Below are 100,806 nucleotides of genomic sequence, written 5' to 3'. Positions count from 1 at the left end.
AAAACATACACAGAAATACAAAATCAGAAAAGAAGTCAAGGTCAAAAATGACTGTCAACTTATTTTAGGACAAGACATAATATCACTACTAGCTCATAATCCAAGCGACTGAAATCGCGTAGTTAGCATAACAGCTTTTATTTTTTGAAGGTAGCCTCAATAGGACCTCCGTTCGAAGCAAGACCGCCCACCATCAACTCGCCAGTTAGCATTGAATACTTAAAATAAACACTACTATTGTTTGATGATTGTGAGGTATTAGTAAAAGTATATGTATCGCCATTCTTAGCAATATCTAATGTCAAAGCACCTGACTTTGTGGTTTGTCCATTAGAATAGCTACTAAGCACAGCATTTAATTTATTATCAGCCACCCTAGTTATAATCATATAAAGCGCTGGGTCTTTTACACCAACTAAGTTTAGGGTACTCCCATTTCCCTTTAAGGTAGTGGCTGTCCATGTTCCTACAAAAATACCCGAAAAGTCGGGTGATACTGGTTCATCTTTTTTACAACTTACAATAGTTAGTAGAAGGATTAAAAATAAAGCAATTTTTCTCATGATATATGTGTTTTAAGTGTTTTCGTAAAACTATAATTTAGCCAATCTTAAATATAAAATAGGGCAGTTATTATAAAAAGCGCGTACTTAAAAAGGCTTCTACTTATACCTTATTAAATATTTCCAGTAATATTATTATTAATCCGTTGTTGATAATTAGCATTTAACAAAGTTTAAAATATTAAACTCAGTATGGGCTCAATGCTCTAAATTGTTTCTACAATTTAACTTAATGATACCTCTTTGTGATAAGCCAAGAAGTAAAGAGAATGTGATGTTTAAAATACAAGTTTTATATTGCCTATGGGTAGAACACCTATTTTATTAGGTGGCTTTATAAAATTATATTTATAACAAAATTACGAAAAAAAATGCTTCAAAAAGCAATATATAGTCATTAAAAATTCATTATTTACTAAATCTATTTTCGATGTAGTATGTCGAACACATAATTCTTCTTTCAACCTACGTATAGCGCTATTTATAATACTTTTTATTATTTTATTAATAAATTCCTCAGTATAATTTTTTAAAAATATTCATTAAGCTATTATACGTTGGGCTTCTCATACTGTATAACAATTTTTTATTATATTTGAGCCAAATCCTTATTACTATAATAATCGTACGTATATTATCGTACCATTATTACCATACTATCTAAAACCTTTACTACTTTAATTAATGAAAATGACGCGTCTTACCACGTTTTCCAATACGTATAATGCAAGCCGACTGTTAAAAAACCTTTTGTTAGTGTACTTTTTTCCCTTTCTTTGGTTTACAGGATTGGCACAAATATCTAGCTCACGTTTCAGGCATCTCAGCAATGACCAAGGGTTGAGTAATACCTCTGTAAATTGTATTTTTCAAGGAAGCCGGGGGTTCTTATGGTTTGGCACACGTGATGGCTTAAATAAATACGACGGTATAAAAATTACTGTCTTTAAAAATGATGAAAATAATCCTAACGCTATTAGCGACAATTTTATCAGATGTATCTATGAGAGCTCAGACCATAAAATGTGGATAGGGACATCGGGAGGACTCAATTGTTTTGACCCCGAAACTAACAAATTTGCTAGTTTCAAACACGCTGACAACAATAACAAATCTTTGTCTTCTAATGTTATTACGGGTATCACCGAGGATGCTACAGGAAAAAATCTTTGGATTAGCACAACAGATAATGGCTTAGAATTATTTAATATTAAAACCCAAGAGGTAAAACATTTTAAACAACCCAGTAATGATGTTGAGCTGAATAAGATTAACTGTATTTTAAAAGATAAAAATGGTCGCTTGTGGTTAGGTACACAACGTGGACTAGTGGAATTTGACACAAAATCGCATAAGTTCATTGCCTTGTTGCCCACTAAAAACAATGCGATTACTGCCATAGAAGAAGATAATAGTGGCAATATTTTGTTGGGAACTGATAACGTAGGGATGATAAGTTATGATCCTGCTAAAAACAATTTACAAGTCTTCAATCACCTATCCGACCTTCCATATATCCCTAATAATTATATGGTATTGAGCTTGTTAGCTGACAATAAAGGAAATATTTGGATAGGGACTATCAACAATGGGTTGATTTTGTACAAACCATCTACCCAAAAGTTTTATAATTATTACCCAAAACCCGAGTTTCCATTAAGCCTTTCAAACAGTACGGTATCGGCGTTGTTTGAAGATAAACAAGGGAATTTATGGATTGGTATGCATCGCGGAGGGGTAGATTTATATGCTGATGGGGTTGATAAATTCAAACTATTTCGTAAAACCAACGAACCAAATTCTTTAAGTTATAATGATGTAAAGGCCTTTTATCAGGATAAAGATAATGATATTTGGGTAGGCACGGATGGCGGTGGACTGAACTTGTTTAACCCCAAAACAGAGAAATTTAAACATTATTTATACAACAAAAACAACCCTAAAAGCTTGTCATCAAATGCGGTACAGACTATTGCAGAAGATGCTCTGGGAAATATATGGGTAGGTACATGGGGTAGTGGCATCAGTGTGCTTAATAAAGCGACGGGCAGTTTTACGCATTTTAAAAATGACTCTAAAGTGCCAAGTTCTCTCAGTTCGAATTTCTTGCAAGATATGCACCTCGACAGCAAAGGGAATTTCTGGATTGCTACTTATTATGGAGGCATTAATTTATGGGATGCTAAAACACGTACGTTTAAGCGAATAACCGCTGGGAAAAACAATACTTCTTCGTTTTCGGGCAATAATGTAGTTTCAATTGGGGAAGACCACGACGGTAATATATGGTTTGGAACAGACGACGGTGGACTAAACCGCTATAACCTAGAGAGTGGGGTATTTTCACATTATTTTAATGAACCAAACACCAAGACTGACGCTAGGGTAATTTTTGTTGATAAAAAAGGCACGGTATGGGTCGGGATGAAGGGGCTGTATAAATTCGATAAGACAGCAAACAAGTTTAATTTTATCAATACTAGAACAGATATAGACAATAATTTTGTAAAGGGAATCTTGGAAGACAACCTTAATAATTTATGGATTTCTACGTCAAATGGTCTGATTGAACTCAACCCTAAATCTTTATCAAGCAGATCATTCAATACGCGCGATGGGCTACAAAACATGGAATTTGAAGCCAATGCTTACCTACAAACCAAAGAAGGACAAATGATTTTTGGGGGTATAAAAGGCATGAATATGTTTTATCCTGCTGAGATAAAAGTAAACAAATATGTCCCTCCTGTATTTATCACCAACTTTTTATTGTCCAATCAACTGATGGTTACTTCCGATACCTCGTCGATTGGTTTAACGAAGGATATTGGCTATACAGATGAAATAAAGCTGAACTATAAACAATCGTCTATCACTTTTAATTTTGCTGCCCTCAATTATGTATATCCTGATAGAAATCAGTACTCGTATATCTTAGAGGGACTAGACGAACGATGGTCTCCACCAAGTACTGAACACAAAGCTGTTTATAACAACCTAGCGCCTGGTCATTATACTTTTAGGGTGATTGGGTCTAACAACAATGGTATCTGGAACCATAATGCCAAATCAATTGAGATTATCATTAGTCCGCCATTTTGGGATAATATTTGGCTAAGGGTGGTAGCGATTATCCTTATTTTATTGGCAGTTCATAAATTCTATACTCACCGCATCAACAAGTCTAACAAACAGAAATTAGAACTTGAAAAGCTTGTAAAAGAGCGTACTACACAGCTTAGTGAATTGAACGACGAGCTATTTGTTAAGTCGGAAGAGCTTGCCCTTCAAGCTGAAAACTTACTGGAACTCAACACAGAACTTACCTCACAAAAAGAGCAAGAACAACAAGCCAGAGAGGAGGCCGAAAAAGCTAACCAAGCCAAAAGTGTGTTTTTGGCAACGATGAGCCATGAAATCAGAACGCCTCTCAACGGTGTAATCGGGATGGCATCATTATTAAACCAAACCAAGCTAGACGGCGAACAACAGGAATATACCGATACGATTATCACTTGTGGCGAAAGTTTGTTAAGTGTTATCAATGATATTTTAGATTTTTCTAAAATAGAATCTGGTAAGATGGATATAGAGAAGGAAAGCTTCGACCTCCGCAGTACGATAGAGGATGTGATGGATATATTCTCACACCGAACTGCTCAAATGGGGATTGACCTTATCTATGAAATTAATCAGGATGTACCCTTGCATATCATTGGCGACTCGCTGAGATTAAAGCAAATCTTGATTAACTTGATTAATAATGCTGTTAAGTTTACTAGCAAGGGTGAAATCTTTGTGAAAGTGTACCTTCTGCCGAAACCTATCAATGAAGAAGATATTGCCATTGGGTTTAGTGTAAAAGATACGGGGATAGGTATTCCGAAAGAAAAAATAGGGAAGCTATTCAAGGCGTTTTCACAGGTAGATTCATCTACTACCCGTAAATATGGCGGTACAGGCTTGGGACTAGCGATTTGTACCCGACTAGTAGAATTAATGGGTGGTGATGTTTCTGTAAAAAGTGAATATGGCGAAGGGTCAGTGTTTAGTTTTAGTATCGTCACACAGATTAGCAATACCATTCCAATGATTACGAATCAGTGCGACCTTAATCCAATGAGTGGCAGAGTAGTATTGGTGATAGATGATAATCAGACGAACCTGACTATTTTGAAGAAACAATTGCAAAACTGGAACCTGATACCAGTGCTAGCATCGTCAGGGCAAGAAGGACTGGAGATATTTAACACCAACAAGCGTATTCAGCTAGTGATTACTGATATGGAAATGCCAGAGATGGATGGCATTGCCTTGGCTAAAGCTATCAAAGCTGTTGATGCTAATATTCCTATTGTAATGCTTAGTTCCATTGGTGACGAAAGCAAAAAGAAATATCCTAACCTCTTTACTTCTATCCTTGTAAAGCCCGTAAAACTACAACATTTGTGTAATGGTATTCAATTTTCATTAAATGGACATAGCAAAATGCCTCAAACAGAAAAACCAATCGGTAACCTAAACACCGATTTTGCAGTATCGTATCCTTTGAATATCCTTGTTGCTGAGGATAATGCTGTAAACCAGAAACTAATAGCCAGGGTTTTAAACAAACTGGGCTATGCCTGTGATATTGTAGAGAACGGATTGCTGGTGTTGGAAAAGATAAAAGAAAAATCTTATGATGTAATATTAATGGATGTTCAAATGCCAGAAATGGATGGTTTTGAGGCCACTAGTATTATTAAAAGTCAGCCCGGCCCACATCCTGCCATCGTTGCCATGACGGCCAATGCCATGAGCGAAGACAGAGATATTTGTCTGCAAAAAGGCATGGACGATTATGTAGCGAAGCCTATGAAAATAGAAGAGTTGATGAATGTATTGAAGAATGTCTTTTTTGTGATGACTAATAAGGAGTTGGATAGTTAGTGAATTGTGAGTTAGTGATTTAGTGATTGTTTAACAGATTGAGGTCCTTAAACGTTGGTCGGGATGTTAGCTTGCTACCTCCTCGACCTTATTAGCATAAAGATTTGTAATCTTTATCTTGCTGGGTGGTTTATAAAACCACAATTACTACAGTCCATCATCTTAGATGCGGACTAACGCGCGGCAAGACTACAAGACCCACCAGATCTATATGAAATGAAGTAAAAAATGAACAGCAACGATATAAAAAGACTTTCTCGACTTACAGCTATACTAACAATTCTACAAACAAAGAGAATCGTTACATCATTAACGCTTGCCAAAAAGTTTGATGTAAGTGTTCGGACAATTTATAGAGATATTAAAGCATTGGAACAAGCAGGTGTGCCGATAATGGCAGAAGAAAGAAAAGGATATACACTAATGGAAGGATATCGGATTCCGCCTGTAATGTTTACCGAAAGTGAAGCAAATGCTTTAATAACAATAGAGCAATTGGTACAAAAAAACAATGATAGCTCTCTCATAAAAGAATATATGGAAGCAGTCAATAAAATAAAGGCTGTTTTATCATATTCAACAAAAAACAAGGCTGAATTACTTTCCAAAAGAATTGCCATTAGTCCTATAATCCCAAACAGAAATACAAGTAATTCATTAACCTTGATACAAAATGCTTTGACAGACTTTAAGGTTTTAAAAATTACCTATCAGTCAGCACAAAATAATGATAAAACTATACGTAAAATAGAGCCATTTGCTTTCTTCTATAATTTACAAGAGAGTTGGTTGGTTATTGCTTTTTGCCAATTAAGGAATGATTACCGTATGTTTCGATTAGATAGAATTTTAAAAATCGAACCCCTTGAAATTTCGTTTGAACCACACGAACTAACACTAAAAGATTTTTTGGACACCAAAGAAAAAAACTTTACTATACCTGACATACCGTTGTCATAATGCCATTCTACTTTTGTGTTATTATTAATTTAAAAACAAAAAGAAAGATGGGTAAAGCAAATTTAGTATCATTAAGAATTATTACTGCTGACATAAAGCGATTGGTTCAGTTTTTTGAGGATGCTACAGGAACAACAGCCAAATGGGCAACCGATGACTTTGCAGAGGTTATATCTGAGTCTTTTACTTTGGCAATTGGAAGCACACGAACATTGGCTTTCTTCGGAGAAAGCGTTGCTGAACCTGCTACTAACAAAAGTATTATCATAGAGTTCCTTGTTGAGAATGTAGATTATAATTACGAAATGATTAAAGGTTTAACAAGCGAAATTGTTCAGAAACCGACAACAATGCCATGGGGTAATCGCTCGTTACTATTTCGTGACCCAGACGGGAATTTGATTAACTTTTTTACTCCCGTAAGTGACGAAGCAAAAAATAAATTCTCATAAAGAATAAGCCTATCCACATGCTGTTCCCAATAAATAATGGCCAGTCTCTGACTGCATCACTAGCGAGGGAATTAATTCCCTCGCTAGTTGGTCGTGATGCTAGCTAGCTACATCCTCAACCCTATTTAAAAAATGATTTTCAAACCTTCCACAGCCTTGCTTGCGTAATATTACACACTACATCAAGCAAGACAAAACTCGAACAAAGAATTGAGAAATTAGGTTTGTGGTTTATAAAACCATGATTATTACAGTGTCCAGCATCTTAGATGCGGACTAACCGACCGCCGAAAGCTGATGACCCATAGCCAAAATAAATAGCCAAAAACATCCCCCATCCCTCCAATTTGCACATTCATCCCAAATAAAAGCTATTTCTCTAATTTTAGAATAACTTGCTAGTAAAATATCAGGCAGATAATACTTACGATGAAGCATTTAAAGAAAGGTGAATTTTACGGGCAGACTAATCAAACTATTCATCTGGATGGACTCACATTGACGGATACTGTTTATACCCAACCTAAAGTAGACTGGCACTACCATGAACACGCCTATTTCACCTTTATCCTAGAGGGCAACGTAATTGAAGGTAACAAAAAAGAGGTTTATCATTGCCCTGCGGGTACATTGTTATTTCATCATTGGCAGGATGCCCATTACAATATCAAGCCCGAAGGTTTTACCCGAGGTTTTCACGTAGAAATCGAAAAAAGTTGGTTTGATGAATTGTTTTTAAAGGCTGATAACATACAAGGCAATATGAACCTGTCAGACCCCGCCCTCAAGCTTTTGATGTATAAAATATTTACAGAAACAAAAATACAAGACCCTACCTCTCCCCTATCTATTCAAGGATTGTTGCTAGATATGTTATCGCAAATGGCGGAGGGACGTCAATCGTTGTTACACAAGCACCCCTCATGGGTTGCCACAATCAATGAAATTCTGAACGAGCAGTTTGCTGATAATCTTACGTTGGGCTTTTTATCCGAAACCCTCAGTATTCATCCCGTACACCTTTCCAGAGACTTTTCTAAATACTTTCATTGCACCTTTGGCGAATACATTCGAAAATTAAAAGTGCAGAAATCGCTCTCCATGTTATCTGACAAACGTAAACAACTAACCGACATCGCCTTTGAATGCGGTTTTGCCGACCAGAGTCATTTTATACGCTGTTTTAAACAAATCAATGGCATGAATCCTTCTGCCTATCGAAAAATACTTTTTGGTTAAGGCTTCCATGTTAATCCTGTTCTATTTTGGAAAAATCCCTCCGCTTAAATTTGTCTCTGAAATAACGCATTATCATGAAACAAGTATTAATCATTCTTTTCAGTGTTTTAATTACACTAAAAACCTCTGGGCAAATAAAAGATATTATCACGCCCGAAGTCATTACTAATCCACTTCACCAAGCCAACATAGGGAGGATTACTTTCATGGCTAGCAACATTCCTCTGAATGTTTATAAGGAGGAGGATTTTCTCAACACTTTTGAATTATCCCGCAAAACTAGCCTAAATATTAGGGTATTTATGGCAAATTCTGTCACTAATTATATTCATCAATTAGCACCCGAATTATCGCTTGAAGAACTCTTAAAAAGTGGCAATCTGCAGTTTTCCTTTTTTGTCGATGGCAATCTTATCTACCAAGAAAATATCCATCATGGCTGTAATTTTGGGTCTAGCGTCAACAAAAATACGGTGACTACTTTTAGAGTGCCACTCACAAGTACTACGGGTGAAGGCTGGTGGGCGATGTATATGTGGGACAGATTCAAACTAAATGGAGGCGACAAGGCGCTGACAGAAGGGAAACATCAACTAAAAATTGTACTCAAGCCTTATGTAAAACTAAGTGATACTGACCTAAGAGTAGGCAATATTATTGCACAAGGACAGATAGAATTGGTCATTAAAACGCCTGTGATTACGAAGGAAGAAATAGCCATACAACCCATAGCTCCCAACAGTGATTGGGAAATATCAAAGGCCAAATACGACACGAAGAAGATAGAAGCATTGAATACGGCTATTGCTAAATACGAGCTAAAGGATATTACGAGCATTGTGGTTATCAAAGACAATAAATTATTGTTGGAGGAATATTTTAACGATGCCAACAGGTACACCCTTCATGACCCACGGTCGGCAGGAAAATCATTTACTTCTACCATGACGGGCATTGCTATCAAGGATGGGTACATCAACAACGAAAACCAACCCTTGAAGGCATTTTATGATTTGAAGAAGTTTGCTAATTACGCTGAAAGCAAAGAACAGGTAACCATAAAAAATTTACTTACCATGAGCTCCGCCTTTGAAGGTTCAGACGCCCGTAGCGAATCACTAGGTAATGAAGAGAATATGTATCCTACTGATAATTGGGTAAAATTCACGCTAGATTTACCCATGGATACCCATAAAAAGAACGGTGGTCAGTGGGATTATTTTACCGCGGGCGTAGTATTGATGGGTGATATTTTACATAAGACTGTGCCAGAAGGCTTAGAAAAATATACTGATAAAAAGCTGTTTAAGCCTTTAAATATCACGAAATATCAATGGCAATATACTCCACAAAACGTAGTAAATACCGCTGGAAGCTTACAGATGACGGCCATAGATTATGCTAAGTATGCACAGTTGTATAAAAACAACGGGAAATGGCAGGGCAAGCAAATTATTCCTGCCGACTGGGTTGCTAAAACATTGACCAAGCAAATACAGATTCCTGAAAGGGATAATGAATATTATAGTTATTTGTTTTGGAATAAGACCTTTCAGGTAGCGGGCAAGAATTATGAGGCCTTTTATTGTGCAGGCAATGGCGGTAATCAATTTATCATCTTCAAAGATTTGCCCATCGTTATCATCATAACAGCCAAGGCTTATAACAAACCTTACGCACATCCGCAAGCGGATACGATAGTGAGAGAATATCTTTTACCTGCTGTTTTAAAATAGAGGAAGGGTTGGGATGTAGCAAGCCAACATCCCGACCAACATTTAAAGTGAACAATTCATTCTTTGAAGACTACCAACCCTTTACTGCACGACCTTTAAAAGCTTTTATGGCTGCTTTTTCAACGGCTTCTGACTGATAAGCTTTTACGAAATTTTTTACTTTTTCTTCGTTTTTATTGTCTTCTCTTGCTACTATCACATTTACATAAGGTGACTCTTTCTCTTCTTTCAAAATGCCTAATTCATCAGGATTTAATCCAGCTTGCGCAGCAAAATTGTTATTGATAATAGCAATCGTAACTTCTTTGTCATCTAATACTGTGGGAAGTTGCGGGGCTTCTATTTCCAGAATTTTCAATTGTTTCGGATTTTCAATAATGTCTGTTACCTTTGGTAAAAGCCCGACATTTTGTTTTAGTTTCAACAAACCGTTTTTTTGTAAAAGCAATAATGAACGTCCGCCATTGGTCGGGTCGTTTGGAATGACAATCGTGCTACCGTTTTGCAGTTCAGAAATGTTTTTGATTTTTTTGGAATACGCCACAATTGGGTAAACAAACGTATTGCCCACAACCGCTAATTTGTAGCCCCGTTGTTTGGATTGTTCTTCCAAATACGGAACGTGCTGAAAGGCATTTATGTCAATCTCGCCATTGTTCAAGGCTTCGTTTGGAATAACATAATCGTTGAACGCAACCAATTCTACTTCCAAATTGTATTTTTCTTTGGCTTCTTTTTTGGCGGCTTCGGCAATTTCTTGTTCTAAGCCTGAAGTAATACCAACAATGATATGATTCGGGTCATTCTTTTTTGAATTTCCGCAAGAACTAAATAATAATACTGCCGTAACCAAACTTAATAATCCTATTTTTCTCATTTTTCTATTTTTTATCTGTGATTAAATTTTTTAGAAAGTTTATCGCCCGAAAACTGAATGACAAATACTAATGTTATCAATAAAACCAAAACCGTATTCATAATAAAAGCATCGTAGCCGACATAACCATATTGATAGCCGATTTGTCCCAATCCGCCTGCACCAACGGCACCGCCCATGGCAGAATATCCTACTAATGTGATGAGTGTAATGCTTGCATTATTTATTAATGACGGCAATGCTTCAGGTAACAAAACTTTGATAACAATTTGTAAAGGACTTGCCCCCAATGCTCTGGCAGTTTCTATCAATCCGTTTGGCACTTCAAGCAAACTGTTTTCTACCAACCGTGTTATGAATGGTGCAGCACCAATACTCAACGGAACCAACGCTGCATTTACGCCAATGGAGGTTCCTACCAATACTCTTGTAAATGGTATGAGCCACACGATTAAAATGATAAAAGGAATGGAGCGGAATACGTTTACCAATACCGATAATATACGGTTGTAAAAACTGTTTTCAAGTAGCTGTCCTTTTTTCGTAAGAAACAAAATGACTCCCAAAGGAAGTCCGATTAAAAAACCAAAAAATCCAGATGTAAACGTCATAAAAACGGTTTCCCAAATTCCTTTTAAAAGCAATGAAATAGTTGTTTGCTCAAACATATCCGTTAATGGTGTTTAGAATGTTATTTTGATTGAAATACTGAATCACTTTTTCATTTTCATCCGAACTTCCTTGTAAGGACAATAGTAATTTTCCAAAATTGGATTTACCCAAATATTCCACTTCTGCCGAAAACAATTTGTACTGAATTTTATAGTCGCTGTGCACGACGGATAAAAGTTGTTCAAACGAAATTTGGCCATTTAATTCGATTTCCACCAAGGGAAACAAACCTATCGATGGTTCTGGCTGTAATTGGCTGCTTAAAGATTGAGGTATAGTCGCTGTTTTAGGAATTATAAATTGTTTGATGATAGGGTTTTCTTTATTTGATATGATTTCTTCCAACGTTCCTTTTGCAATCAGTTTTCCTTTGTCTATCACGGCAACGTGGTTACAGATGGCTTTTATCACGTCCATTTCATGAGTAATCAGTAAAATGGTGATGTTCAATCTTTGATTGATGTCTTTCAACAGTTGTAAAATGGATTGCGTTGTAGCAGGATCTAATGCGCTTGTGGCTTCATCACAAAGTAGCAAATAGGGGTCATTTGCCAAAGCTCTTGCGATGGCAACCCGTTGTTTTTGTCCACCCGAAAGGCTTTTTGTATAATCTTTTGCTTTATCTTCCAAGCCGACGACTTTTAAAAGTTGGTTTACCTTTTTTTCAATTTCTGACTTACTGGTATTGTCCAATTCTAAAGGCAATGCAACATTGTCAAAAACAGTTCTGGAAGAAAGAAGGTTAAAATGTTGGAAAATCATTCCGATTTTTTTACGTTCCCTTGCCAATTCTCTATTATTTAACGTTGTTAAATCTTTTCCGTTGATGATAATTTGACCTTGGTCAGGTTTTTCTAACAAATTAACCGACCGAATCAACGTACTTTTTCCAGCACCTGAAAAACCGATGATTCCGACGATATCACCTTGTTCTATATTTAAACTTACTTCATCAAGTGCTTTGAATGATTGTTCTTGCTGATGAAAAGTTTTGGAGATATTTTTAATTTCAATCATTAGATTTTTATTGAATTTTTAGTTTGTTAATTATCGATGCTATAAACCATTTTTTTTAGTGTAAAAAAAAGCGTCACGGTTTGCCGTAACGCCTTTCAAAAGATTTGAATTAGGGTTAAATACGGCAACATCGCGTTGTAAGCATACAACAAAACATCACCATGCTGTTGATATATTGTTGATTAATTACAATCATATTTTTTATTGCTGTCTGCATTTTAAATTCATTTTAAAATAAAAAATCCACCGAGTTGTATCGCTGGATTTGCAAATTATTTTTTCAATATCCTTTCCCGATATAATAACTCAATGGCATTTTAATATAGCAATATATCATCATTGATACCTTGCAAATGCTGTTGTATTTGAATCTTGGGTACAAAAGTAGTAATTATCTACCATTACTATATAAAATCTATAGATATTATTTTATATAGTGAAAAAATAGTATAAAAAATTAATTGTTAATAAGGTCGAGGATGTAGCAAGCTAACATCCCGACCAACGTAACATTCACTACAGAGGCAGATATTTACAAAGCATTTTTCCATTTTTGTAGGTAACAGTACTCTCTAACTTCAGAAACCTTGTATCATTAAAAATTGAAAGTCCTGTACCGATTACAACGGGATTTCTGAAAATATAATATTCATCAATAAGATTATGACTAATGAGTGAACTTACAAAATTGGCTCCGCCATAAACAAGCATATCCTTACCTGATTCCTCTTTCAGTGCTTGTACTGCCGTAACGAGGTCTCTATTCTCTACCTTCAAGTTCCTGCCCGATATTACAGTTTCTGTATGACTGAATACTACCTTATTCATATTTACCATTCGTTGAGCCAACGGGTGTTCATTACTCTCGGGATGATTATCAAATATATTTTCCCAGTGGTCAACGAAGCCTCGGGTCATTTTACGTCCCAGCAGAATAGTATCACAACTATCGGCTATGTCAATGATGTCTCTGAAAACTGTTTCATCCCTTCCGCCAGGAATCCACATCCAGTCTAGCTGACCATCTGGTCTGCCTACAAAACCATCGATGGTCATTTGTACCTGTAATTTTAATTTTCTCATAGCAATAGCGTTTAAAAGATAGTTATGTTGCTTTCTATAACAAAGATAACCAGACGCCTTTTGATATGATGGGTGTGTTTACGACATTGTAGGGTATCATTTGCGTAAAAAGTATGTTGCTTATGTTGTTAGAAAATATAGCGGACTTGATGCACAATTATTCTCACTCCTCGACTTGTGCTGAAAGGTATTTCGAAAAGCAAAAATTACTACCTTTAAAAGAAAATTAAACCCATCAGTAGTCAAATGAGAAATCTAATCTTCGGAATCAACATCACTTTGGATGGATGCTGCGACCACACTAAAGTAAACGGCAATGAAGACGTGCATGAATATTTCACCCAATTGATGCGAAAGGCTGACGTACTCTTATACGGGCGAAAAACCTATGAATTGATGGTTCCTTTTTGGCCTGATGTGGCAAAAAATCATACGGCTCCGACCAAAGCAATGGACGAATTTGCCCAAGTATTCGATGCTGTTGAAAAAATTGTAGTCATCTCAAAATCATTAGAGAAGGCTGAGGGGAAAAATACGACAATCATTCGTACAAACCTGCGCGACGAAATACTTAAATTAAAACAAGAAGAAGGCAAAGATATTATAACTGGTGGCGTAGATATTCCCTCGCAACTTATCGCGCTTGACCTCATTGATGAATATCATTTTGTCATTCACCCCATTATCGTAGGAGAAGGCACAAGGTTGATGGCAGACATTAATCTACCAGAGTCGATGCAATTAAAACTTGTTGAGACAAAGGTTTTTGAATCGGGATGTGTGGCACTTCGGTATTTGAAAAAGTTGTGAAGTAGTGAGTTAGTTAGTTTATTAGTCTTCTACGCCGTTGTTGGTGTTTGTTCACCAACAACATTGGCGACAGCAACACATTTCTTCGGCTTATTGGTGGAATAACACCAACAAAGGCAAAATGAACAATCACAAATTAATTGACTCTATTGACTTGGATTAGTAAAATCAAAACTAAAGGCATCTGGCGAAAATTCATACTTTTTTGCAAAGTCATCGATATTATCAATGGTGTAGAGAGCCTCAATATCATGATCTAAAAATACCCAATCAGGTCTATGGGCTAGCAATTCTTTCATAAACTGATAAGTAAATATCAGCCCTTTATTTGAAAACCAATTACTTTCTTCTTTATAGAAAAGTTCAAAATGAAAATTATAATAGATATAATCTTTTTCAATTTGAAAATCAAAAGGCTCTTCTTTAGAATTTTCAATAGTACCCATTAATATTACAATTTCTGTTAATTGATATTTAATTAAACGTGATGTCCAAATAGAAAAGTCACATCTACCATTTGGATACCTAGAATGGTAATAAATGTGAGATTCTTCGAGTAGATAATGCCAGTTATTTTTTTTGCAAACTATTTTAAATAATGAAATATTTTGTTCAATTGCATGTTCTTCTTTAGATATGAAACTAAGTGTCATGGTCAATAATAGTTACGAATGAAACATTAAAAATACGGTTTTTAAATATTCTTGGGGTTGTTTAAATTTGCTCGCTAACAACATTGGTATTAATAAGGTATTATGCCGTTGTTGGTGAACAAACACCAACAACATGAGCGACAGCAACGCATTTCACTCGATTTGTTGGTGGAATAACACCAACTAAGGCAAAAAAACCTAAACCTACTAAAGGTCAAACGTTTGAAATTCCTTCTCTATTGCTTCAATAACAAATTCTGGGATTGCTAAGTTTTGTGCAACAGAGCTCCATTGGGGAACAGCATTTTGTACCTCTTGGATAATTCCCTTGGGGTTCTTAATAGCAAAAGTCTCCGCGACTACCAACAAATCTTTTAATATAAAGCCTGTCCGTTTACCATTGACGGATAATGCCCTAGATTTTTTAAGGTAGTTAAGCCTGACATTAAACGGATAAGTAATGTCGTAAGCTGGACCAAGCCTCCATGAATCATCCTTTTGATGATAGATAAAACTGTGGTTTTTGAGGTGGTCATCATAGTTTAAAAATACCGTATTGAATACCATTCTTTTGAAAAGCTCTTGTAAATCTCTGTGGGGTACTTTTAAATTTAGCGCCAATTTAAAGACGTTTTCATAAGTGCCATTTTCGGGTTTCATAAAGTCCCAGCCTGTAAGACCAGAGGCTGTGAGCACGTGCTGTTTTACGCCATTTTGCCTGTCATATCTTCTCGTGGCAAAATGTCTGTTTTCTATTAGTTCGGAATGCATCATATCTATACCCACTTTTTGGGTAAGTTGATAATAGGCATATTCTACTTTTTCTTTATTATAGCCGTCGTTTTCGTCAAGGCACAGTTTTACCAACCAATGGTTATAATCGTCTGAGTATTCGATGTCGCCAGGGATAATATTTTTAGTTTCCTTATGTTCTGAAATCAATATCTTGGGGCGTGCACCACCAGCAGACGAGCCAATCTTAAAAATATTGAGCAATGCGGGGTGACTCAAGTTTTTCTCCGATGTACTTTTTTTTACATCAAGTACTTTTTGAAGTACAGCTACCACTTCGTCAATGTCTATAGTTGCTGTTGTGGGAATTTCTATCACAGGGCGATATTCAAGTGCTCCCATGCCCCTGTTAGCCACATAAGCCAATTGCTCTAATGGCATAATTTTATCAAAACCTTTATTATTGGCTTCAAACCATTCTTTAAAAATGATGTTGCCAAACATATCTGGCAATGAATCGGCAATCATCGGTGGCAAGCCCTTGAATGTACTTCCTTCATAATCAGTAAATACCTGCCCAGATTTCACCTTCCTGAAAATAAAAGGAAACATACGTGGATAAGGCCAAGACTCTAAAAAGAGTGGATTATACTGAAAATAGCATTTACGCTGGTCTATATCATAGCCAAGCTTGCCTAATTCTGTACCAAAAACCCATACTTCTATAATGCTGTTTGTTGCCATGATGATTAATATAATGAATCGGGAATATCGCTACCATCTTCAAAAAGCTTGTATATGATAGGCAGGCTGTTAAAATGATTAGCGACCTTTAGCAAAGTATCAAGCGTCACATTTTTTCCTGATTCTAATTGCTGTATAGTAATCCGAGACATACCAAGGTCACGTGCAAGTTCTTCTTGTGTGAGTTCATACTCCCGACGTTTTTGTTTACACCACTCGCCAATCTTAAGTTTTACATGTTTTATTGTTAGTATATCTACCATAAATGTATATTATAATATGCAAAGATATCATAAATATGTATAAATGTATATTATAGTATGCTATGTATAAAGTAATTAATTGAATAACTTATGCGATTGATAATGTTTTATGCCTTTGTTGGTGTTTGTTCACAAACAACATGAGCAACAGCAACGCATTTGCCTCAATTTGTTGATGGATTTGTTGATGGAATAACACCAACAAAGGCAAAAAGGCGATGTATTGGTAATCGCTTTAAAAAACAAACACTTTGTATTTAGTAAGTTTGAATTTCTTAACTTTACTAGATGAATAAAAAAGTAGAACGTAGCGTTTCGGAATTTAATACCGAACTTAAACTGAAAGGGTTTAAAGCTTTTCAGTTAGAAGACGATAGCAATGCTACCCGCATATATAGCAGGAAGGATTTCTTTAAAATATGCCTAACAACAGGACATAGCAAAATTCATTATGCCGATAAAAGCTTTGACCAAGAAGGTACTATTTTATTTTTTGGCAATCCGCATATTCCGTATTCTTGGGAAACAATATCTACTCAGTATATAGGTTATACCTGTTTGTTTTCAGAAGAATTTTTAAAGCAATCTGAACGTTCAGAAAGTTTGAGTCAATCTCCTTTCTTTAAAATTGGTGGAACACCCGTCTTGAAAATTTCAGAGGAACAAAGGTTATTCCTAAATACTATTTTCCAAAAAATGATTGATGAGCAGCAAAGCAACTATGCCTATAAAGACGAGCTTATTCGCAACTACATCAATCTAATCATTCACGAAGCACTAAAGTTACAACCGTCTGAAAATTATCATCAACACAAAAACGGGACTTCACGGGTTACATCTGTTTTCCTTGAATTATTAGAGAGGCAATTTCCAATTGAGACTGGAGATAAACCCTTGCAGTTAAAAACAGCACAGGATTACGCTCAACATTTAAACATACACGTAAACTATCTGAATCGTGCTGTAAAAGAGGTTACAGGGAAATCTACGACTACCCATATTACCGAAAGAATTACAACAGAAGCTAAAGCACTATTGCAACATACTGATTGGAACATTTCTGAAATTGCCTATGCGCTGGGATTTGAGTACCCGACTTACTTCAATAACTTTTTCAAAAAAAATACTGGTACTAATCCAAAGTCATTAAGAGAAATAGAAGTTTGAAATTCTTAATTTTTGGTTTGATAACCTTTAACGGTAGCGCCATGAGGGGCAATATCTTTGCAAGAGCATATCAAACTCAATTAAGATGTTACATACAACTCATAACACTTCGGACAATCGACCCGAAAAATCCATCTTCGAAAGGGATAAGTCAGGTGAGGTCATTGCACTAGACGACCCCGACTATCCGGCACTCTTTAAGGTTATTCAAAAGGCAATTCACACTACTGCCAAACTGAATACGGTTGTTACAGATAATCTGCAAGAGATTAATACTATCTTCAGCGAGCTGATTGGCAAAAAGGTAGATGAAACCTTTTTTGTTATCCCTCCATTTTATACCGACTTTGGCGAGAATATAAGCATTGGCAAAAATGTATTTGTTAATCATGCCTGCACCTTTATGGATAGAGGTGGTATTACCCTTGAAGACAACGTATTGATTGGCCCCAAGGTAAACCTCATCACGACCAATCATCCTATCAATCCAGCTGAAAGACGAGCAACAATTTCAAAGCCCATATTAATTAAGAAAGGGGCTTGGATTGGTGTAGGAGCAACTATTTTGCCAGGAGTAACCATTGGCGAAAATTCGATAGTAGCTGCTGGGGCAGTGGTTTCTAAAGATGTTCCCGATAATGTAATTGTGGGGGGGATTCCTGCTAAAATACTAAAGACCATTTAACAAACAGCCATTTAAGAGAATGAAAAAAATACTTGCTCATACAATGATGATCCTAACAATAGCAGGGCAATCGTTCAGTCAAAACAACGTAAATACTACGAAAATGAATACAGCACCCAATCATTATACTTTTCAGTTAAGCGATAAAGTAACCCGACAAAAAGTACGTTTTAAAAATCGTTATGGGATCACGCTTGTAGGGGATTTATATCTTCCCAAAAATCAACATCAATTACTTTCAGCACTGGCCATTAGCGGGCCTTTTGGGGCAGTGAAAGAACAATCTTCTGGATTGTATGCCCAAACAATGGCCGAACATGGCTTTGCTACCTTGGCTTTTGACCCTTCTTATACGGGCGAAAGCAGTGGTGAGCCTCGAAATGTAGCCTCACCCGATATAAATACGGAGGATTTTAGTGCTGCGGTTGACTTTTTAGGCTTACAGAAAAATATAGACAGAAACAAAATTGGCATTATTGGGATCTGCGGTTTTGCAGGTTTTGCCTTAAATGCCACCGCCATAGATAAGCGAATTAAAGCTGTGGCTACAACAAGTATGTATGATATGACACGGGTGATGTCGAGAGGGTATAATGATGTAGTAACCGCTGAACAGCGCACCCAAAATCTTGAACATTTAGCACAACAGCGATGGAAAGATGCAGAGAACCAATCGTTTGCACCTTCGTCAAACAATTTGCCTGAGAAACTAACAGGTAGCGAGCCTCAGTTTGTAAAAGAGTATTTCGATTATTACAAAACTCCTCGCGGGTTTCATGTACGTTCGATTAATTCAAATGCATCATGGACGGCTACGAACCCGATGTCTTTTATGAATATGCCTATCCTGACATACATTAAAGAAATTTCACCGAGACCAATGCTTTTGATTGCTGGAGAAAATGCCCATTCTAGGTATTTTAGTGAAGATGCCTATAAAGCAGCTAACGAGCCAAAAGAGCTAATGATAATACCAACGGCTGTTCACGTTGATTTATATGATAGAATGGATAAAATTCCGTTTGATAAGCTAGTAATGTTTTTTAACAGTAATTTGAAATAGCTTATTTCATTATGGCTTTATGCGGTCGTTGGTGCCATTGTTGCTGTCGCCAATGTTGTTGGTGTTTGTTCACCAACAACATTGGCGACAGCAACGCATTTCGCTCGATTTGTTGGTGGAATAACACCAACAAAGGCAAGAAAGGCAAGATTTTACTGCCATTTTACTGCCATTTTATTCCTTCCAAAAACAAAAAAACCGCTTATACAATGTGTATAAGCGGTTTTTTTAAGTGGAGACGGAGAGATTCGAACTCTCGTCCAGACAAGGAACTCGATAGCTTTCTTCACGTTTAGTCTTGATTATTTTTTCGAGATAGGCAGGGTTCAAGCCAGACCTTAATCTATCCTTATCCTCTCTGTACTAAATGTTTGCTTAGAGAAATCACAACATTCGACTCTGCGTTTCGACACCCCGTATCCCAGCGGCAGAGTTTAGCCGAGTGGGGTGTGGCGAATAGCTCCAACTCCGTTGATAACTATCCAAAACGAAATCCCTTAAGGATTAAGCTGCCATGGCATACTGAGTATTGCCGGTTGTTTTTCGGACTAATTTTTAACAGGAGATCAGACCAACTCCCGACGTGCTTACCACCGACCTGCACAAGCTGTCAATACCGGTCGCCCCCATTTGTTCAATAAACATCAAATGAAAAATATTCGTTTCATTCTTTGGGATTGCGAAGTTAATATAATTTTTGAAGAATTTAGTGAAAAATATTTATCCTAAGATTAATGGAGAAAAAAGAATCAGCGGATTTTAAAATTACCCGCAGATGAACGGAGAAAAAAAACGCAGATTTGCGGAGAAAAATCAGCGAAAATCAGCGAAAAAAATCAGCGTTCATCTGCGGGTAATTTTTAAACTGACAAATGAACGCTGATTTTCTCAAATCCTCACACTAATTCCACCAAACAAGAATCTTCCCGAAGCGGGTTCAAAGTATCTATTCGCTGTGGCGTTGATTTGAACATTAGCATTATAAACAGTATTTGATAAATTATTGATACCCACAAAAGGCTCAAAGACTAAATGACCGATTGACTTACGATAGCCCAATCTGACATTGGCAGTAAAATAACCATCATTCGTAACGGTATTGGCATCATCGGCAAAGATTTTACTGATACTTCTTAACTGAGCAATCGTGAAAAATCCTGATTTGGTAAAGTACCTGAACTCTGCATAAATATTATGTTTCGGAATACCTGGTAAGGTATTTCCGTCGAATTTCCCTACAGTAGTCTGGTATTCTTTGTAAGCAAAAGCCGAGTAGGTATAGTTCAAATAAGTCGTTAACCCTGCCATTATTTTATAGGTGATACCCGCTTCTATGCCTTTGCGATTAGATAATCCTGCATTTCTAAAAAACGTTCTACCTGCTTGTCCTGCTAGTTGGTAAGGTACAATTTCGTCTTGCACTTCAATGGTAAACAAAGCTAAATCTACCCTTAGTTTTTTGTTTAAAATGCCTTTGTAACCTACCTCGAAATTTCTTGATTTTTGCGGACTTAACTCAGGGTTGAAACCTCCCGTGGCCTGTGGATTATTGGATAATTCATTCAAAGAGGGCGTTTCAAAACTACTTGAGAGGTTGGTATAAATGGATTGATTGGCACTAGGCGAAAATGAAAAGCCGAGCATCGGACTGAATCGCTGAAATGATTGTATAGCCGACTGGTCGCCATCGCTTTGAAATTTATCCGAAACCTTTAATTGAATATCATCAAAGCGAGTATTCAACGAAAGTCTAAATTTCGGACTGAACGTATATTCTTGCAAAATAAATGCTCCTACGTTGCTAAATTCTTCTATTTGGTCTAACCTCAGCGTACTTCTTTCTCCTTTTTTATTATCATATCTTTGTCGATTATCTTGCTGATTTTCAAGGTCGACACCTGCTTTTAGTCGGTATTTTTTATCGGTAAACTGATAGTTGAACCCTCCGCCCGAAAAATCTCTTTTAAAGACTATTTGTCCACTCGCTTCAAAAGCCTGCTGATTACTAAAATCTCTATTCAAATAAAATCCTCTTGCACTGATTTGGTGTTTTTCACCAATTTTTTGGTCATAAATCAAGGCAAATTTGGCTTGTTTAAAAGTCTCATAAGCGTTGTAATCCAAATTGGTCTGGCGAGCCTGCTGTCTGTTTTTATCAATTTCTGCTAGGGTCAATCCTCCTGGGTCTTCTGCTTTGGGGCTATCTACATAGCTCATCAAAACGGTCAGGTTTATTTTGTCTGAAAACTTATAAATCAATTTTCCATTCAAGAAATTACGCTCCAAAGCACTATGGTCACGATAACCCGTACTCGTGAGCCTAGAGGCATTGACGAAGTAGGTTACTTTCCCAATCTCCTGCCCCGTTTTAAATTGAAGACGCTGAAAACCAAAAGAGCCAAAAGTGCTTTGAACCTCCGCAAAAAACTGTTTCGGAGTTTCAGAAAAAAGGCTGATAACGCCCCCCGAAGCATTGCCATACAACCCTGCTGTAGGGCCTTTGATTACTTCTACACGTTCCATCAAGCCCATATCTAAATTACCTACTTTGGCAGTGCCGTCTGGGATAGATTCTGGAATACCATCCATCACTACCTTCAACCCACGAATACCGAAGGATGCCCTTGCTCCAAATCCTCGAATAGAAATGCGTAAATCCTGAGCAAAGTTTTCGGAGTTCATCGCAAAAACCCCAGGCACCGCTCCAAGGGCATCAAACATCGAAAGCTTGGATTGTCCTGTTTGTAAACGTGCTTGGTCGATAACGGAGACGGCCAGCGGAGTTTGAATATCTTTTCCTACAAAACGTGACGAGCTGATAACTACGGGTTGGAGTTCAGTAACTTTCAGGCTAGAGTCTGTCTGAGCCCATAAAGTAAATGTATTCAGCAACAGGATTATCGGTAAAAATCTTTTCATGGCAGAGTTTTTCAGAAAGATAACGCAAAAAGCCTAAAACTTTGGCAGGGCTTGAAGGTAAATAATAGCCTCAAAAAAGACGTTTGTTCTTACGGTTATCATTTATTGTATCTTTGTTTTCTCAAAAGGTAACTGTAAACGCCATCGTTATGTTTGCTAATTAGTATCCTAATAATTTCTTTTTGACTGATTAGGAATTATACAAGGGGCGTATATGTGGATGATAAATTGAATATTATTGTATAAAAATGGATATTATAGCATTGAACGAAGGCATTTATGCCGTTAATAAACAAAAGCAATTTACAAAGGTTACCCATGAAAATGCTGGACAGATAGATGCTAAAAGTTTGAAAATGGCAGTATGCCCGTTTTTGGTGATTACCAATAACGACGTTATTCTGCTAGATGCTGGCTTGGGCTTTTGGCAAGACAATCAGCCACAAATTATCTATCTGATAAAGCAAGCTGGGTATGAAGTCCACCAAATTACCAAAGTATTGCTTTCGCATTTGCACAAAGATCATCTTGAAGGCATTGGATATTTTAAAGACGATGTTTTTATTCAAAACTTTCCCGATGCTACCATTTATCTTCAGAAAGAAGAATTGGAATATGCCTTAACCCAACCAGATAATCCATCTTTTAACCAAGCCATTTTAGCGCAATTAGCGTTACTCCCTAATTTACATTTTTTAGACAATCATAAGGGACTTATAGACAACTATATTTCGTATGAAGTAACGGGCGGACATTCGCCTTTTCATCAGGTATTTTGGATTAAGGAAGACTCGGACCAAGCCTGGGACATTGTTTTTTATGGAGCAGACAACCTTCCGCAAGAGAGTTACCTAAGATTTCACCTAGCTTATAAAAGCGATTTTGATGGCAAAAAAGCAAAGGAACTTAGAGAACGATGGGAACAACAAGCCAAAGAAGAACATTGGTCAGTATTGCTTTATCATGATATTGAAAATAATATTTTGAAGTTTTAAAGGGGAGTATCTTTTCTCTTAGCAGGTGACTTAAGTCACCTGCTAAGAGAAAAGATAACAAAGCACATCTGAGCAAAACATTTAGCCACAATACGTGAACGTATTGCTGTCGCATATCTTGTTGCTGACAATACCAATAAGCGCGAGAAATCTTCAAAACCCTTTCTATTAGCGGGTGACTTAAGTCACCCGCTAATAGAAAGGGTTTTGCTAACAATCTTACTTTTGAAGAGAACAAGATGCATAATTCGGTTGGGCAACTGCTATTCTGTTTGAAAAACCATTTTACCATACCGATATCTACTCAACTAATCTTCAAAGCATTAGCATACGATTCCTCAGGCATTGATGTTGGGAAAAACACTTTAAGTCCCTCGTTAGTTTGTTCAAACTTTAATGCCTGCTGGGTCGATAATAACACTACCTGATTAATTTTTGATGAACGATACGGGCTGTTTGTTCCAAGACTTTTGATAAGCACCTCTCCTGTTGTTGGCCATCCCATCACCGTAGCAAACAGGTTTTCACCCTTTACTACAAACCGAATATCCTTATCTGTAAATGGCTTGCCTTTGCCTTCATTAAAGCCCTGAGCACTTAATGCCGCCGCTCCTTCTTGGGCAGGACCTTCACCAAATATTTTCCAAGGACGTGTGCCATAGATACTATCTCCATTCGCCCTCATCCATACGCCTATGTCTTCCACAATCTTTCTTTCTAGTTCATCGATAGAGCCATCGCCACGCAAAGGAATATTTAACATCAGGTTACCATTTTTACTGACTACATCAATCAATGTATGAATAACTGTTTTGGCTGATTTATAACCCTTACGGTCGTAGAGTCCACGATTATAGTGCCAGTCGCCAATACAAGTATCGGTTTGCCAAGTAAATGGCTCAATGCTGTTGCTTTGTCCTCTTTCTATGTCCCAGATGATGGCTTTCCGTTGGTTTTCATCCAAGATTTTACCATTAATTACCCCTGTTAGTTTGCCCTTATCTTTAATGCTTTTATTATATAAGTGTGCAGTAATTCGCAAGCCAACATCGCTAATAGGCCACATAGGCAATTGTGAATCATCAAAATACACAAGGTCTGGACTGTATTTATTGATTAAATCTATCGTCCTGTTATAAAACTTCTCGATATAAGCTTGGGTAGGAACAGCCACGCCATTGCCCCAATGCCACTGCTTGTGTATCATCCCATTGTCCAGACTATTTTCGCTCAACGGATGGTTTTGGGCGTATAGCTCCTGAGGGTCTAACCCTTCCCACCATTTTCCTTTACCATCTTGCTTAGTAAGTTTACCATCATAAGGTACACCAGCGTAAGACCCGTTTTTATCAGCCCTTTGTGCAGTTTCAAACCAACTCCACGCATGGGCGGCGTGTACACTTACTCCAAATGGCAAACTATTTTTCTTGGCTGCTTTTGCCCAGCCACCAATGATGTCCTTCTTAGGTCCCACCTTCGTAGCGTTCCAGTTTTTCTGATATTTACTATCATAGAGATCAAGGTTATCGTGGTGATTCGCCAAGGCCATAAAATACTGCGCACCACAGTTTTTATAAAGCGACACTAATTCTTCGGGATTCCACTGCTCGGCTTTCCAAACGTTAATGACGTCTTTGAATCCGAAAACCGAAGGGTGTCCATATTTTTCAAGATGGTACTTATATTTTTTGCTCCCTTCCATATACATCTCTCGGGCGTACCAGTCGCCTGCCTCTGCCTGACATTGCGGTCCCCAGTGTGCCCACATTCCAAATTTTGCATCACGGAACCAATCGGGTGTCTGGTAACTTTGAAGAGATTCCCACGTAGGTTTAAATGGACCAGAAGTGATAGGTTCTAACCCTTTGTGGTTTTCAGAGAAAGGCAAGATATTGTTAGCAAAGCTTTTGGATGCCAAAAGACTAGGTATCCCTAAGGCAAGACCTTGGAGAAGTTTTCTTCGATTCATGTTAAATGTTTTTTCGGTTTAATCTTGTTTTACTTGATACCTACAAATTTATCAGCTACGAATTGTTATTTTTTTGTATAAATTTGACAGATTTTTGCACAATTCCGACTATTGCTTTTCAAAACCTGATAGGGTATGACATGACTTTGTGGGTGAAGTCGTCTAATCATTCTTATTCTTAAAGGGAACAGGAGCGTATAAACATATCGGGTAGCCGATTCATCATTAAATCTAAAGTGTATTGCGAAAATGTTAATTAGAAACTATTTTTCTTTACTGAATGTAGACTACGTTAAACTAGATACTAGCTGGAACTTCAACAATGTAATCAGTCCCTATTATCGTTTATACTATATTGATGGTGGAGAAGGGACGATTTCAAACGCAGAAGGAACGATTCACTTAAAAGCGGGGCATCTGTACCTTATTCCTAGTTTTACACTGTGTAACCTTACCTGTAACAATTTTCTGAGCCAATATTTTATCCAGTTTTTTGAAGAATCCCCAGATGGTTTATCGCTGTTTACGCATTCCAGAACAGTGATGGAATTAGAGGTAACTGCGACCGACATTGCTAATTTTCATCGGATTTTAGCCATTAATCCTGGGCGAGGCATCAATAGGTCAGACAACCCGAAGGTATATGAAAAAGACATTTTTTATAAGGAATACCAACAGTTGAACAACCTACAGAGTATTTCAATTCGCTATGAAACTCAAGGGATCCTGTTTCAATTGATTGCACGATTCCTTGCTCCACCTGCTTTCAAATACAATCAAATAGATGTTACTCCATCTGTCATTATGGATGCCATTAGTTATATCCAACTTAATATCAATCAGCAGCTTTCGGTCAGTCAACTAGCCAATCGTGCCAATTTGAACGTAGATTATTTTTCAAGGATATTTCATCAAAGTTTGGGTAAAAGCCCTATCAAGTATATTCTTGAAAAACGAATAGAGCGCGCCCAATACCTTATCACCACGACCAACAAACAGTTTATCGATATCGCTCAGGATACAGGCTTTGATAACCTACAATATTTCTCAAGGATTTTTAAAAGAATCACAGGGTTGACACCTGGGGAATATAGAAATCAGAGTTGGAAGATGGGATTTTAGACTGGAGGACTTTAGGATTGTCAGACTTTAGGATTTGAAGATATTAGACACAAGATTGAAGATATAAGATGTGATTGCCTAAAAATCTCTGCAAATCAGCGTATCAAATCAGCGAAAATCTGCGGGTTAAAAAGGTATAAGATTTAAGGATGCAAAACAGCTAAGCCTTATTGATATTTAGCTCATAAAAGAGTAATAAGAAACAAAATCCCACAGCTTTTAAAAGAGCAAAAAGATTTTTATTGTCAATTTTCTACTCCAACAATAAAACTCAAAAATGCATTATTTCACGTTAAAATATAAGGTATTCTGTAAGATAAAGTCAATATTAATGGTTTATAATATGTATTATTTTACAGCAATTTGCCATAAAACAATACAATATCAAGAAAATATATACTAAAAACACTTATCGTTCTTAAAAGAATAGGTTTTCCAGTTTTTCTTTTATATTTGTTGAGTCTTGCAATAAAATAATAATAAATAGTTCAAAAATATGAAGTTGATAGTGAATTAAAATATCAACAATTTAGCCTATAAGTTCCTTTTCGTTAGGAGTATTTCCCGCTACATAAAAAATTAGATTCAATTCTCAAGACCGCTAATAGATTTAGCAACACGTAATAATTGATGGCATCAATTATTCATTATCGCTAAACACTATAAAATAACACATATTTAAACTATGAGACTAGAACAGTTAACATTTACAAGGTTTTTGGCAGCAATTTCTATTGTTGTATTCCATTATGGCAAGGATATTTTCCCATTTAATCATGTTACAATAGATTTTTTATTCAGACAAGCTAATATAGGAGTAAGTTATTTTTTCATCCTCTCGGGATTTGTAATGATTATTGCATACGGCAATAAAGAAAAGATTGAATTTGGAGATTATATCAAAAAAAGGTTTGCACGAATTTATCCTGTATATTTCTTAGCCATATTAATACTCTTAGCCTCTTTAGTGTTTCGACATAAACCAATTGATTATGAAGGATTAATACTAAATATTATATTAATTCAAACTTATATTCCTGGATATGCATTATCATTTAATTCCCCAGGATGGTCTCTATCGGTAGAGATGTTTTTTTATGCTACTTTCCCTTTTATCTTTAACTTTTTCTATAAAAAATATCCTCTTAATAAAGTAGTCATTCCAATTTTTGTTTTCTTTACTATTAGCCAAATCGCTTTTCATGCGTTGAGATATTCTTCTTTTTATGATGGCGCTGGTACAGAAAGTCATGAATTCTTATACTATTTTCCATTGATGCATTTAAGTGAGTTTTTAATAGGAAATATTGCAGGGATATATTTTTTGCAGGGAGTTAAAGAAAGAAACTATGATTTGCATATTATCGGGCTAACCATATTATTGTCAATTCTCTTGAAATTCAACATTGGTATCAATTACCATAATGGCATGTTAGCATTCATTTTCATTCCATTAATAATACTGATTTCTGCCAATAATGGCGTACTAACAAAAATATCAAACAATAAAGTTTTGGTGTTTTTAGGAGAAATAAGCTATAGTATCTATATCCTGCAAGTACCAATATTCATTTGGGCTGGTGGCATTATTCAATACCTTAATATAGAAAATCCAGCTGTGATTTTTTATTTAAGTTTAATCATTTTAATAGTATTTTCTGGGCTTAGTTATACCTATTTTGAAACTCCGCTAAGAAAAATAATCAACAAAAAGCGTGTAAAACTTTCTCTAAGTAGCGTTAAGGAAAGTGTTTAATATCAAGGTTTGTAGTTAATCACTCCAACTTTATCAGGAAAACGGGATGAGTTATGCCAGATTAGTGGCACAGCTCATCCCGTTTTTTTGTTAGGATTTGATGGCTGATATTTCAGGCATGATGCCTGTTAATAGTCGTCACTCGTAAAATACGAGCGACTGCGTTTCTTTACTTTTAGGGCGTGACTTAAGTCACGCCCTAAAAGTAAAGACTGAATATTACTTCTTTAAATAAGCCTCTATTTCTTGTAAACTCAACGTATTAAACGTCATATCAGTAGTTAGTCCCCCTTTGCGAGCTACCGCTACGCCATAGTGCATATCAAAATAACCCTCCATTTCATGGGCATCGGGATTGATGGATAATTTTACGCCTTTTTCTAAAGCATATTGTATCCACCGCCAATCTAAATCTAAACGATAGGGACTAGCATTGATTTCTATCACTACGTTGTTAGCAGCACAGGCATCTATCATCTTCTGATAGTCTACAGGATAACCCGCTCTTGATAACAACAGTCTGCCCGTCGGGTGTCCCAAAATAGTAGTATAAGGATTTTCGATAGCCGCTATTAGCCTCGACATCGCTTTTTCTTCCGTCATTTTTAGGTTTTGATGGATAGAAGCCACGATATAATCAAAACTCTGGAGTACATCATCGGGATAGTCTAAAGAACCATCGCCCAAAATATCAGACTCTATCCCTTTCAAGATTTTAAAAGGGCGGTCGGTCATCAAAGCATATTGTTGATTCAGGCGGTCTATTTCGGCATGTTGCTCAAAAATCCTTTCTTCCGAAAGTCCTTTGGCATAAGATGCCGTTTTAGAGTGGTCGGCGATACCTAAATATTCAAAACCCAATTCACGACAGTAATCTGCCATTTCTTTTAGCGTATGTCTGCCGTCTGAATAGGTAGAATGATTATGCAAAATACCTTTTAGGGCATCCCACGTAATCAATTCCTCATTCTGATGCTTTTGAACCCAATCAAACTCGAAATTGCCCTCACGCATTTCGGGAATGATATAAGGTACATTCACGCTGGCATAAATGGCTTCTTCCGACTCAAAGCTTTGTTTTTGAACCGTCTTTAATAAATGCTGAGTAGCCAAATGTTTGGGCGAAGCCGAATAGATAAACACTTGGTTGACAAACTGAGCTGGTGAACAAATCAATATTTCAATATCGATGCCTTTGCCTTCAAAATGTCCACGCCAAGCAAATGGCGACGACGATTTTTCGTCTTGTTGTAGCGTCGGTAAGGTATTGATAAATTGCTGCACTTCCCAAGGTTTATCATGCCCCACTACTAGCTGAATGCTTTCTACGATTTCGTTTTTGCGTCTGACATCACCTACGATTGACACCTGTTCGAAATGTCCTTCTAGTTCGTCGAATAATACTTGAGCCAACTCTTCTCCTTTCTCCATCCGAAGTTTCCCTGTATTCGACTGTGCGTACAAGATAGATTCTTTGATGGTATTTTGGATTTTCTCACCGAAGCCCTTCAATTTTGCTACATGACCGTTTTCACAAGCTATCAACAATTCGCGAGTATCGGTAATATTGAGTTCTTTCCAAATCGCCCGTACTTTTTTGGGGCCAATGCCTTTGATGGCAAGCATCTCCAACACACCTTCGGGCGTCCGAGCCAACAATTCAGAAAGCTCTTGGCTAGTACCCGTGCGGGCGATTTCCTCAATTTTTGTCGCAATACTTTTCCCAACACTTGGCAAGGTTGATAATTGAGCTACCGACATATTGAGTAAATCTTCGGTAGTTTTATCCAAAGCACGCACTGCAAAACCAAGGTTTTTGATTTTGAATTCGTTTTCGTCGTGTAATTCAAGCAGCTTTACCGTCAGTTCAAGTAAGGCGACAATTTCTTCGTTATTCATTAAGCTTTCATTTATGATTGATTCGCTTGATCTGCCAATTGGCTTTCCTGTTCGGCCAATACTTCGGCTACGGGTCTGAAATTACCTTTTTTCAGTAGCTCGTTTTCAGGAACATACGGACACACCTCTAAAATAGTAGTAATGTTGATATCTGTAATCAGATAATCGTTTAAATTTCCTAAGTTTTTTACCAAAGCCTCGTACACCTCTTTTGGGTTTTCAGCATTGATTAACATCATGTGTGGTACTTTCTTTTCTTTTTGTGTTTTTTCGTCGAAAGTGATGTATTGTACTTTGGCTTTATACCAGATTTCTGAGCCATTTTCTTCAAAGAAAACTTCACTCAGCTTCATTTTAGCCAAATTAATCAACTGAAAGTCAGGTGTATTACTTGCCACTACTTCAAACATCCTAGCTTCTGCTTCGGTATATGAAACGGCATCTACCAAGTATGCCTCATTGATTGTTTTTAAAGAACCCGCTTCGTCTTCACGTTGGTAACGTATTTTACCTAAATACCAAGTTGCCATATTTTGTTTTTTATAGATTGATAGAAACACAAGCGATTTTGCTCGGTTAATACTATAATATATGATTAATAATGTCTATCTGAATCTACTCCTTTTAAATATGATATTTAGTTTCGTAAGACCTTACTTTTCTTGTCTTGACACAAGAAAAGTAACAAAAGAAAGTCAAGAAATTCCAAACTCGCTCCGCTCAAACAGTGGAATTTCACTGAATGCTTACGCCAGAATATTTAACAAAAGAAGATCATCAAATAATTGTTAAAATAATACGATACTAATAATAAGTAACCGTTTCACAAAACTATCAAGACTTCTGGAGTAATACAATTGCTTGTCAATAACTTCTTGCAACCCTTTTATGCTTTTTGGCATCTAGGATATTAAACAATTTGTCAGACTCCCTGATTATCTTGGTTTTATTCATTAATTTAGTTACCTATTTTCAATAAAATCTCTTCAAAATTTATTTAACAATATGGAATCAACAAGCGTTTTTAATCCTGCTGTGCACACCCAGCAAAGTAAAACAAGTTTTGCTAGCCTCCTTTTGGGTATTCCTATGTATGTATATGTGGTAGCTATTTGTTCGTGCTTGGTTATCAGTGGCATCCTATGGGATATTGCGTGGCACATGACGATAGGAAGAGACGGACTGTTCTCTGCTCCACACAATTTAATTTACATCGGTGCTGCCTTTGCAGGTATTATCTCAGGTTTTCAGGTACTCAAAACTTCGTTTTGGGGTAATGCTGCTGAAAAAGGTAAGATGGTTAACTTCTGGGGTATTTTTTATAGCTCTTTGGGCGGAATGCTCTGTATTTGGGGAGGTTTTGCCGCGGGTACATCTGCTCCTTTTGACGACTGGTGGCATAATACTTATGGACTAGACGTTCAGATTTTCTCACCTCCACATACTGTTTTATTATTGGGTTTGATTGCCATTCAAATCGGTGCCATGATTATGGTGTTAGCGATTTTGAACAGAAAAGAAAAAATAGCGCGTTTAAGTACCGAACAAAACAAAGCCCGCATAATTCGTTTACGTTGGATTTTTATTTTTACCGCAGGCATGGTATTTGCGACAGCCTATACGTTTATGTTTGAATTTCTGGGCAGATGGAATATGCACGGTGCTTTGTTTTACCAAATAGGTGCGGCATTGTTTCCGATGTTAATCATTGCTTTTTCTCGTGCTTCTGATACCAAATGGGGTGCTACTTATTCAGCCTTGATTTATATGGTTTATTATATCGCCATCAACGCTACTCTCAGAATCTTTCCAGCCGAGCCTCTATTGGGGCCAATCGCCAACCCTGTTACCAATTATCAAACGACGGCATTTCCTTTATTATTGATTTTCCCAGCGTTAGTCATTGATATCATAAAAGTAAAATTCGCGAGCCAAGACGATTGGGTATTGGCCACTTTAATGGGCTTTGGTTTCCTCGCCACTTTCTTAATTATTCAGTATCCAGCAGGTAATTTCTTATTAGAATCACCTTATGCCCGCAACTGGTTTTTCCAATCAGACGCATGGTCGTATAGCAGTGATGCCGACTGGCAATATCGTTATAAATTTGCTCCTTGGGATGTTACCACAGGCGTATCTGCATGGGCTACTGGCGGTGGAGTGGCTTTGGTACTTGGTATTTTATCTGCTAAAGTAGGTTTAATGTGGGGTAAATGGATGCAGAAAGTGCAGCGGTAGATTTATAGCTTTGAGTTTTGAGCAATGAGCTTTCAGCTTATTAAGTAGCAATGCAAATAGAAAGAATACCTCGTAGCGGTAACCGCTACGGGGTTTATCAGGTTTATCATAAAAAATATTTTGGATATATTCTTAATTCTTTACCTGCCTTAAAAACATAACTATGAAAAGAAATATTTTAAACAGTTTATTCCTACTGCTTTCTTTATGCATTACCTACCGAAGCCATGCCCACATCGGTAGCTCGGGCGTTGTTTATGAAGGCAATGCGGGTAAATATGCGTTGCAAGTATACGTACAACCGCCAGATGTAATTCCAGGAACGGCCAAAGTAACGGTGATTACCGATGGTAATGATATTCAGAAAGTACATATTAAGCCCATTTATTACTGGTTTGGTGACGAAGGATCTCCTCGCTCAGACGAAGCTTTTCCCGTAGCCAATCAGGCAGGACGCTACGAAGGTCAAATCTGGTTGATGAACTCAGGTGCCGCCAGTGTGCAAGTAGAGATTACGGGCAACCGTGGCAAAGGTACCATGATTGTCCCTATCGTGGCCATTGCTACTGCCAAACGTGACATGGCACCGTCGCTGGGTTGGATGTTGGCAGGATTGGGTTTGCTGTTGGTGGGTCTGCTAACTACCATCATCGGAGCCAGTACGAGCGACAGCTTACAGGCTGTAGGCGAAAGTAGTAATGACACTACTATTAAAAAGAGAGTCAGAGGTTCAGTAATTGGAGCAAGTTTTTGTGGCGTTTTGCTTTTTGTCGGAAATAACTGGTGGGACGGATTGACCAACGACTATAAAAGAGAGCTATACCAACCTTACACTGCCAACACCAAAGTGGTAGAAGAAAATGGAATATCGGTATTGAAATTACAGATTGATAGCAATTCTGTAAAAAGACGTTGGCTAAGTTACGCCATTCCTGACCACGGCAAACTGATGCACTTGTTTTTAATTAGACAAGGGACGATGGATGTATTTGCTCATTTACATCCTACCCGAAAAGATACGTTAAACTTTGAAGCCCAAATGCCCGACTTGCCTGCGGGTAAGTATTTGTTGTATGCAGATGTGATGCGCCTCCAAGGGTCGCAATATACCATTGCAGATACGGTTGAAATCACGAAACAAATTGTAAGTGGTCATGCGACAAGTCCTTTAAAAGACCCCTATGATGCCTATGCCATTACTAATCCGTTGAATACTAAAGAGGCTACCGTAAAAAGTGACCTGATAACTATTTGCGGTACGCCTGGGGTAAAAACTAAATTACAGGATGGCTCAAGTATCGTGTGGGAAGCTGACCCTAAAAAGCCGTTAATGACGGGGCAATTCTATGATTTAAAGTTCAGTATCGTAAGTCCCGATGGAACAAAAGCCCAGCTTGAACCCTATTTAGGCATGATGGGGCATGCGGCTGTCGTCAAAGATGATGGTTCGGTATATATTCATTTGCATCCTACGGGAACGGTTTCTTCAACGTCGGTAGCTGTGATGCAAAAAAGATTGGATGAAACATCTACCAAACCGATTTTCTTGCCAACAACCGCTTTTAAAGATAGCGTAGATAAAATCATGACGAAGTTAAGTGTTATGTCAGAAGCTGAAAGAGATAATTTTCTGATGCCTGATATGTTACATAGTACCAACAAAAGTGAACATCATAATACAGTAAACTTCCCTTATGTATTCCCACAGGCTGGAAACTATAGAATTTGGCTACAAGTAAAAAGAAATGGTAAAATCCTGACGGGTACTTTTGATGCGAAAGTGATTTAGGGTTTAAGGCTATCGGATGTTAGCTTTCGGTCATCGGATTTTTACTTTCACTGATGGCATGACTTTGAGTCATGCCATCAGTAATACACCGAAAGCTGATACCCGATGACCGACAGCCAATAGCCCGACACCCGATGCCCCAAAGCTGACGACCGATACCCCGCAACAGATAGCCAACATATATTTACCACAAAAAAATCAAAAAAACATCCTACGTTTCCTTTTCATTTCTACCTTTGCAGTCAAGTTTAATCAGGAGTAACCTTGTTGGAAACAAGCAGGGGTATTCGCTAATTCTCATATTTTCAAAAGGTAGAAATGGAATACAGAATAGAAAAAGACACGATGGGCAAGGTACAAGTGCCTGCCAATGTTTACTGGGGAGCTCAAACGCAACGTTCAATCATGAACTTTCCTATTGCTCAAGACATCAACAAGATGCCTAAAGAAATTATCCGTGCGTTTGCCTATTTGAAAAAAGCGGCAGCTATCACCAATTTCGAGGCTGGTGTATTGGCAGAAGATAAGAAAAACCTTATCGGACAAGTATGTGATGAAATCTTGGAAGGCAAGTTGGACGACCAATTTCCTTTGGTAGTTTGGCAAACTGGTTCGGGAACACAGTCGAATATGAACTGTAACGAAGTTGTTGCTTACAGAGCCCACGTAATTAACGGTGGAGATTTGTTGGATGAAACAAAATACATTCACCCGAACGATGATGTAAACAAATCGCAGTCGTCTAACGATACTTTCCCAACGGCGATGCACATTGCGGCATACAAGATTTTGGTAGAAGTAACTATTCCGGGCATCACCAAATTGCGTAATACGCTAGATGCTAAAGCAAAAGAATTTAAGGATGTAGTAAAGATTGGTCGTACCCACTTTATGGATGCTACGCCTTTGACTTTAGGACAAGAATTCTCGGGTTATGTTTCTCAGCTTGACCACGGTTTGCGTGCTATTAACAATACGTTAGCTCACCTTTCTGAATTAGCCTTGGGTGGTACTGCTGTAGGTACGGGTATCAATACGCCAAAAGGATATTCTGAAAACGTAGCAAAACATATTGCTGACCTAACGGGCTTACCATTTATTACAGCTGAAAATAAATTTGAAGCCTTGGCTGCACACGATGCTATCGTGGAGGCTCACGGAGCATTGAAAACTGTAGCGGTTAGCTTAATGAAAATCGGTAACGATGTTCGTATGCTTTCGTCGGGACCACGTTCGGGTATTGGTGAAATTTATATTCCCGACAACGAGCCGGGTTCATCTATCATGCCTGGTAAAGTTAACCCAACACAGTGCGAAGCGATGACGATGGTGTCGGCACAGGTAATGGGTAACGACGTAGCAATCGGTATTGGCGGTTCGATGGGTCATTTTGAATTGAACGTTTTCAAACCTGTTATGATTTTCAACTTCCTTCACTCTGCTCGTCTGATTGGCGATGTGTGTGTGGCATTTAATGATAAATGTGCGGAAGGTATCCAGCCATTACACGAAAATATCAAGAAACACGTAAACAACTCGTTGATGTTGGTAACGGCTTTGAACACTAAGATTGGTTATTATAAATCGGCTGAGATTGCTCAGACTGCTCATAAAAATGGCTCAACTTTAAAGGAAACTGCTATTGCTTTAGGTTACTTAACAGCAGAAGAATTTGACGCTTGGGTGAAACCAGAAGAAATGGTTGGTGATATTAATGTATAGTTTTTTTGGCTGTAGGCTTTAGGCTGTAAGCAATAAGCTGTGCTATTTTTTAACAAAGTCCGTCTTAATGATGGACTTTGTTGTTTTTATTGAGTTACCTCATATAAATATTTTAATGTAATACATAAAATTTAGCATTAAATTTACACTTTGTAATCTAACATCTCTCTAACAAAATAACATGAATCTAAGATACTTATTTGCCTGCATTATTCTCTTTACCAATACTTGCTTTAGCCAAGAAACAACATCTACCAAGGTTTTCGACCAAACAGCGTTACTCAACAAAATAACATTTTACAATCCAAAATACGACCAGCCAAAATTCAGTTGTGGTTTTCTATTAAAATACAATAACGAGACTTTTGCTGTTACCGCTAAACACGTATTACAAATCATCAAGCCAGATGAAATGAAAACCCTTTCTTTAGGAAACTTCATAAAAAGCTGGTCACTATTTCCTTTAGACCAACCCAATGAGGTTGTGAATACTGATGCGCTATTGAATGAAAGTAAAGACGAGTCATTGTCAGATAAAGCATCACTCAATGAAGACTGGCTACTTTTTTCTATCAAATCAAACTTATCCAAAACCAAAGTATTAGAAATAAGAACTACGCCGCTTGTTCAGGGAGAAAAGCTTTATGTAATTGGCTGGACCAGAAAAATGGAAACAGGCAAACAAAGAGTTTATGAATTTGAATATTTCAAAACGCTTAATAATCGTATATTGCTTAAGGACATTATTGTCCCAGAAAAATTTGGAGGATTAAGCGGTGCACCTTTAGTAGACGAGCAAGGCTACGTGGTTGGCATTGTATCTAATGGGACGGTTGACCCAGAGTCAAATAAAAGATATTTTTCTCCTTGTGCATTAGATGGACTTATTACTTTTATCAAGAAGTATCAAGGGAAGTAATTGTTAAGTAGTAAATAGTGAATGGTTCGCCTTCGCCGTTGTTCGTGTCTCCACGAACAACTCTAAGAAAATTTACAAAACTCAATTAGTTATGCAATATTCGAGTATGCAAATAGGTGTCCCATATTTTTACACCGCCACCATTTTAAATTGGCAAAAATTATTAAAGCCTGATAAGTATAAGGATATTATTATCAGCAGCTTACAGTATTTAGTAGCTCAACAAAAAATTAAAGTATTTGCATTTGTTATTATGCCAAATCACATCCATCTAATTTGGACAATGTTAGCTAAAAATGGGAAAGAGATGCCAAATGCTAGTTTTATGAAATATACAGGACACAGATTTTTAGAAGATTTATCATTAAATCATCCGAAAGTCTTATCCTATTTTGAAGTAGAATCTGCCAATCGTAAATATCATTTTTGGCAAAGAAATAGTCTTCCAATTGCTTTGTATTCACCAACTGTTTGGCAACAAAAAATTGACTATATCCACAATAACCCTATCGTTGAAAAATGGAGTTTAGCTGATTTACCTGAAAACTATAGATATTCCTCAGCCAAATTTTATGAACATACGATAGATGAATTTGGAATATTAAGCCATTGGCAAGAGTAATTCAGATTAGCAACTTAACGAGAAAATTGTTCGTGGTGACACGAACAATAGCGAAGGCCTTAGGCGTCTATACTCATGGCATGACTTTAAATTAATTTGATAATAAACAAATCATCTGTCAGTCATGCCATGAGTTGGAATTAATTTATGAGTCAGAATAAAAAACTTCAAATCCGAACGCTATGCTGAATAAATATTACAACATATTCCTTTCTGGAGTCCTTGTGTTAATTTTTTCCTTTAATAGTTTCAGCAATTCCCCAAAACCATCTGGTCAGGAATCTAGATTCAATCAATTGAAAAAAGACATTGAGAAGGTTGTCAAAAACTATAATGGACTATGTGTTGGATTAGCATTTATTCGCAAAGAAAAACCCGACATGATTTTCACTATAGGTGAAAATAAATCAGTTAGCAACAATAATATCTCTAAAAACACCATCTTCAGGACTGCTTCTATTTCAAAAATGTTTGTAGCATTGGCAGTTCTTAAACTACAAGAAGAAGGTAAATTATCGCTTGAAAATCCAATTAGAGACATAATACCAGAGGTTAAGTTTGATAACCCTTGGGAAAAAACTCATCCAGTTCGAATAGTTCATTTGCTTGAACATACTACTGGTTGGGATGAAATGCATTTAGTAGAAATGGTTCATAATGAAGTTCGACCTATCGCTTTAAAAACTGCCTTGGCTTTTCATCCACATTCGAGAAAATCAAGATGGGCACCTGGTTCAAGAATGTCTTATTGTAATTCAGGATATGCAGTAATGGCCTATATTGTTGAAAAAATCAGTGGAATGCTGTACGAAAAATATATCACTGAAGCTATTTTGAAACCACTGAGAATGGAGCATACCACTTTTTTCAATGATTCATTATATAAGCAATGGAGTGCTAAAACGTATAATTGGGCTATGAAAAGCGTAAATTATAAGAATGAGCTGTATCGCCCTGCTGGTGGATTAAATGCCTCACCAAAAGATATGGCAACTTTGCTAAAGTTGCTATTAAACCGTGGAAAGGTCGACTCTCTGATGCTATTAAAAAAAGAGTCTATTAATAGCATGGAACTGCCCAAAAGTACTCGTGGTGCTGAAGCAGGACTAGCTTTGGGGTATGGTCTTGGTAACTTTACGAGTATCTATAATGGTTTAACTTATCATGGTCATGACGGGGCTATGGATGGTGGACTTTCACAACTGGCTTATCTACCCGAACATGGTATTGGTCATGTAATATTATTGAATGCCAATAATGCACAGGCTATGCAACAAATTATCGCTTTAATCCGTGATTATGAAGTAGAAACGCTTTCGACTTCTGAACAACATGCACCCACTTACACAGGTCAGATAGCTATCAATGAAGGTTATTATCTTGCCATCAATCCAAGAAATCAAAAATTATTTTATCAAGATGCCCTTTTTGCTGGCATTGCAAAAATAGCAATCCATGACAATACGGTGTTCAAGTCATGGCTAATCCCTGGAGCAATAACGACCTATCATCCTATCTCCCCTACTCAATTTACCCATAGTTCAACCCAAAAAATTGGTTTAGTAAAAGCAGTAGATTTCAATGAAGGCGAACTATTGTACTCTGAGGATTCAGTGCTAAAACCAATTTCAACATTCAGAGTATTCGGTCAGTTAGCTTTATTGGGGCTTTGGATATTGATGATGATTACCACATTCAGTATTTTTTTCATCCTAGTTGTTTTATACGCAATTAACAAAAGAAAATACAAAGCATCAATGCGAATAAGTTTGTTGCCTATCATCTCAAGTTTACTGATAATACTAACATTTGCATTACCTTTTTGGAGGATTGACAATATCGATATATTATTTTCCAAACCTACATTTCTTTCGATTGTACTAATGAGTTGTTCAATCCTTTTTGTGGTGGGTGCTGTAGTTTCAGGTTTTATTATTTACAAATCAAGCAAGCTGAGTCCTTATAAAATGATTTATTACCCATTCTGTTTGCTTACTTTTCTGCATATCCTTGCGTCAGTTTATCTATTATATTTCGGATTTATTCCAGTGATTACTTGGGCATGATAAAAGTGAGATTTCACTGATAAACCCTACCGCTTCTATACTCATGGCATGACTGACAGATGATTTGTTTATTATCAAATTAATTTAAAGTCATGCCATGAATTTGAATTAGATTTTTAGCTTTGACAACTTTTTAAAAAGTTGTCAAAGCTCTCTTAATTTATAGTCACAAATTTAATAACAAACATCATACAAAGACTTCAATAAATAATTAGGATATTTATCGTGTGTACTTTATGCTAAATCCTAAAAGCATACACAGCCCACACTAAACTTATCAACCTTAAATTATGCACAAGCCCGAGATTTTGCACACCTTAAACATTATTATACATATTACTGCGGGAGCAGTTGCTTTGCTATTGGGACTGTTTGCTTTACTGACAGCCAAAGGTGGATTGAAACACAAAAAAATTGGAAAACTCTTTCTTATATTGTTAACGGTAGTGGTTTTTACGGGATTAATTGGTGTTTTTGTATTTGGCAGAAATACATTTTTGTTGGTGATAACGGTACTGAGTGCCTATCAGGGGTTTTCGGGATATAGAACATTACAGACAAAGGCTAACCAACCCAAATTATTGGATGTGGCCGTTGCTCTTCTTTCGCTAATGGCGGTTGCTTATTTTCTGTATTATTTCAAATCTATCGGAATGATATGGTCGCCCATCATCATTTATAGTACTGTTGGTGCGTTAATATTTTTAGTTTCTTACGATTTCCTTCGTTATCTAATTCCAGCACGCCAATACAAAAACCTTTGGCTTTACGAGCATATTTATAAAATGATTGGCGCATTTACTGCTTTGTTAGCTGCTTTTACAGGAACAGTTCTTATAGACTACCAACCCTTTAGCCAGATTGCACCTTCGGTATTAGGGATTTTATTGCAAATTGGCTTTATAGTATATGCTATTAGGGAAACTAAGAAGATAGGGTTAAGCACTATGTGAAAGGGATTTTTTCGTAAACAATTAATGGGAGAAAATTTATCGGTAACCTTTACGGTTACCGTTTTTTGTATATGTATTCTTCCAAACGGTAACCACTAAATCTTTATCATAAGATAAGATAACATACCGTATAATAAGTTTTGGAGAAAGAGTTAAGGTTTGTATGGGAATTATGGAGGAAAGTCGTAAATTGTAGAGAATATTTATTTTTTAATACAAAATCTTATAATATTATTAATTATGTTTATCTAAATAGATTATGGAAGCATTATCCGACATTTTAAATACAAAAGTTTCTTTCCAAACTAATACTTGGACTGATATTTCTATTGAGTTGACAATCGAGGATGTTTTAAATCAAATCAAATCAGAAAAACACAAAAAGCAAATTGAAGACTTAAGAAATAGTCTAGAACAAGGAAATATAGAATATTACGACAACTATAAAAAAAGATTACCTGCTGTTACATTTAGTGCGACATTCGATACAAAACGCACGAAAGAACATCTAAAAAAATATAATCCGTTAATTGTAATTGATATAGACAAACTTAATGCGTTACAATTAAAAACTACTTATGACAATTTATTAGGAGACCAATATGTATTTACATTTTGGCGTTCACCTTCAAACAATGGATATAAAGGGATAGTAGCAATAGATTACAAAGCTAATAATGCTAATATTGATTTTGTTGGACTTCATAAAAGTGCATTTAAAAAACTATCAGACTACTTTTTAGAAAAATATAGTATTGAATTAGACAAAAGTGGAAGTGATATTACAAGGCTTTGTTTCTTGTCTTCTGATAACTTATTAATTAAAAAGGCAAGTTTTGAAAATTTTGAAGTCACTAATGATGATTTAATAGTTTCTGTAAAATCTAATCGTGGTAAAAATGTAAAATTGACTTTTGTAAGTAATCTTGATGCATTATATAATCCAGCAGGCAAAAATAATCACTTTGATAGAAAAATAATGACCGATATTATTAGACATTTAGTAAATAATAAACACTCTATAACTCAACACTATAATGAATGGTGTAAAGTAGCTATGGCAATAGCAAATACTTTCACTTATGAAATTGGTTTAAATTATTTTTTAAAATTAAGTTCATTAGACATTGGTAAATACAATAAAATTACATGTACGAATTTTTTAATTAATTGTTACGAAACAAGAAAAGGAAATGTAAATTTCAGCAGTGTGATTTATCTTGCAAATCAAAAAGGTTATTCAACAAAATATCAAAAAAATGGGGTTCCGAAGACGGATTAATTTTCGTAAGTATCACTCTCTTCAACAAAGTCCTAGAGAGTTTAAAAAGGGCAACTACTTTATATCAGTATCTTTGTCAAAAGGTGTGCAAACACTTCACAGGAACCCCTATTTTTTGTTATATGAAAACATTTAACCAATATTTCAGTGATGAAGCCATTATCAGACAAATATGTAAAGTCAGAGTTAAATTGGCTAAAAGTAGATCCAAAAAGCATCTACTTCATTTACTAACTTCTAATAAAAAGTATAATTATCACATTCAATCAAGTTCCCATGAAATTAATGAGTTTGCAAAGTATCAATTAGAATTAAATCAATTCCTTTCGGAAATTTTACCTTCAAGAAAAAAATGGGTGAAACTTGGGCAAATGTCTCGATTAAACTCTAAAGCAAAACATGCAATAGAAAAGGCAAGCGAAAACAATGAGAGAATTAATAAAAGGAATTATTCAGTCACATCAAATGATAAAAACTTCTATTCACTTTTAAAAACAATTAAGGTTCATAAAAAAAATAATTCTCAAGAACAGTGGTTTTTAAATTTACAGAATTTCATAAATGATATAAAAATACTTTGTGTAAGCGAATCATATTATATTCAAAAACCGCTAATTTTTCCAAAACTAAAGGATAAACTTAAAAAGGTTGGTGTAAATGAATGTCGTCCAATTTGTATGTTTAATTTGATGGATAGAATTATTTTGAGTGTCACAAATAAATTTTTAACAAGGTTATTTGATGCCCATTTTCAAGATAGCTCATATGCGTTTAGGTCAAAAAAGAATGACGAAAATCAAATTTTATCACACCACGATTGTATAAAGGCTATTTTAAAATACAGGAATAAAATCACTGCAAATGAACTTTATGCTGTTGAGTGTGATATGAAAAAATTTTATGATACAGTAAATCATAAAATAGTTAGGTTATTATTCAATGAACTTATTTTAACTTGTAAAACATTACATCCCGAAATTGATATAGATGCTCCAATTCGAATCTTTGAAAGCTATTTAAATTGCTTTGCTTTCAATATAGATATGCCTAAAGCGAGTGATGCCGAATATTGGACTTCATACAAAATTCCCAATGGCAAATTTGCATGGATTGACGATGTAGTATCTCAACATTACGAAGACATTTCAACAGAAAAGATAGGAGTTCCTCAAGGTGGTGCACTTTCAGGGCTTATTGCAAATATTTATTTAAATCAAGCTGATATTAAAATGCTTGAAAAAAATATACTTTACCAGAGATTTTGTGACGATATGATTATTATTTCAGATAATTTAAAAGATTGCGAAATGGCAAAAGAGCTTTATCAAAATACACTGTCTGAGTTAAAGCTGTTTCCTCATCAATTCAAAAATGAAAGTCAATTAATGTCAATTAAAAACGAGACTATTAATTACAAACCATTTTGGGATGGCAAATCTAAAGGTCCTTATAAATGGGGTAATGTTAAAGACAAAGGTTTTCCTTGGATAGGATTCGTGGGTTATGAAATCAATTATTCAGGCGAAATTCGTATAAGAAAGAAATCATTTAAAAAAGAACTCAATAAACAAAAGACAATAATAAATGAAATAAAAAATGCAATAAAAATCGGAATGCGTAAACCAAAAGGTAGTGCAACTGAATCAGCAATAAATAGATTAATAGGGATGTCCGTTGGACGAATTGGACTTGATAATTTTGATGAAGTTTCGACAGATTTATGTTGGAAAAATGGATTCAAAGAACTAACCATAAATCCACATTCTGCGAAGCAAATCAAGCATCTTGACAGAAATAGAAGCAAACAGTATTATAATTTATTGAAAGACGTTGAAGAGCCTGAATTAGAACCAACTGACCTAGGTCACAGACAAGTGATTAAATATAATAAACCTTTTAGCTATTACTATCAAATTTTGGAACGACAAAAAGATACTAATAGTTAGTATAGGTTTAGCAAAAATTGTGATGTAGTTCCCTCGCTTAGCATAGTCTTTCATAACGTCAGAGTATACGGCAATATTACATTGTAAAAAATGTAAAGGTTTTTGCAAACTCATTCCATTACTAACAAATAATTTATTTACTATAAAAATAACTTAAAGTCATGCCATGAGTTTTAAGCCGAAAGCCAAAACCCCTATATCTCCATCAACCGCTTTAAATTATCATGAAACGAAATACCTGTTTCTAATTTATTTCGTTTTTGATCTTGCATTACTACCAAGTATTTTCCATTGAAATATTTTTCTAGTTCTTTGATTCTGGTAGCATTTACGATACACGAACGACTGATTCTGATAAAACTATCAGGTAGTTTTTCGGTTAGGTTTACAATCGTGTGATTGGTGATGTATTGTTTGCCGTCAACGGTATTTAGAAACACATATTTTTCATCTGCCTGAAAATGGGATATTTCATGAAAGGCAATGATTAAAATCTTGTCGCCATTTTTTACGGAGATAGAATGTATTTCCTTTTTAGGCTTTATCAATTCCGAGATAGTCTGGAGACTCTCAGACGATAACTTTACCGATTGGTTTGCTGTGAGCTTTTGTAATTTCAAGACTGTTCTATCAAGCCTTGACTTTTCGATGGGTTTTAGTAGATAATCTACCGAATTTTCTTCAAAGGCTTTAATAGCGAATTGGTCGAAGGCAGTTACAAAAACCACTATCGGCATATAGGTCAATTTTGCTAGCATCTCGAACCCTGAAAGGATGGGCATTTCAATGTCTAGGAAAATCAAATCTGGCTTTAAATCTTCAATGATTTCCAAGCCTTCTTGTCCGTTGAGGGCTTCGCCAATGATGTCAAAAGTATCGTTATAATCATTCAATAGTCGTCGCATGCGACTGATTGAAATCGGTTCGTCGTCTATGAGTATGGTTTTGAATTGCATAATTGTGAGCGGTCCGCCGCCGCGGTTGTGAATTGTGATTTAGTGATTTAGTGATTGTTTTTAAAAGCCTTAGTATTAGATAATAAGTATTTATAAAATTTTATGCATTTTAATTTAGAAGCTATCATCGTAAAACAATCATTAACTCACTAAATCACAACTCACTAATTATTTATAATTATAATAACCGCCTTCTCAGGCTGATTTTTTATGTCAATGGTTGCTTTATCGCCGTAAACAATTTTTAGTTTTTCCTTAATACTTCTCAGTCCAAAACCTCCCCCGAATGACTCTCCAAAATCTGGCCCGTTGTCATGAATTTTTATCAGTATATTTCCTTCTTGCACTGTAATATTTACCTTTATCAAACCATCACTCGCTATCTTGGAGATGCCGTGTTTAATCGCATTTTCTACCAAAGGTTGTAATAAAAATCTAGGTATTTTTTCATCTAAAATACTTTCATCACAATCAATCGTATAGGTTAGTCTATGTCCAAACCGTACTTCCTCGATGGTCAGGTAGGCTTTGATAATTTCCAATTCATCTGCAAACGTATGAAAACTATCCTCGGTGCGTCCCGTCGTGTACCTGAATAATTTTGATAATTGAATCGTCATTTCCTCCGCCTTATCGGGTTTGTCGTGGATTAATCCCGCTATACTATTCAGCGAGTTATACAAAAAATGTGGATTGATTCTAGCTTCAAGGGCATCGAGCTGTGCCTTTGATTTTAGTTTTTCCAGATTCAATAATTGGTATTCTTGTTCAGAAATCTTGCGGGTAATACTGCGCGTTTTGAGCCAATAAAAAAGATAAGACCAACTGATAATCACGGGCAAAACAAAGTAAAAGTAAATGGCCGCTGGCATATCAAACGCCCAGAGACTCCCTGCAGCATTATGCGAACTAAGGGCTGAATGAAAGAGATTGCCAAACAGCAAAGCACAACCCATTAAGGGCATAAATTTTATGAGGTCGATAGGTGGAATTCGGCTTTCAACAAAATTCAGAAAAACGTAAATAGCCGCTATTGCGGCTAGGGAACTCATCAGGGTTAAATAAAAAACATCCTGATAAATATCCGAAAAATCTAAGGGTAGATTGCTGGTGGCTACCGTGAAAAATATCACACAAGTAACGGCATAACCCACCAGCAAACAAAATACCACATTAAAATAAATATTATAGTTTGGCTTCAAATGAACCGCATTTTCAGTATCTGAAAAAGGTTTAGATTCAGTAAAGGGTTCAGCGGTATTTATAGGTCTCTCCTGAAATTGCTCAGGAGTTTTTTTTTCAGTGAATTTGGGAGGCTCTTCTATTTTCGGATTATCCTGTACTTTTGGTGGAGTATTTGGCTTGAACGTATCCTTAGCGAAATCGGCATTAAAAATGGTGATATTACCTGCCAATGTCTTGATGGTTACGTTGGCACCTCCGCCATTGAGTTTACCCCGAATATTCTGTTTGGTTTGATAGCCCGAAAAGTTTTGAAGCGGAGGCAAACGTACCCGTGATGCCGACGCCTCTAAATCTAAGGGATGTTCAAGCGGTAACGATACTTTTATGTTTCCGCCTGCCGTATCAAACCAAGCGTATTGATTAATGGCATTTACTTCTGCACGGATATTTCCGCCCTTGGTACTTGCTCCGATGTTTCCATTTACATTTTTTAGGTTGATATTCCCTCCTGCCGTATTGCATTCAAATCCTCCCGAAACATTAAAGGCTTCAATATTCCCTCCCCAACTTGAACAATGTATCGTTCCTTCATGGTTTTGTACATAGATATTGCCTCCTTTGGTATCCGCTCTTATATCTGCTTGGTTACCTGCTACAAAGATATTTCCACCCATGGTGGTAGCATTTACGTTGCCTTGACATCTTAATAAATCTATTTTCCCGCCCATGGTCGACCCTTCAATGTTGCCCAGTGTTTGTTCTACTAAAATGCTTCCTCCCCACGTAGAAAAACCATGATTGCCTTCCAATTTTTTGAGGGCAATGGTTCCGCCATAGGTTTTAGTGGTTGAATTGATGTTAGTGGGCAAATAAATCCTAAAGGAGGTCTTCTGGAAATTGAACCAGTTATAAATGTTTAGATAATTGGGCTTATTATAAATAAAGAGCGTGTCGTCTACCACGTTCATCGTAAGGTCTTGGGCATCGTAATCGAAAGTAAGCAGAGGGTCTTTGATAAGGAAAAAAGTAAACAAACTACGTACGGTAGCATATACTTCTACCTTAATGGTATTTTCATCATGACCAACCAGCTCTATATCTCCAGAGAATGTTTTGAGGTGAAGATGTTTGATTGTCTCCACTTCGTATGTTTTCGTAATAATCGGTTTATAGTTCATTTTCTAAGAAATAAAAGCACCTAACGATTAATTATGATGCAAGTTTAAATTTAATAAATTGTTTTGAATAGCCTTAAGCTTTTTAGTTATCGGCTATCGGCATTCAGATATCGGCCATTATATCAATACTTCGCCTGTTATTTATTCATTGCTCTGTGTTACATGAATAATAAAGCTTTTTGCTTAATTGCTGATTCAAAACAACTACTGAACTACCATTTTTAGAAATGCTTTCCGATAGATTGAAGATTTTGAGGGATAGAAAATGTTTTTATGGGGATAAAAAAATCCTTTTCTATTAGTGTGTGAATTAATTCACACACTAATAGAAAAGGATTTCGAGGGTTATATTATTAAAAGTACAAATCCTATCTCTAAAGCTGACCCATCTTAGAAGCCTTCTCTGCCTTGGCTATATCTCTTAAACTTTTCAAATACAGCAATTCTACTTTTGTTCTTGCCCAAGGCGTTTTTCTCAGAAACGACAGACTTGATTTTACATTAGGGTCATAATTAAAACAACGAATATTGATTAATTCTCCTAACTTCTCCCAGCCATAATAAGCCACCAAATGGTTCACTATATTTTCTAAGGTTAGGCCATGTAATGGGTTATTTTTTTGCTTGGTTTCCATATTTTTACTTTTGCTATAAGCTATAAGCTATAAGCTATAAGCTATAAGCATTTTTTTTAGTTAACTATTGAAAGGCTCATAGCCTATCGCCAGTACAAAATTAATCATTAAACTCTCTATAAACCTATTAGGCAAAGGTAAAAAGAATCATATATTAACTCGTTATTTCTACAGACGGTATTACCATTATTTGAATCTTATAGCATTTTATTTGAATACATTAATGATAATAATGATATAAATACGACATTTGCCTTGATTACTTATATCCTATTACCCTACAAGTAATCAAGGAAAAATTAGCTTACACGTTTTGAAATAAATAGTCGTGAAAAAATCAGAATCGCAACAGGAGTTTTTTGGGAATAAGTTACCAAACGTAGGCAGTCAGTTTAATATCTATGAATGTGATGCTTTCAGGGCTAAACCTGTGCCTTATAATCGCAGGGATTTTTATAAAATAACACTGCAATTTGGTACTAGTCGCCTTGAATATGCTGATAAAGGAATCTTGATTGATAAGCCCGCCTTGTTGTTTACCAATCCATTGATTCCTTATTCGTGGGAGCCTATTTCCGAAGACCAAAAGGGTTATTTCGTGCTTTTTACAGAGGAATTTCTGAAAGTTACCAATGCTGATTTTGCTTTGGAACATTCACCATTGTTTAAATTGGGAGCCGACCCTGTATATTATGTAGACCCTGAGCAAATAATTTATATATTACAGATATTCCAAAATATGTATAGGGAATATCATTCAGACTATATTTATAAATTTGATTTACTTCGCAACCATTTGAATGTATTAATGCACGAGGCTGTAAAGATGCAACCTCTGAACAATTACATTGAGCCTCAAAATGCGTCAACACGCATTGCTTCTCTTTTCCTTGAGCTACTAGACAGACAGTTTCCTGTTGATCTTCAGCGACCTTTTAGCTTAAGAACCCCAAACCAGTATGCAGAACAACTTTCCATTCATGTGAATCATCTTAACCGAGCAGTAAAGGAGACTACAGGAAAAACAACAACTGTACATCTTAATGAACGTATCATCACAGAAGCGAAGGCATTACTAACTAATACTGACTGGAATGTAGCCGAGATATCATACAGCCTTGGCTATGAATATCCGACCTATTTCAACAACTTCTTTAAAAAACATGCTGGAAAAAATCCTTCATTTTTCAGAGGAGAACCTGTCTAACAAATGTTATGATAGTTTGTATACTTTAACATTCTATTGTTTAGGCACTCAATCATATTATTTTAAATTGTTTGAATCTATTAATCATCTGTTTGAATACCTTTAACACTCACTTCTTCTGTCTGCATAAATTTGTATCATCATTTATTTATCACTGTAATATTCCCTATTGATATAAAAAGGGTTTAGGAGGGCTAAAAATACAAATTATTAACAATGGAAGCTATCAAAAAAGTATTGCTTATCAATACACATTTAACCTATCCTAATTGGACAGAAGGAACATTAAACAAGGCATTTTACCAAATCGCTAAAGACTTTTTTAATGCTCAAGCTTATGAGGTTTTGGAAACAGTTATTGAAGAGGATTATTTGCCCGACGAAGAAGAGAAAAAGCACTTGGAAGCAGACATCGTGATTTTACAAATGCCTGTTAATTGGTTTGGCGCACCGTGGATTTATAAAAAATATGTTGACGAAGTATTCAACTGTGGGCTATTTAGTAAATCATTTCTAACAGGTGACGGAAGGGTAAATAACGACCCAACCAAACAATATGGAACAGGCGGGCTTTTAGCAGGAAAAAAGTTTATGATTTGTGCTACTTGGAACGCTCCGTCTGAAGCATTTAATCATCCTGAACAGCATCTTATGCAAGGTAAAAGCACAGCAGATATATTTCTTCATATTACAAGTAACTATCGTTTCTGTGGATATGAAATTATGGATGATTACAATTGTTTTGACATATTCAGACGTAGTGACATTGCCAAAGACCTAGAAAGCTATCCAGCACATTTAAAGAAAGTTTTCAATTTGTAAACTCTTTTTTGTATCCTCCGCAAAAATTTTTACCCGCTGATTTACGCTGATTTAATACGCTGATTTTGGAGATTTTTACCGCTAGCTTAGCGTAATTATACTACGCTAAGTTAGCGGTATTAACATAAAGCCGAAACCCGAAAGCTGACGACCGATAGCCTACAGCTAGTCATTAAATCTTTTCACAGCTTTGTTTTTATCAATTGTCACTTCCAACGAACTAACAGCCGATGTACCAAACCAACCTGCTGCTTGTTTTTTAGGAGTCGTGCTGATATTGATTACATTACAAGGGATTCTGGCAGCAGGTGTCGAAAACAAACCTGTGTTGTTCAATTCTGTACGAAACTGCGTCCAGAAATCAAAGTGCGGTTCTGTAATTGAATTAAGTTCTACTTTTAATTTATCGTTTTCTAAATACAATTCTGGCGAAATAGCCCTACGCAATGGCAAAATAAACATTAAGCCATCGCCCACGCTACTTTTGTTTAAAAGAGCATCATAGGCAATCACGATGTTATCCGCTCCGCTAAACATTTTCCCATTTTTATACACCTTCACACGGTAGCAGTCGCCTACTCCTACAAAATCCTTGGCATAAAAATTAGCGTCGTATCCCTCTTTAGGCTTATTATCACCCGTTTGGTTTACTCTTCCACTACTTTCATATTTATACACGATAGAATCTATCTTAGGTACTCTTTTCAATTCAGATACCGCTTGGTAGCTATCGCCGTCGGCATCTATTCTTAAAGTATAAGTCTTGCCGATAGCTCCCATTGCTTCTGTAGCAGTGCTAGGGGTCCAGATGTACTTACCTTCGTTTTTAGTGTCCTTAAACTCATACACTTTTCCCGTATTGTCGGTTACTTTTACGGTAGCATTAGTAACGGCCTTAGGTATGGTAGTACTTAATAATGCCTGCGATTCCGTCAGTTTAATAAATTGTTCGCCCGCTACGTTGGTAATAGTACCTTCTACGACTAAATACTTTTCGGTTTCGGGGACATTTAATTGAATCACGTCTTCGCAACTCATTAAAGAAACACTGAGGAATATGGAAAATATATATTTGATAATCGATTTCATAATTGATAATGTTAAAATTCACTATTAGAATTTAAAGTTGTACGTTACTGATGGAATAAACGAGCCTATGATGGATAAACGAACGGCTTCGTTCTGTACTGTTCCCACTTGGGTAGTTCCGCCATCATCTTTTGGTCGGGTGTAAATTGAAAATGGATTTCTACGATTGTATAAGTTATAAACTGAAAATACCCATTCTGATTCACCTTTGCCAAACAACGCTTTTTTGTTCTTTTTAGTAGCTGAAATATCCAAACGGTGGTAAGATGGCACTCTTACGTTACCTCTTACGCCATTAGTCGTTATCCCAAATGTTAAGTCTTCATACACACCTTGCCCTTTTCCTAATGAATACGGCACGCCAGAGATATAAGAGAAGTTTGAGCCAAAACTCCAAGTTTTGTTGAGTTCATATTGCGCTACCACGTTCAACGTATGTGTACGGTCGTAACGGTTAGGATACCAGTTATTGTCGTTCAATCCTTGTACCAAGCGTTCTGTACGAGCTAACGTATAGCTTACCCAGCCTGTCAGCTTGCCTTTGTTTTTCTTACCGTAAAACTCTACCCCGTAGGCACGACCTTTACCAAACATCAAATCTTTCTCAAACTCAGGGTTCAAGAATAAATCTGCGCGGTCGGCATAGTCTATTTGGTTTTGTAGGTCTTTATAATATACCTCCACAGATGTTTCGTATTCATTATTACCCAAGTTTTTAAAGAAACCTAATGCCACTTGGTCTATCAACTGTGGCTTGATATTGTTCGTGCTAGATGTCCAAACATCCAATGGTGTAGAAGCTGCCGTATTAGAAAGCAAATGAATATATTGAGCCATGCGGTTATAACTAGCCTTGATAGAACTGCTTTCGCTAGTTTCTAATTTCATGCTCAACCTTGGTTCAAAGTTTTGATAGCTTTGCAATACTTTGTTTTTATCGTTGGCTTTGGTCGTAAGGTTATAGCCCGAAGGAAATTCGTCCGAAACGCCTACATATACTCTTTCATAATATACATCTTCTTTGCTGGTATAGTCGTATCTAGAAAAACGAAGCCCATATTGTAACGATAGTTTCGACGATATTTTCATTTCATTCCCTACATAAGCCGCATATTCTACTGCATTTTTAGGTGCCGACCCAAAGGTACGTTTATCCCCATTTGAGCTAGCCGTCGCCGACCCTGGTGTAAAGTCATAGTTTAATACCTGTCCACCAAAAGTAAGGGTATTGTCTGGCGTGATGTAATAGGTAAAGTCTGGTTTAAAGCTTAGGTTTTTGATATTCGACGTCCATCTGAAGGCATTATTTGGGCGTTTGTTGGCTAAGTCAGAATCTAGCAGATAATCGTAATCACTAAAGAACGCCGTAGAGTTCAAGAATAATTTAGCACTAAACACATGGTTCCAACGAGCAGAAAGCGTGCTGTTTCCCCAGTTAAAACCAAATTGGTTACCAAAAACATCTCTACCAAAATATCCTGATAAGAAAACAGTATTGTTCTGATTGATATTATAGTTTACTTTGGCGGTTAAATCATAAAAATTGAATTTTGAATCGGCACTACTTCCCGTTAAAAATGGCTTTGCCAGTACATCAATGTATGAACGTCGTGCCGCTACAATGAATGAGGCTTTGTCTTTTACGATAGGTGCTTCGATAGAAAGACGGCTAAAGATTGCCCCAATTCCTCCATTGATTTCTAAATGTTTGGCATTTCCCTCTTTCATTCTTACATCCAAGATAGATGCCCCACGTCCGCCATATTGGGCAGGGATACCCCCTTTGATGAGTTTAACATCTTTTACAGCATCTGGATTGAAGATAGAGAAGAACCCAAAAAGGTGAGATGAGTTGTATACGGGTGCATCGTCCAATAAGATAAGGTTTTGGTCAACCCCACCTCCACGGACATTAAAACCACTAGCACCTTCGCCCACTGTGGAAACCCCCGGTAATAGTTGAATAGCTCGCACCAAATCGACCTCGCCTAATAAAGCAGGAATCTTTTTGATGGTTTTCATCTCTATTTTATTCACCGACATTTCTATGGCTTGTACGTTGTCGTCTTCGCGTTTGGCATTTACTACTACTTCTGCTAGCTCCTGTCCGTCTTCTTGTACTTCTACATTCAAGGTAATATTTTTGTCAACTAGCTTAATATCTTTGATTGATTTACGATAGCCTAGCGAGCTAATAACAATTGAATAATCGCCTTTAGGGAGGGTCAAAGAATAAAAACCATAGGTGTTTGTGGTAGTACCAGTCATTAATTCCTTCACAAAGATGGAAGCACCTATCAGGCCTTCGCCATTTTTGCTATCTTTTATATAGCCACTCACCGTCAATTTATCAGATTGAGCAAAAAGTTGTATCGGTAAAATCAATAATACAAGTAAAGATTTTCGAATAAGGTTTATCATAAATTGAAATTAGAAATGTTTAAATTTAAAAATGGGCTTTTGTTTCTCTTTTAAAAACTCAGGAATTTGATTTTAGTTATCTATTTTTTTAAAATTCATGTCTTCAAATCTACTCACTTGTGCTTTTTCCATGCTTATCATTACATACAATTAGCTGATTATCTTTACTTTACCTCTAACAATCAAGCCATTTCATCAGTAATTCAGTCTTTGAAATGAATATATTTTATTTATTATTTCTCTTGCAAAAATGGGTATAAAACCATCAAAAAAGCGCTTTTTAAATAGTTTTTATAATAGCATCATCATTAGTACTCATTTGAATAATGCAAAATTACCCTTGTTTATTATGAATGAAATATAAGTATGTGATGAATGGCAAGTTCATTAATCTGACAGTCGGAAACTATTATACCCCTACACATAATGATAAATTAACAGAAACTATCAATTAATTTAACACATCGGAAACATATTGCCGAATAATAATTTTTATTTTAAATATTAATTGTATATTTGCAAAAATATCAGTAAAATAATTCTGAAATATGAATCTTGAACAATTAGGCAGTGTTATCCGTGAAAGAAGAAATACTCTTTCTCTTAGCCAAGAAAATTTAAGCGAGCAAAGTGATGTAGCGATTAAGACGATTCACTCTATCGAACTGGGGAAGGCTAACCCTTCAATAAAGACACTTAACAAAATCTTAGATAATCTAGGATTGGAAGTAATTGTAGTGAGCAAAAAGGAATAAATCGTCCTTATTTCGTGATGACTGCCCTTTACGAAACAATTCTCTCAATCAAAACATATAAAATCTTTCTAATTCTCAAATTGATTTAACATGGAACAAGCCATTAGTTACGAACGTATTCCGACCATTATTTACGCTGATTCAGATGCAGCGTCTCGGGCAATCGCTCATGAAATCGCTGGCATCATTCGTCAAAAAAGTATTGAAGGTAAACCCGCCGTATTAGGTTTGGCAACGGGTTCATCACCTAAAAAAGTTTACGCCGAGCTTATCAGAATGCACCGCGAAGAGGGTTTAAGTTTCCAAAACGTAGTTACTTATAACCTCGACGAATACTATCCGATGCAACCAGACGCTGTACAAAGTTATGTGCGTTTTATGCGTGAACAACTTTTTGACCATGTCGATATTCCATCGGGCAACTGGCATTTACCAGACGGTACGTTACCCCTTGAAAAATTAGCAGAGTTTTGTAAAGATTACGAAGCACAAATTGAGCGTTATGGAGGTTTAGATTTTCAATTACTTGGTATTGGTAGAAACGGTCACATTGGTTTCAACGAACCAGGTTCTTTGATTAACTCAAGAACACGTTTGATGACCCTCGACTTAACGACCCAAATAGATGCTGCTGGCGACTTTGGTGGTTTGGCGAAGGTATCTAAAAAGGCCATTACGATGGGTGTCCAAAAAATCATGGAAGCCAAACGTGTGGTATTATTAGCATGGGGCGAACACAAGGCCATCAACGTAGCGCGTGCCGTTGAAGGTTCGGTAAGCTCTGATGTGCCTGCTTCTTATTTGCAATTACACGAAAATGCTTCTTTCGTTATTGATACTTCGGCAGCATCACAATTAACCAGACTCAGTACTCCTTGGATGGTTGATGCGGTGAATTGGGACAGACCAATGATTAAAAAGGCTGTTATCCATTTGGCATTAACGGTGAACAAACCTGTATTGAAATTGACCAATTCGGATTATAACGAAAATGGTCTTTCAGATTTGTTGGCATTGTATGGTCAAGCGTATGATATAAACATTGAGGTATTCAACTATTTACAGCACAGTATTACGGGATGGCCGGGTGGTAAGCCTAATGCGGATGATTCTAACCGTCCTGAACGTGCATACCCTGCTCGTAAAAAAGTGATTATCTTTAGCCCACACCCTGACGACGATATTATTTCGATGGGTGGTACTTTCCAACGTTTACACGACCAAGGTCATGATGTTCACGTGGCTTACCAAACTTCTGGAAACATTGCCGTTGCTGATGATGAAGCGTTGCGTTTTGCTGAATTTGTGGTTGACTTCAACGAAAGATTTGAGGCTAACAATGCTAAAGCAAACCGTATCTATCGTGAAGCGGCTAAGTTTTTGAAAGCTAAGAAGGATTCTGAAATTGATACGCCAGAGGTGCGTTATATCAAAGGGCTGATTCGTAGAGGGGAAGCCAAAAACACTTGCCGTTACGTAGGTATCAAAAAAGAAAACATCCATTTCTTGGATATGCCTTTTTATGAAACAGGAACGGTACAGAAAAACCCAATCGGGCAAGCTGACGTAGATATCGTATTGAATTTGATTGAAGAGATTCAACCACACCAGATTTATGCAGCAGGTGATTTAGCCGACCCACATGGAACGCACAAGGTTTGTTTAGATGCTATTATTGAAGCCGCACAAAAACTTAAACACCGCGAGTACATGAACAATTGCTGGATTTGGTTATATAAAGGTGCATGGCAAGAATGGGATATCGACCAAATAGAAATGGCCGTACCGATGTCACCAGACCAAGTGTTGAAGAAACGTTATGGTATTTTCAAACACCAATCACAAAAAGATGGTGTACCTTTCCAAGGTTCAGACGACCGTGAGTTCTGGCAACGTGCAGAAGACAGAAACAGTAATACTGCCAAGCTATACAACAAATTAGGCTTAGCCGAATACGAAGCAATGGAAGCTTTTGTAAGATGGAAGTTCTAACGATTTTATTACACTAATCAACAGTAAAAGGTTGGCAAATTAATTTTTGTCAGCCTTTTTTTTAGGCTGGAAGCCTTGTAATAGTCGTCACTCGTAAAATACGAGCGACTGCGGTTTGGATAGACATTAGACTTGAGGACTATTTAAAAAATCTCCATAATCAGCGGATTAAATCAGCGAAAATCTGCGGGTAAACATTAAGGGCTTTGGACAGTCTAAAACCATGATCTTTAGCACATACTTTTTATCTAAATAATTACTCATGGCATGACTTCCTTAGTTTTATCATAGTTTTGCCAACCAATTGGAATTCATGCGATGAGTGACGCCAGAGGACGAATTAATCCAACAAAGGACGTAATTATGAAAATTTAGCACTAAATTCAAATGACTAGTTTTAAAACCAAGATTTGCCATGCCTAAAGAAACGAGTAGCAATATATTTTATAATATCTTTCAGTTCTTGACAAACAAAAAGACGAAATACTTCGATAAACCTAAAGCTAAAATCCCTGAACGCTTTCCAGAAAATTCTCAAGGAGACTTCTACGTCGAGAATGGAGTTTGTATTACTTGTGGAGCACCAGAATATGAAGCACCTGACTTAATAGAGCATTCTAAACTTGAATGTGGACATTGCTATTTCAAAAAACAACCACAAACTGAAGATGAAATTCAACGTGCTATCAATGCAATAGCCGTTTCTTGTATTTCAGGGCTTAGGTATGGTGGAACTGACGAAAAAATATTGAAACAACTTTATGAAATGGGTGAAGGTGCCCAATGTGACCATAAACCCATAGGTAATTTATAAAACTATTATTTGAAATAAAGTGGAATTTCTGAACTATGGCTCTATTAAGATAATGTTGTCCAAACATTTTATCTTCAAACCCTAAATCTCCCCACCATGAAACAAACTACTATAATTCAAACAATTGAGCTTTTTCCTAAGATTGATGAAAAACTGATTGAAGTACTCTCGTCACTATCACCCCAAGACTGGGAAAAACAAAGTATAGCACCGCTCTGGCGAGTGAAAGATATTGCAGTACATTTATTAGATGGCAATATCCGCACCTTATCCATGCTTCGTGATAAGTATTTCGGAGTAGTACCCGAAAGCATTAATTCTTATCAAGATTTGCTAGATTACCTCAATAAGCTAAATCGTGACTGGGTAACGGCGATGAAAAGGGTAAGTCCTGCTATCATCATAGAATTGCTGACCTCCACAGGCAAAGAATATAACGATTATCTGGCAACGCTAGACCCACAAGCGACTGCCACCTTTTCAGTAGCTTGGGCTGGCGAAGAAGAATCGTCTAACTGGTTTCATATTGCTCGGGAATACACCGAAAAATGGCATCACCAACAACAAATCAGGTTTGCGGTTGGGCAAACGGCTGAACTTTATCGCAAGGAATTTTATTTCCCTTATTTAGAAACCTCTATGCGAGCTTTGCCGCATCATTATAAAAATGTGAAAAGTCAGGAAGGCGATGTCATCCATTTTCATATCACTGGCGAAGGTGGGGGCGACTGGTTTCTGGAGTATGATGGTAGTGTGTGGGGTTTAACAGATAACGCTAGTAAAGCGCCCGTTACCGAAGTAACGATTGAGGGAGAAATAGCATGGAGGATTTTTACAAAGGGAATCATCAAACAGACGGCCGCAAAACATATCAGTATCAAAGGCAACCAATTATTAGGCGAAAAGATTATTGATATGCTGGCAGTAATGGCTTAATATGATAAATTTTGAGACAATAGATTACCTGAAAAATGGTAATTCAAAACAACAAAAAGCTTTTAGAATACTTACTCAAAATAAGGTAACAGAGCACCTAATGTCCTTTAAGCCTATTTTAGTAGGTACGATACCTATTGAGATTGATATTGAAAGTAGCGATTTAGATATTATTTGCCAATGGACTGACAAGCAAGCTTTCACAGATTTTTTGACAAATCATTTCGGGCATTTTGAGGGTTTCAAGCAATGGACTCGTGAAGTGCATCATCAAGATGCTGTAATTGCTAGCTTTGTGATAGAGGATTTTGAGATTGAAATCTTCGGGCAAAGCTTAGCGACGAAAGACCAATTCGCTTATCGGCACATGATGATTGAATATCAATTATTAATCAAATATGGCGAAGCGTTTAGGGCTGAAATTATTGCATTAAAAAAAGCAGGCTTGAAAACTGAGCCTGCTTTTGCAAAATTATTGGGTTTAGAAGGCGACCCCTACCTTGAATTGTTAAAGGTGAAGGCATAAAAAAATAGTCTGAAATATCTTCCTCAGAAGATAATCAGACTATTGACATCTATCTAAATCTTATGGATTTTGATAGACCGAAATACCACTGGCGGGTGGAGTAGCAATTAGGGCATTGGTAAAAGTCTTCTTGTTAAAAACACCCGAATTAGTTAAAAAATATTTTATTACTTCCGACGTAACATAAGGAGCCGCAAATGATGACCCACTCTGGGCTGGGCTATTAGGAATATCATGCATACAATTGGCATCTGCCCTTACTGTAAAGTCGATATATTTTCCCGATTTCGATTGGTTTTGACAAATAGTACCACTTTTACTGGTTACCGTAATGACATTAGAGCCTAATTCATTATCCTGCGTATAACAAGCTGGCCAATATTTTTCATCATCAATATCTAGGTTATCGTTTCCAGCAGAGGCTATTAAAACCATTTCTTTCTTTTTCAAATCATTCAGTACTTTCGTAAAAATTCCATCTGGCTCTTTGATATAAGTACCCCAACTAGCATTTACGACTTTAATATTATTTTTATAAGCATATATCAAGGCACAAATATTATGGTATAAATCGCCAGCATAGTTTTCGTCAAATGTTTTTAACCCTACCAATTGTATTTTATCGTTTTTACCTGCATTTTGAATAATGATTCTTGATATTTTAGTACCATGTATTTCAGGATTGGTATCTTTAATATCAGTGGTATTGTTCAAGAAATTATAGTCTAGCCCTGTACTAAAATACCCACTATTCAAAGCCTCGGCATTGAAACCCGTATCTATGATGCCTACTAATATTTTACCATCAGTACTGCTCGGTGTGCCATCATTAGCACCTTTCGCTATTATTTTAGTAACATTTGTAGGGTCAAGCGGAATACTTCCTAAATCTTCAATAGGAATAATAGTATGTGGAGGGCCACTGCCGATACCTCCGCCGTCTGGATTAGGGTTTGTTCTAATCAGGTGTAAATCTTTACCTGTTAACAAGATAAAATTGTTGTCACATTTACAGTTATTAACGGTATCAATGGATACTTTAATTAAATCTGACACATCAAAAAGCTGGGTTACTCGGTCGGTTATTGCTGGGGATTCATCGTTAGTAACATCATTTCTACTAACATTACTAGAATCCACGGCTAGACGTTTGTTGCCTAATAAAATTTCCCATTTCCAATACGCCTCCAATTCTGCTTGAAAAGCATCAATGATTTCTTGTTTACGGGCATCTGTAGTATCGGCTTCGCCAAAATATACTACTTGTTTGTCTTTCAACACATAACCCGCTCCATCTACATAAGAGTACGGAAAAACCTCAGGCTTTTCCTGAATAAGCGAATCTATTTTCGTTTTGATAGGCGCTACTATTTCTTTTCTTGAATTGCTAGGTTTTAGCCCCATAAAGAAAAGAAACAACCCTATTAAAAGAGCAATGGAAACTAGAAAAATTAGAAGTGGTCTCATAGTAATCAGCTTTGGTTATGAATTAAGGTTTGGTTTATAATTGTTTCAGTATTTCTATGGCTTTTTCTTTTCCTTCCAAATCGTTGTTCACTACTTCGTTCAGTAATCCTTCAACAACTTTTTTATCAAAAGGCGCTACTTTCATCAAGGCCAAGGCTTCATAAAATTTGCCTGGATTAGCAAACAAGTTGGTCTGGGTGCCTAATTCATGAAAGTATTCGGCGGCTTTTGCATAATGCTCCAATTTCAATTCGGTAATTCCTGCTACCCTTAGTATTTCAGGGGCATCTGGTTTACGGATTAACAAGTCATCAAAAATTAACTTGGCATCTGAATAGTCCTTTTTATTAAAAAACCTTACTCCCATTTGCAGGCTATCAGCATTGCCATCCATTTTAACTGGTAGGCTCTCGAAATGCTCTTGGATGTATCCATCGGCAATCTCTGCTGGATTACCAGTATTCTTTTGAACAAACACCCACGTAATCAAGGCAATGAAGATGGAGGCCGCAATACCCATCGTCCAAGGATTGAAACGTACCTTTTTGGTCGTCGATAAATTTTTCCTTAGTTCTTCAAAGGCTAGCTTGCGTTTTTCTTTGGCATTTTCGCGGGCAGCAATTTTGGTATTTAAGTAAAAAGCTACTTCGTCAGCCAGTTCTTTATCGGTTGTCAGTTGTTTTTCAAACACTTGACGTTCCTCTTCGCTTAACGTATGGTTAAAATATGATTCTATTCTTTCTAACATTTTCGTTCAATTTTTACAAATGATTAATAGCATTTAGCTTTAGTAGTGTCAAGGATTATATTATATACACTTTAGCCTTATCTATACAAGGCTCTTAGTTTTTCCAGACACCTCAGTCGACTAGTTTTTACTACGCCTGCCGATTGATAACCCATTTCGGTAGCTATTTTTTCATCCGACAGTCCTTCGCTCCAAGACATCATCATTTCCTGACACTTTTCACCTATTTGTTTAATCTTGGTTTTTAGCACATTTACTTCATTTTCAGAAATCATTTCTTGTAAAATATTGCTAGTTTCATCTGGCACACCTATCAACAAATCATCAATTGATGCTGTTTTATAGACGCTCATCTTGTTAGTCGAAGCTTTTCTGAGGAAGTCAACACATTTGTTTGAAAAAATCTGAAAAAGGTAGGTTTTTAAAGAAGATTTACCCTCAAAACGCTTTTTCTGGATATGTTCAATAACGATTAGGATAGCATCAGCATACAAACTTGCTGCTTCATCTTCAGTGAGTTGATGCTTGAAGGTAGCATCTTTGATTAAATAAGCGAACTGCTCATACAACTTATTTTCAGTAGCTCTTTTCAGGACTGAATCACCCAAAATTCCTGACAAAATTTTATCATCAGGCACTATACCACGAGCAAAAATATTCATTTTAATAATGGTTGTTTAAGCAATTTTTTAATTGAGTTTGTAGGAAGAAATTTAAAGGTAAATGAGATTGGTGTGTTTTGAAGAAATCTTTTTTGGTATCAAAAAAGCAAAGTAACGTAAAGAATAGTTGTTCAGCATACAAAAATAAAAAAAGTTTTCAATTGACTATACACACAATAGAATAGTCAACTGAAAACCAATCATTTGAAGATAATATATTTATAGGAAAAAACGTCCTGTAGTGGTCGCTAGGAAATCACTAAAATGAATGTCTTCTTGTTTGATAAATCCTTGTTGGGGTAATGTTTTATCGGCTACCATTTCAATCACACTCACGATTGAGGCTGCCGTAGTCCATGAGATAGCGCGCCACGGCTTGCCATCAATTAATATAGGCGAATAGGCTTTGTAAAATTCTTCCCGTTCGATGACGCCGTTTTTCCAACCTTCCACTACAGCATATACGTACACTACATCTTCTTGTACGGGCGGTTTGGCTTCTGTCAGAATTCCTTCCAACAATTCTCTGCGATTTTTCAGGATTAATTCATACAACAAAAACTTCATCAATTTACCATGACCGGGGTAGCGAATGGTTTTGTAATTGAGCGTGTCAACTTTTCCTTCAAAGGTTTCGCACATTGTACCTAGGCCACCAGAAGTACTAAAGGCTTCAAATTCATTGCCTTCTATATTGATGGTCTCGAGTCCGTCTAATGCTGAGACTAATTTTAGTTTTCCGTTATGGATTACCTCACAATCATTAATATATTCGTTGATTACCCCCGCTGGCGACCACGTAAAAGAGTATCCTAGCAGTCCGTTAGGGTATTTTGGCAATGCTCCTACCCTTAATTCAATATCACGTAGTTTGGTAAACCGCTTGGCTAAATCTGCCCCAACGATACCTATCAACCCCGGTGCTAGCCCACATTGGGGTGCTAAAACAGCATTACTCCCTTCGGTTGCCATGATACGAATGGCACTAGTAGTGGGTACATCTTCGGTTAAGTCGAAATAATGTTTGCCATTTTTATGGGCAGTTTGGGCTATGGTCAAATTCAGATTATAAGGCATACACGACACTACCGCATCATAATTAGGAATGATATTTTCTAGAAAAGCGACGTCTGTCACATCTCCTTTTATTACTTCAAAAGGAACCTTTGTAGAGGGTTGTTGCTTATCTAAACCTTTTACTTCAAAACGTTTAGACAATAGGATTCCTACCAATGAGCCTACCTTGCCCATACCGATTACTAAGATATTTTTCATATTTGTGCACTCAACCTTAGCCCCTTTCGCTTAGTGAGGATAGCCTTTGAAGAGCATTTAATGTGATTAATTGGTTGATGATTATTCTTTTTTTACGCAATACATATCCATCTCTGCTTGTATAAAAAGCAGGGGTGGTTTAATCCTTATTTTGTTGAGCTTTTTTTGAGATGATACTCCTCAAAATCACTTTTTATTAGGTGGTGACTTAAGTCCTACTGATTACCTACATCTTTTTAAAAGTTGAAATAAAGATGTAATTATTGATAAAATTAGCTTAAATGTACATAAATACTCTTTAAAACCAAGCGTTGAAGCCCTCATCTCTAGCGAGGGACTTAAGTCCCTCGCTAGAGATAATCATCTGATTATTAACAACTTATAAACTTATAGATAATCATTAGGACTTAAGTCACCAGCTAATAGAAAAGGTTATCACTATCTGGGAGAAGAATTTTATTAGACAACCTCCCACACATCAGCCGCCACCAATGTGGGAAGATTGCTTTTCACTAATGGCACATTCAACTGTCAGCTTGTGCTATCGCTTAGTAATTTCAAAAAGATTAGTAGCTTGTTCCCCTAAGAAACCGTCAAACCAAATCTTTTTACCGTCATTATCCATATAGTTTCTTTCCGCTAATTCATAGTAAGCATAAGACCAACGGAGCGTTCCGATACTTCCATCCTCTTCTATTACTTCGCAGTCTTCATCGATGGCTTCGGTTGAACTTTGGCGTAATTTGCTTCCTTTATCTCCTTCAATCGTATGCTTAATGGGTACGCCAATGCCATATAAAGCAGACATTGTTGCTTCAATACCATTCCATTCAGGTATATTTTGGTGATTGATATAAGCCGTAAAATGGTTTACCGAATTGCCATGCAGGAGTGTCCAAGCAGCAAATTGAGATTCCTGATTAACGGCTAATATCGTTTCTTTTTTCACTGGCCCCCAAGGACGAACGAAATATTTCACTAGCATATCTACCAGACGGTCGGCTTCGGCAGATATTAATTCTTTATTGTGCTTCAAAGACGCTAACAATTGACGAGCTTCGCCAGCCAATAAATCGGGCGTATCTTTTACGGCTTCGTTAATCAAAATTTGTGCTGTTTCTGAAAGCTCAGCTACTTCTAATTGAGTAACAAAGAATTTTGGAAAATTAATATTAGTTGGATGTTGATAATGAACAGAATTTAGATGTTTGGAAGGGAAAGAATAAGGCGATACTTTTGCATAACCCAACGCTTCTAATATTTCTGCAATAGCCATAATACCAGCAGGCTGTTTGCCCGTAAGGGTATTAAATGTCCTAAAAGCACAGTGGTCATTTACGACATTCCCTCCTTTTGATAACACCAAATCTGCATATTGTTTTGCATAAGTTACTCTTTTGTAGTAGCCCTCCCAGAGCTTCTCCATCAGAGATTTTGTGATTGTTTCTTGCGTTTTCATATTTTTAAATAATTTTGAGTGTTTTTAATTGTGATTGAGTGAGTTGTGAGTTAGTGATTGTTTTAGTTGTGGGTTAGTGAATTGTGAGTTAGTGTTTGTTGATAATAATTCAAAATGTGAATTTGAGAGACTATGTTTTGCTAATAGATTGACAAGTATTTTAAACTCATTGTGATAAATCAACAAAATAATCCACCACTCACAATTCACTAACTCCCAACTAAAAAACAATCACTCATTCACAACTCACTAAATCACTAAACAAATCAGTCTATATTAAATTTAATTCCTTGTGCCAAAGGTAACTGTTTACCATAGTTGATGGTATTGGTTTGTCGCCTCATATAGGCTTTCCATGCATCCGAACCTGACTCTCGTCCTCCACCTGTTTCTTTTTCACCACCAAAGGCACCGCCTATTTCTGCACCAGAAGTACCAATATTGACATTGGCAATACCACAATCTGAACCATTGGCAGATAAAAACAACTCCGCTTCCCGCATATTCAAGGTAAAAATGGAAGATGATAACCCTTGAGGTACATCATTCTGTATAGCAATGGCTTCTTCTACCATAGAATATGACATAAGATACAAAATCGGCGCGAAAGTTTCATGCTTTACAATCCTGAAATCAGGTTTCACTTCTGCAATGCATGGCTTTACATAACAACCAGACTCATAGCCTTCACCATATAAAACCTCTGAAACTACTAACATAGTTCCCCCTTCTTGTTTTACGGCTTCAATAGCCGACTGATAGGCTTCTACTGCCTTGGTGTCTATTAACGGACCGACATGGTTGTTTTCATCTAAAGGATTACCAATCCGCAACTGTTTATACGCTTTTACTAACCGTTCTTTAACCGTTTCATAGATAGACTCATGGATGATTAACCTTCTGGTAGAAGTACAACGTTGTCCAGCCGTACCAACTGCCCCAAAAACCACCGCGGGAATGGCAATCGATAAATCAGCATTAGGGGTAATGATAATGGCATTGTTGCCTCCCAATTCCAACAAACTTTTTCCCATTCTGGTAGCAACCGTTGCTCCTACTATTTTCCCCATTCGGGTAGAGCCTGTGGCTGAAATCAAAGGAATGCGCGTATCGGCAGTTAGCCACTCGCCTACTTGATAGTTGCCTGTAATAATGCTCGATACACCTTCGGGTATTTCATTATCCCTTAATACAGCAGTAATGATATTCTGGCAAGCAATGGCAGTTAAAGGCGTTTTTTCCGAAGGCTTCCACACACAAACATCTCCACAAACCCATGCCAGCATCGCATTCCACGACCAAACGGCTACTGGGAAATTAAAGGCTGAAATAATGCCAACGATACCCAAAGGATGATATTGTTCATACATTCTATGTTCGGGGCGTTCAGAGTGCATCATAAGGCCGTATAGCTGTCTGGAAAGCCCCACGGCAAAATCGCAGATATCGATAATTTCCTGTACTTCCCCTAAGCCTTCCTGTAGGCTTTTGCCCATTTCGTAAGAAACCAATTTACCAAGTTCTGATTTATTGGCTCTAAAAGCCTCACCCATTTGCCTAACAATCTCGCCTCGTCGGGGTGCAGGAACATTCCGCCATGTTGCGAAAGCAGACTTGGCGGTTGTAATCACCTGTTGATAATCTTCAAACGTAGTTTGTGTAACCTCGGCAATTAATTGATTATCCACAGGCGAAAAAGAACTAAGCAATTCCCCTTCCGATGCCCAAGCGTTTAAACCCGTGCTCGTTCCAAAATTGATTGGCTTAATTGATAATTTTTCTAAAATAGTTTGCATGATGAAAAACCCAGCCTTTTTCAGGCTGATTTATTTAATTTTTCTAAGAATGAATACCCTAGATAGAATATTAACAAATAGTGATTTTTCCGAAATGTATGCTCAATTATTCTAATTTGCAAGCAAAATAACTCTTTACAATATACGTAATACATCAATAAAAATATTACTATTCTAAGTCTAAAAAATTTTAGACCATGCTAAAATTAGCAAGCATAGTATTTTTATGGGAAAAAAAAATATTAAAATTTTCGAAAAAAAATATTTTACCTGCAACGTTTTATACTTTTTCTTCATCTTATAGGCAAACCTAATTCCATTCATCCGTTTTCTTAACCATTTATATAGATTTTAACAAAATTTAAGGTATTATGTATTGCATAGTACCTAACAAAACACTTAACTTTGTATTGTAATTAAAAAGCCACTCTTGCGACACATATATAGAACATTTAAAGCTATCATAACGATGAAATCTTTTACCATTGCTCTTACATTATTTGCGGTTACTGCACTGTCTAATAACTCATTAGCCATTGGGTTTCCACATAATTTGTTGTCGGGAAAAAAAGTGGAAAGAAAAGAAGGAAAATCTAAAAATATTGTTCCAGAAATTCAGAAAAAAACAATATTGGCAAAAGAAAGTCGTTTATTAAACATCGGAAGTAGAATTTTACTCCTAGCGTTCAAGCGCGAAGACGAACAATAATATTATTAGGCGAAAGCCAACATTTGCCATGTTTTGGCATTTTTTAGAACACATTATCTATTTAGTTTTGGTTTAAGGATGATTTGTAGCGAAGCCTTTTAGGTTTCGCTACATTTGTTTTTGGGTGAAGTAATATGGCATTAACAAATACCTAAAATACTGATTTACTAAAAATAGACAAATCTTATACATTTTTTATGTGCTTTATGTAAATTTGATAAGTAGTAGTTAACACGCAAAATTGTAAGCTGGCGAAAAGGCAAATATGGCAATAATGGGTTTGTTTCTTTTTTAAATTAAAAGACAGGTAATTTTAAAATATTTTTAAGATATGAGGTTACAGATAATACAAGACGGTAAGGGAAAAACCACTGGTGTATATATCCCTATCAATGAATGGAAAGAGCTCAAAAAACAATATAGAGACTTAGAAGCGTTGGAATACCAAGAACCAACCAAAGAACAAGTTTTGCAAGAACTTAAAGAAGCTGTTTTGGAGCTTAAATTGGTAGAGCAGGGAAAGTTGAAAGCCCGTCCCGCAAAAGACTTGCTCAATGAGTTATAGTATATCTTCCATTCCGCTTTTTGACAAACAAGCAAAAAGGCTGGCTAAAAAATATCCTTCGCTGAAAAAGGACTTAACGGAGCTATTAGATAGCCTTTCCAATAATCCAGAACAAGGTAAATCCCTTGGTAATAGTTTTTATAAAGTTCGATTGGCTATTGCTTCTAAAGGAAAAGGTAAATCTAGCGGAGCTAGGGTCATTACTTATATAAAAGTTATTGATACAGTTATTTACCTTACTTCTATCTACGACAAGTCCGAAAAAAATACCATCACTGATAAAGAGCTTGAAGAGATTTTTAACCTTATTCCCTGATAAACTCAGTAATCTATTTATACTCTTTAATACTTACTATTCACTTTAGGGAGTTCGCCACAAAATCCATAATCTCTGCTACATTCTTGGCATCAAACCAATGAAATTCGTCTTGATTCTTAAACCAAGTCATTTGCCTTTTGGCATATCGCCTTGAATTTCTTTTGAGTAATCTTACCATCTCTTCACGGTCGTAATTGCCATCCAGATGCTCGTAGATTTCACGATAACCTACTGTTTTTAGGGCATAATGTTCGCGATAATCCATGACGGCTTTTGCTTCTGCTTCCAAGCCAGCACCTAACATCAAATCCATCCGTGTATCTATTCTGGTATAGAGTTCTTCTCGTGGTCGTTCTAACGCTATTTTTAACATCTTGAAAGGGCGTTCTGCTTTCTGATTTTTTCTAAAACTCGAAAAAGGTTTCCCCGTGGCGATGCATACCTCTAAAGCCCTTAATACCCTTTGTGTATTTTGGTCGTCTACTTGCTCAAAATATACAGGGTCTAGGGTGCGTAATTCTTCTTTTAGTAAACCTAATCCTTCTTTTTCAAAACGTTCGGCTAGTTGCTGACGTATCTGTAAATCTGCCTCAGGCATTTCATCGATTCCGTCTGTAATCATTTTTATAAACATCCCAGAACCTCCTGTAAGAATGGCAGTATCTTTTCGGGTAAAGATTTCTTCTAAAACCTTCAAACAATCTCGCTCAAAATCACCCACAGAATAATAATCATGGATAGAATGTGAATCTACAAAATGATGTGGCACGCCGTCCATTTCTTCCATCGTTGGCTTGGCTGTTCCAATCGCTAGTTCACGATAAAACTGACGAGAGTCTGCCGACACTACTTCTGTATCGAGTTCCTTAGCGAGTTTTACACAAAGGTCTGTTTTACCAACAGCCGTAGGACCTACAATGATGATGAGTGTTTTATGTTTGGGTTGTATGTTCATTTGTATTTAGTAGTGAGCCTTGAGCTATGAGCTTTTTTTTTTACTTTAAAATACTCATTGCATTGCTAATAGCTCATAGCTGACAGCTCACAGCTTAAAGCTATTATACTCTTCTGTTGTATTGACATTTTTTAACATTTGTATGTCGGGTACTTGTAATAATGCTATGTCTAAACTCTGTAAAAGTCGCATAGTAGCTTTTTTACCTTGCTTGAGAAATTCTTGGAGAGGTTGATAAAATCTAGGTTCAAAAATTGTCAACAAAGGTTCTGGAAAATGCTCTTCAGGGTTTTCAAAAGCCGTTGCGTACTTTTCAGCATTACGGTTTTCTAATAAAAAAGTGATGGTTTCATGATTCACCAAAGGCATATCGCAAGCAATTACTAGCCATGCTGAGTCAGGGAATTGTTGAAAAGCAGAAAAAATACCCACAATCGGGCTTTTCACATTAATCTCTGGTACATCCTGAATAGCAGGTAAAGTTGTTTGTTGATTTTCGTTGATTGAAACAAATACTTCATCACAAAAAGGCTTCATCAATTCATACAAATATTCCTCCTGAGTTTTGCCGTGATAATTCAGAAGACGTTTTTCAGTCCCCATTCGGCTACTCAGCCCACCAGAAAGGATTAATCCTTTTATTATTGGTTTACTAATTGTTGACATTTTGAACGTATTAAAAATAAAAACCGCAAGTCTCAGCCTGACTGCTTCAGAGAGCAGTTCTTCCTATTAGCTGGTGACTTAAGTCACCAGCTAATAGGAATTTCCAAAATTATTGATGGCATGAGTTAAGTGACAGCCGATTTCCGATAGCCGAAGACCTACACCTTATAATCACTCTTCCCTCCAGTCTTTAAAATCAGCTTTGTTTCTTTAATAACAATATCATGTGAGAAAGCCTTGCACATATCATAAATCGTCAAGGCAGCAATGCTTGCACCTGTCAAAGCCTCCATTTCTACCCCAGTTTTAGCAGTTAGTGAACAAGTACAGGTAATAATCACCTCATTGCCAATGATTTCAGTAGTAAACTTACATGAATCTAACCCTAATGGATGACAAAGAGGAATCAACTCAGATGTCTTTTTAGCACCCATTGTTCCAGCAATAATAGCTGTTTGGATGACAGAACCTTTTTTAGTTTTCAAGTCGCCGTCTTGGAAATTCGCCATTATTTCGTCCGTCAACACCACGATACTTTGTGCCGTAGCAGTACGCTTGGTAATAGCTTTTTCAGAAACATCAACCATCGCAGGTTGATTGTCGGCATCTAAATGAGTAAAGGTTTTCATAAATTGTTGATCAAGAAATTCGTTTTGAACAAATTCAAAAGAATAAACCATTCCCAAAGGAATCCTGTTTATTTTTGCACAAAGGTAAATATCTAATCTTGATTCCCTACATTTAGTTGAAATACAGTTTCGACCAAAATCTCAAAAATATTTATGATTTCAGTAGCAGAAGCCCTCAACATCGTGATGTCTAACCCCCACCAAACCACGGTTTCAGCAATACCGTTGTTATCATCAGTAGGTAAGACATTAGCCGAAGATATTCTAGCCGACCGCGACTTCCCACCCTTTAATAGAGTGGCAATGGATGGTTTAGCATTTTGTTTTGATGAAGTAGATTTTCAACAAATAATCATTGACAATATTCAGTTTGCAGGCGAAGCTCAAAAGGCATTGCAAGATAGCACAAAGGGCATAGAAGTAATGACAGGAGCAATGTTGCCTTTAGGCTGTGACACCGTGCTGCGTTATGAAGACATTAATATTCAGTCAATTGATGATATAAAGGTAGCTTCAATAACGATTGCTAAGGAAGAAATCAGGAAAGGACAAAATGTGCACATACAAGGTTCTGACCGAAAAGCCGATGACGTTCTACTGCAAAAAGGCATAAAAATTAGTCCTGCCGAAATAGCGGTAATTGCAACAGTAGGCAAAAGCTTAGTAAAGGTAAAAAGTACACCAAAAATCGCCATTATTTCTACAGGAGATGAATTGGTTGATATTGATGTTTCGCCTTTATCTTATCAAATCCGTAGTTCTAATGCCTATATGTTGGCGGCGGCTTTACAACAAATCGGGATTGAGGCTTCTACTTTTCATCTGATTGATGAAGAAGAGGTACTTTATCAAAAACTACAAGAAATTATTACTTCACACGATATTCTGTTGCTAAGCGGAGGAGTTTCAGCGGGAAAAAAAGATTATGTCCCTGCTATTTTAGCTGACTTGGGATTAGAAAAGTTGTTTCATAAAGTAGCTCAAAAACCAGGCAAGCCCATGTGGTTTGGCAAGACCAAAGAAGGGAAAATCGTTTTTGCCTTGCCCGGCAATCCTGTTTCTACCTTTTTATGTTTTTGCAAATATGTATTGCCTACACTTAAAGCAGGCATAAAAAGTGAGGAAGTAATATTGGATAAAGACATCGTCTTCAAGCCTGATTTAAGCTATTTCGTGCCTGTAAAAACGTATTTTGAAGCAGGTAAAATGATGGCTACTCCTTTTGAAGGCAGTGGCTCTGCCGACTTTGCTAACCTGACTGATTGTGATGGTTTTGTGGAATTACCAGCAGATAAGCAAGTTTTTGAAGCTGGCGAAGTGTTTGGGTTTGTAAGGTTTAAAGGGCTTTAAGCTTTCGGTCTTCGGCTTTCGGCTATGTATGATTGTATGCTTTTTGTAATTGCCTAATGCATACAGCTTATAGCCTAAAGCTGAAATCCGAAGACCGAAAGCCATTACATCACAATCTTCCCCTCCACAAATTCCAACATCCGTTTATCGCCATAATATAAGTCATCGGCATTGGATAGATAAAAGCCACAATGTCCGCCGTAATTTGGGTATTCAGAAAAGATATAATCTGAATGTTTGGCAAGGTCTAACATCGCACAGCTTTCAGACAATACAGGGTCGTTTTTAGCATTCAGAATAAATGCAGGAATCCTTATTTTATCTACATAAGGCATAGCGGCACATTGCTCGTAATACTCCTCCGCATCTTTCATGCCATGCAAGGGTGCTATGTAATTATTGGTAAAGTCTTCTAAATATTTATATTTCTCAAATTCTTTAAATATCTGACTATCAATTAACTCCCATCTATTCTTCAAGAATTTCAGCAATTTCACTTTAAACCTTTCGGCATAAAAGCCTGCTTTCCCCATCGCTACGATGCTCCCCTGCAAATCAGTTGGGCAAGAAATGGCGATTACTTTTTTGATTCTTTCGGAAATTCCTTCCCCTTTCTCTCCCGCATATTTTAGCGCAATGTTTGCTCCTTTGCTATAGCCTACCAACACAATCTCTTCATAAATACCTTTGTCTAAAGCATGGTTTACAACGGCTTCTAATTCATCACTGCCCCCATGTATTGTCATTCGCTCTAGTCGATTTATTTCTCCGCTTAGTCCTCGGTGGTTCCAAGCCAATACATCCCAACCAATAGAATTAAATGCTTTTACACCTCCTAATAAATAAGGGCGAGTAGTATTGCCTAAAAAACCGTGGGATAGTATCGCCAACGATTTACTAGGCTGTACGTTTCCTTGCTCCTCTACTGCTGCTACAGCCTTTTTTTTTGTTTTTACTTTTTTAGTAGCTTTTCCTGCTTTCGACCAATCTAAGTCCAGAAAGTCGCCATCCCATAGTTCTAATCGTTCGCGGTCGTATTCAATTCCAGTTACTTTTCTGAGTGTACTTGGATAAATTGTTGAAAAATGAGCATCCTTCCAGATATGTGAAGTTCTGTAAGACGTTTGAATAATGGGCATATTAATAATATTTATACAACAATGTGCCCACAAAATTGGGCTGTATTGTCGATGATTTTTCCACCTTTTCTAAAACCTAAACCACATGCTTCGCCAGCAAAAAAAACACCTGCTTGGTAATAATTTCCAGCATGGTCGGTTAGAAATTGGGTATATTCTTGATAAACGGCTACTTGTTCAAAATATTCTCCGTCTTTTGCATCAATCGTTGCGCCTTCTGCCGAAAGTATTTTTACATTCGCTCCTTCTCGGCCAAAAAGCACCTTTTGTACCGAGGTTTTGTTAGCCAAAGGTTTGCTATCTGTTTCTAATAACAACGGATGATTGGGAAATAATTCCCATAAAATACGCAACAGTCCTTTCGACTGGAACAATAACGTATAAGCTGGATTTAATACGATTGCTTTGTTATCGTACACAATTTTAGTCAGGATATCCGCTAATTCGGGTTCGTCCCATCCTATATATTCCCACGGCACTAGCTTAAACCAGAAATCATATTTTGTAAAACTACCATTTCCTTTATTTTGCTGAAAAATACCATCAATCGGCGAGAACTCTACATTTTCGATTTTCTCATAGGCTATTTCAAAACCTGCTTCCATAGCCGCTTCGCCCAATACTTGCATATTGGTATCGTCTTCTGGGAAGCCTTCCATCGTTGAAATCAGCAATGAAGGTGTTAACACAGGATTTTGGCGTTTTAGTTCCTTGAATTGTTCAATCAAAGATTCATAGAGGGTATTAAATTGCGAGCTTTCATCTAGTCCATTGGCCTTTAGAGAAGCCCACTGCACAATGGCAGTTTCTGGAATACAGGTAGCAGTATCGGCATTAAATTCTATTAGCTTGATGGGCTTGCCATCTAAACCTCCGCTTAAATCAAAGCGACCGTAAATATGCCAGTGATTATCGTTTTCCCAAGAGTATTTTACTAGCTTGACTAAGTTTTCGGGAATACCTATTTCTTTGAAAAGCTCATTTTCAACTACATATTGGGCAGCTTCAATATACATTTCGTATAATTGCATCACGGCTTCATAGTAATTTTCTGCTTCTTTTTCAGAAACGATAATCATCTCATCAGTAATGTATGGAAGCGTACTTTCGCCAAGCATCCATTCCCAACCAGCATTTTGCAAGGTGCGCGTAGGTGAAATATTTAATCTTTTGAGCTTCATTGTTAATAGCTGTAAGCCAATAGCTAACAGCTGTGAATCGTCAGCTTTGAGCTATCAGCTTCTTTATTGAATGTGTAAAATTTATACATTATAATAAAAAATCACAACACTAAAATAAAAAAGCTCAAAGCTCACTGCTCATAGCTTAAAGCTTATTTATTATAAAATCTATGCCACTAAAAATAATTGAAGAGTGGGGAAAAATTGACAACACAAAGCTCACTATTCATAGCTTATCCATGATACCCCCCATGACTAGAACTATGAAAGAAACCACTTCTTCCTGCCACAGGTCTGGAAGTAATTGTCCTTGAATTCCCAATACTCTGATGAATCGAACTTGATTTTTGGAAAGCACTTGCTGTGGCATAATAACGCCCCAAACCTCCTCCGTAATATCCAACATGGCGTCTTCTTCGTGAGCTGTCTTGGTTTGCACTGCTATAAGATGAACTCGACGAATTAAAACCATTCGACATATCTGGACGATAATTTGAATACGTCGGGCTTAATGTTTTGGCTAGCAAATAGCCCATCCCGCCATATAACAACGCATTCGATAGGTTGCTACTTTGTCCTATTGTAGCTTGGTTCGTGGCAATTTCATTATCAATCAATGCCTTTACAGCCCTAGGCGAAAGCGTATCTTTTTTACCATCTAAATACGTAACAATGGCTACGGAACTATTGGCAGGCACTTCTACTTCGTCCGTAATTTTAAATTCACCTTTAGAAGTCTCAGTAATATAAGTTTTTACTCCTTTTGTATAAACTTCCACTTCTTCGTAGTCGCCTTCATCCTCATCATTAGAACTTCCACAACTTTGAAGCATCACGGTATTACCCAACACAGCTAATGCCAAAGTACTTCCCACGGTTATATCTTTGACTTTGCGAATAAATGAACTTTTGCGTAAGGGTGTCATTGTCTTTGATAACGATTATAAAAATCGTGAAATGTTATTTTGGTTTGTCCATCAAAGATATTCTGGATTTTTGCAATAAGAAAATACTTAGGAAGAATGGTATTTTAATTTGGAGAGCGGTAAGAAAGACGGTAGCTCAAAAGGCTATAAAGGATTGAGAAGAGATTCAGGTATTTATCCTTAGCGAGGTACTTAAGTACCTCGCTAAGGATAAATAATTTTACTATCGTATACAAAAAAACAGGACAAGCCTTTGTTAAGACTTGTCCTAATAAGATTGGTAATCCAAAGCGTGTTTTACCTATAAAGAATTAACAGCCATTTTCCTTACTATAAATAAAGGGGGTAAACGATGGTGTTAAAAACTTTTTAATCCTTGTTTTTTGCAGTTGCTCTTGATACAAATTGTATGGAGTTACGTCTGGTAATGTTGGCGGTGCCAAAGGAACAACAAAATGCTCTCCAGTAGTTTTATCTGCAAAAATCGTAATCAAAGCATCCAAATCTTTCGGATTTTTACTAATCATTTCCGACAGATTAAAGCTAAAACGAGTTGGCAAAGCAGACATGATATTCTTGCTAATATCCCTGCTTTTTTTATTTTCCTGCGTTTCTTCAAGGATGATTTCTAATCTTAGCAATTTTTGGAAATTATTATATTGAGCATCAACCGCTTTTAATTCAAAGCCATACTCTTTAAAATAATTCGCCACTGCTCCATTAATTAATTCAGGCGTAATTTTATTAGGGTTTAAGGTTATGCCTATTCTATCGTTTTTTTCATTAGTAGTAAGCGTCATGATAGATTTGTTTTCAAAAACCTTAATTTCTGGATACGCCTTGAAATAACTGTTTTCAATAACTTTCAAGCCAGTATCCAGACTCTTCCCAACCTCCTCACTTTCTTTCTCGAACGAAAATGCCATGATAAGCACTCCAACGAGGGGCAATACAGATAAATATGCGTACTTTTTCATAGGTATTGATTTTTGTTTAGTGAATAAAAAATGAATGCGTGCTGAAAGTGGTTTACGGCTAAACTGATGAAATATCATGGGTTGCGTATGTAAACCAGCCAACTTTAGTAATAAATGTGCATAGTCCTGAGGATTATACTGTTCTATCATCCTGCTATCTACTTCATATTCATGCACTTCTGTCAGAGAACGTTGGTATAACCAAACAATTGGATTGAACCAATAAACTGCTTTTAGGAGTTCGACAAAAAGTAAATCATAAGAATGCAACAGCCGAATATGCCAACGTTCGTGCGTTAGAATCTGTTCTACTTCATGGGCTTCTAACTGACGATCATCAATAAAAATCAGGTTGAAAAACGAGGCATTCGCCAACTTGCCTGTATTAGCAATATAGGGCTTAGAGGGAGTTCTATTGATAGTAAATATTCTATAAATCAAGATAAACAGGCGAGCTATCATCAATACAAAACCAATGACATATACCCACTGAATGATGACAAACCAATCAAAATTGTTTGACACTTCATGCATAGGATTATTTAAAGGAATATTGCCAAATGCTTTATAATTATCAAAGCTGTAAAGCCCCGTAGTAATTGACGTAGAACCCAAAGTAGCTATCGGAACTTGCCATGTAATCGTAGGAATCAGCAAACTGAAAGCTAAGCTCAGCAATAAATATATCCGATTCAGCCTTATAAAGGTGAATTGCCTAAAAACAAAGAAATATAATCCATACAAAAGCATCATCGAGATACTTGATTCTATTAGATAATCCATCGTTTGTCGCTTTAAAAATTATGATATTTTATCCGTCTTTCCATCAATAATACTTTTCAATACATCCAGTTCTTCCGAAGAAATAGACTCTTCTTTCATCAAAAATGATAATAAACTGCTGGCAGAATTATCGAAATAATTATTCAATATTTTCTTAAAAGTCTTTTTGGCATAATCTGCTTTCGCAATTATCGGAAAATACTCATAAGTCTTTCCATAAGCCTTATACCCCACATAACCTTTCTTTTCTAGTATTCTAACTACTGACGAAATCGTATTGTATGGAGGTTTGGGTTCTTCGTCTATTTTCTCGATAATATCTTTTACAAAAGCACTTTTCAACTCCCAAAGTGCCTGCATGATTTTCTCTTCTGTTTTTGTCAATTCTTCCATGAATCAAAACTATAACTTATTTTTCAGTTTTACAACTAAATAATAAGTTATTTAACGTATTTATCCGTTCATCGATACAATAGTTAAATCAACTACCTTTGTTATCCAATAAAAAGCCTTGTGCTTTCCGTAATTTTATGCAAACCAATTATTATTTTCTTCGTCAATTATCCAAAAAGCTTTCAACTGAGCTGACTGGTTTAGTACTGGCAGAATGTTTTACTCAAGAAAAAGACGAAATATTATTAGGCTTTTGTAGCGAAGGCAAACAATGGCGCGACCAAAAAGATTTTTATATTAAAGCTGTTCTTCATCCAGATTTTGCTTGTTTAGCTTTCCCGAAAGACTTTAAAAGAGCTGGACGCAATTCGGCCAATCTTTTTAAAGAAATCATCGATTTAAAAGTACTAGGCGTTCGCCAGTTTGAAAATGAGCGTGCTTTTGCCCTCTATTTTGAAAACAACTTTGTATTACTTTTTAAAATGTATGGCAATCGTTCCAACATCATTCTCTTTCAAGAGAACGAAGTGATTGACTTGTTTCAGAATAAATTGGTGATTGATAATAATGTAGAAATAGATAAACTAGACCGCCCGATTGATCAAAGTTTCGAAGCTTTTCAGGAAAAAGGTTGGAAGACCCTCTTCCCTACTTTTGGCAAAGAAATCACCAAGTTTTTGAGTAAAAATGGTCAAGAAGCCGTTACTTGGGAACAAATTCAAGCTATTACCACACAACTTGAAAACCCAACTTATTACCTAAAAACGATAGACTATCAGCCTGTTTTATCATTAATTGCAGAAGACGGCGAGATTACCAATACTTTCACTGACCCGCTAGAAGCCAGTAATGCCTTTTATTATGCCCACAACAAAATCAATGTAATTGATAAAGAAAAAGGCGTAATCATTAAAATACTCCAGAAGCGAAAAACAAGAACACAAGCTTATATTGATAAGTGTTATCAGCAATTAGCTAGCTTGGATACAGGCGTAAAACATGATGAAATTGCGAATATTATCATGGCGAACCTTCACGCTATTCCTGAGCGAGCGGAAGTAATAGAATTGTATGATTTTTATCGTGACCAGCCTATTAAGGTACGCCTAAAACCAGATTTAAGTCCCCAAAAAAGTGCTGAGAATTATTACAGAAAATCGAAAAACGAGAAAATCGAAATCGAGAAATTGATGGAGAATCTGGAAGCTAAAGAAATGGATATGTCTGAAATTGACCAACAGATAAAGGACATTGAAGGCTTTGAAACCTTGAAAGAATTCAGGAAATACCTAAAGGCTAATCAGCTAGAACCTTCTCAAAAAGTAGTTGATACTGTTCAAACACTTTTTAAATATTATCAATTTGAAGGATATGAAATATTAGTGGGCAGAAATGCCAAAAACAATGATTTACTAACACAACGCTTTGCCCGAAAAGAAGATTTGTGGTTACACGCCCGTGACGTGGCAGGTTCGCACGTAGTAGTTCGTAAACAGGCAGGTAGGAATTTCCCTGTAAATGTCATCGAAAAGGCAGCAGGGTTAGCGGCTTTTTATTCAAAACGGAAAACTGATACCCTTTGCCCCGTGATAGTTACACCAAAAAAATACGTCAGGAAAACCAGAGATTTGGGCGAAGGGCAAGTAATCATCGATAAAGAAGAGGTAATAATGATTGAACCTAGTTTGTAGGTAATTTTCGAAGTCTCTTATTCTTAGTGAGTGACTTGAGTCCTATTGATTACCCACATCTTTTAAAAAAGTTGAAATGAAGATGTAATTATTGATAAAATTGGTTCAAATTAGGCTTAAATCGCCTTTCAAACCGAGCTTTGGTCGTCTCTTGTCACAACCTGACTACGTGAAGTTCTTATCCCTAGCGAGGGACTTAAGTCCCTCGCTAGGGATATATTTATATACTTGTGGGTAATCAGTAGGACTCAAGCCACTCGCCAAGAGTAAGAGGTTTTCGGCTTTGTTTGTGAAAAACATCAACAAAGGCGAAAATGAATTAATACACTTATTAACAGATATACAGTTAACCTTCTACCTTTTTTTAATTATTTGCTTAAACCTTTCAGCAAATTCAACTGATTTTATAACGATGGTAGCTCTTTGCAACAAAAATTTGTTGCATTTTAGTTTTTAGGGTGATACAGGTATTCAAACCCTTAAAAGTAATATTTCACAAAAGGATATTTTGTTTTTTATAATACAAACCAAATTTTTTAAAGAGCAGGGCTTATAATCCACCAATTTTGCAGACTTTACTATTTTTAACCAAAAGCATAGCATTATTTATGTACTTTATTGAAAAAAAATAAGGGTAAATGTGTCAATTTGACATGATTAAAATACAATATAACATTCTAAAAATCAACACATTATAAAATTGTCGCTAAATATAATATAGTTTTTATAATATATTTTATAGTATTTAATCTATTTAATTTTGAATTAATGCAGTATCTTTCGGAATGAAAAATAATATATAACCTAAAAAATAAATAAACCCAATGCAAAAAGGACTGCAATCCATTGATTATTTAGTATTCTTCTTTTATTTTATCGTTGTAGCAGGTTACGGCTACTGGATTTACCAACAGAAAAAATCAAAACAAGCATCATCTACTGACTTCTTCCTTGCCGAAGGTTCACTTACTTGGTGGGCAATCGGAGCATCGATGATTGCTTCAAACATTTCAGCCGAACAATTTATCGGTATGGCTGGTAATGGTTTCAAAATGGGCTTAGCTATTTCTGCTTACGAATGGATGGCAGCAGCGACGCTCGTAATTGTGGCGGTATTTTTTATGCCAATCTATTTGAAAAATAAGATTTTCACGATGCCTCAATTCTTGAAACAGCGTTATAATTCAACAGTAAGTACCATTATGGCTGTTTTCTGGTTGATTCTATATGTTGTTGTAAACCTTACCTCTATTTTGTACTTAGGAGCATTAGCTATCACCACTATTTCAGGTATTGATTTCACCCTGTGTATGTGGGGCTTAGCATTCTTTGCTGTAATTATTACATTAGGTGGTATGAAAGTTATCGGTTTTACAGACGTTATTCAAGTGTTTTTCTTAATCTTGGGCGGACTTTGTACTACTTATTTAGCGCTTACGTTGGTATCAGAACAATTTGGCGAAGTGGGTGCTATCGAAGGGATGAAACAAATGTTTACCCGTGCTGATGACCATTTCCACATGATTTTGAAAAAGGATAACCCTAATTATACTTCACTACCAGGCTTAGCAGTATTGATTGGTGGTATGTGGATTGTAAACTTAAACTACTGGGGTTGTAATCAATACATTACGCAACGTGCCTTGGGTGCATCGCTTCCAGTAGCTCGTGAAGGACTTTTATTTGCAGGTTTCTTAAAATTATTAATGCCTCTTATCGTAGTTATTCCGGGTATCGCAGCATATGTATTATACCAAAATGGCTTGTTCCAACAAGAAATGTTGGGCGCCGACGGTACTGTAAACCCAGACCACGCATACCCAGTATTATTGAATTTATTGCCTGTTGGGTTAAAAGGACTTTCTTTTGCTGCTTTAACGGCTGCTATCGTGGCTTCTTTGGCTGGTAAAGCAAACTCTATCTCAACTATCTTTACACTGGATATTTATCAGAAATTCTTCAAGAAAGATGCTACTGAAAAAGAACTAGTAAAAACTGGTAGAATCGTGATTGTTGTTGCGATGATTCTTGCTATTTTCATCTCTCCTTTCTTGGGTATTGATAAAAAAGGTGGCTTCGACTTCATTCAAGAAATGACTGGTTATGTTTCTCCGGGTATCTTCGCAGTATTCTTGTTAGGTTTCTTCTGGAAACGTGCTAACTCTGCTGGTGCTATGATTGCTACTATCGGTTCTGTGGTTATCTCATTGGTATTAAAAGAATTCCCAGATTGGACTGGTCTTTATCAAACACCAATTTATACTTCTTTCTTAGATGGCGAAGGCAAACACATTATTCCATTCCTTGACCGTATGGCCATTACTTTTGTTATATGTGTTATCGTTATGGTTGTTTCAGGTTTATTAGACCCTACCACTAAAGAAAACCCTAAAGCTTTGGCAATAGATGCTACTATGTTCAAAACGACAAAAGGTTTTGCCATTGGTGCTGCTGCTATCGTTACTATCTTAGTGGTACTTTATGCTACTTTCTGGTAGTAAGTAAAAGTTGTGAATTATGAGTGATGAATTATGAATAAAATATCGTTATAAAACACTTTAAATTCACAATTCATCACTCATAACTCTTACTTATAGTATGTCATCACATCACGTTATCAGAGAACAACAAGAGCCTGCTCTTATCATTGCCAATGGCGAAGCCTGTAATTTTGAATTATTGGGACAGCTATTAGAATGGTCACCCTTGGTGATTGTCCTCGATTCTGCCATCAATCGTGTGCTAGAATTGGGCATTAAGGTAGATGTACTCTTAGGCGATTTTGATATTCTTAGAAACACTTCTGACATCTCTCTGCTAGACGAACAAAATCTTAAAAGAGCTATTAATTTAGAAAAAATCCGAGAAGACCAATACCCTATCGAGATTGTTCATACTCCAGACCAAAATAAAACCGACTTGGAAAAAGCCTTTGATTATTTAGTTGAGAAAGGATTTCCTGCCGTCAATGTTGTTTGGGCTACAGGTAGACGAGCAGACCATACCATCACCAATGTTACAAACATTGTACGGTTTAGGGAACAACTAAAAATAGTGGTGATTGACGATTACTCAAAGATTTTTGTACTACCAAATACTTACGAAAAGTGGTATCCTGCCAAAACCAATATTTCCTTGATTCCTGTGGGTGAAGTATCGGGCATTACTACACACAACCTAAAGTATGAATTATCAGCCGAAAACCTGACTATCGGTTATCGTACTGGAAGTAGTAATGAGGTAAAAGAAGACGGTTTGGTGAAGATTACCTATGAATCTGGTGATTTATTAATGATGGAATGCAATGACTAAATTTATTTTTTAGTCGGGAAACCCTCTAAGTCCCAAATTTTCAAAGATTCAACAAATACTTTTTTTCGCTTGGTAAAAATTGAAAATATTAGTGCATCAGGACTTGGGGCGATAGAATCTGCCAACATTACTTCATTATTATTGACATACAAACGAACATAATTGTTCTTGACAATTATCTGCATTTTTATCTTTTTATTCACAAGGTGATAAGGAGCTACTAAATCTTTCTTAGCAGGTATCGACGACTTTGTTCTGTCGATGTATATTTCTTTATGATGTGCATTATAGCCAAGTGTCAACTCTTCAAGTACTTTTTTGGGATGAGCTTTGTCTCTCCATTGGGCTACCTTAAAACCAAAATTCTTAGCTGATTTACAAATCAATTCGGCCTCTATCAGGTAATTATTCTTAGAAAAAAGATCAGCGCCATTGAGGGCTATTTCCTTAGCTACTACAAAGTTTTTCTTTTCGAAATATCGGTAGGTATTTTTCGGAATTAGTGTATCAAAAGCAACGTTTTGCCCTAACACTGTACAATTAATAAATAATAAGAGTATCGCTATTATTTTCATCCCTGAAATTGTTTTACACTAAAATTAATCCCGTCGAATATGGCATAATGATTACTTTCTGGTTTATCATAACACCATTCTCCTAAATTAATATAACGGCTATTTTCACCTACTTTTAAATCTAATAACAAATGACGATGCCCAAAGATATAAAAATCATGGTGTTTTTGTTTTTCTACTTCTTTGGCATAAGACCACAGCCATTCCCCTTCGCCTCTAAACTGTAATTCTCGCTTTAACCTTTCTTCATCTTTTTTGGAAGCAGACCACGCCATTGCTAGTTTCATACCCAATTGTGGATGTACCCAGCCAAATGCCCATTGACTAAGCTTGCTTTCAAAAACACGTTTCAGCTTTTTATAGCCATAATCTCCTGGGCCATAACCATCTCCATGCACTAGGTAAAAAGAAGTACTATTACTGCCTTGGTTAATAACATATTCAGTAGGTTCTCTCAATACCTTAATACCCATTTCTTCTTCAAAATAATCGAAAATCCAAAGATCGTGATTACCCTTAAAAATGATTATTTCAATACCCGCATCCGACAGTTCTGCTAATTTACCCTGAAACCTCGCAAAACCTTTGGGTATCACATTTTTATATTCAAACCAAAAATCGAATAAATCGCCCATCAAAAAAATCATTTGTGCATCTTTTTGCACCTGATGGAGCCAAGCAATGATTCTTCGTTCGCGAATCAAACTAGTTTGATGGTCGGGATATCCTAAATGAAAATCAGAGGCAAAGTATATTTTCTTGTCGGCTTGTAAATTAATAGTAGTCATTGAAACGTATTTAAAAGACAAATATACAACAAATCTAAGTGTGAGGTAAGAGACCCATCAACTAAAAGCTTGTTGTGTCCTAATAAGATAAAATAGCAAAAAAAAGCCTCCTCTCTATCAAGAAAGGGGGCTTAGGGTTGAGGTTAAAACCGTATATTACTTTTCAGCAGGTTCTTCACTTTCTTTTGCAATAGCTTTTTCGGCTTCTTTTGCTTCCAAATCTGCAGCTTTTCTATCTTCGTTTCTTGTAAACTCCTGATAGGCTGTTAATTGCTCAAAAGGTCTTGGTCCTACCAAACGCTCTAAATCATTTTGGAAAAGTACTTCTTTTACTAATAATTCTTGCGCTAAAATTTCTAACTTATCTTGTTTTTCAGTCAATAAAGCTTTTGTTCTTTCGTAAGCTTGTTGAATAATCTTACGTGCTTCTTCATCTATTTCGCGGGCTGTTTGTTCAGAATACGGTTTGTTAAAATTATATTCCGAGCCTTTCGAGTCGTAGAATGAAACATTACCAAGCTTATCGTTCATACCATAAATGGTTACCATACTATAGGCCAATTTGGTAATACGCTCTAAATCGTTTTGTGCACCTGTTGATATTTTACCAAAAACAATATCTTCAGCTACACGACCACCCAAGGTAACACACATTTCATCAATTAATTGCTCTGTTCTATACAAGAACTGCTCTTTCGGTAAATACTGTGCATAACCCAAAGCAGCTACTCCACGTGGTACAATCGTTACTTTTACCAATGGATTGGCATGTTCTAAGAACCATCCAGCAATAGCATGACCAGCTTCGTGATAAGCAACAATTTTCTTTTCTTCAGGAGAAATCAATTTGTTCTTTTTCTCTAAACCACCAATTACTCTGTCCATCGCCTCTTGGAAATCTTTCATATCAACCGCAGTTTTGCTACGACGTGCCGCTATTAAAGCCGCTTCGTTACAAACATTGGCGATTTCAGCACCTGCAAAACCAGGAGTCTGAGCAGACAATTCTTTAGGGTCAATATCAGCTGCTAATTTCAAAGGTTTTAAGTGTACTTTAAAAATAGCTTCTCTTCCGATAATATCTGGCTTATCAATTGAAATCTGACGGTCGAAACGTCCTGGACGTAATAAAGCTGAGTCTAATACATCAGGGCGGTTTGTTGCTGCCATGATAATAATACCAGAGTCAGTAGCAAAACCATCCATTTCAACCAATAATGAGTTCAATGTATTTTCACGCTCATCGTTTGAGCCTGGCATCGCACCACGTCCACGCGAACGACCTACAGCATCAATCTCATCAATAAAGATGATACATGGTGCTTTTTCTTTCGCTTGTTTGAATAAATCTCTTACACGTGCCGCACCCACACCCACAAACATTTCAACAAAGTCTGAACCTGACAACGAGAAGAAAGGTACGCCTGCTTCGCCAGCAACAGCTTTTGCCAACAAGGTTTTACCTGTTCCCGGAGGGCCTACTAATAAAGCTCCTTTTGGAATTTTACCACCTAAGTCGGTGAATTTTTTAGGGAACTTCAAAAATTCTACAATCTCTTGAATCTCTTCTTTGGCTTCATCCAAACCAGCTACATCGTTGAAGGTAATCTTTACTTTAGCTTCGCCATCAAACAAGGTAGCTCTAGAACGACCAATGTTAAAGATTTGTCCTCCTGGTCCGCCTGCACCACCCATTCTAAAGAACATGAAGTAAATAGCGATAAACATCACGATAAAGAAACCTGGGCCCATCAAGAATTCAAAAATTCCATAATGTTCTTCCGTAGTGGCATGCACTCTCTTATCACGAGGAATATCTTTCTGCAATTCATTCAGTTCTGTTTCAAAAGAATTGATAGAAGTAATCTCTTTTTCGAATTGAGGCCCCGCATTCTGATTAACCACAGCATTTGGTTGGTCGCTTAATTCGTTTTTATATTTAGGAAGTGCCTCTGGTTTGAGGGTAATCTCAACAATATCTTTTCCTTTAATAATGGATAGCTTAGCAATTTCCTGATTGAGCACCATTTGTTCGTACTCGGTTTGCTGAATAGGTTTTAGAACTTTTGTTTTACTCAAAAAGTAAATACTGATTAAAGCAACTATCAATCCTATAACCAACCATCCTTGAAAACCATTGCCAGAAGCATTTGGGCGACGCTTCGGAAAGCCTTGAGGTTTATTATTCTCACTATTATTTTCTGCCATTTTTTCTTTAATTAACTTTTAAACAGTATCCAATTTATTCTAAAAAGTAATTGGTTTTACATAATTTGAGATAAATTGTAAACTTTGGTTATCTATATTGAGAACACAAGGTCTGGTAACTTTGTTTCGAACTTATGTTTTTCATGAAAAGTGGTATGATAAATTTATGAAAGGAATGTTATTACTTTAAACGGCATCGTCGTCAATATAAGTAAATTCAGCATCACCCCACAATTCTTCTAGTTTATAAAACTCTCGTTTATCTTTTTTAAAGATGTGTACTATTACATCATAATAGTCTACCAATATCCATTCACGGTTGGCTTTGCCTTCCATACTTTTTGGATGATTACGAGTTGCCTCCCATACTTCTTTATCAACAGATTCTGAGATAGCATCGATTTGCGTATCAGAATTACCAGAACAAACGACAAAAAAATCAGTGAAAGCATTTTTTACTTTTCTTAAATCCATCACTACAATATTGGTTGCCTTTCTTTCCTGCATCCCTTTCACCACCAATTGGCTAAGTTCTTGTGAACTAATTTCTTTTTTTAATTTAACTTCTGCCATGCTTTGTTGTTTGTAAATTCACAAGTGTTTGTCACAATGTTTAGAGATAAATCTCATAACTTCATCACTCAATAACACAAAAAATAATTTGAACTTTAAAATTACAAAATAACCTTGTACAAAATTCAACCCAATACATTATTTACTGGCAAAACAATTAAATACCTGCCAGTCTGTCACTCTACTAACGACATAGCGGCTGAAATAATTCAGTCGGGTATTAACGTTTTTGAGGGAATGGTCATAATTACCGATAACCAAACGGCTGGTCGCGGACAAAGAGGCAACATTTGGGAAGCATCTGTGGGCGAAAATTTAACGTTTTCATTAATCCTAAAACCCAATTTTTTAAAAGCCAGCGAACAATTCAAACTCAATGTGGCAGTTTCGTTGGGGGTTTTAGATTGCCTATCGGAATATATCGACGACGACCTAAAAGTAAAGTGGTCGAACGATATTTATTTCCAAAATCAAAAAATGGGTGGCATTCTTATTGAGAACACCCTGCAAGGTTATCAAATTGGTTTTTCTGTGATTGGTATAGGTTTAAACATCAATCAAGCCCAGTTTCCAGTACCCAATGCTACCTCACTCAGGAATGTAACGACGAATCCGCTAAAATATGATTTATCCGACCTACTTTCTGAATTATTAGCTTATATTGAGAAAAATTATTTGGCCGTAAAAAATGGTGATTACGAAGTGTTGAAAGAAAGGTACCTATCTAATCTTTTCAGAATAGATGAATTTCATCATTTCAAAAAGAACGGGCAACTATTTCTGGGGAAAATAGTTGGTATCGACGAAAGTGGGCAATTGGGTATTGAGTCCGACGGGCTAGTCGAATATTATGGTTTCCAAGAAGTAGCATTTGTGATTTAATAAAAAGCCTTTAATATTTTTTAAAGGCTACTACATGATGTGCAAATGAATCAAAACTTTTCAAAAAAATGTATCCTAAGAAAACTACCAGTGAACTAATAAACAAAATTCGAAGCATCGATCTTAGATTCATGACGTTTTAAGGGGTTAATGTGTGGTTAGTTTTGGGAATTATTTATCAAATATAATTAAAATCTTGAAATAACCATATACCATAGCAAATTATTTTTATTTGGTAGTTTTTCCTAAGATTTCCTCAAAAAGCTGATAATCAAGTATCTTATAACACCCTTAAAACAGCATTCTGAACGTGTTTATCGAAGTAATAAGATGCTTGATTCTTTGAATTTTCACTTAAAATTTACCTAAGTCATAATCAGCAGAATCTACTGTTTCTACCTTTCTTTTCATCTTTTTCTGGATGATATCGAAATGGTGCTGGTCTTCAGGACAAATCAGCGAAATGGCATCTCCTGAGGCCGTAGCGCGTCCCGTCCTACCAATTCTGTGAACATAATCCTTTGGCGAACGTGGCAATTCATAATTAATCACAAAAGGCAAAAACTCAATATCTATCCCACGTGAAGCCAAATCTGTAGCCACTAATACCGTAGTTTTTCCAGCTTTAAAACTCCTCAATGCTTCGGTTCTGGCACCTTGTGTTTTTTTACTGTGAATCGCCAAGGCATTGATGCCATTTTTCTTTAGTTTATCTACCAAATTATCTGCTGTCCTTACTGCCGAGACAAATACCAATACTTGCGGCATGGCTTGGGTTTTGATAAGGTATCTTAGTAAAGGTCCTTTTCTTTCGGGGCTAACTAAGTAGGCAATTTGCTTGATTTGGTCAAGGTTCTGAACTTCGGGTTCAATCTCTATTTTTACAGGTTCGCTCAAAAGGCTCTCCTTGATAATCTCTAAATCAGTATCTAATGTTGCCGAAAACAAAATGTTCTGGCGTTTTTTGGGTAATAACTTAAAAATGTTGTTGGCTTCTTCCTTAAACCCTAAATCCAACATTTTGTCGGCTTCATCCAATACTAAGATTTCTATCTTGGCTAGGTTAATTGATTGTGTCGAAACCAAGTCTAATAATCTGCCCGGGGTAGCTACTAAAATTTCCGTATTTTTTAGCGTCACCATCTGCTGATTGAGCGGTACACCTCCAAAAACAGCAATGCTTTTTACAGGATTATTTAAGTGTAGAGAAAATGAATCGATGACTTCCTTAATCTGAATCGCGAGTTCGCGCGTAGGTACCAGAATCAATACTTTTAGGTGTAAATTTCTAGTTGGACTCTTACGTTGAAACATCTCTAAAATGGGTAATACAAAACTTGCAGTTTTTCCAGAACCCGTTTGGGCAATTCCTTGGATATCTTTTCCTGCTAAAATTGCGGGAATAGCCTGTTCTTGAATTGGGAAAGGTTCGGTATAATTTTTTGCTTCTATTCCCTTTAAAAGAGATGCTGATAAACCAAGTGATGCGAAAGTCATGTAATTATTTTAGGATGAAAATATTTTACAAAGATAATATTTCTTTGGCACAAAGCTTTGGATTAGCCTTAGCGTCTTGAAATGAATGTATATTTGCTATAAGAATTAACAATACTATTATGCAACCATTAGCCGAACGAATGCGTCCACAAACGCTTGATGATTACGTGGGACAACAACATTTAGTAGGGGAAAAAGCCGTTTTACGCCGTGCCGTAGAATCTGGCAGGATTCCCTCTTTTATTTTGTGGGGTCCTCCAGGCGTTGGCAAAACTACCTTGGCAAGTATTGTGGCTCAGACCCTGAAACGTCCGTTTCATGTATTGTCTGCCATTAGTGCGGGAGTAAAAGACATTCGTGAAACTATAGAAATGTCCAAAAAGCAAAAGTTTTTTGATACGCCCTCTCCTATTTTGTTTATCGACGAAATCCACCGTTTTTCAAAATCTCAACAAGATTCACTCCTCGGAGCAGTGGAAAAAGGCATTATTACGTTGATTGGTGCTACTACCGAAAACCCTTCTTTTGAAGTAATCTCGGCCTTGCTTTCTCGTTGTCAGGTATATGTACTCAAGCCTTTGGTGAAGGACGAATTAATATTTATGATTAATCAGGCCTTGGAAAAAGATGTTTTCTTGAAGAATCGAGGTATTGTAGTAAAGGAATACGAGGCAATTTTACAATTTTCGGGGGGCGACGGGCGAAAGTTGTACAACATTTTAGAGTTGGTCTGCAATTTTATTCCTGAAGGCGAAGGACTGGAAATTACCAACGAAATGGTGGTTGAGAAACTACAGCAAAATATAGCCCTCTATGACAAAGACGGCGAACAACATTATGATATTATCTCGGCCTTTATCAAGTCTATCCGTGGTTCCGATCCAAACGCTGCCGTTTATTGGTTAGCAAGGATGCTAGAAGGTGGCGAAGACATAGAGTTTATAGCAAGACGAATGATGATTTTGGCTTCTGAAGATATTGGCTTGGCGAATCCGAATGCGTTGTTGATGGCTAATACTTGTTTCCAGACAATACGTGCCGTAGGTATGCCCGAATCTCGTATTATACTTTCGCAAACGGTTATTTATTTGGCGACTTCTGCCAAAAGTAATTCTTCTTACTTGGCAATAGACCAAGCCTTGGCAACGGTGCGTGAAACTGGTAATTTGCCCGTACCGCTACACCTTAGAAATGCCCCCACCAAATTGATGAAACAATTAGACTATGGCAAAAACTATAAGTATGCCCACGGTTATGAAGGCAATTTTGTGAAACAACAGTTTATGCCTGAGGAAGTTAAAAGCACAAAATTCTTTGACCCTCAACAAAATCCTGCTGAGGAGAAAATCAAACAGAAACTCCGCCAAGATTGGGGCGACGAATACGGTTATTGATGTCAAGAACCCTGTTTTACCACTTTATATTCAACAGGACTCGATAATATCACCGAAGTGGTAGGCTCGCCATATTCAGAGAATTTATTAATGATGTTTTCTAAATCGTTGGGGTGTTTCACGATTACTTTCATCACCAAACAATATTCACCCGTGATTCTATCACATTGATACACTTCCGGCATTTGGCTGATGTGTGCTAAAAAAGATTGCATATTGCCATTGTGCGCTTTAAACAAAATACTTGCCTTTAGGGAATAACCCAACTTTCCAAAGTCTAGGTCAACACCAAAACGTTTGATGACGCCTATTTCTTCTAGTTTCTGAACACGCTCAGCCACAGCTGGTGCCGAAAGTCCTACTTTTCTGCCTATTTCGGCAAAGGTATAACGGGCATTTTCCTGCAATAAAGCCAGAATATTCCAGTACAATTTATCCAACTCCATAATCGAAGGTATTTAAGCAAAATAAACATTGAATCAAAGGTAAACAACCATAAGTTCAATAGTTTATAAAGCATTTATCTTATTTCAGCAAGGTATCTTTGTTTCAACAAAATTCCAAAAGATAATTTTATTTTTCACGATAAACATGGAAACTATACAACAAAATCGGAGAATTGAGTCGATAGACTTACTAAGAGGTATTGTCATTATCATTATGACTTTAGACCACGTCCGTGATTTTTTTCACGCTGATGCATACTTATTCGACCCTACAGATTTAAGCAAAACCAATCCCTTGCTGTTTTTAACCCGTATCATTACGCATTACTGTGCGCCAATTTTTATTTTTTTGGCAGGCACATCAGCCTATCAAGTCGGTCAGAAAAAAGGACTTAGCGAATTATCAAACTATTTACTAAAAAGAGGCATTTGGTTAATTATCTTAGAATTAACTGTAATGAACATTGCTTGGTTCTTTAATCCACATTTTGGGATTATTTCTTTTCAGGTAATTGGTGCGATAGGTTTAAGCATGGTTTTGCTTTCGGCTATTGTTTATTTATCCATGCCTTGGATTATTGGAGGAAGTTTACTCATGATTTTCGGGCATAATCTTTTAGATAGCATTACTGTGCAAGAAGAAGGCTTTCAGGCATTTATTTGGGCTATTTTGCACCAACAAAAAATGTTTCATTGGATTCCCGACCACGTTATTTATATTGGCTACCCCATTATTCCGTGGGTGGGTGTAATGGCATTAGGATATGCCTTTGGTGTTCTTTATACCTCAAAATTTAATCCTGAAGCGCGTAGAAAAATATTGTTAAAATACGGATGGCTTAGTATAGCCTTATTTGTTATCATCCGTAGTACGAATTTATACGGAGACACTCGTTTGTGGGATACTCAGGCTAGTGGTATTAATCTTTTGCTTTCGTTTATTAATGTAAGCAAGTATCCGCCTTCGTTATTGTACATCTTATTAACAATTGGGCCTGCACTTTTACTTTTAGCATATCTTGAAAATGCTAAAGGGGCATTCTGGAACAAAGTATTAGTCTATGGCAAGGTATCGATGTTTTATTACATCTTGCATATTTATGTCATCCATACTTTAGCCATGATAGCAGCTAGCATGACAGGCTTTGGTGCTGATGCCATGGTTTTAGACACGTGGGTTTATATGTCTCCTCGTTTGCAGGGTTACGGTTTTAGTCTGAGCTTAGTATATTTATTATGGATTGTTATAGTAGTGGCTACTTACCCGATTTGTCGTTGGTATGGGGCTTATAAACATAGTCATCAGGGGTATTGGTGGCTGAGTTATGTGTAGAGTCTAAACCTTTTATTTCTATTAGGGGGTGACTTAAGTCACCCCCTAATAGAAATAAAAGGTTTACGGCAACAACAAAGATGAATCTCCATAGCTCAAAAAACGATAATCGTTTGTCATGGCTTGTTGATACACCTTTCTCCAGTCTTCACCAATTAAGGCTGCTATGAGTAGAATGAGCGTACTTTCGGGCTGATGGTAGTTGGTAACAATACCTTTACAAATTTTGAACTGATAGCCAGGGAAAATAAATATTTCGGTTTCGCCCGTAATTTCCGTTTCGCCCATGGCTTCCATTTTCGATAAAATTGTCTTTAAAGACGAAGCTGTACTTGGTAAATCTTCACCAACGTGCTGATAAGGATATAATTTTTCAATGAAAAAATCGCTTGAAATATCACTACTCAGTTTTACCCCATACCAATACAAACTCTCTAAAGCTCGCATTGATGTCGTTCCTACAGGAATAGTATTGCCAATATTTTCTAATAAGACTTCAATATTCTTTTTGGTAAACACAATTTGCTCATTGTGCATACGGTGTTCTACGATGTTTTCAACTTTGATAGGTTGAAACGTACCAGCACCTACATGAAGTGTAATAAATTCCTCTTTGATACCCTGTGCTGAAAGATTTTGTAGTACCTCGTCAGTAAAATGCAAGCCCGCAGTAGGTGCGGCTACAGCTCCTTTTTTCTCGCTATAAACAGTTTGATACGTTTCGTAGTCTGCTGCTTCGGCTTCGCGATTTAGGTAAGGTGGCAATGGTATTTCGCCCAAGGCTTGGATAATATCGACAAACTTTGGCTTGGGGATAGTACTATCTTCTGACATTACTCGCCAAGATAATTTCACTTGGTTGTTTTCAAAATCGTACAACTCGGCTTTTACTTCGATATCTTCTCCTGCAATGTTTAATATTTTCTCTAAAACGTCTTCCTTCTTCCAACGTTTCCTATTGCCAATCATGCATTCCCACACACACTCATCGGTGGCTTCCATCGCTAAATTAATGACTGAAGTAGGAGCAATAGGGTGCAATAAAAAAATCTGAATAACAGCCCCAGTTGATTTCTGGAAATGGATTCTAGCAGGTATTACTTTGGTATTGTTAAAAACCAAGAGGGTATTTTGGGGTAAATACTCATTGATTTTCTTGAAAACGGTATGGGTAATATTACCTTGCTGATATACTTGTAATTTAGATTCATCACGCTTTTCTAAGGGGAATTTGGCAATTCTCTCGTCTGGCAAATCATATGTATAATCAGCAAGCTTTAAATCTTGAATATCCATCAATTAATCTTCTTCTACAGCAATTATTGGGCTGGTAAACAACAATTTGATAGGCAAATAAAATAACCAAGCTATCATCAAAGCAATGCCTAATACTAATAAATAAGAATAATCTGTTTGATAAGTTCGTTCATCATTTAAAATCAATAAAGCTCTGAGAATAAGCAATAAAAAAGTATTCACAATAGCAGGCAAAAAATTTAGCCAGTTTACGATTGCAGCTTTTAGTTGCTCGCCTTCTTTCAACCATATTTTGTTCGGAATCCAAGCAAAGGCTGTTACAGGAACACGTTTTACACTATTGGCTAACAAAATTGATAATATATTGAAAACAAACATGACTGTTCCAAAAAGGTAGAAAACTTCGTTTTTGGGTAAAAAGCCATCTCCTCTCCCACTTGGCCCAAAATGCACGGCAGTGGTGTCGGGCAAGCCACGGTAGGTAAATAATAAGACAAGGATGAAGGCTAAAATTGATAAGTAACGCCAAGTTCTGGAAATGAAAAATTCTATACTCATTGATATTTGTTGTTTCAGGGTGCAAAATTACGCTAGAAAAGGCAGGATTTCTAATGAAATGGATGATTAATCAAGAATAAAAATCGTTCTTTAGACTAAACTTGTCCTTTTTAACCTAAAAAATACTTGTCATGACAATTATTTTTTTAAGGATTAATGAGTAAAACTTCTCAAAAAAAATTAGCTTTGTAAAATGAACGATTTCAAGGGCTAGAAAGCCTTGAATATGAGTAACATTATGAAAATTTATACCAAAACTGGCGATAAAGGGACTACTTCTTTGGTTGGTGGCACAAGAGTATCAAAAACCGAGTTGCGGATTGAAGCTTATGGCACAGTGGATGAACTAAATTCATACATTGGTTTAGTGCGTGATCAAGCGGTAAATGAAAAGCGTAAAAATATTTTAAAGGAAATTCAAGATAGATTATTCACCATTGGTTCAATACTGGCTTCTGAGCCTGAACAAACCAAAAAGCGTTTGCCTGATTTATTAGAAAGTGACATTGAGCTCCTTGAAAATGAAATGGACAAAATGGATAATGATTTAGAACCTATGCGATATTTTATTTTACCGGGAGGACACCAATCTGTTTCGTTTGGGCATTTGGCTAGGACAGTTTGCCGACGAGCGGAAAGAATTGTACTTAGACTTGCAGAGGAATCAGAGGTAAACGATTTAATCATTAGGTATTTAAACAGACTGTCCGATTATATTTTTGTATTGTGCAGGGTGATGGCTAAGGAGCTTGAGATAGAGGAAGTAGCTTGGAAACCGAGGGTTTCTCCTTGAGATGTTAGGATTGGGGACTTTAGGATTATAGACTTTAGGACTGGAGGAATTAGGAATTTAAGACACTAGAGGTGAGACGTTAGACTTAAGACTAAGACACAAGACTATAGGAATTAGGACTTTAAGATACTAGATTTTAGACGTTGGACTTAAGAACACTAGACTCTTTCTTGACTTTAGACCTTAAACTTTTGACTTTAAACTCTAGATTCGTGACTTTGAATATTAGAATAACAAATAGTATATATATATGACAGATACCTTGCAGATTGATATCCATCAGATTGAAAAATCTAGGATTGATGCGGTTGATTTTGACAACCTTGTTTTTGGGCGTTCTTTTGCCGACCATATGTTGGTGGTCGACTTTAAAGATGGAGAATGGCAAACGCCACAAATTGTGCCTTATGGCCCTATCTCATATTCTCCAGCGATGATGTCTCTTCATTACGGACAAGCGATTTTTGAAGGCATGAAAGCCTACAAAAATGCAGCGGGTGAAATACTGGTCTTTCGTCCAGAAGAGAACTGGAAACGTCTCAATAAATCTGCTGTCCGTATGTGTATTCCTGAAATTCCAGAGGATATTTTTATGGAAGGTCTTTCACAACTTTTACGCTTGGATGCCGACTGGATTCCTGCGAAAGAGGGTTGTTCGATGTACATTCGTCCTTTTATGTTCTCTACAGATGAATACGTTGGTGTTAGCCCATCAAAAACATACAAGTTTATTATTTTCAACTGCCCAGTAGGTTCTTATTATACCAAGCCTCTACGTGTCCGTGTTGAAACACAATTTATTCGTGCTGCTCATGGTGGTGTTGGTTTTTCTAAGAATGCAGGTAACTATGGTGGGTCGTTGTATCCAACTAAATTAGCGATGGATGCTGGTTATGACCAAATTATCTGGACAGATGCCGCTACGCATACTTTTGTGGAAGAAGCAGGAACGATGAACCTTTTGTTTGTAATAGATGGTGCTTTAGTAACAGCTCCAACTGGAGATACAATTCTTGACGGTATTACGCGTAAATCAATTTTACAAGTAGCGAAGGAATGGGGAATGGAAATTCAAGAAAGACAACTTTCGGTAAAAGAATTAGTAGAAGGCATTCAGTCAGGTAAAGTAACTGAAGCATTTGGTGCTGGTACTGCCGCTGTAATTGCCCCTATCGCAACGATTGGCTACGAAGGTGTTGATTACCAATTACCAGAACGCAAAGACGACGCATTCTCTAAAAGAGTATTTGAGGAAATCAATGATATTCGTTTAGGCAAAAAAGATGATACACGTGGATGGGTAATGAAAATCTAGTTTTCATGATTGTTTATAAATAAAAATAGCCTTTAGATAATATCTAAAGGCTATTTTTATGATACAGTAACTTACTGTAAAATCTTATTTTCTTTATTGGCGAAGATAATCTTTAAGCCTGGGTCTTTTTCAGTACTTACATTTTGAAGTAATAAATTATTTTTGCCATCAGCCAATTGCCAAGTCGTAGCTTTCTCTGTACTAGTCCCCTTACCATATTTAGTATCGAAATAACCTTTAAACTCCGTCATTAGGCTATCTACGGCTGTTTGTCGCTCGATGTACACATCAATCGTAATAGCTTCTACTTTGTTTTGTGCACTCCTTACATACAAAATATCAGCAAAGTTTAAATCTGTATCATCAAAATACTCCGTAAAACTCTTCCCGTTTTCTGCTGGCGTTTCAGAAGGCAAAGTTGTTTCATTAATTGTATCAATGTTATCACCAATTTTTACACCGCGTGCCATACCAGCATCGGTTTTAAGAATTGCTTGAAAAATTGAGCTATAATTTTCTAAAGCAGATGAGCCAGCCGAACTACTTTCAGGACTGCTTGTTTCGGTTTGGGTACTTTCTTTTTTATCTTGACAAGCAATCAATAGTATAAATAATAAAAGGAAGTAAAGATTATATTTTTTCACGAATTGTATGTATTAAGATTTCTAAATACAAAAATACAAAAACTTTCTGAGTAGCTACCACATTCTAATTGATGATATAAGTTTCCTCACCCAATCATGTGATACCACCTGATAAATATATTTTGTAAGTTTACAATAAATTTAGTAGCAAAACAGTATCCTTCTTAATCAAGCATTTATTCAAAACTATTAGCTTCAACATCATGTCTCTAAATTTTACTCAACCAATGAACCAAGCATCCATTAAAATCGTAATTTATGAAGATAACCCTGATTTAAGAGAAAGCCTTTCTGTATTGCTCAGAGGATCAATTGGTTTTGAACTTATCGGCGCCTTTGTAAACTGTGAGCAAGTAGCCAGACAAATTATTGATTTAAGGCCAGATGTGGTATTAATGGATATTGATATGCCCATCGCAAATGGCTTAAAGGGGCTCAAAGTAATCAAACAATTGGCACCACAAGTAAATGTAATCATGTTTACGGTGTTTGAAGATAACGAAAATATTTTTGAGGCAATCTGTTCAGGGGCAGTGGGTTATTTACTAAAAAGGACGCCTCCTATTAAACTGCTTGAAGCAATTCAGGATGCAAATAATGGCGGTGCACCCATGACTTCGAGTATTGCCCGTAAAATTTTGCAGATGTTGCCTGCTCAACAAAAAATTACAGAAAACAACGACTATAAATTAACAGAACGAGAAGGCGAAATATTAAATCTTTTAGTAAAAGGCAATAGTTATAAAATGATTGCCGATAAATGTAGTATTAGCATAGACACTGTGCGGTCGCACATCAAAAAAATCTATGATAAGCTACATGTCCATTCGCAAACAGAGGCCGTTGCGAAAGCTATCCATGAAAGAATTGTATAATCAATATCATCCTATCATGTGATTGACAATAGATAAATTAGTCCTCATCTTTGTAATCAAGAAACCAACCATGCTATAGAATTAAATTTATGGAATAACCTTAACTAAATAACTATCATGGCAAGTCCATCATTAACAAACAATACATACTTAATCAATAATATAAGTCGTGATTTAAACTTTAAAAGAGAGAATATTCTTAGTAATGAATCGAACATTATTTTATCGATTTCTTGTAAAAAGAACATTATTGTAGCTTGGAAAGACATTAGTCATTTAGAAGCAATCGGCAATTATACCATGTTTTACTTCACTGATGGAAAAAAATTGCTAGTTTCTCGTACAATGAAAGTTTTTTTGCCTAAATTAGATGCCGAAATGTTTGTGAGGATTCATAAGTCTTTTACAATCAACCTGAACTGCGTTTCTCAATTTGACATTAAAGAAGAAATGTTTGTACAATTAAGGGATGGTAGTAAAATATCTATTTCGAGAAGAAAAAAGAAAGAGTTTATTGATAGAGTGAGAAAACATTTTGGGTATTCTCGCATCAATTAAAAAGAAATTAGTGGTTAGGTATTTATGAAACGGGGGTGAACTTTGTTGCCCCACGTTTTTAATTCCTAATCTTCAAAAATATTTAAGATAATAGGTGTAGAACTATTAATTTGCACAGGGGGATGTTTTTAACGTCTCCTTTTGTCTTTTATAGCCTTCCCAAAATCTATTAAGTTCTGATTTTGTTGATCTTTTTAACAAAGCCTTTTCTATTAGCTGGTGACTTAAGTCACCAGCTAATAGAAAAAATTAGTACTTAACAGTTTTTTCCTAAAACTCTCGTCCTATATTGAACACAAAGTGCCCTTTATTAAAGCTATTGATGGCATAATTAAAGCGTATTACCAGATTGTAGTAGGTTACTAAATCCAGTCCACAGCCATAACTATACAACATCTTATTTGCTAACTTACTTTTGTTTTCGTCCGTAAAACGATTTTCAACATATCCATAGTCTCCAAAAAGAGTTGGATATACACCAATAGGAATTTTATTAAACTGCTTCGTTTTAAGGAATTTCAAATTGATTTTTTTGTTAAAAAGCTCGTATCTCAGTGTATTCCTTCCATAAAAATACTTACCGCCATCTACTACATACAATTCATATCCCCTTACAAGGTGACTGCCATAACCTAAGCCACGGGTGTTGTAAAAGGGTTGGCGATTGGGAAAGGATATTTTTGCTTCAATATTAATCCCCAGATACCACTTAGTCGATAGCGGTTTGTAATAGGAATAATTTCCAGTAATTTCTAATTGATTGATGTCATCGTTTGGCGAAATTCCCAACTTATTAATAAACAACTCATAGCGTTTTCCTCTTAATGGATAAGCAACGTTATCTCTGAAATCATAATTAAAATAATAAGTAAACTGAAGGTAACGTTGGAGCGTACCATGGTTAGCAAAATAATTTGGATTCAGTTTCCTAATCGTATCGTTGATAGAAATATTATTAAAACGCAGTTCGAAGGTGTGATTATCATAAAAGGCAAAACGTTTCTTTAAAAAAATAGCGGTAGAAAAGCGTTCGCGCATAGTCTCGTTTTTACTTCTATGATAAAACAAAGTATCGTTCAGGCTCCTAAATGCTACGTTATTATTTGTCATATAAGATATACTAAAGCCCATCCCTGTTTTTTGAGCTTTGTTGATGTATGGAATTTTATACCCAACATCTATCCGTTGTGTAAACCCATTTTCAAGATGCAGCGAAAGTCTCTCAGCGCGTCCTCTAAAATTACTATGGATTAAATCTATCCCATAAATAGTTCGATTGAAATCATGCCCCCTATCCCACCATTCCGAAAAATTCCTATCAGCCAATAGAAAAACAGGATACCCTAACAAAAACCATTGTTCTTGTAGATGAATCTGAATGTTCAGCTGTCCGTTTTCAGTAACCTGATGATGAATGTCAACCGAAACAAACAGGTTAGTATTAACAATCTTTCGCCTGTTTATTTCTAAACGCTTATTGACATCATTGATGAATAACGTATCGCCTATTTTAAAGTCCAATTCGCGAAGAATGATACTCTCCTTTGTTTTATGATGCCCATTAAGAACAATTTCATTTACCACCACAAAAGAATCTGGTTGGATGGGCTTAAAAGAAGTACTAAATAAAGAAAAAAGGAAAGTAAAAAGTAGCATATATCAAAGTTAAGCAATTATCCCAATAACATACTTCAAGCAATCTTCATACCAGTAGTGTCATATCGATGTTCTTATTGCTAAATTAAATAATATTGTATCCACTTATGGGTGGAAATAATTAACCATAGCCAACTTGATTAAATATAAATTATTCTAAATTAATTAGTATTATTGCAAGTAATATTGACCATTTTTATCAATCATAATTTATGAACATTACCAAACCAAGGTTATCATTTTCTCAAATCATTAACATGAATGTAGGTTTTTTTGGCATTCAATACAGTTTTGGTTTGCAGCAAAGTGCTATCAATCCCATTTATGATTTTCTAGGAGCTAGTCCTGATGAAATACCCCTTCTCAATTTAGCGGGGCCTATGACGGGTCTTTTAATCCAACCAATTATTGGGGCAATGAGTGATAAAACGTGGCATCCACGTTGGGGAAGGCGTAAGCCCTATTTTTTAATAGGGGCTTTATTATGTAGCATTGCCTTGTTTATTTATCCCTTTAGTAGTTCATTATGGATGGCCGCAGGGCTGCTATGGATACTTGATGCAGGAAATAATACAGCAATGGAACCTTATAGGGCATTTATTGCTGATAAATTACCTACCGATCAGCAGGCGACAGGCTTTTTATCTCAAAGTTTTTTCACTGGTCTCGGTATTACCTTGGCGAATGTTTCCTTATTTATTTTTCAAAAATTCATTACTGGAGAACATGGTAGTATTCCCTATTGGGTATTTGGTTCATTCTTTCTGGGTTCTGTTTGTTCGATAAGTTCTGTTCTTTGGTCTATGGCTAAAACGCCTGAAATTCCGCCTACTCTTGAAGAATTGGAGCATATCAAGCAAAGTAACAGAGGTATTTTTTCTCCTTTTATTGAAATTGCAGAGGCTATTAAGGATATGCCAAAAATAATGTGGCAATTGGCTTTAGTATATTTGTTTCAATGGTATGCGTTATTTTGCTATTGGCAGAATGCTTCTAAAAGCATTGCCCTATCAGTTTGGCATACTACTCCTGAGCATGACAAACAGCTGTACCAAGAAGCTGTGGGTTGGACGGGCTTAGTAAATGGATGGTATAATATCGTTACCTTTTTGTCGGCATTTGCACTGGTAGGCATTGCGAAAAGATACACACCCAAGACTGTACATACAATCTGTTTATTAATCGCAGGGCTAGGCTTGCTTATCTTTCCATCTATTGAAAACAAATATTTATTGTTTGCTCCTATGACGGGCTTTGGTATAGCATGGGCAAGTATGATGGGTATACCGTATTTAATGGTAATTTCAGAGATTCCCAAAGAACGTTATGGCGTATATATGGGTATTATCAACATGATGATTGTGATACCTATGATTATCCAGAACCTTACTTTTGGCTATATACTAGAGCATTTTTTAAATAACGACGCTGGTAAGGCTATCACTTTTGCAGGTATTTTTCTATTGTTAGCCTGTGGGGCTACCATGTTGATGAAATCTGAGAAAATAAAAGAAGGATTGGAAATACCAACGAGCGGTGGTGGGCATTGAAAGAGGACTTTAGGACTGGATGAACGTAGGACTAGATGACTAAAGGATTTTAGGATGTATGACTTTAGGATTATAAGACTTAAAGACTGTAGGATTGTTATGATCTTACAGTCTTTAAGTCTTTTTTATGACGTTTTCAAATTATTTCCTTTAGGGAGTGACTTAAGTCCTACTGATTTTAAAAAAGTTGAAATGAAGATGTAATTATTGATAAAATTGGTTTAAATAGGGTTAAATCGCCTTTCAAACTGAGCTTTGGTCTCCTCATGTCACAGCCTGACTACTTGAAACTTTTATTCCTAGCGAGGGACTTAAGTCCCTCGCTAGGAATAAATACCTTGATTATCAGCTATTTATATACTTGTGGGTAATCGATAGCAATTAAGTCGCCCGCTAATAGAAATAGTAAAGCCACATCTTACTTGTTTAAGAAATGGCTTTGCTATTTGTTCTCTCAAAAGGGTATATGCAATATGCCCCTACATGTACTTACCTAGTCTTGTGTCTCTTATCTTGTGTCTTATAGTCTTTAAATCCTTTA

General features: G+C 36.5%; 84 protein-coding genes and 1 other RNA gene. 43 read left to right on the top strand and 42 right to left on the bottom strand.

Annotated elements, in window-relative coordinates:
* Window positions 1-137 precede the first annotated feature (137 nt).
* Window positions 138-563, bottom strand: a complete 426-nt coding sequence (locus tag AC07N0_RS21655; RefSeq protein ID WP_494590964.1) for a hypothetical protein — start codon at window positions 561-563, stop codon at window positions 138-140.
* 789 nt (window positions 564-1,352) lie between these two features.
* Between AC07N0_RS21655 and AC07N0_RS21650 the strand changes: the two genes are divergently transcribed.
* The 5 genes from AC07N0_RS21650 to AC07N0_RS21630 all read left to right on the top strand — a co-directional run bounded on the left by AC07N0_RS21650 (window position 1,353) and on the right by AC07N0_RS21630 (window position 9,882).
* Window positions 1,353-5,495, top strand: a complete 4,143-nt coding sequence (locus AC07N0_RS21650) for a hybrid sensor histidine kinase/response regulator (RefSeq protein ID WP_494590963.1) — start codon at window positions 1,353-1,355, stop codon at window positions 5,493-5,495.
* A gap of 228 nt (window positions 5,496-5,723) precedes the next feature.
* Window positions 5,724-6,455, top strand: coding sequence for a helix-turn-helix transcriptional regulator (locus tag AC07N0_RS21645; protein WP_494590962.1), 732 nt, complete (start codon window positions 5,724-5,726; stop codon window positions 6,453-6,455).
* A 47-nt stretch (window positions 6,456-6,502) separates the two neighbouring features.
* Window positions 6,503-6,907, top strand: coding sequence for a VOC family protein (locus tag AC07N0_RS21640; protein ID WP_494590961.1), 405 nt, complete (start codon window positions 6,503-6,505; stop codon window positions 6,905-6,907).
* Window positions 6,908-7,336: 429 nt separating this feature from the next.
* Window positions 7,337-8,146, top strand: coding sequence for a helix-turn-helix domain-containing protein (locus tag AC07N0_RS21635; RefSeq protein ID WP_494590960.1), 810 nt, complete (start codon window positions 7,337-7,339; stop codon window positions 8,144-8,146).
* A 74-nt stretch (window positions 8,147-8,220) separates the two neighbouring features.
* Window positions 8,221-9,882, top strand: a complete 1,662-nt coding sequence (locus tag AC07N0_RS21630) for a serine hydrolase domain-containing protein (RefSeq protein ID WP_494590959.1) — start codon at window positions 8,221-8,223, stop codon at window positions 9,880-9,882.
* Window positions 9,883-9,952: 70 nt separating this feature from the next.
* On the opposite strand, the gene metQ is transcribed toward AC07N0_RS21630, so the two are convergent.
* The 4 genes from metQ to AC07N0_RS21610 all read right to left on the bottom strand — a co-directional run bounded on the left by metQ (window position 9,953) and on the right by AC07N0_RS21610 (window position 13,531).
* Window positions 9,953-10,759 carry a methionine ABC transporter substrate-binding lipoprotein MetQ gene (metQ, locus tag AC07N0_RS21625; RefSeq protein ID WP_494590958.1) on the bottom strand — a complete coding sequence of 269 codons (807 nt, stop codon included), beginning with the start codon at window positions 10,757-10,759 and terminating at the stop codon, window positions 9,953-9,955.
* Window positions 10,760-10,770: 11 nt separating this feature from the next.
* On the bottom strand, window positions 10,771-11,427 hold the full coding sequence (metI, locus tag AC07N0_RS21620) for a methionine ABC transporter permease MetI (RefSeq protein ID WP_494590957.1): 657 nt from the start codon (window positions 11,425-11,427) through the stop codon (window positions 10,771-10,773).
* Entirely contained in the window at window positions 11,420-12,448 is a 1,029-nt protein-coding gene (locus AC07N0_RS21615; protein WP_494590956.1) for a methionine ABC transporter ATP-binding protein, read from the bottom strand. The genes metI and AC07N0_RS21615 overlap by 8 nt, the downstream gene beginning before the upstream one ends.
* 516 nt (window positions 12,449-12,964) lie before the next feature.
* The gene (locus AC07N0_RS21610; protein WP_494590955.1) at window positions 12,965-13,531 is read right to left on the bottom strand and encodes a dihydrofolate reductase family protein; all 567 of its coding nucleotides are present in this window, start codon (window positions 13,529-13,531) and stop codon (window positions 12,965-12,967) included.
* Window positions 13,532-13,777: 246 nt separating this feature from the next.
* Here AC07N0_RS21610 and AC07N0_RS21605 point away from each other — a divergent pair, with 246 nt between their 5' ends.
* Window positions 13,778-14,341, top strand: coding sequence for a dihydrofolate reductase family protein (locus AC07N0_RS21605; RefSeq protein WP_494590954.1), 564 nt, complete (start codon window positions 13,778-13,780; stop codon window positions 14,339-14,341).
* A gap of 146 nt (window positions 14,342-14,487) precedes the next feature.
* Here AC07N0_RS21605 and AC07N0_RS21600 read toward each other — a convergent pair whose 3' ends face one another.
* From AC07N0_RS21600 to AC07N0_RS21590, 3 genes are all read right to left on the bottom strand, one after another.
* Complete coding sequence (locus AC07N0_RS21600) at window positions 14,488-14,994, bottom strand: hypothetical protein (protein WP_494590953.1); 507 nt, start codon at window positions 14,992-14,994, stop codon at window positions 14,488-14,490.
* A 207-nt stretch (window positions 14,995-15,201) separates the two neighbouring features.
* Window positions 15,202-16,470, bottom strand: coding sequence for a type II toxin-antitoxin system HipA family toxin (locus AC07N0_RS21595; protein WP_494590952.1), 1,269 nt, complete (start codon window positions 16,468-16,470; stop codon window positions 15,202-15,204).
* Window positions 16,471-16,475: 5 nt separating this feature from the next.
* A complete protein-coding gene (locus AC07N0_RS21590) occupies window positions 16,476-16,733 on the bottom strand; it encodes a helix-turn-helix domain-containing protein (RefSeq protein WP_494590951.1) in 258 nt (85 codons plus the stop codon).
* A 288-nt stretch (window positions 16,734-17,021) separates the two neighbouring features.
* On the opposite strand from AC07N0_RS21590, the gene AC07N0_RS21585 reads away from it, so the two are divergent.
* The 3 genes from AC07N0_RS21585 (at window position 17,022) to AC07N0_RS21575 (ending at window position 19,648) form a co-directional block, all read left to right on the top strand.
* Window positions 17,022-17,900 carry a helix-turn-helix domain-containing protein gene (locus AC07N0_RS21585; protein ID WP_494590950.1) on the top strand — a complete coding sequence of 293 codons (879 nt, stop codon included), beginning with the start codon at window positions 17,022-17,024 and terminating at the stop codon, window positions 17,898-17,900.
* An 85-nt stretch (window positions 17,901-17,985) separates the two neighbouring features.
* The gene (locus AC07N0_RS21580) at window positions 17,986-18,585 is read left to right on the top strand and encodes a sugar O-acetyltransferase (protein WP_494590949.1); all 600 of its coding nucleotides are present in this window, start codon (window positions 17,986-17,988) and stop codon (window positions 18,583-18,585) included.
* Between the two features lie 43 nt (window positions 18,586-18,628).
* Complete coding sequence (locus AC07N0_RS21575) at window positions 18,629-19,648, top strand: alpha/beta hydrolase (protein WP_494590948.1); 1,020 nt, start codon at window positions 18,629-18,631, stop codon at window positions 19,646-19,648.
* Window positions 19,649-19,878: 230 nt separating this feature from the next.
* Here the strand turns inward: AC07N0_RS21575 and ssrA are convergent.
* Both ssrA and AC07N0_RS21565 read right to left on the bottom strand, forming a co-directional pair.
* Window positions 19,879-20,276: a transfer-messenger RNA gene (gene ssrA, locus AC07N0_RS21570) on the bottom strand.
* Window positions 20,277-20,536: 260 nt separating this feature from the next.
* Entirely contained in the window at window positions 20,537-22,567 is a 2,031-nt protein-coding gene (locus AC07N0_RS21565) for a TonB-dependent receptor family protein (RefSeq protein WP_494590947.1), read from the bottom strand.
* A gap of 248 nt (window positions 22,568-22,815) precedes the next feature.
* Here AC07N0_RS21565 and AC07N0_RS21560 point away from each other — a divergent pair, with 248 nt between their 5' ends.
* Window positions 22,816-23,562 (top strand): MBL fold metallo-hydrolase, encoded by a 747-nt coding sequence (locus AC07N0_RS21560; protein WP_494590946.1) that lies wholly within the window; start codon window positions 22,816-22,818, stop codon window positions 23,560-23,562.
* A gap of 304 nt (window positions 23,563-23,866) precedes the next feature.
* On the opposite strand, the gene AC07N0_RS21555 is transcribed toward AC07N0_RS21560, so the two are convergent.
* The gene (locus AC07N0_RS21555) at window positions 23,867-25,531 is read right to left on the bottom strand and encodes an alpha-L-fucosidase (protein WP_494590945.1); all 1,665 of its coding nucleotides are present in this window, start codon (window positions 25,529-25,531) and stop codon (window positions 23,867-23,869) included.
* Window positions 25,532-25,780: 249 nt separating this feature from the next.
* On the opposite strand from AC07N0_RS21555, the gene AC07N0_RS21550 reads away from it, so the two are divergent.
* Together AC07N0_RS21550 and AC07N0_RS21545 are read left to right on the top strand one after the other, a co-directional pair.
* Complete coding sequence (locus AC07N0_RS21550) at window positions 25,781-26,653, top strand: helix-turn-helix domain-containing protein (RefSeq protein ID WP_494590944.1); 873 nt, start codon at window positions 25,781-25,783, stop codon at window positions 26,651-26,653.
* 685 nt (window positions 26,654-27,338) lie between these two features.
* Entirely contained in the window at window positions 27,339-28,409 is a 1,071-nt protein-coding gene (locus AC07N0_RS21545; protein WP_494590943.1) for an acyltransferase family protein, read from the top strand.
* A 219-nt stretch (window positions 28,410-28,628) separates the two neighbouring features.
* On the opposite strand, the gene AC07N0_RS21540 is transcribed toward AC07N0_RS21545, so the two are convergent.
* On the bottom strand, window positions 28,629-30,308 hold the full coding sequence (locus tag AC07N0_RS21540; protein ID WP_494590942.1) for a PHP domain-containing protein: 1,680 nt from the start codon (window positions 30,306-30,308) through the stop codon (window positions 28,629-28,631).
* 11 nt (window positions 30,309-30,319) lie between these two features.
* Window positions 30,320-30,838: a DUF4494 domain-containing protein gene (locus AC07N0_RS21535; protein WP_309923434.1), complete on the bottom strand. Its 519-nt coding sequence runs from the start codon at window positions 30,836-30,838 to the stop codon at window positions 30,320-30,322.
* 475 nt (window positions 30,839-31,313) lie between these two features.
* Here AC07N0_RS21535 and AC07N0_RS21530 point away from each other — a divergent pair, with 475 nt between their 5' ends.
* From AC07N0_RS21530 to AC07N0_RS21490, 9 genes are all read left to right on the top strand, one after another.
* Window positions 31,314-32,546, top strand: a complete 1,233-nt coding sequence (locus AC07N0_RS21530; protein WP_494590941.1) for a hypothetical protein — start codon at window positions 31,314-31,316, stop codon at window positions 32,544-32,546.
* Window positions 32,547-32,709: 163 nt separating this feature from the next.
* Entirely contained in the window at window positions 32,710-34,335 is a 1,626-nt protein-coding gene (locus AC07N0_RS21525; protein ID WP_494590939.1) for a DUF8832 domain-containing protein, read from the top strand.
* A gap of 318 nt (window positions 34,336-34,653) precedes the next feature.
* Window positions 34,654-36,057 (top strand): class II fumarate hydratase, encoded by a 1,404-nt coding sequence (gene fumC / locus AC07N0_RS21520; protein WP_492802749.1) that lies wholly within the window; start codon window positions 34,654-34,656, stop codon window positions 36,055-36,057.
* Window positions 36,058-36,238: 181 nt separating this feature from the next.
* Complete coding sequence (locus AC07N0_RS21515; protein WP_494590938.1) at window positions 36,239-36,976, top strand: trypsin-like serine protease; 738 nt, start codon at window positions 36,239-36,241, stop codon at window positions 36,974-36,976.
* A gap of 91 nt (window positions 36,977-37,067) precedes the next feature.
* The gene (locus tag AC07N0_RS21510) at window positions 37,068-37,598 is read left to right on the top strand and encodes a transposase (RefSeq protein ID WP_309923472.1); all 531 of its coding nucleotides are present in this window, start codon (window positions 37,068-37,070) and stop codon (window positions 37,596-37,598) included.
* Window positions 37,599-37,894: 296 nt separating this feature from the next.
* Entirely contained in the window at window positions 37,895-39,664 is a 1,770-nt protein-coding gene (locus AC07N0_RS21505) for a serine hydrolase domain-containing protein (RefSeq protein WP_494590937.1), read from the top strand.
* Between the two features lie 290 nt (window positions 39,665-39,954).
* Entirely contained in the window at window positions 39,955-40,617 is a 663-nt protein-coding gene (locus AC07N0_RS21500) for a hypothetical protein (protein WP_494590936.1), read from the top strand.
* 259 nt (window positions 40,618-40,876) lie between these two features.
* The gene (locus tag AC07N0_RS21495; protein WP_494590935.1) at window positions 40,877-41,899 is read left to right on the top strand and encodes a BT4734/BF3469 family protein; all 1,023 of its coding nucleotides are present in this window, start codon (window positions 40,877-40,879) and stop codon (window positions 41,897-41,899) included.
* 122 nt (window positions 41,900-42,021) lie between these two features.
* Window positions 42,022-43,845 carry a reverse transcriptase/maturase family protein gene (locus tag AC07N0_RS21490; protein ID WP_494590934.1) on the top strand — a complete coding sequence of 608 codons (1,824 nt, stop codon included), beginning with the start codon at window positions 42,022-42,024 and terminating at the stop codon, window positions 43,843-43,845.
* Window positions 43,846-44,039: 194 nt separating this feature from the next.
* Here AC07N0_RS21490 and AC07N0_RS21485 read toward each other — a convergent pair whose 3' ends face one another.
* The 3 genes from AC07N0_RS21485 to AC07N0_RS21475 all read right to left on the bottom strand — a co-directional run bounded on the left by AC07N0_RS21485 (window position 44,040) and on the right by AC07N0_RS21475 (window position 47,799).
* A complete protein-coding gene (locus AC07N0_RS21485; RefSeq protein ID WP_494590933.1) occupies window positions 44,040-44,801 on the bottom strand; it encodes a LytR/AlgR family response regulator transcription factor in 762 nt (253 codons plus the stop codon).
* A 164-nt stretch (window positions 44,802-44,965) separates the two neighbouring features.
* On the bottom strand, window positions 44,966-47,164 hold the full coding sequence (locus AC07N0_RS21480; protein WP_494590932.1) for a histidine kinase: 2,199 nt from the start codon (window positions 47,162-47,164) through the stop codon (window positions 44,966-44,968).
* Window positions 47,165-47,538: 374 nt separating this feature from the next.
* Window positions 47,539-47,799, bottom strand: coding sequence for a VF530 family protein (locus AC07N0_RS21475; protein ID WP_494590930.1), 261 nt, complete (start codon window positions 47,797-47,799; stop codon window positions 47,539-47,541).
* 328 nt (window positions 47,800-48,127) lie between these two features.
* Here AC07N0_RS21475 and AC07N0_RS21470 point away from each other — a divergent pair, with 328 nt between their 5' ends.
* Window positions 48,128-49,006, top strand: a complete 879-nt coding sequence (locus AC07N0_RS21470; RefSeq protein WP_492800126.1) for a helix-turn-helix domain-containing protein — start codon at window positions 48,128-48,130, stop codon at window positions 49,004-49,006.
* Between the two features lie 216 nt (window positions 49,007-49,222).
* Window positions 49,223-49,828 (top strand): NAD(P)H-dependent oxidoreductase, encoded by a 606-nt coding sequence (locus AC07N0_RS21465; protein ID WP_494590929.1) that lies wholly within the window; start codon window positions 49,223-49,225, stop codon window positions 49,826-49,828.
* 165 nt (window positions 49,829-49,993) lie between these two features.
* On the opposite strand, the gene AC07N0_RS21460 is transcribed toward AC07N0_RS21465, so the two are convergent.
* Both AC07N0_RS21460 and AC07N0_RS21455 read right to left on the bottom strand, forming a co-directional pair.
* A complete protein-coding gene (locus AC07N0_RS21460) occupies window positions 49,994-50,917 on the bottom strand; it encodes a DUF4249 domain-containing protein (protein ID WP_494590928.1) in 924 nt (307 codons plus the stop codon).
* A 24-nt stretch (window positions 50,918-50,941) separates the two neighbouring features.
* On the bottom strand, window positions 50,942-53,338 hold the full coding sequence (locus AC07N0_RS21455) for a TonB-dependent receptor (protein ID WP_494590927.1): 2,397 nt from the start codon (window positions 53,336-53,338) through the stop codon (window positions 50,942-50,944).
* Window positions 53,339-53,886: 548 nt separating this feature from the next.
* Between AC07N0_RS21455 and AC07N0_RS21450 the strand changes: the two genes are divergently transcribed.
* From AC07N0_RS21450 to AC07N0_RS21430, 5 genes are all read left to right on the top strand, one after another.
* Window positions 53,887-54,093, top strand: coding sequence for a helix-turn-helix transcriptional regulator (locus tag AC07N0_RS21450; protein ID WP_309923451.1), 207 nt, complete (start codon window positions 53,887-53,889; stop codon window positions 54,091-54,093).
* 90 nt (window positions 54,094-54,183) lie between these two features.
* Window positions 54,184-56,085: a glucosamine-6-phosphate deaminase gene (nagB, locus tag AC07N0_RS21445; RefSeq protein ID WP_492800130.1), complete on the top strand. Its 1,902-nt coding sequence runs from the start codon at window positions 54,184-54,186 to the stop codon at window positions 56,083-56,085.
* A gap of 415 nt (window positions 56,086-56,500) precedes the next feature.
* The gene (locus AC07N0_RS21440; RefSeq protein ID WP_492800131.1) at window positions 56,501-56,899 is read left to right on the top strand and encodes a ferredoxin; all 399 of its coding nucleotides are present in this window, start codon (window positions 56,501-56,503) and stop codon (window positions 56,897-56,899) included.
* Between the two features lie 96 nt (window positions 56,900-56,995).
* Window positions 56,996-57,835 carry a maleylpyruvate isomerase N-terminal domain-containing protein gene (locus AC07N0_RS21435; protein ID WP_494590926.1) on the top strand — a complete coding sequence of 280 codons (840 nt, stop codon included), beginning with the start codon at window positions 56,996-56,998 and terminating at the stop codon, window positions 57,833-57,835.
* Window position 57,836: 1 nt separating this feature from the next.
* Window positions 57,837-58,361, top strand: coding sequence for a DUF4269 domain-containing protein (locus AC07N0_RS21430; protein WP_494590925.1), 525 nt, complete (start codon window positions 57,837-57,839; stop codon window positions 58,359-58,361).
* A gap of 60 nt (window positions 58,362-58,421) precedes the next feature.
* On the opposite strand, the gene AC07N0_RS21425 is transcribed toward AC07N0_RS21430, so the two are convergent.
* From AC07N0_RS21425 to amaB, 6 genes are all read right to left on the bottom strand, one after another.
* Window positions 58,422-59,828, bottom strand: a complete 1,407-nt coding sequence (locus AC07N0_RS21425; RefSeq protein ID WP_494590924.1) for a S8 family peptidase — start codon at window positions 59,826-59,828, stop codon at window positions 58,422-58,424.
* 34 nt (window positions 59,829-59,862) lie between these two features.
* A complete protein-coding gene (locus AC07N0_RS21420; protein WP_494590923.1) occupies window positions 59,863-60,576 on the bottom strand; it encodes a hypothetical protein in 714 nt (237 codons plus the stop codon).
* A gap of 77 nt (window positions 60,577-60,653) precedes the next feature.
* Window positions 60,654-61,238, bottom strand: a complete 585-nt coding sequence (locus AC07N0_RS21415) for an RNA polymerase sigma factor (protein ID WP_492800136.1) — start codon at window positions 61,236-61,238, stop codon at window positions 60,654-60,656.
* Window positions 61,239-61,457: 219 nt separating this feature from the next.
* Window positions 61,458-62,513 carry a saccharopine dehydrogenase family protein gene (locus AC07N0_RS21410; RefSeq protein WP_494590922.1) on the bottom strand — a complete coding sequence of 352 codons (1,056 nt, stop codon included), beginning with the start codon at window positions 62,511-62,513 and terminating at the stop codon, window positions 61,458-61,460.
* A gap of 541 nt (window positions 62,514-63,054) precedes the next feature.
* Window positions 63,055-63,972, bottom strand: coding sequence for a DUF1338 domain-containing protein (locus AC07N0_RS21405; protein WP_492800138.1), 918 nt, complete (start codon window positions 63,970-63,972; stop codon window positions 63,055-63,057).
* A 266-nt stretch (window positions 63,973-64,238) separates the two neighbouring features.
* Window positions 64,239-65,768 carry an L-piperidine-6-carboxylate dehydrogenase gene (gene amaB / locus AC07N0_RS21400; RefSeq protein WP_494590921.1) on the bottom strand — a complete coding sequence of 510 codons (1,530 nt, stop codon included), beginning with the start codon at window positions 65,766-65,768 and terminating at the stop codon, window positions 64,239-64,241.
* Between the two features lie 469 nt (window positions 65,769-66,237).
* Between amaB and AC07N0_RS21395 the strand changes: the two genes are divergently transcribed.
* The 3 genes from AC07N0_RS21395 (at window position 66,238) to AC07N0_RS21385 (ending at window position 67,358) form a co-directional block, all read left to right on the top strand.
* Window positions 66,238-66,477 (top strand): hypothetical protein, encoded by a 240-nt coding sequence (locus AC07N0_RS21395; RefSeq protein WP_492800141.1) that lies wholly within the window; start codon window positions 66,238-66,240, stop codon window positions 66,475-66,477.
* 331 nt (window positions 66,478-66,808) lie between these two features.
* On the top strand, window positions 66,809-67,042 hold the full coding sequence (locus tag AC07N0_RS21390) for a hypothetical protein (protein ID WP_309923385.1): 234 nt from the start codon (window positions 66,809-66,811) through the stop codon (window positions 67,040-67,042).
* Window positions 67,032-67,358 (top strand): type II toxin-antitoxin system RelE/ParE family toxin, encoded by a 327-nt coding sequence (locus AC07N0_RS21385; RefSeq protein WP_494590920.1) that lies wholly within the window; start codon window positions 67,032-67,034, stop codon window positions 67,356-67,358. The genes AC07N0_RS21390 and AC07N0_RS21385 overlap by 11 nt, the downstream gene beginning before the upstream one ends.
* Window positions 67,359-67,398: 40 nt before the next feature.
* Here the strand turns inward: AC07N0_RS21385 and miaA are convergent, their stop codons facing one another.
* The 3 genes from miaA to moaC all read right to left on the bottom strand — a co-directional run bounded on the left by miaA (window position 67,399) and on the right by moaC (window position 69,611).
* Window positions 67,399-68,316 (bottom strand): tRNA (adenosine(37)-N6)-dimethylallyltransferase MiaA, encoded by a 918-nt coding sequence (gene miaA, locus AC07N0_RS21380; protein WP_494590919.1) that lies wholly within the window; start codon window positions 68,314-68,316, stop codon window positions 67,399-67,401.
* An 87-nt stretch (window positions 68,317-68,403) separates the two neighbouring features.
* Entirely contained in the window at window positions 68,404-68,982 is a 579-nt protein-coding gene (mobA, locus tag AC07N0_RS21375) for a molybdenum cofactor guanylyltransferase (protein ID WP_494590918.1), read from the bottom strand.
* A 158-nt stretch (window positions 68,983-69,140) separates the two neighbouring features.
* A complete protein-coding gene (moaC, locus tag AC07N0_RS21370; protein ID WP_494590917.1) occupies window positions 69,141-69,611 on the bottom strand; it encodes a cyclic pyranopterin monophosphate synthase MoaC in 471 nt (156 codons plus the stop codon).
* 153 nt (window positions 69,612-69,764) lie between these two features.
* On the opposite strand from moaC, the gene AC07N0_RS21365 reads away from it, so the two are divergent.
* Entirely contained in the window at window positions 69,765-70,961 is a 1,197-nt protein-coding gene (locus AC07N0_RS21365; RefSeq protein ID WP_494590916.1) for a molybdopterin molybdotransferase MoeA, read from the top strand.
* A gap of 104 nt (window positions 70,962-71,065) precedes the next feature.
* Here AC07N0_RS21365 and AC07N0_RS21360 read toward each other — a convergent pair whose 3' ends face one another.
* The 5 genes from AC07N0_RS21360 to AC07N0_RS21340 all read right to left on the bottom strand — a co-directional run bounded on the left by AC07N0_RS21360 (window position 71,066) and on the right by AC07N0_RS21340 (window position 76,360).
* Window positions 71,066-72,100: a YheT family hydrolase gene (locus AC07N0_RS21360; RefSeq protein ID WP_494590915.1), complete on the bottom strand. Its 1,035-nt coding sequence runs from the start codon at window positions 72,098-72,100 to the stop codon at window positions 71,066-71,068.
* Between the two features lie 11 nt (window positions 72,101-72,111).
* On the bottom strand, window positions 72,112-73,281 hold the full coding sequence (locus AC07N0_RS21355; protein ID WP_494590914.1) for a glutathionylspermidine synthase family protein: 1,170 nt from the start codon (window positions 73,279-73,281) through the stop codon (window positions 72,112-72,114).
* Between the two features lie 233 nt (window positions 73,282-73,514).
* Window positions 73,515-74,207 (bottom strand): Cj0371 family chemotaxis-regulating polar lipoprotein, encoded by a 693-nt coding sequence (locus tag AC07N0_RS21350; protein ID WP_494590913.1) that lies wholly within the window; start codon window positions 74,205-74,207, stop codon window positions 73,515-73,517.
* A 311-nt stretch (window positions 74,208-74,518) separates the two neighbouring features.
* Window positions 74,519-75,967, bottom strand: coding sequence for a M56 family metallopeptidase (locus AC07N0_RS21345; RefSeq protein ID WP_494590912.1), 1,449 nt, complete (start codon window positions 75,965-75,967; stop codon window positions 74,519-74,521).
* Between the two features lie 18 nt (window positions 75,968-75,985).
* Window positions 75,986-76,360 carry a BlaI/MecI/CopY family transcriptional regulator gene (locus tag AC07N0_RS21340; protein WP_494590911.1) on the bottom strand — a complete coding sequence of 125 codons (375 nt, stop codon included), beginning with the start codon at window positions 76,358-76,360 and terminating at the stop codon, window positions 75,986-75,988.
* A 137-nt stretch (window positions 76,361-76,497) separates the two neighbouring features.
* On the opposite strand from AC07N0_RS21340, the gene AC07N0_RS21335 reads away from it, so the two are divergent.
* The 3 genes from AC07N0_RS21335 to AC07N0_RS21325 all read left to right on the top strand — a co-directional run bounded on the left by AC07N0_RS21335 (window position 76,498) and on the right by AC07N0_RS21325 (window position 81,363).
* On the top strand, window positions 76,498-78,051 hold the full coding sequence (locus tag AC07N0_RS21335; RefSeq protein WP_494590910.1) for an NFACT RNA binding domain-containing protein: 1,554 nt from the start codon (window positions 76,498-76,500) through the stop codon (window positions 78,049-78,051).
* Between the two features lie 824 nt (window positions 78,052-78,875).
* Complete coding sequence (locus AC07N0_RS21330) at window positions 78,876-80,549, top strand: sodium/sugar symporter (protein WP_492800153.1); 1,674 nt, start codon at window positions 78,876-78,878, stop codon at window positions 80,547-80,549.
* A gap of 100 nt (window positions 80,550-80,649) precedes the next feature.
* Window positions 80,650-81,363, top strand: coding sequence for a thiamine diphosphokinase (locus tag AC07N0_RS21325; RefSeq protein ID WP_494590909.1), 714 nt, complete (start codon window positions 80,650-80,652; stop codon window positions 81,361-81,363).
* 2 nt (window positions 81,364-81,365) lie between these two features.
* Here AC07N0_RS21325 and AC07N0_RS21320 read toward each other — a convergent pair whose 3' ends face one another.
* The 4 genes from AC07N0_RS21320 to rsfS form a co-directional block, all read right to left on the bottom strand.
* Entirely contained in the window at window positions 81,366-81,938 is a 573-nt protein-coding gene (locus AC07N0_RS21320) for a glycoside hydrolase family 32 C-terminal domain-containing protein (protein ID WP_494590908.1), read from the bottom strand.
* Window positions 81,935-82,726 carry a UDP-2,3-diacylglucosamine diphosphatase gene (locus tag AC07N0_RS21315; protein ID WP_494590907.1) on the bottom strand — a complete coding sequence of 264 codons (792 nt, stop codon included), beginning with the start codon at window positions 82,724-82,726 and terminating at the stop codon, window positions 81,935-81,937. Before AC07N0_RS21315 ends, AC07N0_RS21320 begins: the two co-directional genes overlap by 4 nt.
* 156 nt (window positions 82,727-82,882) lie before the next feature.
* The gene (gene ftsH / locus AC07N0_RS21310) at window positions 82,883-84,934 is read right to left on the bottom strand and encodes an ATP-dependent zinc metalloprotease FtsH (protein ID WP_492800157.1); all 2,052 of its coding nucleotides are present in this window, start codon (window positions 84,932-84,934) and stop codon (window positions 82,883-82,885) included.
* Window positions 84,935-85,120: 186 nt separating this feature from the next.
* Window positions 85,121-85,507, bottom strand: coding sequence for a ribosome silencing factor (rsfS, locus tag AC07N0_RS21305; RefSeq protein ID WP_492800158.1), 387 nt, complete (start codon window positions 85,505-85,507; stop codon window positions 85,121-85,123).
* A 114-nt stretch (window positions 85,508-85,621) separates the two neighbouring features.
* On the opposite strand from rsfS, the gene AC07N0_RS21300 reads away from it, so the two are divergent.
* Entirely contained in the window at window positions 85,622-86,389 is a 768-nt protein-coding gene (locus AC07N0_RS21300) for a biotin--[acetyl-CoA-carboxylase] ligase (RefSeq protein WP_494590906.1), read from the top strand.
* A 354-nt stretch (window positions 86,390-86,743) separates the two neighbouring features.
* On the opposite strand, the gene AC07N0_RS21295 is transcribed toward AC07N0_RS21300, so the two are convergent.
* Window positions 86,744-87,886, bottom strand: a complete 1,143-nt coding sequence (locus AC07N0_RS21295) for a DEAD/DEAH box helicase (RefSeq protein WP_494590905.1) — start codon at window positions 87,884-87,886, stop codon at window positions 86,744-86,746.
* Between the two features lie 119 nt (window positions 87,887-88,005).
* Between AC07N0_RS21295 and AC07N0_RS21290 the strand changes: the two genes are divergently transcribed.
* On the top strand, window positions 88,006-89,280 hold the full coding sequence (locus tag AC07N0_RS21290; RefSeq protein ID WP_494590904.1) for a replication-associated recombination protein A: 1,275 nt from the start codon (window positions 88,006-88,008) through the stop codon (window positions 89,278-89,280).
* 2 nt (window positions 89,281-89,282) lie between these two features.
* Here the strand turns inward: AC07N0_RS21290 and AC07N0_RS21285 are convergent, their stop codons facing one another.
* The gene (locus AC07N0_RS21285; RefSeq protein ID WP_494590903.1) at window positions 89,283-89,726 is read right to left on the bottom strand and encodes an Lrp/AsnC family transcriptional regulator; all 444 of its coding nucleotides are present in this window, start codon (window positions 89,724-89,726) and stop codon (window positions 89,283-89,285) included.
* A gap of 145 nt (window positions 89,727-89,871) precedes the next feature.
* On the opposite strand from AC07N0_RS21285, the gene AC07N0_RS21280 reads away from it, so the two are divergent.
* Window positions 89,872-91,059: an acetyltransferase domain-containing protein gene (locus AC07N0_RS21280; RefSeq protein WP_494590902.1), complete on the top strand. Its 1,188-nt coding sequence runs from the start codon at window positions 89,872-89,874 to the stop codon at window positions 91,057-91,059.
* 63 nt (window positions 91,060-91,122) lie between these two features.
* Here the strand turns inward: AC07N0_RS21280 and AC07N0_RS21275 are convergent, their stop codons facing one another.
* On the bottom strand, window positions 91,123-92,355 hold the full coding sequence (locus AC07N0_RS21275) for an S-adenosylmethionine:tRNA ribosyltransferase-isomerase (RefSeq protein ID WP_494590901.1): 1,233 nt from the start codon (window positions 92,353-92,355) through the stop codon (window positions 91,123-91,125).
* A gap of 3 nt (window positions 92,356-92,358) precedes the next feature.
* A complete protein-coding gene (locus tag AC07N0_RS21270; protein ID WP_494590900.1) occupies window positions 92,359-92,874 on the bottom strand; it encodes a DUF1648 domain-containing protein in 516 nt (171 codons plus the stop codon).
* A gap of 238 nt (window positions 92,875-93,112) precedes the next feature.
* Here AC07N0_RS21270 and AC07N0_RS21265 point away from each other — a divergent pair, with 238 nt between their 5' ends.
* The gene (locus AC07N0_RS21265) at window positions 93,113-93,667 is read left to right on the top strand and encodes a cob(I)yrinic acid a,c-diamide adenosyltransferase (protein ID WP_494590899.1); all 555 of its coding nucleotides are present in this window, start codon (window positions 93,113-93,115) and stop codon (window positions 93,665-93,667) included.
* A gap of 250 nt (window positions 93,668-93,917) precedes the next feature.
* Window positions 93,918-94,982 (top strand): branched-chain amino acid aminotransferase, encoded by a 1,065-nt coding sequence (locus AC07N0_RS21260; RefSeq protein ID WP_492800167.1) that lies wholly within the window; start codon window positions 93,918-93,920, stop codon window positions 94,980-94,982.
* Between the two features lie 71 nt (window positions 94,983-95,053).
* On the opposite strand, the gene AC07N0_RS21255 is transcribed toward AC07N0_RS21260, so the two are convergent.
* Complete coding sequence (locus AC07N0_RS21255) at window positions 95,054-95,626, bottom strand: hypothetical protein (protein WP_494590898.1); 573 nt, start codon at window positions 95,624-95,626, stop codon at window positions 95,054-95,056.
* A gap of 203 nt (window positions 95,627-95,829) precedes the next feature.
* Between AC07N0_RS21255 and AC07N0_RS21250 the strand changes: the two genes are divergently transcribed.
* Both AC07N0_RS21250 and AC07N0_RS21245 read left to right on the top strand, forming a co-directional pair.
* The gene (locus AC07N0_RS21250) at window positions 95,830-96,501 is read left to right on the top strand and encodes a response regulator (RefSeq protein ID WP_494590897.1); all 672 of its coding nucleotides are present in this window, start codon (window positions 95,830-95,832) and stop codon (window positions 96,499-96,501) included.
* 117 nt (window positions 96,502-96,618) lie between these two features.
* The gene (locus AC07N0_RS21245; protein ID WP_492800170.1) at window positions 96,619-97,059 is read left to right on the top strand and encodes a LytR/AlgR family response regulator transcription factor; all 441 of its coding nucleotides are present in this window, start codon (window positions 96,619-96,621) and stop codon (window positions 97,057-97,059) included.
* Between the two features lie 270 nt (window positions 97,060-97,329).
* Here the strand turns inward: AC07N0_RS21245 and AC07N0_RS21240 are convergent, their stop codons facing one another.
* Entirely contained in the window at window positions 97,330-98,715 is a 1,386-nt protein-coding gene (locus tag AC07N0_RS21240; RefSeq protein WP_494590896.1) for a BamA/TamA family outer membrane protein, read from the bottom strand.
* 212 nt (window positions 98,716-98,927) lie between these two features.
* On the opposite strand from AC07N0_RS21240, the gene AC07N0_RS21235 reads away from it, so the two are divergent.
* Window positions 98,928-100,265, top strand: a complete 1,338-nt coding sequence (locus AC07N0_RS21235) for an MFS transporter (RefSeq protein ID WP_494590895.1) — start codon at window positions 98,928-98,930, stop codon at window positions 100,263-100,265.
* Window positions 100,266-100,806 lie beyond the last annotated feature (541 nt).

Source organism: Arcicella sp. GW821-FHT09D11 (assembly GCF_059416265.1).
This window is presented reverse-complemented; position numbering and strand designations above follow the sequence as displayed.

Coding starts and splice junctions, on each gene's coding strand:
- AC07N0_RS21655 (WP_494590964.1), bottom strand. CDS start 563: ATGAGAAAAATTGCTTTATTTTTAATCCTTCTACTAACTATTGTAAGT.
- AC07N0_RS21645 (WP_494590962.1), top strand. CDS start 5,724: ATGAACAGCAACGATATAAAAAGACTTTCTCGACTTACAGCTATACTA.
- AC07N0_RS21640 (WP_494590961.1), top strand. CDS start 6,503: ATGGGTAAAGCAAATTTAGTATCATTAAGAATTATTACTGCTGACATA.
- AC07N0_RS21635 (WP_494590960.1), top strand. CDS start 7,337: ATGAAGCATTTAAAGAAAGGTGAATTTTACGGGCAGACTAATCAAACT.
- AC07N0_RS21630 (WP_494590959.1), top strand. CDS start 8,221: ATGAAACAAGTATTAATCATTCTTTTCAGTGTTTTAATTACACTAAAA.
- metQ (WP_494590958.1), bottom strand. CDS start 10,759: ATGAGAAAAATAGGATTATTAAGTTTGGTTACGGCAGTATTATTATTT.
- metI (WP_494590957.1), bottom strand. CDS start 11,427: ATGTTTGAGCAAACAACTATTTCATTGCTTTTAAAAGGAATTTGGGAA.
- AC07N0_RS21615 (WP_494590956.1), bottom strand. CDS start 12,448: ATGATTGAAATTAAAAATATCTCCAAAACTTTTCATCAGCAAGAACAA.
- AC07N0_RS21610 (WP_494590955.1), bottom strand. CDS start 13,531: ATGAGAAAATTAAAATTACAGGTACAAATGACCATCGATGGTTTTGTA.
- AC07N0_RS21605 (WP_494590954.1), top strand. CDS start 13,778: ATGAGAAATCTAATCTTCGGAATCAACATCACTTTGGATGGATGCTGC.
- AC07N0_RS21600 (WP_494590953.1), bottom strand. CDS start 14,994: ATGACACTTAGTTTCATATCTAAAGAAGAACATGCAATTGAACAAAAT.
- AC07N0_RS21595 (WP_494590952.1), bottom strand. CDS start 16,470: ATGGCAACAAACAGCATTATAGAAGTATGGGTTTTTGGTACAGAATTA.
- AC07N0_RS21590 (WP_494590951.1), bottom strand. CDS start 16,733: ATGGTAGATATACTAACAATAAAACATGTAAAACTTAAGATTGGCGAG.
- AC07N0_RS21585 (WP_494590950.1), top strand. CDS start 17,022: ATGAATAAAAAAGTAGAACGTAGCGTTTCGGAATTTAATACCGAACTT.
- AC07N0_RS21580 (WP_494590949.1), top strand. CDS start 17,986: ATGTTACATACAACTCATAACACTTCGGACAATCGACCCGAAAAATCC.
- AC07N0_RS21575 (WP_494590948.1), top strand. CDS start 18,629: ATGATGATCCTAACAATAGCAGGGCAATCGTTCAGTCAAAACAACGTA.
- AC07N0_RS21565 (WP_494590947.1), bottom strand. CDS start 22,567: ATGAAAAGATTTTTACCGATAATCCTGTTGCTGAATACATTTACTTTA.
- AC07N0_RS21560 (WP_494590946.1), top strand. CDS start 22,816: ATGGATATTATAGCATTGAACGAAGGCATTTATGCCGTTAATAAACAA.
- AC07N0_RS21555 (WP_494590945.1), bottom strand. CDS start 25,531: ATGAATCGAAGAAAACTTCTCCAAGGTCTTGCCTTAGGGATACCTAGT.
- AC07N0_RS21550 (WP_494590944.1), top strand. CDS start 25,781: ATGTTAATTAGAAACTATTTTTCTTTACTGAATGTAGACTACGTTAAA.
- AC07N0_RS21545 (WP_494590943.1), top strand. CDS start 27,339: ATGAGACTAGAACAGTTAACATTTACAAGGTTTTTGGCAGCAATTTCT.
- AC07N0_RS21540 (WP_494590942.1), bottom strand. CDS start 30,308: ATGAATAACGAAGAAATTGTCGCCTTACTTGAACTGACGGTAAAGCTG.
- AC07N0_RS21535 (WP_309923434.1), bottom strand. CDS start 30,838: ATGGCAACTTGGTATTTAGGTAAAATACGTTACCAACGTGAAGACGAA.
- AC07N0_RS21530 (WP_494590941.1), top strand. CDS start 31,314: ATGGAATCAACAAGCGTTTTTAATCCTGCTGTGCACACCCAGCAAAGT.
- AC07N0_RS21525 (WP_494590939.1), top strand. CDS start 32,710: ATGAAAAGAAATATTTTAAACAGTTTATTCCTACTGCTTTCTTTATGC.
- fumC (WP_492802749.1), top strand. CDS start 34,654: ATGGAATACAGAATAGAAAAAGACACGATGGGCAAGGTACAAGTGCCT.
- AC07N0_RS21515 (WP_494590938.1), top strand. CDS start 36,239: ATGAATCTAAGATACTTATTTGCCTGCATTATTCTCTTTACCAATACT.
- AC07N0_RS21510 (WP_309923472.1), top strand. CDS start 37,068: ATGCAATATTCGAGTATGCAAATAGGTGTCCCATATTTTTACACCGCC.
- AC07N0_RS21500 (WP_494590936.1), top strand. CDS start 39,955: ATGCACAAGCCCGAGATTTTGCACACCTTAAACATTATTATACATATT.
- AC07N0_RS21495 (WP_494590935.1), top strand. CDS start 40,877: ATGGAAGCATTATCCGACATTTTAAATACAAAAGTTTCTTTCCAAACT.
- AC07N0_RS21490 (WP_494590934.1), top strand. CDS start 42,022: ATGAAAACATTTAACCAATATTTCAGTGATGAAGCCATTATCAGACAA.
- AC07N0_RS21485 (WP_494590933.1), bottom strand. CDS start 44,801: ATGCAATTCAAAACCATACTCATAGACGACGAACCGATTTCAATCAGT.
- AC07N0_RS21480 (WP_494590932.1), bottom strand. CDS start 47,164: ATGAACTATAAACCGATTATTACGAAAACATACGAAGTGGAGACAATC.
- AC07N0_RS21475 (WP_494590930.1), bottom strand. CDS start 47,799: ATGGAAACCAAGCAAAAAAATAACCCATTACATGGCCTAACCTTAGAA.
- AC07N0_RS21465 (WP_494590929.1), top strand. CDS start 49,223: ATGGAAGCTATCAAAAAAGTATTGCTTATCAATACACATTTAACCTAT.
- AC07N0_RS21460 (WP_494590928.1), bottom strand. CDS start 50,917: ATGAAATCGATTATCAAATATATATTTTCCATATTCCTCAGTGTTTCT.
- AC07N0_RS21455 (WP_494590927.1), bottom strand. CDS start 53,338: ATGATAAACCTTATTCGAAAATCTTTACTTGTATTATTGATTTTACCG.
- AC07N0_RS21450 (WP_309923451.1), top strand. CDS start 53,887: ATGAATCTTGAACAATTAGGCAGTGTTATCCGTGAAAGAAGAAATACT.
- nagB (WP_492800130.1), top strand. CDS start 54,184: ATGGAACAAGCCATTAGTTACGAACGTATTCCGACCATTATTTACGCT.
- AC07N0_RS21440 (WP_492800131.1), top strand. CDS start 56,501: ATGCCTAAAGAAACGAGTAGCAATATATTTTATAATATCTTTCAGTTC.
- AC07N0_RS21435 (WP_494590926.1), top strand. CDS start 56,996: ATGAAACAAACTACTATAATTCAAACAATTGAGCTTTTTCCTAAGATT.
- AC07N0_RS21430 (WP_494590925.1), top strand. CDS start 57,837: ATGATAAATTTTGAGACAATAGATTACCTGAAAAATGGTAATTCAAAA.
- AC07N0_RS21425 (WP_494590924.1), bottom strand. CDS start 59,828: ATGAGACCACTTCTAATTTTTCTAGTTTCCATTGCTCTTTTAATAGGG.
- AC07N0_RS21420 (WP_494590923.1), bottom strand. CDS start 60,576: ATGTTAGAAAGAATAGAATCATATTTTAACCATACGTTAAGCGAAGAG.
- AC07N0_RS21415 (WP_492800136.1), bottom strand. CDS start 61,238: ATGAATATTTTTGCTCGTGGTATAGTGCCTGATGATAAAATTTTGTCA.
- AC07N0_RS21410 (WP_494590922.1), bottom strand. CDS start 62,513: ATGAAAAATATCTTAGTAATCGGTATGGGCAAGGTAGGCTCATTGGTA.
- AC07N0_RS21405 (WP_492800138.1), bottom strand. CDS start 63,972: ATGAAAACGCAAGAAACAATCACAAAATCTCTGATGGAGAAGCTCTGG.
- amaB (WP_494590921.1), bottom strand. CDS start 65,768: ATGCAAACTATTTTAGAAAAATTATCAATTAAGCCAATCAATTTTGGA.
- AC07N0_RS21395 (WP_492800141.1), top strand. CDS start 66,238: ATGAAATCTTTTACCATTGCTCTTACATTATTTGCGGTTACTGCACTG.
- AC07N0_RS21390 (WP_309923385.1), top strand. CDS start 66,809: ATGAGGTTACAGATAATACAAGACGGTAAGGGAAAAACCACTGGTGTA.
- AC07N0_RS21385 (WP_494590920.1), top strand. CDS start 67,032: ATGAGTTATAGTATATCTTCCATTCCGCTTTTTGACAAACAAGCAAAA.
- miaA (WP_494590919.1), bottom strand. CDS start 68,316: ATGAACATACAACCCAAACATAAAACACTCATCATCATTGTAGGTCCT.
- mobA (WP_494590918.1), bottom strand. CDS start 68,982: ATGTCAACAATTAGTAAACCAATAATAAAAGGATTAATCCTTTCTGGT.
- moaC (WP_494590917.1), bottom strand. CDS start 69,611: ATGAAAACCTTTACTCATTTAGATGCCGACAATCAACCTGCGATGGTT.
- AC07N0_RS21365 (WP_494590916.1), top strand. CDS start 69,765: ATGATTTCAGTAGCAGAAGCCCTCAACATCGTGATGTCTAACCCCCAC.
- AC07N0_RS21360 (WP_494590915.1), bottom strand. CDS start 72,100: ATGCCCATTATTCAAACGTCTTACAGAACTTCACATATCTGGAAGGAT.
- AC07N0_RS21355 (WP_494590914.1), bottom strand. CDS start 73,281: ATGAAGCTCAAAAGATTAAATATTTCACCTACGCGCACCTTGCAAAAT.
- AC07N0_RS21350 (WP_494590913.1), bottom strand. CDS start 74,207: ATGACACCCTTACGCAAAAGTTCATTTATTCGCAAAGTCAAAGATATA.
- AC07N0_RS21345 (WP_494590912.1), bottom strand. CDS start 75,967: ATGGATTATCTAATAGAATCAAGTATCTCGATGATGCTTTTGTATGGA.
- AC07N0_RS21340 (WP_494590911.1), bottom strand. CDS start 76,360: ATGGAAGAATTGACAAAAACAGAAGAGAAAATCATGCAGGCACTTTGG.
- AC07N0_RS21335 (WP_494590910.1), top strand. CDS start 76,498: ATGCAAACCAATTATTATTTTCTTCGTCAATTATCCAAAAAGCTTTCA.
- AC07N0_RS21330 (WP_492800153.1), top strand. CDS start 78,876: ATGCAAAAAGGACTGCAATCCATTGATTATTTAGTATTCTTCTTTTAT.
- AC07N0_RS21325 (WP_494590909.1), top strand. CDS start 80,650: ATGTCATCACATCACGTTATCAGAGAACAACAAGAGCCTGCTCTTATC.
- AC07N0_RS21320 (WP_494590908.1), bottom strand. CDS start 81,938: ATGAAAATAATAGCGATACTCTTATTATTTATTAATTGTACAGTGTTA.
- AC07N0_RS21315 (WP_494590907.1), bottom strand. CDS start 82,726: ATGACTACTATTAATTTACAAGCCGACAAGAAAATATACTTTGCCTCT.
- ftsH (WP_492800157.1), bottom strand. CDS start 84,934: ATGGCAGAAAATAATAGTGAGAATAATAAACCTCAAGGCTTTCCGAAG.
- rsfS (WP_492800158.1), bottom strand. CDS start 85,507: ATGGCAGAAGTTAAATTAAAAAAAGAAATTAGTTCACAAGAACTTAGC.
- AC07N0_RS21295 (WP_494590905.1), bottom strand. CDS start 87,886: ATGACTTTCGCATCACTTGGTTTATCAGCATCTCTTTTAAAGGGAATA.
- AC07N0_RS21290 (WP_494590904.1), top strand. CDS start 88,006: ATGCAACCATTAGCCGAACGAATGCGTCCACAAACGCTTGATGATTAC.
- AC07N0_RS21285 (WP_494590903.1), bottom strand. CDS start 89,726: ATGGAGTTGGATAAATTGTACTGGAATATTCTGGCTTTATTGCAGGAA.
- AC07N0_RS21280 (WP_494590902.1), top strand. CDS start 89,872: ATGGAAACTATACAACAAAATCGGAGAATTGAGTCGATAGACTTACTA.
- AC07N0_RS21275 (WP_494590901.1), bottom strand. CDS start 92,355: ATGGATATTCAAGATTTAAAGCTTGCTGATTATACATATGATTTGCCA.
- AC07N0_RS21270 (WP_494590900.1), bottom strand. CDS start 92,874: ATGAGTATAGAATTTTTCATTTCCAGAACTTGGCGTTACTTATCAATT.
- AC07N0_RS21265 (WP_494590899.1), top strand. CDS start 93,113: ATGAAAATTTATACCAAAACTGGCGATAAAGGGACTACTTCTTTGGTT.
- AC07N0_RS21260 (WP_492800167.1), top strand. CDS start 93,918: ATGACAGATACCTTGCAGATTGATATCCATCAGATTGAAAAATCTAGG.
- AC07N0_RS21250 (WP_494590897.1), top strand. CDS start 95,830: ATGTCTCTAAATTTTACTCAACCAATGAACCAAGCATCCATTAAAATC.
- AC07N0_RS21245 (WP_492800170.1), top strand. CDS start 96,619: ATGGCAAGTCCATCATTAACAAACAATACATACTTAATCAATAATATA.
- AC07N0_RS21240 (WP_494590896.1), bottom strand. CDS start 98,715: ATGCTACTTTTTACTTTCCTTTTTTCTTTATTTAGTACTTCTTTTAAG.
- AC07N0_RS21235 (WP_494590895.1), top strand. CDS start 98,928: ATGAACATTACCAAACCAAGGTTATCATTTTCTCAAATCATTAACATG.